Origin of the sequence: Kitasatospora sp. NPDC048194, from assembly GCF_043202455.1 — a bacterium.
In the GTDB taxonomy this organism is placed as follows: domain Bacteria; phylum Actinomycetota; class Actinomycetes; order Streptomycetales; family Streptomycetaceae; genus Kitasatospora.
Genome location: NZ_JBIDAK010000001.1, coordinates 110,839 through 222,389, shown reverse-complemented (window position 1 = coordinate 222,389; position 111,551 = coordinate 110,839). Strand labels below are relative to the sequence as shown.

The following is a 111,551-nucleotide window of genomic DNA, read 5'->3' as shown; positions in this document are numbered from 1 at the left end:
GCCGTTCACGGTGGTGGCGGCACACCTGTCCTTCGTCCCGGGCTGGAACATGGCGCAGCTGGCCGGGATCCGGCGGTGGATCGCCGACCTGCCGCAGCCGTACCTGGTGCTGGGGGACTTCAACCTGATCGGCGCGGTGCCGCGTACGGTGCTGGGCGGGGCGACGGCGCTGGAGCGCACGGCGCCGCGGGTGCGGGTGCGCGACCTGCGGGCGGCGCGGCGGGCCCGGCCGGTGGTGGCCGGGCAGCGCCGGCGGCGGGTGCGCGAGCCGCGGGCGCGGCTGCAGGGCTGGTACGACCTGGCGCGCACGCCGACCTACCCCTCGCACCGGCCGGCGGTGCAGTTCGACCACGTGCTGGCGGTGGGGGTGCCGCGCACGGCGGTGGGCCCGGCGCGGGCGCCGCGCGCGGCGGTGTCGGACCACCGGCCGCTGCTGGTCGAGGTGTCGCTGTAGCCGCGGAGCCGCCGGGGCCGGGGCCCTAGTTGAGGTGGCTCAGGGCCCCGTTCTGGTGCGGGAGGTGGACGGGCGGGGTCGGCTGGGGGTCGTACTGCAGGAGCAGCATGGCCGCGTCGTCGCCGAGTTGCCGGCCGACGTGGCGCACGACGTCCTCGTGCAGGCGCTGGAGGACGTCGGCGGGGCGGCCGTCGGCGCAGCGCGGGAGGCGTTCGGCGAGCGGGTAGAAGGCGCCGGCGCGGTCGCGGGCCTCGATCACGCCGTCGGTGAACAGCAGGATCCGGTCGCCGCCGCGGAGCGGGACGTGGTGGACCGGGGGGTGCACGTCGGCCGGGTCGAGGACGCCCAACGGCGGGACGGTCTCCGCGAGTTCGAGCGGTTGGACGGTGGCCTCGCGCAGCAGCAGCGGTGCGGGGTGTCCGCAGTTGACGAGTTCGGCGGTGCCGTCGGGGCCGACGCCGATCAGTACCAGGGTGACGAACTCCTCCTCCACGCCGGGGTGGTCGTTCTCGTGGAGGGCGCGGTCGAGGCTGACGGCCAGCCAGCCGGCGACCCGGTCGAGGGCTGGTTCCTGGTGGGCGGCCTCGCGGAAGGCGCCGAGGACGGCGGCGGCGGTCTCGACGGCGCCGAGGCCCTTGCCGCGGACGTCGCCGACCACGGCCCGGACGCCGTGGCGGGTGTTGACGACCTCGTACAGGTCGCCGCCGATGCGGGCGTGCGCGGCGGCGGCCTCGTAGTGGACGGCGGCGCGCACGCTGCCGACCCTCTCGGGGACGGGCCGCAGCAGGACGCGGCGGGCGATGGAGGCGACCAGTTGGGCGTCGGCGAGGGCGCGCTCCTGGCGCAGCCTCAGGGTGGCGCTGACCCAGCCGATCGTGGCGACGAGCAGGATCGCGATGACGCTGGCGGCGTGCACGGACTCGCCGAGCGCGTCGCTGCGGAAGGCCATCAGGAAGGCCGCCGTCTCGGTGCACAGGCCGATGACGAGCGGGTACCAGGTACGGTGGCTGACCACGGCGGCCAGCGCGGGAACGGCGGTGAGGGCGGGTTCGACCGTCACCTCGGTGCCGCTGAGGTAGTCGAGGACGACGATCAGCACCATGCCGAGGAGGGGCAGCGCGAGCGCCGTCCTCGGCCAGGTGCCGGTCGCGCCCGGGGCGGGTCCCGGGGTCGGCCCGGTGAACCGCTCTCTGATCCATCCGGTCGCGCTCAACTTCGGACTCTCCAGCAGAAGACGCCGGTGCCGGGGGCACCTGCTGTGATGACTGAGGGTTAGGGAATGCGGGCCTCGCTGGCGGCCGGAGCGCGGGGGTTGACCGGTTACCGACCCCACAATAGGCACGAAACGTGCATGACGCACAGGTTTCGGGCACTGCCATGATGACTTCGATGCTCTGCGTGACTCATTTATCACTGTTCCCGATCAGGAGCCGTTCCAACTCTTTTCGGCCGGGAAGTCCTGCCGGACGGACGATCCGCCCGCTGCGGACGTACAGGAACGAAGCCGTGACCTGCTCGGGATCGACGCCCGCCTGCTCCGCCCAGGCGAGCCGGTAGACCGCGAGCTGCAGCGGGTCGGCGGTCTCCTCGCGGTGGGTCTTCCAGTCCACCACTTCGTAGCGTGACGTCCCACCGGATTCTGACAGCATGTCACCGTCCCGGTAGACCGCGTCGATCCGGCCGCGCACCACCCGGCCCGCCAGCACCAGCTGGAACGGCGCCTCCACCCGGTGGGGCCTGCGCTCGGCGTACGGGGTGCGCAGGAACGCCTCCTTGAGCCGCTCCAGGTCCTGTTCGTCCTCGATTCCGTCGTCGTCGGCGCCGGGCAGTGCGCCCGGCTCGATCAGCAGCAGCGGCTCGATCCGGGACTGCACCCAGGCGTGGAAGCGGGTGCCGCGCCGGGCGGCGGGCTGCGGGGGGCGCGGCATCGGCCGGGCCAGGTCGCGGGCGAAGCCGTCCTGGTCGGCGGCCAGGCGCAGCAGCTGGGTGGCGGACAGCGCGGCGGGCAGCGGCACCTCGCGGGTGGTGCGCCGGGAGCGTTCCAACTCGCCGAGCAGCGCGGTGAGGTCGCGGTCCCAGGAGGCGACCTGCCGCTGGTCCTCCACCGCCATCGGTTCGGGTTCGGGTGCCGGAGCCCCGGCGAGCCGCTCGCGCACCACCGCGGCGACCCGGCGGCGGGCGTGCTGGGCGGCCGGGTCCAGCGGCAGCGGCCAGGGGCGCTCGACGGCGGCGGCCAGTGCCGGGTTCTCGGCGCCCTTCTCGGGCGGCTCGGCCCAGTGCTCGACCTCGCCGGTTCCGGGCCGCTCGCAGTGCTCGCGCAGCCGCTCCAGGAACGCGGACGGCCCGCGGACGGTCTTCTGGCTGGGCCCCCACCAGTGGCCGGAGGCCAGCAGCAGCGCACGGGGGCGGGTGAACGCGACGTACCCGAGGCGCAGCTCCTCGGTGCCCGAGTGCTCGGCCAGTTCCTTCTTGAACGCGGCCATGGACTTGCCGTTCCAGCCGCCGCGGACGTCGGGGAGGGTGGCGCGGTCGCCGCGCAGGGCGTGCGGGAGGACGCGCTTGCTGCTGGTCCAGCGTTCGCGCGCGGTGGCGGACGGGAAGGCGCCCTTCACCAGGCCGGGGACGGCCACCACGTCCCACTCCAGGCCCTTGGACTTGTGGGCGGTGAGCACCTTCACGGTGTCCTCGCCGCCGGGCAGGCTGCTGTCCAGGCCGCGCTCGTACTGCTGGGCGGCGTGCAGGAAGCCGAGGAAGGCGCCCAGGCCCGGGTCGCCGTCGAGGTCCGCGAAGGAGGCGGCGACGTCCAGGAAGGCGTGCAGGGTCTCGCGCCGCCGGGCCGCCAGCGCCTTGGGCGAGGCGGCGAGTTCGACCTCCAGGCCGGTGACGGCGAGCACCCGGTGCAGCACGTCCATCAGCGGGTCGGCGAGCGAGCGGCGCAACTCGCGCAGTTCGGCGGCGAGCCGGGCGAAGCGGACCCTGGCCTCGGCGGAGAACGGCAGGTCGTCCGGCTGGTCCCCGTCGTCGGCCGGGGAGGTGAGGAAGGTCTCCACGGCGTCGGCCAGCGAGATGGTCTCGGTGGGGTCGGCCTCGGCGACGGCGGCCGCCAGCGCCTCCACGCCCTCGGGCCGGTCGGTGCGCACCAGGGCGGCGGCCCGGCGGCCGAGCAGGGCGAGGTCGCGCGGGCCGATCCGCCAGCGCGGGCCGATCAGCAGGCGCACCAGGGCGGCGTTGGCGGTCGGGTCGTGCAGCACCTCGCAGACCGCCACCAGGTCGGCGACCTCGGGCAGTTGCAGCAGGCCGCCGAGGCCGACCACCTCGACCGGCACCTCGCGGGCGACGAGCGCGGCGTGGATGTCCGGGAAGGCGGCGCTGCCGCGGCACAGCACGGCGATCCGGCCGGGCGCGGTGCCGGTGCGCACCAGGTGGGCGATCGAGTCGGCGAGCCAGTCGATCTCCTCGGCGTGGGTGGGCAGCAGCGCGGCCCGGACGTAGCCGTCCTGCTCGGCGCCGGGGGCCGGGCGCAACGCCTCGACTCCCTCGTGGACGGCGCGCAGCGGGGCGGCGAGGTCGTTGGCGAAGTCGAGCAGCCGTCCGCCGCTGCGGCGGTTCTCGCTGAGCGAGTAGCGGTCGGCGGGGCGGCCGTCCGCCTGGGGGAAGTGCCGGGGGAAGTCGTCGAGGTTGGCGACGGAGGCGCCGCGCCAGCCGTAGATGGCCTGGCAGGGGTCGCCGACGGCGGTCACCGGGTGGCCGGTGCCCCGCTCGTCGGGACCGGCGCCGAACAGGCCTGCGAGCATGAGGCGTTGGGCGACGGAGGTGTCCTGGTACTCGTCGAGCAGGACGACCCGGTACTGGCCGCGCAGCAGTTCGCCGACCTCGGGGCGCTGCTGGGCGAGGCGGGCGGCGGCGGCTATCTGGTCGCCGAAGTCCATCAGTCCGGCGGTCTGCTTGCGGCGCCGGTAGTCCTCGACCAGGCGCAGCAGTTCCAGCCGGGCGCGGGCGGTGGCGGGGACGGCGCGCAGGTCGTCGTTGCCGAGCTTGACGGTGGCGAGGGTGTCGAGCAGTTCCTCGTCGAAGGCGCGCAGGGCCTGCGGCTCGACGAGGTGTTCGGCGAGTTCGCCGTCCAGGGCGGTGAGGTCGGCGACGAGGTTGGCGAAGGTGCCGGTGAGGTGGGGGAAGGGGCCGCGGGCGGTCCGCAGCACCTTGGCGGCGAGCTGGAAGCGGGTGGCGTCGGCGAGCAGCCGGACGTCCGGTTCGATGCCGATGCGCAGGCCGTGCTCCTTGAGGAGGCGGCCGGCGAAGGCGTGGTAGGTGGAGATCTCCGGCTCGCCGAGCGGTTCGGTGTCGCCGCGGTCGGCGGTTCGCTCCCAGCCTTCGGCCGGGGGCACCCCGAGCCCGCAGACCCGCAGGGCGGCGCGGACGCGTTCGGCGAGTTCGCCGGCGGCCTTGTTGGTGAAGGTGAGGCCGAGGACCTCTTCGGGCCGCACGGCGCCGGAGCCGACCAGCCAGACGACCCGGGCGGCCATCACGGTGGTCTTGCCGGAGCCCGCGCCGGCGACGATCACGGCCGGGGCGAGGGGGGCGCCGATGGCCGCCATCTGCTCCCGGTTGAACGGGATGCCCAGCAGCTCCTTGAGCTGGTCGGGATGGCTGAGCACGGCGGTCACCCCGCAACGTTAACGGGCGGGGCCGACACTCCGGGCGCCCGGCCGGGGTGACCCTGGCTACTCCACGGCCGCCCGACGGCCGCCCGACACTCACCCGACGCTCACCCGACGGCCGCCCGACGGCACACGGCAGCCACCCGACGGCGCGCGCCGGCTACTCGACGAGCTGGGCGCCGTCCCGCTGGGCCGAGCAGCTGCGGCGGAAGGCGCAGCGGTCGCAGCCGCTGCCGGTCCGCGGGACGAAGCGCTCGGCGAGGACCTTGCCGGCGGCCTCGGCGAGCAGGTTCTCGATCCACGGCTCGCCCTCGGGCGGCTCCTGGCGCTGCACCTTGGGGGCGTCCTGGGCGGCCTTGGCGGCGGGTTCGCGCAGGTGGACGAGTTCGGCGCCGCCGGTGGACGGCGGGTGGGCGGTGAAGCCGGGCAGCTCGTTGAGGGCGCCGGCGCGCACGGCCAGCTGGTAGACGGCGAGCTGCTTGTGCTCGGGCAGGGACTTGTCGGTGGGGATCTGCTTGCCGGTCTTGAAGTCGACGACGTAGGCGCGCCCGGCGTGGTCCTTCTCGATCCGGTCCATGGAGCCGCGGATGCGCACCGAGACGCCGCCGACGTCGAGGGTGACGTCGAAGTCGTGCTCGGTGGCGACGACGTCGCGGCCGCGTTCCAGGACGTGCCAGTTGAGGAAGCGCTCCAGGGCGGCGCGGGCCTCGGTCTTCTCCTGCTGGGACTTCCAGGGGGCGTCGAAGGCGAGGGCGTCCCAGACGGTGTCCAGGCGTTCCATGAGGACGGCGAGGTCGGCGGGGGTGCGGCCGGAGCCGACCTCGTCGGCGAGGGCGTGCACGACGTTGCCGAAGCCCTGGGCGGCGGAGCCGGGGACGCGGGCCTTGACCTCCTTGTCCAGGAACCACTGCAACGAGCAGTTCTCCAGCTGTTCCAGGCCGCTGCCGGACAGCCGTACGGGCAGGTCGGCGCTGCGCAGCGGTTCGGGGGCCGCGGTGGCGTCGTCCAGGCCCCACCAGCGGTCGGGGTGGGCGGCGGGCACCAGCGGCAGGCCCTCCTCGTCGGTGGCGGCGGCGAGGACGGCGAGGCGTTCGGCGGCGGCGCGGCGCAGTTCCGGCGAGCGGGTGGGATCGACGGTGACGGCGCGCAGCTCGGCGACCAGGGCGGCGACCGTCAGCGGCCGGCGCGGGCGGTGGGTGACGTCCTCGACGGTGACCGGCGGGGTGCGGCGCACCACCTTGCCGGTGCGCGGGTCGACGTCCTCGCGGTAGAGCTCGCGCAGGAAGCGGGAGGGTTCGTCGCCGTCGTCGGCGGGGGCCTTGACGGCGGTGACGATCAGCCGTTCCTTGGCGCGGGTGGCGGCGACGTAGAAGAGGCGGCGCTCCTCGCCGAGGAGGGCGGCCGGGGAGAGCGGTTCGGCGAGGCCGTCGCGCCCGATCCGGTCGGCCTCCAGCAGTGAGCCGCGGCGGCGCAGGTCGGGCCAGAGGCCGTCCTGGACACCGGCGACGACGACCAGGCGCCACTCCAGGCCCTTGGAGCGGTGGGCGGTCATCAGCCGGACCGCCTCGGGGCGCACGGCGCGCACGGTGAGGGTGTCGGCGGCGATGTCCTGGGCTTCGAGTTCGGCGAGCAGGTCGAGGGCGCTGCGGTGGCCGGTGACCTGTTCCTCGGCGCGGGCGGCGGTCTCGAACAGGGCGCACAGCGCGTCCAGGTCGCGGTCGGCGTTGCGGCCCGCGGCGCCGCCGCGCAGGGCGGCGCGTTCCAGGCGTTCGCGCCAGCGGCGGCTGCCGTCCCACAGCTCCCACAGCGCGTCCTCGGCGGTGCAGCCGCCGGCGAGGAGTTCGCGGACCTTGCGGAGCAGGGTGCCGAGGTCGCGGGCGCGGCGGGCGACGGCCGGGTCGAGGGCGATCAGCCGCTCGGGTTCGGCGAGGGCTTCGCGGATCAGTTCGCCGGCCGGGCGCGGGGCGCCGGGGCGGCCTTCGGCGCGCAGGGCGGCGCGTTCCTCCTCGCGCAGGACCCGGCCCAGGCGTCGCAGGTCGGAGCCGTCGAGGCCGCCGAGCGGGCCGGTGAGCAGGGCGTGGGCCAGGTCGACGGTGAGCGGGTCGTCGCCCTCCGGCGCGGCGGTGTGCGCGTCGTCGCCCTCCGGCCCGGGCGCGTGCGGCTCCGCGCCGTCCGCGGAGTCCGTGGCGGCCGCGGAGTCCGCATCCTGGTCGCCCGCCGCGGCCGGGTCCGGGTCGCCGTGCGCGGCGCGGGCGGTGAGCCGGGTCGCCTGTTCGGCGCAGACCCGCAGGGCCAGCAGCAGGTGGGCGACGGCGGGCTCCTCGCGCAGCGGCAGGTCGTCGCCGTCGATCTCCAGCGGCACGCCGGCCGCGCCGAGCGCCCGCCGCACACCCGGTATCGAGCGGGCGCCGGCCCGGACCAGCACGGCCATCTCGCCCCAGGGCACGCCGTCCTCCAGGTGGGCGCGGCGCAGCAGGTCGGCGATCGAGTCGAGCTCGGCGCCGGGGGTCGGGTAGGTGTAGACCTCGACCCGGCCGCCCTCGCGGGAGGGCAGCAGGGCGCGGTGCTGGGCGAGTTTGTCGGCGGGCAGCCGGCCCATCGGCATCCGGCGGGCGATCTCGCGGGAGGCGGCGAGCAGGACGGCTCCGGAGCGGCGGGAGACGCGCAGCACCTTGACCTCGGCGGGGCTGCCGTCGGCCCGGCGGAAGGTCTCCGGGAAGTCGAGGATGCCGTTGATGTCGGCGCCGCGGAAGGCGTAGATCGACTGGTCGGGGTCGCCGACGGCGACGAGGTCGCGTCCGCCGCCGGCGAGCCGGCGCAGCAGTCGGACCTGGGAGGGGTCGGTGTCCTGGTACTCGTCGACGAAGACGACGTCGTAGCGCCGCCGGAGTTCCTCGCCGATGTCGGGGCGTTCGGCGAGCAGGACGGCGCGGTGGACGAGTTCGGCGTAGTCGAGGACGCCGCGCAGGTCGAGGACGTCGAGGTAGTCGGCGAGGAAGTGCGCGGCGGCGGCCCAGTCGGGGCGCTGGACGCCGCGGGCGAAGCGTTCGAGTTCGGCTTCGCCGAGGCCGAGCTCGCGGCTGCGGGCGAGGACGGCGCGGACCTCGTCGGCGAAGCCGCGGGTGGTCAGGCAGGCCCGCAGGTCCAGGGGCCACCGGATGCGGCTGCTGCCGAGCCTGGCGTCCTCGGCTCCGCCGGCGAGCAGTTCGCGGACCATCACGTCCTGCTCGGGGCCGGAGAGCAGCCGCAGCGGTTCGGCGTAGTCCTGGGGGTCCTGGTGGGCGCGCAGCAGGCCGTAGCAGAAGGAGTGGAAGGTGGTGGCCTGGGGGGCGGCGGCGCTGGTGCCGAGGCGGCCGGACATCCGGTCGCGCAGTTCCATCGCGGCCTTGCGGCTGAAGGTGAGGACGAGGATCCGCTCGGGGTCGGTGCCGTCCTGGATGCGGCGGGCGACCGCTTCGACCAGGGTGGTGGTCTTGCCCGTGCCCGGTCCGGCGAGGACGAGCAGCGGGCCGCCGGTGTGCTCGACCACGGCGCGCTGGTGGGCGTCCAGCGTCGGCGGGTCGGGCTGGACGAGCGGGCTGCGCACGAGCCGGTAGGGGGAGCTCACGGATGACGGTCCTGGGTGGTGCGGGGGCATGGCCGGGGCGGGCCCGGGGGGCCCGCCCGCATCGAGCCTACGATCCTGCCCCGTCAATCCCGTTCGCGCGGGGCTTTCGCCGATTCGGGCTGTCCGTCCCAGCGGGCCCGGGCGAGGTCGACGCGGGGCGGGTCGGCGAGGTCGCGCAGCGGGGTGCCCTCCTCGCCGTAGTGGGCGAGGGCGCGGTGTTCGTGCCCGGGCAGCAGGCGGCCGTCGGCGCGGACGACCCGCCACCAGGGCACCGAGCCGCCGTAGAGGGCCATCACCCGGCCGACCTGGCGGGGGCCGCCCTGGCCGAGGTACTCGGCGATGTCCCCGTAGGTCATCACTCGCCCGGGTGGAATCCGCTCGGTCAGGTCGAGCACCAGTTCGGCGAAGGGTGGCAGGTCGGCCGGGAGCCCGTCCTGTGTTGCGTCCGTCACCTGCGGCATCCTTCCTCCTAGGGGCGCGTGCGCGGCCCCGGGTGATCGACCCGCCGCGCCCGATCCGCCCCCTGTCCAGCACAGGGGCGCGGGGCATGCCACCATCTTCGGGGCGGTGAGTGGTGATACGAGGACAAGACCAGATGACCGGGACGGCTGACGTGGGCGTGGACAGGGACTCCGACGAGTCCGGATCCGCCGTGCCGCCGGCTCCCGGGCGCGAGTCCGAAGGCGGGCCCGGGCACGGGCCGACGCCGGAAGTCTCCCTGATCAAGGACCCGACGATCAAGACCCGCACGCCCGAGAAGACGCCCGAGCCGCCCGAGCCACCCGGACCGGCCGAGCCGCCCGCACCCACCGAGCCGCTGGAACCGCTCCAACCGGTCGAAGCGGTCGAAGCGGTCGACCGGCCCCCCGCCGCCGCCCCGCCGACCCCGCGGGCCGAGCACCACGACCCGCTGGACGACGCCCCGCACCTGGACGTCGACGAGCCGCTGCTCGCCGCCCGCGCGCACCGCCCGTCCGACCTGATCCGCTTCCTGGCCGGCGTCTTCGGGATAGTCGCCGTCTTCGTGCTGGCCGGCATCGCCACCTCGACCACCACCGGCATCGAGCAGGACATCGCCACCAACGCGCCGCACTTCTCCGCGGTGCTGTCCACCATCACCGGCCTGGTGTCCAGCGTCGCCGTGCTCGCCGTACCGCTGGCGTTCGCCGTCGAGCGGCTGATCAAGCGCGATGGCCTGCGGGTCGCCGACGGCGTGCTCGCCTCGGTGCTGGCGTACGGCGTCTCGCTGGGCATCGACTGGTGGGTGGCCGAGGGCGCCTCCGAGCACATCCGGGACGCCCTGACCCGGCTGCCGCTGGACAGCAACGGCACCCTCACCGACCCGGTGCACGGCTACCTCGCCCCGGTGATCGCCTACATGACCGCCGTCGGGATGTCGAGCAGACCCCGCTGGCGGGTGGCCCTGTGGGTGGTGGTGGTCTTCAGCGGGGTCACCGAGCTGCTCGGCGGCTACACCACCCCGCTGTCGCTGCTGCTCACCGTGCTGATCGGCTGGTCCGTCGCCTACGGCACCCTCTACGCGATCGGCTCCCCCAACATCCGGCCCACCGGCCAGCACCTGATGATCGGCCTGCGCAAGGTCGGCTTCACCCCGGCGGGCGCCGCCCGCGCCCCGGACGCCCCGGGCGGCACCCGCCGCTACTACGTCACCCAGCAGGACGGGCCGCCGCTGGACGTCCACATCATCGACCGCGAGCAGCAGGCCTCCGGCTTCTTCTACCGGGCCTGGCGCCGGCTGCGGCTGCGCTCGGTGGCGGTGCGCCGCAGCCCCCAGTCGCTGCGCCAGGCGCTGGAGCAGGAGGCCCTGATCGCGTACGCGGCGGCCGCCTCGGGCGCCTGCGCACCGCAGCTGGTCGCCACCTCCGAGCTGGGCCCGGACGCCGCGATCCTGGTGTACGAGAACGTCGAGGGCCGCACCCTGGACGAGCTCGCCGACGACGAGGTCACCGACCAGGTGATGGCCTCGCTGTGGCAGTCGGTGGCCGCCCTGCACGAGCGCCGGATCGCCCACCGCCGGCTCACCGGCGAATCGCTGCTGGTGGTGGACGAGAAGACCGGCTGCCTGGTCAACCTCTCCGGCGGCGACATCGCCGCGACCGACCTGACGCTGCGCATCGACGTCGCCCAGCTGCTCACCACCTTCGCGCTGCGGATCGGGCCCGAGCGGGCCGTCGCCACCGCCAACGCGGTGCTCGGCGCCGAACGCGTCGCCCAGGCGCTGCCGCTGCTCCAGCCGGTCGGGATGAGCCGCTCCACCCGGATCGACCTGGCCAAGCTCACCAAGGAGCGCAAGGCCGCCGCCCGCGCCAAGGCGCTGGAACAGGTCGCGGCCGGCGAGCGCACCCAGCAGCAGGCCGAGGAGGACATCGCGGCGGCCGGCGAGGACCTGCTCAGCCGCATCCGCGGCCAGATCCTGCAGATCGCCCCCGAGGCGCCGATGGAGCCGGCCAAGCTGGAGCGGCTGAAGCCGAAGAGCCTGATCATGGTGATCGCGCTCACCTTCGCCGCCTACCTGGCGCTGACCACCATCAAGCCCGCCCAGCTGAAGCTCTCCCAGATGAACTGGGCGTGGGCGGCGGCGGCCCTGCTCGCGGCGGCGTTCAGCTACGTCGCCGCCTCGATGAGCCTGACCGGTTTCGTGCCCGAGCGGCTGCCGTTCCGGCGCACCGTCGCGGCCCAGCTGGCCGGCTCCTTCGTCAAGCTGGTCGCCCCCGCGGCGATCGGCGGCATCGCGCTGAACACCCGCTACCTCCAGAAGGCCGGCATCCGCCCCGGCCAGGCGGTCGCCTCGGTCGGCGCGTCCCAGCTGGCGGGCCTGGCCGGGCACCTGCTGCTGCTGTTCAGCTTCGGCCTGATCACCGGTAGCCAGACCAACGGCGACCTCTCCGCCTCCCGCGCGGTGATCATCGGTGTGCTGACCGCCGCCGTGCTCGCCCTGGTGGTGGCCGCCGTCGCACCGCTGCGGCGCTTCGTCCTGGGCCGGCTGCGCTCCCTGTTCTTCGGCGTGGTGCCGCGGATGCTCGACCTGATGCAGACGCCCAGCAAGCTGCTCACCGGCTTCGGCGGCATCCTGCTGCTGACCCTCTCCTTCACCGCCTGCCTGGACTTCTCGGTGCAGGCCTTCGGCGGGGACGTCAGCTTCTCGGCCGTCGCGGTGGTCTTCCTCACCGCCAACGCGGCTGGCTCGGCGATCCCCACCCCGGGCGGCATCGGCCCGGTCGAGGTCGCACTGATCGGCGCCCTGACCGTCGCGGACGTGCCCCCGGCGGTCGCCACCCCGGCGGTCTTCCTCTACCGGGCGCTCACCTTCTGGCTGCCGGTGCTGCCGGGCTGGATCGCCTACAACGTGCTGCAGCGCCGGCAAGCGCTCTGACGGCCGCGGGGGGCGCCCGGGGGCGCACCCGGCGGGAGAACGCACGAGGGAGGGCCCGCCGCAATGGCGGGCCCTCCCTCGCGTCGGTGCCCCAGGGGCCCCGGAAGACCTAGTAGACCGGCTTGTGCGGCTCGACCTGGTTCACCCAGCCGAGCACCCCGCCGCCGAGGTGGACGGCGTTGGCGAAGCCCGCGGCCTTCACCACGGCCAGCACCTCGGCCGAGCGCACGCCCGACTTGCAGTGCAGCACGATCTTCCGGTCCTGCGGCAGCTTCTCCAGCGCGTCACCCATCAGGAACTCGTTCTTCGGGATCAGCACCGCGCCGGGGATGTTGACGATCTCGAACTCACCGGGCTCGCGGACGTCGACGAGGTAGATGTCCTCCTTGTCGTCCTGCCACTGCTTGAGCTGGTGCGAGGTGATCGTCGACCCGGCGGCGGCGGCCTGCGCCTCCTCCGACACGACGCCGCAGAAGGCCTCGTAGTCGATCAGCTCGGTGACCGTCGGGTTCTCACCGCAGACGGCGCAGTTCGGGTCCTTGCGGACCTTCACCTGGCGGTAGTTCATCTCCAGGGCGTCGTAGATCATCAGCCGGCCGACCAGCGGGTCCCCGATGCCGGCCAGCAGCTTGATCGCCTCGTTGACCTGGATCGAGCCGATCGACGCGCACAGCACGCCCAGCACGCCGCCCTCGGCGCAGGACGGGACCATGCCCGGCGGCGGGGCCTCCGGGTACAGGCAGCGGTAGCAGGGGCCGTGCTCGGCCCAGAACACGCTGGCCTGGCCGTCGAAGCGGTAGATCGAGCCCCACACGTACGGCTTCCCCAACAGCACCGCGGCGTCGTTCACCAGGTAGCGGGTGGCGAAGTTGTCGGTGCCGTCCACGATCAGGTCGTAGCCGGAGAAGATCTCCATCACGTTGGAGTTGTCGAGGCGCTCCTCGTGGAGGACCACGTCGACGTAGGGGTTGATCTCCTTGACGGAGTCCCGCGCCGACTCGGCCTTGGAGCGGCCGATGTCCGCCTGCCCGTGGATGATCTGGCGCTGCAGGTTCGACTCGTCGACCACGTCGAACTCGACGATCCCGAGCGTGCCGACACCGGCGGCGGCCAGGTACATCAGCGCGGGCGAGCCCAGGCCGCCGGCGCCGACGCACAGCACCTTGGCGTTCTTCAGCCGCTTCTGCCCGGCCATCCCGACGTCGGGGATGATCAGGTGGCGGGAGTACCTGCGGACCTCGTCAACGGTGAGCTCGTCGGCCGGTTCGACCAGGGGTGGCAACGACACGGGGACTCCGATGGGTGTCTTGTTCAGGTGGCCCGGGGCCGCCTCGGACGGGTTGCTGCTCCGCCACGCGGGTGGCTCTCTACGCCAACAGTGTCATGCCCCGCCGCTATTCCGAGACAGCCCGTCCGATGGGCGAGACGGGCGGCGCCGGATCGTGGAACCGGCCGGAGCGGCCGCCCGGGGGCGCCCCCGGCCCGTGATTCCGGGCCAGGGCCGCTCCCGGACCGGGCCCGGGCGGCCCCGTCGGCGGCCTCACACCCGGCAGGCCGTCTCCAGCCAGACGTCCCCCAGCGACTCCTCCAGCGGCACCTGTGTCCGCCAGCCGAGACGGTCCCGGGCGGTGCGCACGTCCGCCTGCCGCCACGGCACCGGCTCGCCCGGGGCCGGCCGGCCCTCCGGCCGCTGGCCCTCCGGACGGTGCCCCGGCAGGTACGCCCCCGACGCGTGGTGCTGGCCGGGCAGGTGGTCGCCGCCCGGCCCGCCGACCTGCGCGGGCAGCAGGACCTGCCGGTTCTCCTCGACGATCGCCCCCTCGAACCCCGAGGCCCGCACCAGCAGCTGGGCCGCGTCCCGGGCCCGCACGGCGTGCCCGCTGCCCACGTTGATCACCCCGGTGGCGGCCGAGACCGCCGCCGCCTGGATCGCCCGCGCGACGTCCCGCACGTCCACGAAATCCCGGTATCCGGACAGGTCCGGCATCCGCACCTGGTTCTCGTCCCGCTCCAGCGCCCGCCGCAGGCCCTCGGCGAGCCGCCCGAACAGCGAGGCGGTCGGCGCCCCCGGGCCCACCACGTCGAACACCCGCAGCACCGCCGCGTCCAGCCCGGAGGCCAGCACCAGCTCCGTCCCGGCCAGCTTGGACACCCCGTACGGGCCGACCGGCCGGGGCTCGGCCTGCTCGGAGACCGGCACCCCGCCGGGCACCGGCCCGTACTCGGCGGCCGAGCCGACGTGCACCAGCCGGGCCGGCTCCCGACTGCGCCGGATCGCCTCGCAGACGGTCGCGACGGCCAGCGTGTTCGACCGGATCAGCGTGCGGGAGCTGCCGTAGGTGGCACCCGCGCAGTTGATCACCACCTGCGGCGCGACCGCGTCCAGGAAACGGGCCAGCGCGCCCGGGCTCCCGGTGGTGAGGTCGAAGCGGATGTCGGCCGAGTCGCGCCGGCCGAGCACCGTCACCTGCAACTCCTGGTCCATGAGCAGACGATCGGTGACCCGGCGGCCGATGAAGCCGTCGGCGCCCAGCAGCAGCACCCTCATCGGGGGTGTCCTTCCACGAAGCGAGGTCGGGGACGACCTGGCGGACTGAGAACTACGAACGAACAGCGTTGTGAGCGTCGGGCGGGCGGGACGTCGGCACGGCGGACGTCGGCGCCCGGTCAGCGGGTCATCGGGACGCCGGGGCCGAGGGCGGCCCGGGGCGGCCGGGCCGACCGGGGCCGGTCCGGCACAGGGCGGCACGGGCAGGGCGCACGGGCGGGGCGGGTACGGGCGGGGCGGCACGGTGTCAGCGGTGCGCGCCGGCCCGGCCGAGCCGCGCCCAGGCGTACCCCAGCAGCACCACCGCGACCGCCCCGCCGCCCAGCAGCACCGCCGACGTCCCGGAGCGCCCCAGGGCCGGCGGCACCGCCGACGCGGCCGCCCCGGCCAGCGCGCCCAGCGCGGCGGCCCGCGCCCGGCCGCAGCGGGCCAGCAGTGCGGGCAGCACCAGCAGCAGTCCCAGCACGCCCTGCGCCGCCCACTGCCCGGCACCGGCCCGCTCCACCGCCTGGTGCAGCAGCCCGCCGCCGGGCCCGGGGCGCGGCGCCACCGCCGCGAGCACCGCCAGCGCGGCGTACGTCAGCACCGCGAGCACCGCCAGGTGCAGCGCGACCGCGACCGGCAGCACCGGCCGCATCCGGGCCCGGAACTCGGCCAGCGTGCGCGCCGCCCCGAGGTGCCCCCGGCCGACCTGCCGGTACCAGCGGGCCGCCCGCTCGGCCGAGCCCGTCGACACGGCGGCGGCCAGCACCAGCGCCGCCGCCGGCGCCCGGTCCCCACCCGGTACGGCCACCGGGAGCAGCAGCAGCGCGGCCAGGCCGAGGCCGTGACCGAGCACGGCGGGGCGGAAGCGGAAGGCGGGCCCCGGCCGGAGGTCCGGCCGCAGCCGGGCGTGCGGGGGCCGGGCCGGGGCCGGGCCCAGGGCGTCCGCGGGGGCGGCCGGGGCGGTCGGCGGCGGCCCCGGGTCCTCCGGGGCCGGGGCGGTGAGCGCGGGCAGCAGCACCAGCGGGACGGCGGCGGCCAGCAGCACCGGCCAGTGCGGGCCGAGCGCCGCCACCGCGACGCAGGGCGGGGTGGCGAGCGCGACGGCGGCCAGCGCCGCCTTGGTGGCGGCCCGGCACGGCCGGGGCCCGGCCGGCTCCGCTGCGGCCGGCGGGCGGCGGGGCACCCGGGCGTACAGCTCCTCGGCCAGCGAGAACAGGTCGGCGTGCCGGCAGCGTGCCGCGGTGTCCGGGCCGAGTCCGGCCTCCTCCAGTCCGGCGGCGATCTCCAGCGGGTCGACGGCGCGTTCGCACAGCTCGCGGTGGTCGGCCATCAGCTCGCGCACCGGGTCGACGCTGGGGCGCGCCGCTGTGCCGGACATCAGACGGCCTCCGCGAGCTCTTCGGCGTGCTCCTGACCGCCGGTGCCGTCGTCCGCGCCGCGGGGAGCGTGCCCGCGGCCGCCGTCGTGTCCGCCGCCGTCGTGCCCGCGGCCGCCCGCGTGGCCGCGGCCGCCGTCGTTCCCTGGGCCAGGAGCGTTCCCGCCGCCGGGAGCGTTCCCGCCGCCGGGAGCGTTCCCGCCGTCGGGAGCGTTGCGCCCCCCGCCGGGGCCGTCGCCGGGGCCCGTGCGCGGGCCGTCGCTGAGCCAGTACTCGGCGGGGCGGGAGAAGGGCCGGGGTGTCCGGCCGTCCGCGCCGCCGTCCCCGCCGTCGGGGAAGGCCGGGTACTGCGAGACCAGTTCCAGGTAGATCTCCCGGAACGCACCGATCACCGGTTCCACGGCGAAGCGTTCCTGCGCCCGCAGTCGCCCGGCCAGCCCGAGCCGGGCGCGCCGCTCCTCGTCGCCCAGCAGGGCCAGGCAGGCGCCGGCCAGGGCGCGCGGGTCGCGGGCGGGCACCAGCAGCCCGGTGGGGCCGACCACCTCGCGGGCGATCCCGACGTCGGTGGACACCACGGCCCGCCCGCTCAGCATGGCGTCCACGAGCAGGCGGGGGCTGCGCCGGGAGAGCGCGGAGAAGACGGCCACGGTGCCCTCCTCCCAGACCTTCGCGAGCGACTCGGGCCGGCCGGCGAAGTGCACCGCTCCGGTGATGCCCAGGCGCTCGGCGACCGCGGCGCAGTGCGCCCGGTAGCCGGGGGCCGTCTCCTCGCCGTGGACGGCCAGCCGGGCCCCGGGCAGTTCGGCGTGGACCCGGGCGAAGGCGTGCAGCATGAGCTCGGGGTCGTGCCCCGGCTCCAGCGGGCCCGCCCAGACCAGGGTCGGCCGCTCGGGCTCGGGCCCGGCCGCCGGGCGGTCCACGTCCGGGGTGCCCTCGGGGACGACCCGGGTGCGGGCCGGATCGGCCCCGCAGCGGCGCTGCCACTGCTGGTCGTGGGCGCTGCCGGGGGTGAGGACGGCGGCCTGCCGGTAGGTCTCCTCGGTGAGGGCGCGGAGGAAGGCCAGCAGCAGCGCCCGGACCGGCCGGGCGTGCGGCGCCTCCCGGTGGCCGAGGTACTGCTCGCGCAGGTACGGGCCGTGCTCGGTGACGACGAACGGCACCCCGTGCAGCTGCCGGGCCACCAGGGCGGGCAGCGCGGTGGGGCCGCCGCCGACCACGTGGCACAGGTCGGCGGCGCCCAGGCCGCCGGGTCCGGTCCCGTACCAGGGCGCGGACAGCGGGCGCAGGCACTGCTCCAGCAGGTCGGCGGCGGCCAGCACGTCGCGGACCAGCGGCGGCCCCGCGGGGGCGGCGGCGCCGGGGAGCCGCCAGGTCCGCTCCAGGATCCGCCGGGCGGCCCCGGAGGCGAGGAAGCCGGGGAGGGCGCCGTCCTCCCGGGCGAGGGCGGCCAGCCGGTACAGCCCGGGGCCGAAGGCGGCCCGTTGCCCGGGCAGCACCAGGGCGCGCAGCAGTTCCTCGTACGCCGCGGCGTACCGGCGTCCGCGCCGGGCGCCCGGGCCCCGGCCGCGCGGGGGGCGCCCCCACAGCGGCAGGTCGCGCGCCCCGTGCCAGGCGGGCGAGAGCCGTTCGGCGTGGCCGAGGCCTTCGGGGCCGGTCAGCAGGTACAGCTCGAACTCGTGCTCCGGCAGGCCCTCGGCCAGCCGGTCGCACCAGGCTCCGGCGCCACGTCTCGGATGCGGACGGGCACCCTCGGTGAGCAGGGCGACGCGCACGGAAGACCTCCTTCTGCCTCGGAGTGGGGCGCTGCCGGTGGCCCCGGTCAGGGCCGGCTGTCCCTCGCACCCCTGGGACGCCCCTCGGGAAGGGGCCTCGGGAGCCGCGGGGCCGTGCGCCGGGACGCTTGCCCGGGCCGCCCGCCGCGTGCTCCGGCGTCGGCGGCCCTCCCCCACACCTGTTCGGTCCGGCAGCAGAAAGGTAGGACCGGCCCGGGGCGATCCATCGGTCACATGCCTGGCTGCCACCTGAACGAGTGAACCGCCGTGACCTCGCCGCGAAGCGGGCCGTTAGCGGGCGCCGTCAGGGGGCGCAGGGGGCGCGGCGCGAGCGGTACGGGCGCAGACCGCCCGGCACCGGCGCGGTGCGGGCCCGCCCGCCGCTCCTGGTCTTCGCGCGCCCGCCGCGGGGCGTCAGCGCCCGGCGTGCGCGATCAGCTCGCGGACGGCCCGGGCGACCGCGTCCGGGTGCTCGAGCATCGCCACGTGGCCGGACTCGGGCAGCACCAGCAGCCGGGCGTCCGCGAAGGCCGCGCAGGCCCGCCGGGCCGAGCGGTAGCCGACCAGCTTGTCGCGCAGCCCGTACACCAGCAGCACCGGCGCCTCGACCTGCTCGGCCTGCCGCCACAGTGCCTGGTCGCCGCGCTCGGTGTACGCCGAGACGATGCCGCGGGCCGAGCCGATCAGGGCCGCCATCGCGTGCGGCACCTCCAGGCGGCGCCGGTACTCGGCCACCGCCTCGGCCCGGGTGGCCGGGCTGAGCGCGGCCGGGTCGCCGTAGACCAGCCGCAGCAGGTCCTCGGTGGCGGCCTCGACGCCGCGCCGGCCTGCCGGCATCCGGCGGAGCAGGGCTGGCACGCCGGGCAGGGCGAGCAGGCCGGTGGACCAGGCGGATCGCTGCGGGGGTAGTTCGGGCAGGGCGGGCGAGACCAGGGTGAGGCTGCGGACCAGGTCGGGGCGCAGGGCGGCGAGGCGCACGGCGACGGCGCCGCCGAGCGAGTTGCCGAAGAGGTGGACCGGACCCCGCCCGGCGGCCTCCAGGTAGCCGATGACGGCGCGCACGTGGCCGGAGACGCTGAGGTTGCCGTCGGCGGGCGGCGTGGAGCGGCCGAAGCCGGGCAGGTCGACGGCCTCGCCGTCCACGAGGCCGGAGAGCCGGTCCATCAGGACCGTCCAGTTGGCGGCCGAGCCGCCCAGGCCGTGCACGAAGAGTCCGGGCTCCCGCCCGTCCGGTGCCGCCTGCACGGCGGGGCGGTGCACCGCGAGCACCGCGCCGGGGACCTCGACCGTACGTACCTGCTGCTCAGCGCTGCTCATGGTGGACGATGGTAGTGAGGCCCGGGGCCGGGGGCGGTGGGGGCGGTCCGGCCGTTCCATCCCTCGTCGCACCACTGCCGAGGCCGAGGTCAGCGCCGTATTGTGGGCTCCTGACAAGCGGGCCGAGCAGCTTTTCTCGCCATCGCCGAACGCGGGCGCGGTTACCGAAAAGTAGAATCGGCCCTCTCGCCAGCCCCCGAACAACCCCGAAGTGAGGAGCGCCGTGACGGCCATCCAGGAGGCGCAGGAGCGCCCGCGCGGTGCCCGCCTGCCGCGAAGCGCCCGCCGTGAACAACTGCTCGGTGCCGCCCAGGAGGTGTTCGTCGCGCAGGGGTACCACGCGGCCGCCATGGACGACATCGCCGACCGCGCCGGGGTCAGCAAGCCGGTGCTCTACCAGCACTTCCCCGGGAAGCTGGAGCTGTACCTGGCGCTGTTGGACAAGCACTGCGACGCCCTGGTCGAGTCCACCCGCGAGGCGCTGGGGACGACCACGGACAACAAGCTGCGGGTGGCCGCGACGATGGAGGCGTACTTCAACTACGTCTCCAGCGAGTCGGGCGCGTTCCGGCTGGTGTTCGAGTCGGACCTGACCAACGAGCCGGCCGTGCGCGAGCGGGTCGAGCGGGCCTCCGAGGCCAGCGCGACGCTGGTCAGCCAGGTGATCCAGGAGGACACCGACCTCCCGGAGGCGGAGTCCAAGCTGCTGGCCGCCGGGGTCTGCGGGCTGGCCCAGATCACCGCCCGGTACTGGCTCTCGCAGGGGCTGGAGATCCCGCGCGACGAGGCGGTGCGGCTGGTCGCGAGCCTCGCCTGGCGGGGGCTGAAGGGCTTCCCGATGCACCCGGGCGAGCAGGCCGGGGAGGCCTCCGCGCAGCGGTGACGATCCGCTGACCTTCGCCTGGCCGGTGATCGGGTGCTCTATGGTGAAGCCGTACGGCGCGGTCCGTGAACGCCTGTTCCAGGCGGTCCGGTGCCCGCGCGAGGAGGCTGCAACCCCGGAGGGACGGAAGCCGTGGAGGTCAAGATCGGCGTGCAGAACGCGCCGCGCGAGATCGTGATCGAGAGCTCGCAGACTGCCGATGAGGTCGAGAGCGCGGTCGCGAAGGCGCTGGAGGGCTCCACCAAGCTCTTCTCGCTGACCGACGAGCACGGCCGCCGCGTCATCGTCCCGGCCGAGCGCCTGGCGTACGTGGAGATCGGCGAGCAGACCGTCCGCAAGGTCGGCTTCGGCACCCTCTGAGGCGCCGACGAGCAGGCCGGCCGAGCAGGTCGCCGCGGTGCCCCGCTCCCTTCGGGGAGCGGGGCACCGTCGCGTGTACGGCCGGGTGGGCCGGGGTACGGCGACAGGTGCGGCGCCGGTGCCGTGCACCCGTCCCAGGGGAGGCTGCCTTGCTGGTCGAGTCGATCGTCTTCGCCCTCGTCGGCCTGGTCACGGCCGCGGCCGCGCTGCTGGCGCTGCCCCAGTACTTCCAGGCGTCGCGTCCACTCGTCACCGGCACGGCGCTGGCGGCGGCACTGCTCGGCGGGGTGCTCGCGCACTTCTGCCTGGACGGGCGCCACCCGGTGGTCGCGGTGGCCTTCTCGGCCCTGGCGGCGGGCGTGGTCACCTCGCTGCTGGCCCGGCCGGACCTCGCCGCGGGGCGGGCACCGGCGCACCGGCACCGCCCGCACCGGGCCCGGGCCCACCGCGCGCCGCGGCGGCACCGGCCGGCCTGACGGCGGTCAGGAGGCGAGGCCGAGCGCGGCCATCCGCCGGGTGTGGGCCTCGGTGATCCGGTTGAACATCTTGCCGACCTCGACCAGGTCGAAGCCCTGCACCCGGACGCCGCCGACCAGCAGGTTGGACAGCGCGTCGCGCTCGGCGACGACCCGCTGGGCCTGGCTGAGCGCCTCGCCCATCAGCCGCCGGCCCCAGAGCGCGAGCCGCCCGCCGGCCCGCGGGTCGGCCTCGATGGCCCGGCGGACCTTGTCGACGGCGAACTGGGCGTGGCCGGTGTCGGACATGACCCCGAGGACCAGCTCGCGGGTGTCGTCGTCCAGGCGGACGGCGACCTCGCGGTAGAAGTCGGTGGCGATGGCGTCACCCACGTAGGCCTTGACCAGGCCCTCCAGCCAGTCCGAGGGGGCGGTCATCCGGTGGAACAGCTCCAGCGGCTCGACGAAGGGGCGCATGGCCTCCTGCGGGTCGGCGCCCACCTCGGCGAGCCGGTCGTGCAGCCGCTGGTAGTGCTGGAACTCGGCGGAGGCCATCCGGGCCAGGGCCGCCTTGTCGGCGAGGTCCGGCGCCAGCTTGGCGTCCTCGGCGAGCCGCTCGAAGGCGCTCAGCTCGCCGTACGCGAGCGCGCCGAGCAGGTCCAGCACCGCCGCCCGGTAGCCCGGGTCGGCCGAGCACGTCGCCCAGTCGCCGATCGAGCCGGCCTCGCCGGCCGCGCCGTCCTGCGTCTCACCATGGGTCTCCATGACCCGCCACCTTAGTGCGGGCGGGGCGCCCGCCCCACCACCCGCCGCACCCGGGTGACCGCCCGGAGTCCCCGGTCAGGGGCCCGCGGTGCGGGCGATGTCAGACGCGTCACGTGTTCGAGTCGTCGCCTGACTGTATGGTGGTACGGAGCCCCGTCGTGCTCGCTCGGTCCCACCGCCGTCTCGGTGGCCCGCGCGAGTCCGCTCCGTAGCGGCGCCGTCCCCTCGGACGTGTCCGCACCGGAGGCACGGGTACTCACGTACGCGGATGCCCGGTCGGAGAGCCGATCGGCTCCGACCATGGCTTGGACTTCAAGCTTTGGCACCGCATCAGTGGCCGAGCGAGGGCCGCCGAGACCACGCCCGCAGGCGGAGGTCCCGCGCAGGTCCCTCACGGGAACCCTCCCCGACGCCGCCGGCGACGCGCCCCGCACCGGGCCGCGCGCACCGGCCGGCCGCAGGGACCGGCGCGGTTGTGCGTCCGCGCAGCTGTCATCAGGGCCGCCAAAGGCCCGTACGCAGCCGCGCGGCTGCCCGCCCGCCGCTCGCTCTCGGCCCCTCCGAAAACGGAAGAGGCAGCACCCTGTCCACCACCGCTGAACCCACCAAGACGACGTTCCGGGACCTGGGGATCCTCCCGGAGACCGCCGAGGCGCTCGAGTCCGTCGGCATCGTCCATCCCTTCCCGATCCAGGAGATGACCCTCCCCGTGGCCCTGACCGGCCACGACGTCATCGGCCAGGCCAAGACCGGCACCGGCAAGACCCTCGGCTTCGGCCTCCCGCTGATCGAGCGGGTCGTCGTGCGCGCCGACGTGGACGCCGGCCGGGCCGCCGAGGAGGACCTCACCGACTTCCCGCAGGCGCTGATCGTCGTCCCGACGCGTGAGCTCTGCACCCAGGTCACCAACGACCTGCAGACCGCCGGCAAGGTCCGCAACGTGCGCGTCCTGGCCGTCTACGGCGGCCGCGCGTACGAGCCGCAGGTCGAGGCGCTCGCCAAGGGCGTCGACATCGTGGTCGGCACCCCCGGCCGTCTGCTGGACCTCGCCGGGCAGAAGAAGCTGAACCTGTCCCAGGTCCGCGCGCTGGTGCTGGACGAGGCCGACGAGATGCTCGACCTGGGCTTCCTGCCGGACGTCGAGAAGATCATCACCATGCTGCCGGCCAAGCGGCAGACCTTGCTGTTCTCGGCCACCATGCCGGGCCAGGTGATCAACCTCGCCCGCCGGTACATGAGCCAGCCGACCCACATCCGGGCCGCCGCCCCGGACGACACCGGCACGACCGTCGCCAACATCGAGCAGCACATCTTCCGTGCGCACTCGCTGGACAAGGTCGAGATGGTCTCGCGCATCCTCCAGGCCGACGGCCGCGGGCTGGCGATGATCTTCTGCCGCACCAAGCGCACCGCCGCCGACGTCTCCGACCAGCTGACCCAGCGCGGCTTCGCGGCCGGCGCCGTCCACGGCGACCTCGGCCAGGGCGCCCGCGAGCAGGCGCTGCGCGCCTTCCGCAACGGCAAGGTCGACGTACTGGTCTGCACCGACGTCGCGGCCCGCGGCATCGACGTCGAGGGCGTCACCCACGTCATCAACTACCAGTGCCCCGAGGACGAGAAGACCTACCTGCACCGGATCGGCCGCACCGGCCGCGCCGGCGCCTCCGGGACGGCCGTCACCCTGGTCGACTGGGACGACATCCCGCGCTGGCAGCTGATCAACAAGGCGCTGGACCTGCCGTTCAACGAGCCGGAGGAGACCTACTCCACCTCGCCGCACCTGTACGAGCTGCTGAAGATCGCGCCGGGCACCAAGGGCGTGCTGCCGCGGTCGGAGCGCACCCGGGCCGGGCTCGGCGCGGAGGAGATCGAGGACCTCGGCGAGACCGGCGGACGGGGCGCCCGCTCCGGCCGCGGCCGCGGTGGGCGGGCCGACTCGGGCCGCCCGGCCGTCGAGACCCCGGCGGAGGAGAAGCCGCGCCGCACCCGTGAGCGCCGCCGCACCCGCCGCGGCTCCGCGGTCGGTGCCGAGGGCGAGGGTGCCCCGGTGACCGAGGGCGCCGCGTCCGCCACGGCCGTGGAGTCCGCCGAGGGCGAGGCCGCGCCGCGCCGCCGTCGCCGCCGTTCCCGTGGTGGCGCCGCCGTCGCCGAGGCCGCCGTGGCGGCGACCGAGGCCGTGACCGAGGCCGCCCCGGCTGCGGCGGCCGTCGAGGCCGCCCCGGTCGTCGAGGCCGTGGCCGCGCCGGTCGCCGAGGAGAAGCCGCGCCGCACCCGGACCCGCAGGCCCAAGGCCGTGGCGGAGACCGTCGAGGCCGCTGAGGCCGCGGTGGAGACCGCCGAGGCCCCGGCCGAGAAGCCGGCGACCCGCACCCGGACCCGCAAGCCGAAGGCCGCCGAGACCGTGGAAGCCGCCGCCGAGGCTGCCGCCGAGGCTCCGGTGGCGGAGAAGCCCGCGACCCGGACCCGCACCCGCAAGCCCAAGGCTGCCGAGACCGTCGAGGCCGCCGCCGAGGCCGCCGTCGAGGCTCCGGTGGCGGAGAAGCCCGCGACCCGCACCCGGACCCGCAAGCCCAAGGCCGTGGCGGAGACCGCCCCGGAGGCCCCGGCCGCCGAGGCTCCGGCCGCCGAGGTCCCGGCTCCGCGCAAGCGGACCCGCACCCGCAAGGCCGCGGTCACCCCGGAGGCCTGACCGGCACCACCCCCGAGGGGGCGGCCGGGCCCGTCGCGGCCCGCCCGCCCCCTCGGGCGTTCCCGGCCCGACCGCGGCCGCCGGCCCGGATCGGCCACGCCGCCCTGACCAGCAGGGCTGGGGTCCGCGTACGCCGTAAGCTCGGGGCGTCGCCCTGTCGTGGAAGGGAAGCGTTCCATGAGCACTCCGCCGTTCCTCACCCTGCCGGCCTGCGCGCGGGCCGCGCGGGTCGCGACGCCCCGGGGGGAGTTCGCAGTGCTGCGGGCGGAGCCCGCCGGGGCGGTGCGCGGGTCGGCCTTGCTGGTGCCGGGCTTCACCGGCAGCAAGGAGGACTTCATCGGCCTGCTGGAGCCGCTCGCCGCCGCCGGGTACCGGGTGACGGCCGTGGACCAGCGCGGGCAGTACGAGACCGGCGGACCGGACGAGGCGGCCGCGTACGAGGTGGCCGCGCTGGGCGCGGACGTGCGGGCGCTGACCGGGGTGCTCACGGCCGAGGACGGGCCGCTGCACCTGCTGGGGCACTCCTTCGGGGGCCAGGTGGTGCGGGAGGCGGTGCTCGCGGCCGCCGCGGACGGCCCGCTGCCCTGGCGTTCGCTGACCCTGGTCTCCACCGGCCCGGGCGCGATCGACCCGACCGAGGCGGCCCGCACCAAGCTGCTGCTGGACGCCCTTCCGGTCATGACCCTGGAGGAGATCTGGCAGGTCATGCGGCAGATGGACGAGAGCAGCGGGGAGCCGAGGGCCGCCCTGGCACCGGAGGTCGCGGAGTTCCTGCACCGCCGCTGGGTGGCCAATGTGCCGCAGGCGCTCGCCGTGACCGGCGGGCACCTGGTGTCGGCGCCGGACCGGGTGGACGAGCTGGCCGCGGTGGTCGCCGGGGTGCTGCCGGTACTGGTGCTGTCCGGCGTGCGGGACTACGCGTGGCCGGTGCCGGAGCAGTCCCGGATGGCGGAGCGGTTGGGCGCCCGCCGGGTCGTCGTCGCGGACGCGGGCCACTCCCCCAACGCGGAGCAGCCGGCCGCCACGGCCGAGGCGCTGGCCGCGTTCTGGGCCTGAGCCGCACCGGCCCCGCCCGCCCTGCCGGAGTGGTCTGAACCACTTTCGACATTTCGTCCGTCCTCGCACGGGACAAAAGTCGTTAGTTACGGTAATCTTTGATTCTGTCCGGGAATCATCGCCGGCCCTCTCACCGGAGCCACCAGGCGAAACCTGGACTTCACCGACGGGCAACGGCCCAGTAGCACCGCCACGACACCGTGGCTGCACGAGGCAATCGACGCACCGGGCAAGCAGGGGGAGCACTTGCCGCAGCAGGCCGCCGCACGCACCGCGCCACCACTCCGGCAGTTCCGCCGGATCCGCACGACCCCGAAAGGGCTGATACCCACTCAGCCGCGATCGCCCCGCCCGGCGGGGCCAGGAAAGGAGACGCCCATGACCAAGCCCATGCGCTTCGAGATCCTCCGACTGGACGACACCGACGGCTCCGCCGCCGACCGCCTGATCGCCGACGCCGAAACCGTCCGCGAGTACGTCGAGGCCGCCGCCCGCACCGGCGAACGCCTGCTCATCCGCCCGTGCCCGACCGTCTGACCGAGCGCGGCGCCTCCGACCGGGAGCCCTCACCCGCCGCCGACGAACCGGGCACGTCCGACCCCGACGTCCCGATACCCGACTGACGCCCCGTCACCGCATCCGCCGCCGACGGGGCGTCAGTGCGTCCGGGCCCGAACGCCGGACGTTTGCCGCCGCCCGCGACGGGACATCCCCCAACGGGAACCGCCTGCGCCGCGCCCACCCCGCGTCGGCCGGGAGTCCGCCACCGACAGGTGCCGCCGTAGCCGTCCGTACGGGTGATCGTCCTTGACGCGGCGGTCCGGAGGGAGGAGCGTTGTCGGCTATGAGGGGCGAGCCAAGCTGCCCGAGGTGCGCCGGCCGGGTCCGCGCCCCCGGTCTGTTCTCAGACACCTGGCAGTGCGACCGGCACGGAGCCGTTCACCCGATGCAGCCGGTGCTGCCCCCCAGTGTGGAGGCCCTGGGCGTGGCCGTCGCCCGCTCGCAGGTCCCGGTCTGGCTGCCCTGGCCGCTCCCCGTCGGCTGGCTCTACACCGGCATCAGCCACGTCGGCGACGACGTCTCGGGCGCCCGCGCCACGGCCGTCGCCTGCTCCGGACCGGCGCCGCTCGGCGGCTTCGGCGAACTGGTGCTGGTCGCCGAGGAGCTGGGCGTCGGGCTCGGCGCCCGGTACGCCGGGCTGCCCGGGCCGGACCCGGGCGACTCCGTCGGCCTCTACAAGCCCGCCGACGCCAAGCTGATGGCCGCCGGGCGCCCCACCCCGATGTTCCACGTCCCGGACGCCCCGGCGGACCGCGCGGTGTTCGTCGGCGAGGCCCGCGGGCTGTGGCTCTGGGCGGTCGCCTGGCCCGAGCAGTCCGCCCTCGTCATGTACGACGAACTGGTGCTCACCGACCTGCGCGAGGCCGGCGCCGAGCTGGACCTGCTGCCCTGCGGGGCGCTCTCCCCCCGACTGCTCGGCTGACCGGCCGCACGGCCTATCCTGGGCGGCACCCGAGCCTCCAGGAGCCCGCCCCGTGCGCATCGACCTGCACGCCCACAGCACCGCCTCCGACGGCACCGACAGCCCGGCCGAGCTGGTCGCGGCGGCGGTGGCCGCCGGCCTCGACGTGGTGGCGCTCACCGACCACGACACCGTCGCCGGCCACGCCGAGGCGGCCGGGGCGGTGCACGCGCTGCCGGACGGCACCCGGCTGACCGTCGTCCCGGGCGCCGAGCTGTCCTGCGTGGTGGACGGCATCAGCATGCACCTGCTGGCGTACCTGTTCGACCCGCAGGAGCCGGAGTTCGCGCGGGAGCGGGAGCTGGTGCGCACCGACCGGTTCCGGCGCGGGCGCGCGATCGTGGAGCGCTGCCGCCGGCTCGGTGCGGACATCAGCTGGGAGCAGGTGCAGCGGATCGCCGGGGCCGGCTCGGTGGGACGCCCGCACATCGCCAGCGCGCTGGTCGAGGCGGGCGTGGTGGCGACCGTCTCGGACGCCTTCACCCCGGACTGGCTGGCCAACGGCGGCCGGGCGGACGTGCGCAAGCACGAGACCGACCCGGTGCAGGCGGTCCGGCTGGTCCGGGCGGCCGGCGGGGTGCCGGTCTTCGCCCACCCCGGTGCGGACAAGCGCGGCCGGACGGTCCCCGACCAGGTGATCGCCGACCTCGCGGCGGCCGGGCTGGCCGCGCTGGAGGTCGACCACACCGACCACGGCGAGGACACCAGGCGGCGGCTGCGCGGCCTGGCGGGCGAGCTGGGCCTGCTGGTGACCGGCTCCAGCGACTACCACGGCAGCCGCAAGACCGTGCGGCTCGGCGAGTACACCACCGATCCGGCCGTGTACGAGGCGCTGCTGGCGCAGGCCACCGGGGCCAAGCCGATCGAGCGCTGAACCGCCCGATCACCGGACCGCCCGATCACCGACCGCCCGGGCACCGGACCGCCCGAGCGCTGAGCCGCGAGGCGCTGGGCGGCCGTCCGCGCGACCGGCCGCCCCGCCGCGCTCCGGCGTACCGCAGCGCGGGGCGGGCACGCGCAGCGGCCCGCACGCCCCTCCTGAGCGGTCGTCAGTCCAGTCGGGCCCCGCGCCGGTCCGGATCGCGCAGGTCGGTGCCCTGGTTCAGCCAGCGCTCCTGGAGCGCGGCCGCGCCGTGCACCCGCTTCCACCCCGCCTCGTTGGGCGTCATCGGCAGCAGCGGCAGGAAGCGCACCGGCTCCGCCGGCTCGGCCAGTTCGAGGTCCTCGACCAGGCCTCCCGGCTCGGCGGCCAGCACCGAGGTGAAGGGGGCGCCGTCCCAGAGCGGGGCGCCGAGGTCCAGCGAGCCGCCCGGGGCCACCACGAGGCCCTCGACCTGCGGGGTCGCGGCGAAGGTGGCGAGGCTGCGCAGCACGCTGTCGTGCCCGCCGCGCACGGTCAGCACCAGTTCGACCCGCGGTCCGCGCACCTGGTCGGCGACCGGCGAGGTCGGGTCGGCCATCGGCGCGGCGGACATCCCGAGCGTGGCGTAGCGGACCAGGCCCTCGGCGTCCGGGCCGAAGCGCAGCACCTCGATCCGGTCGGCGCCGAGGAAGGTGACGGCGGCGCGGCCGCCCGGCTCGCCGAAGGTCGCGATCAGCCGGGCCTCGACGGCGGCCAGCACCGCCTCCCGGGAGAGTTCCGGGGAGCTGCCGCCGTGGGGGTCGCCGAAGGACGGGAAGTCATGCGCCATGCCGGTGAGCGTAACCCGCCGGGGTGTCCGGGCCTCCGGGGGGCGGTGCGGCGGGCCGTGCCGTCAAGGGCCCGTAAAGGCCGGTGAAACCCCGGGGCGCCGATACCCGGTCAGATGTTAGGGTGAGCGACTGGCCACCGGGACGGTTCGTCCCGGGGCGGCGGCGCGAAGGAGGTGGTTGCGGTGGATACCGGCCGACCATGCAGTACCGGCAGCTCTGCCCGGCCCCGACTTCCCCGCATTCCCCGCCTCTTGGGCCCCACCGGCTGATCCAGCCGTAGTGGCCCGGGCGCGGACCGACGGCGGACGGCCGGCCGGGAGAGCACCCTCGTCCCCTTCACCGGTGTTCCTCGCCGTCGCACCACGGCCCTGCTTCCCGCGTTCCCGTGCCGCCGTGCGACGGCTCCTGCCCCAGGGAGCCTGCCATGTCGATGATCAACAGCCTGCGTGCCGCCGTCCGCACCAACCGCCGCCGGGACCTCGTCGGCCCGTACGACGCCGTGCCGGAAGGCGGCAGCTCGGCGATCGTGGACTGCGCGGTGTACCAGCACGGTCGGCGCAACGGTGAGACCTGCAGCCCGCGCGACGCCGCCCGCCGGGTCAAGGCGGCGCACCAACTCCCGGACGAGGCGGGGTCGTTCAGCTGGATCGGGCTGCACGAGCCGACCGAGGCGGAGTTCGAGGGCATCGCCCAGCGCTTCGGGCTGCACCCGCTGGCGGTGGAGGACGCGGTGCACGCGCACCAGCGGCCCAAGGTGGAGCGCTACGACGACGTGCTCTTCGCCGTCTTCAAGACGATCCGCTACGTCGAGCACGACCAGCTGACGCCCACCAGCGAGGTGGTGGAGACCGGCGAGCTGATGGTGTTCGCCGGGCGGGACTTCGTGATCACCGTCCGGCACGGCGGCCACGGCTCGCTCCAGGAGCTGCGGCACCGGCTGGAGGCGGACGCGGACGAGTCCGGGCTGCTGGCCAAGGGGCCGTCCGCGGTGCTGCACGCGATCGCCGACCACGTCGTCGACAACTACCTGCTGGTCGCCGAGCGGCTGCAGAACGACGTGGACGAGATCGAGTACGGCGTCTTCTCGGCCAAGGGCGGGCGCAGCGCCGACGTCGGCCGGGTGTACCAACTCAAGCGCGAGGTGCTGGAGTTCAAGCGCGCCGTGGTGCCGCTGCTGCGTCCGATGCAGCAGCTGTCGGAGCCGCTGCAGAGCCTGGTGGGCCCGGACATCCAGAAGTACTTCCGGGACGTCGCGGACCACCTGGCCCGGGTGACGGAGCAGGTGCACGGCTTCGACGAGCTGCTGAACTCGCTGCTGCAGGCGAACCTGGCCCAGGTGTCGGTGGCGCAGAACGAGGACATGCGGAAGATCACCGCCTGGGCGGCGATCTTCGCGGTGCCCACCATGATCACCGGCGTGTACGGGATGAACTTCGACTACATGCCGGAGCTGCACAGCCCGTACGGCTATCCGACGGTGCTGGGCGCGGTGACGCTGATCTGCGTGGGGATGTACCGGGGCTTCCGCCGCAACGGCTGGCTGTGACGGAGGCGCGCCGCCGCACGTCCCGCCGCCGCACGCCCGCCACCCCGCACGTCCCGCCGCCGACCGCGCCCACCCCGCCCGGCCATGCTCGGCCCCGGGGCTACCTGCGCCCGCCGCGGGCGACCAGGACCAGCCCGAGCAGGATCAGCACCACCGCCGGGTAGGCGGCCGCCGGGGGCCACTGGCCGAGCCAGAGGGCGGCGATCAGGGCGGCGCCCGGCGTCTCCAGCAGGATCGCGGTGGAGGTGATCGACGGGCCGAGGTTGCGCACCACCCGGTTGCTGAGCGAGTGCCCGAGCAGCTGGGCGGTGGCCATCAGCAGCACGATCTGCCACCACGCCCCGGCCGACCAGCCGGACAGCGACGTCCCGGTGGCCAGGCAGATCACCAGCAGGCCGACCGCCGTGGTGGCGTAGCAGACCAGGGTGTATCCGGTGGTGCTGACGGTCTTGCGGACCTCGGCGCCGAGCAGCATGTAGCCGGCCGCGGCCAGGCCGGCGGCCAGGGCGAGGGCGTCGCCGAGCAGGGCGCGCGGGGAGAGCGAGAGGTCGACGCCGGTGAGCACCAGCACGCCGGCGAAGGCGACGACGGTGCCGAGCCAGACCATCCGCGGGGCGCGAACGCCGAACAGCCGCATCAGCAGGATGGTCCACAGCGGAGTGGTGGTCACCAGGGCGGTGGCGGAGGCCACCGAGGTCATCCGCAGGCTGGGCATCCAGAGCGCGAAGTGCACGGCGAGCAGTGCACCGGCGGCGATCGCGAGCAGCAGCGCCCGTCGGCCGATGCCGCGCAGTTCGGCGCGGTGGCGCAGCAGCGCGTAGGGGCCGAGGACGCCGACGGACATGACGTTGCGCCAGAAGGCGATCGCCAGGGCGGGCGCGGCGGTGGCGCTGATCAGCGGGCCGGAGAGCGAGATGCCGCCGATGGAGACGGCGAGCAGCAGCAGGTCCAGGGTGGGGAGCGGGTGGGCCGGCCGCGGGTCGGCGCCGGTGGGCGGGGCGGCGGCGGACGCGGCGCCGGCAGGGGCGGTCGCGGGGGCAGCAGGGGTGGCAGGGGCGGTCGCGGGCCGGGCGGCGGGCACGGCGCTCCTTCGGGGTCACGTGGTCGGGCCGCTCATACGGTAAGGCCCGTGGCGCCGCAATGGAACTGTCTTCCGGGGGCTGAGACGTCTCGTGGACGGGGCGGGACGAGGGCTGCGGCGACCCCGTACGCTGTCCGCCATGGACCGTACGCCCGCCGCCGCGACCGCCGACGACTTCCTCGACCAGGCCCTGCTGGAGGAGGCCGCGAAGAAGTCCGGGCTGCTCTGGGTGCGCGCGGACGGCGAGGAGCACGCCCGTCCGCTCTGGCACGCCTGGCACGACGGCGCGGTGGTGGTGGTCGGCGGGGGCGCTGAGCAGCCGCTGCACGGCCTGACGCCGGGCGCCGGGGCCGTGGTCACCGTGCGCAGCAAGGACAAGGGCGGCCGGCTGACCGGCTGGGCCGCCGTCGTGGTCGAGCCGGCACCGGGCAGCGAGGCCTGGCTGGGCGCCGTGGAGGAGCTCAAGGGTAAGCGGCTGAACGCTCCCGACACCGACACCATCGCCGAGCGCTGGGCCCGCGAGTGCCGGGTGCTGCGGCTGGAGCCCACCGGTGCGCTGAGCGAGCGCCCGGGGGCGATGCCGGAGGGCTCGCTCGCGGCCCGGCCGATGCCCACCGGGGCCACCACCCGCCGCCCGATCCCGGCCGGTCTGCCCAAGCTGCTGTTCAAGCGCCGCTGACGGTTCCTCCGACCGTCGGGAGGAGTCCGCGTGCGCGACGCCCGCGGCCGCTACCGTGCCTCGGCGGGCCCGGTCCCCGGCGCACGGGTAGCCTTGGCCGCGGGCGCGCTGGGCGCGCCCTGACCAGGCATCGAGCGATCAGAGGGAGTTCATGGCAGGGCCAGGGACCCGGGTCTTCATCTCCCACCTCTCCGGCATCGCGGTCTTCGACCCGAACGGGGACCAGGTCGGGCGGGTCCGGGACGTGGTGGTCTCGCTGCGGCTCGGCGGGCGCCCGCCGCGGGTGCTCGGCCTGGTGGTCGAGGTCGTCGGCCGGCGCCGGATCTTCCTGCCGATGACCAGGGTGACCAGCCTGGAGTCCGGTCAGGTGCTCACCACCGGCCTGATCAACCTGCGGCGCTTCGAGCAGCGCCCGTCCGAGACCCTGGTGCTCGGCGAACTGCTGGACCGCACCGTCATCTGGTCCAAGACCGGTGAGGAGGTCACCGTGCTGGACGTCGGCATGGTGCAGACCCGGTTGCGGGAGTGGGAGATCAGCAAGGTATTCGTCCAGGTCGGCCGGGCCGGCCGGCTGCGCAAGGCCAAGGGCGAGCGGCTCACCCTGGACTGGCAGGACGTCACCGGCTTCGCCCTGCCCGAGCAGGACCAGGGCGCGGCCAACCTGCTCGCCACCTTCGAGCAGCTGCGCCCGGCCGACCTCGCCAGCGTGATGCACCACCTGTCGGCCAAGCGCCGCGCCGAGGTGGCCGCCGCACTGCCGGACGAGCGGCTCGCGGACGTCATGGAGGAGCTGCCCGAGGACGACCAGGTCGAGATCATCGGCAAGCTGAAGGACGAGCGCGCCGCCGACGTCCTCGAGGCGATGGACCCGGACGACGCCGCCGACCTGCTCTCCGAGCTGCCCGGCGACGAGGCCGAGCGGCTGCTCCAGCTGATGGAGCCGGAGGAGGCCGAGCCGGTGCGCCGGCTGCTCACGTACGAGGAGGACACCGCCGGCGGTCTGATGACCACCGAGCCGATCGTGCTGGAGCCGGACGCGACCGTCGCCGAGGCGCTGGCCCGGATCCGGATCAGCGACCACAAGCCCGCGCTGGCCGCGCAGGTCTTCGTCTGCCGGCCGCCGAACGAGACCCCGACCGGCCGCTACCTGGGCACCGTGCACTTCCAGCGGCTGCTGCGCGAGCCGCCGTACGTCCTGGTCGGCTCGCTGGTGGACGACGACCTGGACCCGCTGCCGCCGGACACCCCGCTGTCGCTGGTCACCAGCTACCTGGCGACCTACAACCTGGTGGCCGCGCCGGTGGTCGACGAGGCGGACCACCTGCTGGGCGCCGTGACCGTCGACGACGTGCTCGACCACCTGCTGCCCGAGGACTGGCGCGACGCCGCCCTGCACGCCCGCGACGACGATAACGAGGAGGCGCCCGGTGGACGGTGACCGCAACGGACGGACGGACGACTCCGCCCGCCGCCGCCTGCAGCGCGAGCTGCGGGAACTGCGCCAGCTGCGCGAGCTGCGCACCCGCGAGGGCGGCGGCCGGGAGCGCCTGGAGACGGCGCCGATCACGGGCTCCGGGCGCGCCCGGCTCGACCAGCCGCGCACCGCCCGGCCCGGCCTGCTCTCGCTGCCCTCCTACGACCCCGAGGCCTTCGGGGTGCTGTCCGAGCGGATCGCCCGCTTCCTCGGCACCGGGCGGTTCATCGTCTGGATGACGGTGGTGGTCGTCATCTGGATAGGGTGGAACACCCTGCTGCCGTCGGCCGTGCGCTTCGACAGGTACCCGTTCATCTTCCTCACCCTGGCCCTGTCGCTGCAGGCCTCCTACGCGGCGCCGCTGATCCTGCTGGCGCAGAACCGCCAGGACAACCGGGACCGGGTCAACATGGAGCAGGACCGGGCCCGCAGCGACCGCAACATCGCCGACACCGAGTACCTGGCCCGCGAGGTCGCCGCGCTGCGGCACGGGCTCGGCGAGGTCGCCACGCGGGACTTCATCCGCTCGGAACTGCAGTCGCTGCTCAAGGAGATGGACGAACGCCGGGACGCCTCCGGCGCCTTGTGACCGGCGGCACGCTACCGACCGGTTAACCGGTTCGCCCGGAGCCGTACCATCAAGGCATGGCCAACGAGACAGAGGTCGCGGCAGGCGTCACGGAGGAGTCCGTGCGCGAGGCCCTGGCGACCGTCAACGACCCGGAGATCAACCGCCCGATCACCGAGATCGGGATGGTGAAATCGGTCGAGATCGCCGAGGACGGCGCGGTGCGCGTCGCGGTCTACCTGACCGTCTCCGGCTGTCCGATGCGCGACACCATCGTCACCCGCGTCCGCGAGGCGGTCGGCAGGGTGCCGGGCGTGACCGGTGTCGAGGTCGAGCTCGACGTCATGAGCGACGAGCAGCGCAAGGAGCTGTCCCAGCTGCTGCGCGGCGGCGCCCCCGAGCGGGAGATCCCGTTCGCCAAGCCGGGCACGCTGACCCGCGTCTACGCCGTCGCCTCCGGCAAGGGCGGCGTCGGCAAGTCCTCCGTGACGGTGAACCTGGCCGCGGCGATGGCCGCGGACGGCCTGAAGGTCGCCGTGGTGGACGCCGACATCTACGGCCACAGCGTGCCGCGCATGCTGGGCGTCGAGGGCCGGCCGACCCAGGTCCAGGACATGATCATGCCGCCGCAGGCGAACGGCGTGAAGGTCATCTCGATCGGGATGTTCACCCCGGGCAACGCCCCGGTGGTCTGGCGCGGCCCGATGCTGCACCGCGCGCTGCAGCAGTTCCTCGCCGACGTGTGGTGGGGCGACCTGGACGTGCTGCTGCTGGACCTGCCGCCCGGCACCGGCGACATCGCGATCTCGGTGGCCCAGCTGGTCCCCAACGCGGAGATCCTGATCGTCACCACCCCGCAGATGGCCGCCGCCGAGGTGGCCGAGCGGGCCGGCACCATCGCGGTGCAGACCCACCAGAAGATCGTCGGCGTGATCGAGAACATGTCCGGCATGCCGTGCCCGCACTGCGACGAGATGATCGACGTCTTCGGCACCGGCGGCGGTCAGACCGTCGCGGACGCGCTCACCCGCACCGTCGGCGCGACCGTCCCGGTGCTCGGCTCGATCCCGATCGACGTCCGGCTGCGCGAGGGCGGCGACGACGGCCGCCCGGTCGTGCTCGCCGCCCCCGACTCCCCGGCCGGCGCCGCCCTGCGCGCCGTGGCCGGCAAGCTCGGCGGCCGCCAGCGCGGCCTGTCGGGCATGTCGCTCGGGCTGACGCCCAAGAACAAGTTCTGACCGGACGGCCGAGCGGGCCGGACGGCCGACCGGGGTCCTGGCGGCCGACCGGGGTCCTGGCGGCCGAGCGGGTCCTGACGGCGGACGGACGACGGCCGGGCGGAGGTTTCCGCCCGGCCGTCGCCGTGTCTCCGCGGTCCTACGGGCGGGTGTAGCCGCCCAGGTCGGCCACGGTGGCGAAGCCGACGCCGTAGGCGCTGACGCCGCGTCCGTAGGCGCCGAGCAGGACGCCGGGGGCCTCGCCCGCGAGCACCCAGCCGTACTCCGACTCGCGGTAGCGGAAGGGCTGCGGCAGGCCGTTGACCGGCAGGCTGAGGGTCGACCAGCCGGGGCCGGCCAGGTCGTCGGCCAGATCCCAGGCCAGGGAGCTCTGCTGGTCCAGCCAGTCCTGGCGCAGCGCGCGGTCCAGCTGGCCGGGCCAGGTCGCGGCGAGCAGTCCGGAGCCGGCCAGCCAGGCGGCGGAGGAGGCGGAGGTCGCCTCCAGCGTGCCGGTGTTGTCGGCGCTGCGGCGGCTGTCCCGGCGGGCCACCGTCACCACGACCGCGAACTTGCGCACGTCCCGCGGCTCGTACTGCTTGGCCGGCTCGTCGCCGTGCCCCAGGGTGCCGTAGTCGACGCTGCCGCCCGCCGCCCCGGCCCGGGGGCCGCCGGCGCCGGCCTGCATCAGGTAGCGGCGGCCGGTCCAGCCGTCGTCCAGCCCGTACCAGGGGAAGTCGGCGGACAGGTAGGGCAGCAGCGGGTCCGCCGGGCCGGCCTGTCCGCCGACCACCGGGCCGCCGGCCGTAACCGTCGCCCCTCCCGCCTGACTCGTCGCGTCCATCCCCGGGCCTCCTCAAACGCACGTGTGCCTGCCGTGGAGCGCTCCCATGGTGGCGCACCTCGGCGTTCCCGGGGGGCCGTTCGCGGTCCGTGGTGGCGCGGATGTGACGGACGGCTCAACGGGAACAATCAGCACAATAGCGGCGCGGACGCCGCCGCCCCGCTCAGCCGGGCGGCCGGGCGGGGCGGCGGCGTCCCGTCGTCACGGGGCGGGAAAGGGCCCTCAGGTGGCGTCGGGGTCGAACGGCGGGCGCTCGCCGGCCTGCAGCGGGGCACCGGTGGAGGCGGCTGCCGCCGGGGCGGCCTTCTCGAAGCTGACGCTGCCCGCCCGGCCGTTCACGGGCGCCGCGGGCCGGTCGTCCAGGACGGAGCGGATGTCGAGCGAGTCCTTCATGTCCTTGAGGCCCAGCGGGTCGTCCTGGCCGCCCATGAGCTGCTTGCGGACGAAGGTCTTGGGGTTGAGGTCCTCGAACTCGAAGTCCTTGAACTCGGGGCCCAGCTCGCTGCGGATGTCCTCCTTCGCGTTGTCGGCGAAGGAACGGACCTTGCGGATGAAGCCCATGGTGTCCTGGATCAGCTTCGGCAGCTTGTCGGGGCCGAAGATGATGATCGCCATCACGATGAGGGTCAGGATCTCCAGCCCGCCTACGTCGCTGAACACCTTTGCTCCCTAGCTCGCCGGACGACGGTTCCTCCAGGGTAATGGCCACCGGTGGGTCCCTGACCCACGCTGCGATGAAGCCGTGGTAAAGACCAGCCGGTGGCCGGGCCCGGAGGAGGGGTGGGTGCGCTAGCGGATCTGCTGGCGCAGGGCCGCGACGCTGCCCGGGTAGCGCTCGGGCGGGGAGGACGGGCTCGCTCCGCGGGTGGCGACGACCGGATGGGCCTGGAAGTCCACCGGGACCTGCACCGACATCGGGACCAGGCCGCCGCCGCGGCCGCCGCCGCTGATCGGGCTGACCGTGGTGCCGTGCTGGTCCTCGCCCTGGGCGAGGCCGCCGACGCCGCCGAGCGTCACCGCGGCGACCGAGAAGGCGCCCGCGGCGGCGAAGACCAGGCGTCGCCCGCGCGCGGAGGCGCGGCCGGCGGCCGCAGCGGGCTCCGGGCGGGCGGCGGGCTCCGGGCGGCCGGTGCGCCGGCCCATCAGCGGCCGCAGCACCGACCCGCGCCCGAAGGCCCGCGGGTCCACCCCGGGCACCGGGGCGCCGGCGCCGAGCGCGCCCGCGCCGAAGGAGGCGCCGGCGCCGCGGCCGAAGGAGCCGCCGGTGAGCCGGCTGCCGCCGAGCGTGCCGGTGGCGGCGACCCCGCCGCCGGGCAGGTCGTCGTCGCGCCAGCCGGCGTCCGCCGGGCCGTCGTCCGGGAGGTTGCCGACGGCCATCAGCCGGGCCATCAGCGCGGAGGAGGGGCCCGGGGTGTCCGTGCGGGTCAGCAGGTGCTTGACGGCGCGGCCCTCGTCCGCCTCGGCCAGGCACTGGGGACAGGTCGCCAGGTGCGCCTGGACCCGCTCGCGCGAGTCGTGGCCGAGCTCGCCGTCCAGGAACGCGGAGAGCCGCTCCCCGAGGTGGTGTTCCTCGGCGGCGGGATCGACGGGCCGTACGGGCACCGCGCGCAGCTCCGTGTCGCCCGGCAGCGGGACGGCGGGCGGCAGCGGGACGGCGGGCGGCAGCGGCTCGCCGGGGTCGTCACCGGCCCGGCGGCCCAGCGGCCAGCTCCGCCGGGTCTGGGCGCGGTCGGACGACCCCGACCGTTCCGGACCGGACCGGCTGGTTCCGCTCACCATCGCCTCCGTCCGCGCCCACCCGGTGCGGCCGCGACCTCGGCGGCCACGGCGCCGACCGGCACCGGCTCGTCCGAGCCGCCGCGGCGCTCGCGCCCGGGGGCCTGGCCGGGGGCGCGGTGCTTGAGCGCGGCGCGCAGGTGCGAGCGGCCGCGGTGGATGCGGCTGCGGACGGTACCGAGCTTGACGCCCAGGGTGGCGGCGATCTCCTCGTAGGACAGGCCCTCGATGTCGCAGAGCACCACGGCGGCGCGGAACTCCGGGGCGAGGGTGTCCAGGGCCTGCTGGACGTCGGCGTCGAAGTGGGTGTCGCTGAAGTGCTGGGCCGGGCTGGGCTCGCGGGAGGCGAGCCGCTCGGCCGCGTCCTCGCCGAGCGCGTCGAAGCGGATGCGCTGGCGGCGGCGGACCATGTCCAGGAAGAGGTTGGTGGTGATCCGGTGCAGCCAGCCCTCGAACGTGCCGGGGGTGTAGGTGGACAGCGAGCGGAACACCCGGACGAAGACCTCCTGGGTGAGGTCCTCGGCGTCGTGCTGATTGCCCGTCAGGCGGTAGGCGAGGCGGTAGACGCGGGCGCTGTGCGCCTCGACGATCTCCTCCCAGCTGGGCGGAGTCCAGGTCTGCGCGTCGGGGCCTTCGGCGAAGGTCGCGAGGGCGGGGGCCTCGGTGGTACCGGCGGCCGGCGTCTCGGCGGCGGGCTGGTCCAGGTCGGAGTGCGCAGGCTGGTTCATCACGGGCTTCGGCGTACGGGCCGACGCGGTGCCGCGGGGGTGCCGCCGCACGGGGACGTCGCCCTCGGCCACACCTCCTCGGTCGGCTCTTCTGCCCAGCAGGGCCACCACCATATCCACCTCACCCGTCAAGCCCGGATAAAAGTGCCCGGGAGGTCTCCCGCACCCGGTCACGATGACAACGGCCCGCCGCAGTACGCGGTTCCCGCCCGGCCAGTAATCTGTGGCAGGAAATATCGACATCCCCCGCACCGGGCCGCCGCCCGGGGCTCCGAAAGAGGCAGCCATCAGCGAGTTCGGGCCCGCGCGCGCGGCCCTCGCCGACACCTACGTGGGCGAGGACGCGGTGCTGACCTACGCCCGGGCGCAGTCCGCGCGGACCGGGATACGGGCCATCGGCCCGAGCGGCGGCGCGTGCCTGCGGCTGCTGGCTGCCGCGCTGGACGCCAAGGCGGTGGCCGAGATCGGCACCGGCACCGGGGTGTCCGGGGTCTACCTGCTGCGCGGGATGCGGCCGGACGGCGTGCTCACCACCGTGGACGCGGAGCCGGTGCGCCAGCAGCTGGCCCGCGAGGCCTACCAGGCGGCCGGGTTCGCGGCCAACCGCTCCCGGTTCATACCGGGCCGGGCCCTGGAGGTGCTGCCGCGGCTCGCCGACGGCCAGTACGACCTGGTGTTCTGCGACGGCGATCCGGCCGAGTCCCGGGAGTACCTGCTGGAGGCGCTGCGCCTGCTGCGTCCCGGCGGGATGGTCTGCTTCGAGGGGGTCTTCCAGGAGGGCCGGCTGGCCGAGCCGGAGCTCCAGGACCCGCAGACCGGCGCGGTGCGCGACCTGGTCCGGGACGTCCGGGAGAGCGAGGCGCTGCTGCCCGCCCTGCTGCCCGTCTCCGACGGGCTGCTGTGCGCCGTGAAGCGCTGAGGTCCGCCGCGGCCGGTGCGGCGCCGGTGCTCCCCGCCGGTCCGGGGAACGCGCGGGCCCGGGCCGACATGACGTCGTGCCCGGGCCCGGCGGTACGTCTCCAGGAGACGGCGAGCACCCGCTGCGGTCAGCCGCAGGCCTTCTTCAGGGCTTCGCCCAGGGCGTCGGCCTCGTCAGGCGTGAGCTCCACCACGAGGCGTCCGCCGCCTTCGAGCGGAACGCGCATGATGATGCCCCGCCCCTCTTTGGTGACTTCGAGCGGGCCGTCACCCGTCCGCGGCTTCATGGCCGCCATGCTCGTTCCCCTTCCTGCAACCGCTCAGCTACGCACCGGCAGTCCGTCCACCGCCGGTATCGAACGCATTGATCGGAAGCCATTATCCCGCATGCCACGGCCTGATGACCAACATCACTCTCGGTGCAACCTCGGCCGGACCGGCTCCAACCGCCCCAATTGGCGTCATAAGCCCCGGCGCGGCGGCGGTGGCGACACCGCGGGAAGGTGCGATACCTCACACTCCCCACCCCGCCCCGCGCTCCGGCATCCTGGCACGACCACCCACGCGACGATCGCTGAGGAGCCCTCGCCCATGTCCGATTCCGTCCTGTACGAGCTGGACGGCGGCCTCGCCGTCATCACCATCAACCGCCCGGAGGCGATGAACGCGCTGGACGTCGCCACCAAGGTCGCGCTGCGCGACGCCGTGACCGAGGCCGCCGGAAACCGGTCGGTGCGGGCGGTGCTGCTCACCGGCGCGGGCGACCGGGCGTTCTGCGTCGGGCAGGACCTCAACGAGCACCTGGCGATGCTGAAGCGGGCCGACGAGACCGGCGAGGGCGCGCTGCGGACCGTCGCCGAGCACTACAACCCGCTGACCCGGGCGCTGGCCGGGATGCGCAAGCCGACCGTCGCCGCGGTCGGCGGGGTGGCGGCCGGCGCCGGCGCCTCGCTCGCCTTCGCCTGCGACTTCCGGATCCTCTCCGACCGGGCCGGCTTCAACACCGCCTTCGCCGGGATCGGCCTGACCGCCGACTCGGGCGCGTCCTGGACGCTGCCCCGGCTGGTCGGGCACGCCAAGGCCACCGAGCTGCTGATGCTCCCCCGGACGGTCAAGTCCGCCGAGGCGATGGAGCTGGGCCTGGCCACCAAGGTCGTGCCGGCCGAGGAACTCGCCGCGACCGCGCGGGTCTTCGCCCGCGAGCTGGCCGAGGGCCCGACCGTGGCCTACGGCGCCATCAAGGAGTCGCTGGCGTACGGCGCTTCGCACTCGCTGGACGAACTGCTCGACAAGGAGGACGAGCTGCAGACCCTGGCCGGCGACAGCGAGGACCACCGGATCGCGGTGCGCGCCTTCATCGCCAAGGAGAAGCCGAAGTACGTCGGGCGCTGAGGCTCAGCGCCCCCGCCTGCCCCCGGTGCGGACGTGGCAGTCCGCCAGGTGGTCGTCGACCAGACCGCAGGCCTGCATCAGGGCGTAGGCGGTGGTCGGGCCGACGAAGCGGAAGCCCTCCTTCTTCAGCGCCTTCGCCAGCGCCGTCGACTCGGGCGTGACGGCCGGCACCTCCGCCAGGGTGCGGGGGGCCGGCCGGTCCGGGTCCCCGGCGAACCGCCAGATCAGTGCGTCCAGCCCGCCGTCCAGGTCCCGGGCGGCCCGGGCGTTGGCGATCGCCGCGTCGATCTTGGCCCGGTTGCGGATGATGCCGGTGTCGGCGAGCAGCCGCTCCCGGTCCGCCTCGCCGAACTCGGCGACCTCGGCGATCCGGAAGCCCGCGAAGGCGGCCCGGAAGCCCTCCCGGCGGCGCAGGATGGTCAGCCAGGACAGACCGGACTGGAAGGCCTCCAGGCAGACCCGCTCGAACAGGGCGTCGTCGCCGTGCACCGGGCGGCCCCACTCGGTGTCGTGGTAGACGCGGTAGTCATCGGTCGAGTCGCCCCAGCCGCAGCGGCGCAGGCCGTCCGCGCCGAGCACCGCGCCGGCGGGGGCGGCCGGGAACCCGGCGGCCTCGGTCACCGGTCCCTCCGGGGCTCGGCGTCCTCGGGGGCCTCGGCGGGCGCCGCGGCCGGCCGGACCACCTTGGCGAACTCCTCCAGGCCGGGCAGCGGCTCGGCCGCCGGATCCGGGGCGGTGGTGGCCTCGACCGCGCCGCGCAGGTGGGCGGCGGCCTCCAGCTCGGCGATCCGCGCGTCGCGGTAGGCCAGTTCGGCGCCGAGGCGGCCCAGGACGTCGTCCACCTCGTCCATCCGGTAGCCGCGCACGGCCATCGGCAGCCGGAGGTCGTCCACGTCCGTCTTGCTCAGCGGGCGGTCCTGCGGCAGCCGCGCGGAGATGCGGTCCGGCACCGCCTCCGGCATCGAGCCGCCCCCGCCCAGCGCCACCAGCGCGGCGCCGCCGACCACCACGGCCATGGCGACCACGATCACCCAGAACACGAGCTGTCCTCCCGAACTCCCGGCCGGTCCTCGATCAAGTGCCAGCGAACCAGACTGATCATGACAGCATGGTCCCCAAGTGAGGCCGGGGGCCATCATCGCACCCGCAGGAGCTGTGGAGGAGACATCGGTGGCACTGCGCCTGGGACCGCGCGAATTCGGTGACGACGAGCTGGTGATCATGGCGATCGTCAACCGCACGCCGGACTCGTTCTTCGACAGGGGCGCGACCTTCGCCGACGAGGCCGCGTTCGCCGCCGCCGAGCGCGCGGTGGCCGAGGGCGCGGCGATCCTGGACATCGGCGGGGTGAAGGCCGGCCCCGGGGACGAGGTCTCGGTCGAGGAGGAGCTGCGGCGCACCGTGCCCTTCGTCGCCGAACTGCGCAAGCGCCACCCCGGCGCCGTGATCAGCGTGGACACCTGGCGGCACGAGGTCGGCGAGGCGGTCTGCGAGGCGGGCGCGGACCTGCTGAACGACGCCTGGGGCGGGGTGGACCCGAAGCTCGCCGAGGTGGCCGCCCGGTACGACGTCGGATTGGTGTGCACCCACGCGGGCGGCGCCGAGCCGCGCACCCGGCCGCACCGGGTCGGCTACCAGGACGTGATGGCGGACATCCTGCGGGTGACCGTCGGGCTGGCCGAGCGGGCGGTGGGGCTGGGCGTCCGCCGGGACGCGGTGATCATCGACCCGGGGCACGACTTCGGCAAGAACACCCGGCACTCGCTGGAGGCCACCCGGCGGCTGCCGGAGATGACCGCGACCGGCTTCCCGGTGCTGGTCTCGCTCTCCAACAAGGACTTCGTCGGGGAGACCCTGGACAAGCCGGTGGACGAGCGGCTGCTGGGCACGCTGGCCACCACCGCGGTCTCGGCCTGGCTGGGGGCCCGGGTCTACCGGGTGCACCAGGTCGCGCAGACCCGCGAGGTGCTGGACATGGTCGCCTCGATCCGGGGCACCCGCCCCCCGGCGGTGGCCCGCCGGGGGCTGGCGTGAACGGCGGGCGGCCCTCCTCCGACGGCCGCCCGGTCCCGTTCGGCCGGATCCCGCCCACCGGCGGGCTCCGGTTCGCCGGCTAGATCTCGTTCACCGGCCGGCGGGCGTCGGCGAGGATCTTCATGACCTCGTCGATCTCGTCCGTGATGTGGAAGAGCTCCAGGTCGTGCGGGGCCGCCTTGCCCTGCGCGACCAGGGTGCTCTTCAGCCACTCGTACAGGCCGCCCCAGTAGGCGCTGCCGTAGAGGATCACCGGGAAGCGGGTGACCTTCTTGGTCTGCACCAGGGTCAGCGCCTCGAACAGCTCGTCCAGCGTGCCGAGGCCGCCGGGCAGGACCACGAAGCCCTGGGCGTACTTCACGAACATCGTCTTGCGGACGAAGAAGTAACGGAAGTTCAGCCCGAGGTCGACGAACTCGTTGAGGCCCTGCTCGAAGGGCAGCTCGATGCCCAGCCCGACGCTCATGCCGCCGGCCTCGGAGGCACCGCGGTTGGCGGCCTCCATGGCGCCCGGGCCGCCGCCGGTGATCACCGCGTAGCCGGCCTCGGCGAGGGCGCGGCCGATGGCCACCCCGGCCTCGTACTCCGGCGAGTCGACGGGCGTCCGGGCGGAGCCGAAGACGCTGATCGCGGGCGGGAGTTCGGCGAGGGCGCCGAAGCCCTCGACGAACTCGGAGGTGATCCGCAGCACCCGCCAGGGGTCGGTGTGCAGCCAGTCCGTGGGGCCGGTGGTGTCCAGCAGGCGCTGGTCCGTGGTGCTCGTGCCGACCTGGTCCCGGCGCACCAGCACCGGGCCCTTCTGCTTCTCGGGCCAGGCCTTCGTCTTCCGGGGCACGCCGACCTGCTCGGGGCCGTGTCCGTAGTGCTTGTCGTCTCCTGTGCCTGTCATGACGAAACCCTACGTCGACCTTCCCCCGTTTTCAGGCAACGGGAGGAGGTCGATCGGGGAACCGGATGGTGGCGTCCGGCTGCTCGCCGGACCGACCGCCGCTGCGGGGATCGGCTGGTCAGGCCGGTCGGACGGTCGGACCGGTGGGGCCGGTCGGACGGTCGGACCGGTCAGCTGGTCAGCCAGGCGCGCAGCCGGGCCTCGGTCTCGGCGATGGCGCTCAGCGAGCAGTGCTCGTCCCGCTTGTGCGCGAAGTTCGGGTCGCCGGGCCCGTAGTTGACCGCCGGCACGCCGAGCGCGCTGAACCGGGCGACGTCGGTCCAGCCGAACTTGGCCCGGGCCTGGCCGCCGGTGGCCGCCAGGAAGGCCTGCGCAGCGGGCTGCGAGAGGCCGGGCAGCGCGCCCGGGGCGAAGTCGGTGACGGTCAGCTCGAAGCCGTCGAAGACCTCGCGCACGTGCTTCTCCGCCTCGGCCTCGCTGCGGTCCGGCGCGTAACGGAAGTTGACCGTGATCACGCACTCGTCCGGGATCACGTTGCCGGCCACGCCGCCGTCGATCCGCACCGCGTTGAGGCCCTCGCGGTACTCCAGGCCGTCGATCTCCACCCGGCGCGGCCGGTAGTCGGCGAGCCGGGTGAGCACCTCGGCGGCGCGGTGGATGGCGTTGTCGCCGAGCCAGCTGCGGGCCGCGTGGGCGCGCACGCCGGTGAGCCGGATCTGCGCCCGCAGGGTGCCCTGGCAGCCGCCCTCGACCACGGCGCCGCTCGGCTCCATCAGCACCGCGAAGTCGGCGGCCAGCCACTCCGGGCGGTCCTTCGCGAGGTGCCCGAGGCCGTTGCGGTGGGCCTCCACCTCCTCGCAGTCGTAGAACACGTAGGTGAGGTCGCGGTTGGGTTCGGTCAGCGTGGCGGCCAGGCGCAGCGCGACGGCCACGCCGGACTTCATGTCCGAGGTGCCGCAGCCGTAGAGCAGGTCCCCGTCGACGTACGAGGGCAGGTTGTCGGCGATCGGCACGGTGTCCAGGTGGCCGGCCAGGACCACGCGCTCGCCGCGGCCCAGGTGGGTGCGGGCGACCACGTTGTTGCCGTAGCGGTCCACGGTGAGGTGCGGGTAGCCGCGCAGGGCGGCCTCCACGGCGTCGGCGAGCGCCTGCTCGTCGCCGCTCACCGAGGGGAAGTCGACGAGTCGGGCGGTCAGCGTGCCGCCGTCGAGGGTGAGGTCCAGGGGCGTCGGATTCGGGCTGCTCATGGCGTCAGCCTAGCCGTGCGGGTGGGCGCTCCACGGGCTCGTGCTGTGACGCGCTCGGCACCCGGATCAGCAACCGGGGTGCGCCGCACACCCGTCCGAGTCGGTACGGTGTCGGATCAGGACGGCGGGCGCGAGAGGGGCGAGGGTGGCCAGGAGAAGGCGCGGCGGGCAGCTGGACGAGGAGCAGGGCGACGAAGCGGCGCCCCGCCGCTCCGGTCCGGTGCGTGCGCTGCTGCTCGTGCTGGTCGGGCTGGTCGGCCTGGCGATGGTCGCGGGCCTGGCGGTGGTCGGAATCTGGTGGTTCGGGTTCCGGCCGGGTGCCACCGAGGAGTGCTCGGTGAAGACCGCGGCCGGCAGCGGCACGCTGGAGCTTCCGCAGGCCGCCAACGCCGCGACGATCGCCGCGGTGGCGCGCTCGCGCGGACTGCCGGACCGGGCGACCGCGATCTCGCTGGCGACCGCCATGCAGGAGTCCAAGCTGCGCAACCTGGCGGGCGGCGACCGGGACTCGATCGGCCTGTTCCAGCAGCGGCCCTCGATGGGCTGGGGGACCCCGGCGCAGATCGCGGACCCGGTGTACGCGACCAACAAGTTCCTGGACGGCCTGGTCAAGGTCCCCGGCTACACCCGGATGCCGCTGACCGACGCGGCGCAGGCCGTGCAGAAGAGCGGCTACCCCCAGGCCTACGCCAAGCACGAGACCAAGGCGACGCTGCTCACCTCGGCGCTGGCCGGGCGCGAGCCGGCCTCCTTCAGCTGCGTGGTGCACGACTACGCCAAGCCGGACCCGGGCGACTCGTCCTCCCCGACCGCGAGCGCCTCGGCCGCCCCGGCGGCGCAGCCGGACCGCGCCCAGGTGCTGTCGGACCGGGTGCGCCGGGAGTTCGGCCGGACGGTCACCCCGGCCACCGGCTACACCTCGACGATCAAGGGTGCCGAGAACGCCGTCGCGCTGACGCCGGACCCGGCCGCCGCCGCGCTGACCTCCTCGGCGGACGGCGGGGCCGACGCCGGGGCGAACGCGGAGCGGACCAGCGGCTGGGAGGTGGCCCACTGGGCGGTGGCCCAGGCCCAGCAGCTGGGCATCGCGACGGTCGCCTACGACGGGAAGATCTGGCGCAAGACCAAGTCCGAGGACGGCTGGCAGACCCAGACCTCGGGAACGTCGACCAAGCTCGTTCAGGTCACCCTCGCGCCGTACGACAAGGGCTGACGCACTGGTGTACGGGTTGCCGCCGAACAGGTGATTCCGGTCAACTTCGGTGGACCGACCGCCCGTTCCGGCGATCCCGGCTGGAGAACCGTCACTCCCCTTGGCGCGCGCCGGTGCAGGGGCGCGCGACAGGGGCCCGCAGGCCCTTCCGCTGCGGTCATACGATCCGATGGTCGGCTGGGAACTTTCCTTGCACCGGCCGAAACCTTCTGGCTTCTCAAGCGGTAACAACACCGTCCGCCCGGTCCCGTCCAGGCCCGGTCGTCCACCCGGTGGACGGGACGGACCCAGACCCCTTCGAGGAGCCCCATGTCTCACCCCCTCACGCGCCGGATCGCCCAGGCCGCGCTCGTCGTGGCCGCCGGCGCGACCCCGCTGGTCGCCGCCGGCTCCGCGTCCGCCCTGGGCGGGGACGCCCTGCTTCCCAAGAGCGACCTCGCGGCGCCGCTGGGCCAGCTGACCAACACCGACACCGGTTCCACCCTCCAGCACACCACCCACCAGCTCGGCCAGGCGGCCGGCACCACCGGCGCGGCCACCGTCGCCGCGGGCGTGCCCGCCTCCGCCGACGCCGCCGGCAGCATCGTCGCCCACCAGCTCCCCGAGGCGAACGAGAAGGCCAGCTCGCTGACCGCCCCGGTCGACCAGACCGCCGCCACCACCGGCCAGCTCTCCGCCGTCACCCCGAAGGTCGCCTCGGCGCTGGCCGGCAAGCTCGGCGAGGCCGTCACCGGCAAGGGCATGGGCACCCGCAGCGCCGACGCCGCCGCCAGCCCGGTCGGCGGCCTGGGCCAGGCGGGCTCCGTCGCCCACGCCGTCCCCGGCGCCGACAAGCTCTCCGGTGCCGTCCCCGGCACCAGCGCCGTCACCGACGCGCTGCCGCTCAGCTCGGTGGAGCGCGCGCTGCCGCTCGGCTCGGTCGAGCACGCCCTGCCCGGTGGCCTGCCCGGCACCGACGTCCTCGGCCTCGCCGAGCACGGCTCCGCCAACCGCCTCGGCGGTGCCGACCTCGGCCCGAACAACCCGCTGTCCGGCCTGACCAACTCGCTCGGCCCGGTCGGCGGCCTGCTGGGCGGCGTCAACGGCGGCAGCATCAGCGGCCTGCCGGTGTAGTCCGCGCACGCGGAAGGGGACGGTGTTCCGCTCGGAACACCGTCCCCTTCGTCGTGTCGTCGGCCCGGCCGCGACGCCGGCTGCGCCGGATCGTCAGCGCGCCGCGCCCAGCCGCTCGACGGCCGCGGCGACCCGCTCGTCGGTCGCGGTGAAAGCGACCCGGACGAAGCGCTCGCCGGCCGGCCCGTAGAAGTCCCCGGGCGCCACCAGGATGCCCAGACCGGCCAGTTCGGCCACGGTCTCCCAGCACGGGCGGTCCTGGGTCGCCCACAGGTAGAGGCTCGCCTCGGAGTGCTCGATGCGGAAGCCGTACGCCTCCAGCGCCGCCCGCAGCGCCGAGCGCCGGGCCGCGTACCGCTCCCGCTGCTCGGTCACGTGGGCGTCGTCCGCCAGCGCCGCGGCCGTCGCCGCCTGGACCGGCGCCGGCACGATCATCCCACCGTGCTTGCGCACCTCCAGCAGCTCCCTGACCACCACCGGGTCGCCCGCGACGAAGGAGGCGCGGTAGCCCGCCAGGTTGGAGCGCTTGGAGAGCGAGTGGACGGCCAGCAGGCCCGTGTGGTCGCCGCCGCAGACGTCCGGGCGCAGCACCGAGACCGGCTCGGCCTCCCAGCCCAGCTCCAGGTAGCACTCGTCGCTGACCAGCAGCGCGCCGTGCTCCCGGGCCCACTCGACGGCGCGGCGCAGCTCCTCCGCGCCGAGCACCCGGCCGGTCGGGTTGGACGGCGAGTTCACCCAGAGCAGGCGCACCCGGGAGCCGTCCAGCTCGTCCACGGAGTCGTACGCGACCGGCTCGGCGCCGCACAGCCGGGCGCCGACCTCGTAGGTCGGGTAGGCGAGCCGGGGGTGGGCGACCTGGTCGCCCGGGCCGAGGCCGAGCTGGGCCGGCAGCCACGCCACCAGTTCCTTCGAGCCGACGGTCGGCAGGACGGCCTGCGGGCCGATCACGGCGCCGCAGCGGCGGTCCAGCCAGCCGGCGATCGCCTCGCGCAGCTCCAGCGGCCCCCAGACGGTCGGGTAGCCGGGCGTGTCGGTGTGGGCGGCCAGCGCCTTCTGGATCACCTCGGGGACCGGGTCGACGGGCGTGCCGACGGAGAAGTCGCAGAGGCCGCCCGGGTGGGCGAGGGCGGTGGCCTTGTAGGGCTCCAGCTTGTCCCAGGGGAACACGGGGAGCCGGTCGGAAACGCGGCGCGCCGCCCCCGGGTGGCCCGGGAGCGGCGCTCGCGTGCTGTTCGTGCTCACAGCTCAGTAGCCACCGATCGTCAGTGGTCGGCGTTCTGCGGCGGCAGAGCGGCGATGAACGGGTGGTCCCGCTCGATGAGGCCGAGCTTCGAGGCACCGCCGGGCGAGCCCAGGTCGTCGAAGAACTCGACGTTCGCCTTGTAGTAGTCCTTCCACTCCTCCGGAGTGTCGTCCTCGTAGAAGATCGCCTCGACCGGGCAGACCGGCTCGCAAGCACCACAGTCGACACACTCATCCGGGTGGATGTAGAGGGACCGCTGGCCCTCGTAGATGCAGTCAACCGGGCACTCTTCGATGCACGCCTTGTCCTTCACGTCGACACAAGGCTGCGCGATGACGTAGGTCACGCTGTCGTTCCTCCTCGGAGGGGCCCTGGCGGCCCGTTCTGTTCTGCTCGCGTGCGCGGTGAGCGCGGCGTCGTCGATGCCCGCCCCTAGTATCGCGGGTCGGAGACCGCAAATGCACAGGAGGTGGCCGGATCATGACTCGGGACCCGCTGGAGACCCGTCCGGAAGTCCGGATAGATCGCTCTGACGTGGGACGACGCGTGTCCGTGCGGCGCGTGTCGGAGTTCGTGGACGACCGCCCGGTGTTTCGCGATGTGATCGGCGTGCTCACATCCTGGGACGATCATGGTCTCTCGGTGGCCCCGCGCTCGGGCGAGCCGGTCTCCTTCCCGGAGAAGCTGCTGGTCGCGGGCAAGGTCGTCCCGCTGTTCCCGGCCCGGCGCGTGCCCCGGCCGGCGGCCGAGCCCGTCGAACTCCAGCGGATCGCCGGGCGCGGCTGGCCGGCCGTCGACCAGCAGCCGCTCGGCGAGTGGACGCTGCGGGCCTCGGCCGGCTTCACCCGGCGGGCCAACTCCGTCCAGGCGCTCGGCGACCCCGGGCTGCCGCTGCCGCAGGCACTGGCCGCCGTCCGGGACTGGTACGCCGCGCGCGGCCTGCCCGCGTACGTCGAGGTGGTCACCCCCGGCTCGCCGGAGGCGCTGCGCGGCGAGCTCGACCGGCTCGGCGCCGGGTACGCGCCCACGCTGGTGCGCACCGCCCCGCTGGCCGGGCTGGCCCGGCTCGGCACGGGGCACGACCGGGTGCGCCTGTCGCGGACGGCGGGGCCGGAGTGGATGTCGCTGTACCGGCGGGTGAGCGGGGACGCGGCGCTGGAGGAGGCGGCCCGACGGGTGCTGCACGGCGGCCCCTCGGTCTGGTTCGCCACCGTGCCGGGCGCCTCCGGGCAGCCGCCGCTGGCCATCGGACGCTGCGTGGTCGACGGGCCGTGGGCCGGCTTCGGCGCGATCGAGGTCCAGCCGTACGCCCGCCGGGCCGGGCTGGCCACCGCCGTCATGGCGGTGCTCGCCGCCCGGGCGGCCGAGGAGGGGGCGAGCGGCGCGTACCTGCAGGTCGAGGCGGAGAACGCCGGTGCGATCGCGCTCTATGACGGACTCGGCTTCACGACCAGTCACACTTACCACTACGCGCTCCTTCCCCAGGAGTAGCCGACCGACCCGTACGCCCACGTTTGTCCGCTTGTCCGTCCGTCGCACGAAGGCCGCCGTCGTCACCGTGACCGAGCAGAGCAGAGACCGCTTCCGGAGTGCCGCCCGCGCCGAGCAGCCCGACCCGGTGCTGCTCTGCCTGCTCGCCGCCGCCGAACACCAGCCGCTCCTCGACCCGGGCGACCTCGCCGAGCCGCCCGGGGTGGACGCCCTGCTCGCCGCCTGCGAGGCCGCCCTGGACCGGCACGCGGCCGCCGTGCGGCTCGCGGTGGCCGAACGCTCGCCCGCCGGGCCGGAGGAGACCGCCGCCCTGCTCGCCGCCGTCCTCGGCGGCCGGGAGCGGTTCCACGGGCGGCAGTCCGACTACCGGCGGCTGGAGTCCTCGCTGCTGCCCGAGGTCCTGCGGCGCCGGCGCGGACTGCCGATCATGCTGTCGCTGGTGTGGATGGCCGTCGGCCGGCGGGCCGGCCTCACCGTCCACGGCGTGGCGCTGCCCGGTCACTTCGTCGTCGCGGTCGGCGGCCCGGCGGGCGGCGAGGAGTACGTGCTCGCCGACCCCTTCCACGGCGGCCGGCTGCTCGACCCGGTCGACGTCGAGCAACTGGTCGCCGCAGCGGGGCACGAGTTCAGCCCCGCCCTGCTCACCCCCGCCCAGCCGCTGGACATCGTGCTGCGGGTGCTCGGCAACATCCGGGTCTGGGCCGCCGACCGGCCCGAGCACGCCCGCACCCAGCTGTGGGCCACCGAACTCGCCCTGCTGCTCCCCCGGCACCCCGCCCAGCTGCGCCTGGAGCGGGCCGAACTCCTGGTGCGCACGGGGGACTTCCTCGGCGGATCGGCGGAGATGGACGCCTACGCGCAGATCCTGGACACCTTCGACCCGGACGCCGCCGCCAAGGTCCGGCAGGAGGCCCGGGCGGCCCGGCACCGGCTCAACTGAACCGTCAGAGCCAGCCCTTCTCGCGGGCGATCCGGACCGCCTCGGTGCGGTTGCGGGCCTCGGTCTTCTGGATCGCCATCGACAGGTAGTTGCGGACCGTCCCCTCCGAGAGGTGCAGCCGCCTGGCGATCTCCGCGTTCACCGCGCCGTCGGCGGCCGCGCCCAGCACGTCCCGCTCGCGCGGGGTGAGCGGATTGGCGCCCTCGGCCAGCGCGGCCGCCGCCAGCGCCGGGTCGATCACCCGCTCGCCGCGCAGCACCCGGCGGATCGCCTCGGCGAGCTCGGAGGCGGGCGCGTCCTTCACCAGGAAGGCGTCCGCGCCGGACTCCATCGCCCGGCGCAGGTAGCCGGGGCGGCCGAAGGTCGTCGCGATCACCACCTTCGTCGACGGCGCCCGGCGGCGCAGCTCGGCCGCCGCCTCGATGCCCGTCATCCCCGGCATCTCGATGTCCAGCACGGCGACCTGCACGTCGTTCGCCAGCACCGCCGCCACCACCTCGTCCCCGCGGCCCACCTGCGCGACGACGTCGATGTCCCCCTCCAGCCCGAGCAGCGCGGCCAGCGCCTCGCGGACCATGCCCTGGTCCTCGGCGAGCAGCACGCGGACCGAAGGGCTGTTCTCTGTGTTACCCATGGCCACGACCTTAGGGCCTGGCGCCGAACGCAGTTGAGCCACCGGTGGTTCACCGGGGGCCCCGGTGCAGCAGACTGGCCCGATGCCGACCCTGGAGCTCCTGCGACCCGACCACACCGACGCCCTGCTCGCCTTCGAGCTCACCAACCGTGCGTACTTCGCCCGCACCGTCCCCGACCGGGGCGACGCCTACTTCGCCGAGTTCCCGGCCCGCATCGCCGCGCTGCTCTCCGAACAGGCGGCGGGCGTCTGCCGGTTCCACGTCGTCCTCGACGCGGACGGCGCCCTGATCGGCCGCGTCAACCTGATGGACCTCGTGGACGGCAGCGCCGAACTGGGCTACCGCGTCGCGGAGTCCGCGGCCGGCCGGGGCGTCGCCGGGGCGGCCGTCGCCCAGGTCTGCCGGCTCGCCGCCCACGGCTACGGCCTGGGGTCCCTGACCGCCGCCACCACGCTCGACAACCCGGCCTCCCGAGCCGTGCTCACCCGCACCGGCTTCACGGTCACCGGGCAGTTTCTCCTCGACGGCCGCCCCGCCCTCTCGTACCGTCGCAGCCTGGCCGACCTGCGTCGCGCCGAGGCGGAGTAGACCAAGGCGGAGCAGACCAAGGCGGAGCAGGAAGTCGGCCGGGCCGGCTTCCTACTCCACGAGGAGTGTCACAGCCAGCGCTGGGCGGCCTCGACGCTGTCGGCGCCGCTGGTGTTGAAGGCGATGGCGGCCTGCGGGGCGTGCCGGCGGACCAGGTTGACGACGAGTTCGAAGAAGGGCAGCGCCGGCTCCGGCTTGCGGATGCCGCCGCCGATGACGACGACGTCCCAGCCCCGGCCGGCGAGCGCGGCGGTGATGGTCGTCCCGGCGGTCTCGTCGGGGGCGACCAGGGTCATCGCCGCGTCGATGCCGTGCTCGGCGAAGCGGGCGAGTTCGGCGTCGAGGACGGCCCGCATGCCGTCGCCGTCCATGCCGGGTACGGCGTGCGGGTCGAAGCCGATGATCAGAACGGTGGACATGCCCGAAGAGACGATCGGCACCGCCGCCGGGTTCCGCGCGGCGCCCTCGCCGCCCCGGGAGCGCCGGGCCCTACCGGGCCTTCCCCGGCGCGGCGGCCCCGGAGGGCGCGGCCGTCGGCCGCAGCGGCACCGACGCGCGCAGCCGGAAGCCCCTGCCGCGCTCGCCCGGCCCGGTCTCCAGCCGGCCGCCGACCAGCGCCAGCCGCTCCTCCAGCCCGGACAGGCCGTTGCCCGGCTGGGACTTGCCCGGCCCGGGGCCGTCGTCGGCGATCTCCAGGACGGCGTACCGCTCGCCGTCGGCCGCCCAGCTCTCGTCCGCGGTCACCGTGCAGACGGTGGCGCCCTCGCCGTGCCGGACGATGTTGGTGACGGCCTCGCGCAGCGCCCAGGCCAGCGCGCCCGCCTCCTCGTTGGCCAGCGACGGCCAGGCGTCCGCCAGGTCCGGCGCGGCCTCCAGCCGGACCTGCGCGGCGGACAGCGCGGTACGGGCGGCGGCCAGCTCGACCGGCAGGGTCGGCCGGCGGAAGCCGGTGACGGCCTCCCGGACGTCGATCAGCGACTGCCGGGCGACCTGCTCGATGTCGGCGACCTGCGCCCGCGCCGCCTCGTCCTTGCCGGCGTCCATGAACCGCCCGGCGAGCTCGCTCTTCAGGGTGATCAGCGACAGCGAGTGCCCCAGCAGGTCGTGCAGGTCGCGGGCGAGCCGCAGCCGCTCCTCCGAGGCGGCCAGGTGGGCGACGGCGGCCCGGGCCTCGCGCAGCTCGTTCATGGTGGCGACCAGCCGCTGCAGGCCGGTCATCGCGACACCGGAGAGGAAGGCGCTGAACGCGAAGGTGGTGACGTTGTCGCTCCCGGCGTGGACCAGCACGCCGGTTGCGGCGGTGAGCACGGCCATGCCGACCAGTGCCCGCATCGCGTGCTTCAGCGGGATGATCACCGCGAGGCAGACCGAGGCGTAGATGAACATGGTCAGGAACGCGCCGCCGAGCGCGAAGGAGGAGCCCACCGCGAGGACGATCATCACCCCGACGATCACCTGGCAGGCCCGCGGCTTCATCCGCGCCTGGGAGCGGAAGAACACCAGCAGCACGTAGCCGATCACGAAGACCGCCAGGCAGACCCAGCCGAACGCCTTCCCGGCCGGGCCGTGTCCGCCGTTGACCAGGTCGCTCGCCGGGTACGCCAGGTAGATCATCCACAGCAGCATCCAGGCGACCTTGACCAGCAGCTGCCGCCTGGTCTCCACCGGGGATCCGGGGACGTTCATGAACGACGCGCGCGCCGTCCCCTCCCCCGGCGGTCCGTCGGGTCGGTGGGTCCGGCGCGCGTCACTCATGTGGATCATCATGCCTGGCGGGTGTCACGGCGGTACAGGGCCGCGGCGGCGGTGACGAACACCGCGAGGAAGGCCGCCAGCCCGGCGACCGCGACCATGTCCAGGGAGTGCCCGGGCTGGGTGAAGGTGGCCAGCTTGTTGTACAGGTACACGGGGTTGAAGCGGGCGAACCTCTCCATCGAGCCGCTCACCGGGAACCACGTCCCGCCGAGCAGCGCCATCGCCATGTAGGTGATCATCACGATCGGCTGCACCGCGTCCGGCGCCGCCGCGTAGCCGAGCGCCACCCCGAGCGCGGCGAAGACGAAGCTGCCCAGCCAGAGCGCGGCCACCAGCCCGAGCCACTGCGGCACGCTCAGCGAGACGCCCTGGCTCGCGCCGACCGCGAAGACCACCAGGATCGCCGGCAGCGTGGTCACCGCGGTCGCCGCGATCTTGCCGACCGTGTACGCCCGGCCGGGCAGCGCGGTCAGCCGCAGCTGGCGCACCCAGCCGCTCTTGCGCTCCAGGGAGATCCGCTGGGCGCTGCCGGTCAGCACCGCGCCGACCGCGCCGAAGGTGGCCATCGAGACCATGAAGTAGGTCTTCACCGGCAGGCCGCCGGCCTGGCTGGTGGAGCCGTAGGCGTTGATGAAGAAGACGTACATCAGCGCCGGGTAGAGCACCGTGAAGAACAGGTAGCGCCGGTTGCGGAGGGTCCGCAGGATCTCCAGCTTGATCAGGGTGGTCATCGCACGCTCTCCTTCGCGGCGTCGGCCTCGCGGTCCAGTTCGCCGGTGATGGTCAGGAAGGCCTGCTCCAGGCCCAGGCCGGTGACCTCCAGCCCGCGCGGGTACAGGCCCGCCCGGTAGAGCCCGGCCACGCTCGCGTCGGCGTCCGCGGTCCGGATCCGCACCGTCCGCACGCCGGGGACGCGGGCGGTGACGTCCAGCGACTGCACGCCCGGCAGGGAGCGCAGCACCGTCTCGTCGAACGGCGCGGCGGCCGCGGCGAGGTCGGCGTCGTGGAGTTCGAAGGCGATCCGGCGGGCGCCGGCCCGCGCCTTGATCTCGGCGGAGCTGCCGTCGGCGATCAGCCGGCCCCGGTGCAGCACCAGGACGCGGTCGGCGATCGAGTCGGCCTCCTCCAGGTAGTGGGTGGCGAACAGCACCGTGCGCCCCGCGTCGGCCTGCGCCCGCATGCTCGCCCAGAACGCCTGCCGGACGCTGACGTCCATGCCGGTGGTGGGCTCGTCGAGCACGATCAGGTCGCTGTCGCCCGCGATCGCGAGGGCGAAGCGGACCCGCTGCTCCTGGCCGCCGGACAGCTTGTCGACCCGGCGGTCGGCGATCTCGGTGATCCCGGCGTCGGTCAGCACCCCCGTGACCGACCGACCGCTCGGGTGCACCTTGCAGGCGAGCTCGACCAGCTCGCGGACCTTGACGTCGCTCATCAGCCCGCCGCTCTGCAGCATCGCGCCGACCCGCCCGGCGGCGATCGCCGCCCGCGGGGTGCCGCCGAACAGGGTCACGCTGCCCTGGTCGGGCTCGCGCAGGCCGAGCAGCAGGTCCAGGCTGGTGGACTTCCCGGCACCGTTCGGGCCGAGCAGCGCGACGGTCTCGCCCGGCCGCAGCACGAGGTCGAGTCCGTCCACGGCGCGCACCCGCCCGTAGCTCTTGCCGACGCCGCGGAAGGCGGCCACCTCGGTAACCATCGCCCGGCTCCTCTCACCCGATGGTGTCGTGTGCGGGGCTGTCCGCACCACCTCAGGGTCCCGCGCGGGCGGGCGGCGGCGGCAGTGCCGGCCGTCGTGGCTTCGGTATGACGGATGTCATGCCGGCGGCCGGTACCCGTGTCAGGGCACCGGCCGCCGGAGGAACCGGAGCGGGAGGCGCTACCGGGCCAGTGCCCGCTTCACGAAGTCGACCTGGACCAGCAGCAGGTTCTCCGCGACCTCCTCCTGCGGCGTCATGTGGGTGACGCCGGACAGCGGCAGCACGGTGTGCGGGCGCCCGGCCGCCAGCAGGGCCGAGGAGAGCCGCAGGGTGTGGGCGGCCACCACGTTGTCGTCGGCGAGGCCGTGGATGATCATCAGCGGGCGCTCCAGCCCGGCCGCGTAGCCGGTCAGCGAGTTCGCCGCGTACACCTCGGGCCGCTCGGCCGGGTGGCCCAGGTAGCGCTCGGTGTAGTGGGTGTCGTACAGCTCCCAGTCGGTCACCGGCGCCCCGGCCACCGCCGCGTGGAACACGTCGGGACGGCGCAGCACGGCGAGCGCGGCCAGGTAGCCGCCGTACGACCAGCCGCGGATGGCGACCCGGTCGAGGTCGAGCGGGAACTCCGCGGCGAGCGCCCGCAGCGCGTCGACCTGGTCGTCCAGGGTGGCCCCGGCGAAGTCGAAGGCGATCGACTTCTCCCAGGCCGGTCCCCGTCCGGGGGTGCCGCGGCCGTCGGCGACGACCACGGCGAAGCCCTGGTCGGCGAACCACTGCGAGTTGAGGTGCGCGTTGTGGGCCTGGACGACGCGCTGGCCGTGCGGGCCGCCGTACGGGTCCATCAGGACGGGCAGCAGGCCGTCGCGCTCCCGGTCGTAACCGGCGGGCAGGAAGACGGCGGCGGGGATGCGGCGCTCGCCGGCGAAGCGGAAGACCGGGCGGGCGGTGATCACCGGGGTCTCGGCGTACGAGGCGATGACGGCGACGTCGTCGACCACCACGCCCTCCGGAAGGTCGCGGGCGACCTGCACCAGCGAGCCCGGCAGGTCCGCCTCGGCGGTGGCCCGCACGGTGATCCCGCCCGCGTGCACCGCGCTGGTGACGGAGGTGAAGGGACGGCCGTTGGAGGACTCCCAGGCCAGCCGCTTGCCGTCGTGGCTGATCCGGCCGACGGCGATCCAGCCGGGCTCGGGGTCGGTCTCGGCGGCGCCGCCGGAGGCGCTGAAGAACACCTCCTCCGCGGTGACCGCGACGACCGACCGGACGTGCAGGTCGGGCCCGGTGACGGCCTGGTCGCCGATGACCAGCGCCCGCGCCCCGCTCTCCCGTCGCCCGCCGCCGTCCTGCTGGGCGGCTCCGCCCACCTCCGCGATGTCGGAGATCCGGACCAGCTTGCCGTCCGGGGTCCAGGCCGGCACGCCGGGGAAGGCCTCTAGCCAGGTCTCGTCGTGCTCCTCCACCAGCACCTCGGTGGCGCCGGTGGCCGCGTCCAGGCCGAGGATCCGCTGCGCGCGCTGGTCCCGGGACTGCACCAGCAGCAGCGGCACGCCGCCTTCGGACCAGTGCACCCGGGCCAGGTACGGGAAGGCCTCGCGGTCCCAGGTCACCTCGGTGCGCCCGCCCTGCAGGTCGAGCACCCAGAGGCCGACCTCGGCGTTGGCGGTGCCGGCCGCCGGGTAGGCGACCTCGGCGGGTTCGCGGTCCGGGTTGGCCGGATCGGCGATCCACCAGCGGCGCACCGGGCTGTCGTCGGCGCGCTCGACCAGCAGCCGGTCGCTCTGCGGGGACCACCAGAAGCCGCGGTCGCGGCCCATCTCCTCCTGGGCGATGAACTCGGCCTGCCCCCAGGTGACGTTCGGGCCGTCCGGCTCGGCGAGCGCCCGGTCGCCGCTGCCGTCGGTGCGGGTCAGCCGCAGCTCGCCGGCGGTGTTGGCGTAGGCGACGTGGGTGCCGTCGGGGGAGGGCCGCGGGTCCAGCAGCGGTCCGCGGGCGGGGAGTTCGGTGGTGGTGCCGGTGGCCAGGTCGGCGGTGAAGAGCCGGCCGGACAGGGCGAAGGCGGCGAGCCCGCCGTCCCCGTCCAGGGCGTAGCCGACGATGCCGGCCGAGCCCTCGCGGCTGCGCTCGCGGCGGGCCCTCTCGGCCGGCGACAGGTCCTCCTCGCCCCCGCCGAGCAGCGCGGCCGGATCGGCGGCGATCCGCTCGTCGCCGGTGGCGGTGTCGAGGGTCCAGAGCAGGTTGGCCCGGTCGTGGCCCGAGCGCGAGCGGAGGAAGACGACCCGCGAGCCGTCCGGTGCGACGGAGAAGGAGCGGGGCGCGCCGACGGTGTAGCGCAGGGTCCGCGCGTACTGCCGCGGGAAGGTGTCCGCAGGGGTGTGGGAGGTCATGGCACCAGACCCTACGACGGCGGACTCCCGCGGCCGGGTGACGGGTGATCACTCGTTCGGAGCATCGCCCCCGAGTACGCCCGGACGGCCGCCACACCGCCTCCGACCGGCGCGTGCGCCCCGGGAGTGCCCCGATGCCCCGGCGCGCGAGGACTCACTGAATGTAATGCTCCCCTTACCCATCGGGTATGACTGGTCGGGCGAGTGATCGTCGGGCCCGTCCCGGCCCCGGTCGCCCGGCCCCGATTCCCGTACGGTCCCACCGCCGCCCTCCCCAGGGGTCGGCGCCCGAGAAGGGGTATGAGCCGACATGGCCATGAACATCTCCGCAGCCGTGCTGATGCTGGTGATCGTGGTGGTGCTGATCCGCCGCTCCGGCCTGAAGCTGGCGCACGCCATCGTCTGCGCGCTGCTCGGCTTCTACCTGGCCTCCAGCTCGATCGCCCCGTCGATCAGCCAGGTCACCAGCAACCTCGCCGGAATGATCAACGGCCTGAAGCTCTGACCGCCGCGGGCCGGTGGTTAGGCTTCCTCCCATGACCGCGACTACCGGCCGCAGCCTCCTGCTGGTCCACGCCCATCCCGACGACGAGTCGATCGGCAACGGCGCCACCATGGCCCGGTACGCGGCCGAGGGCGCCCGGGTGACGCTGGTGACCTGCACCCTCGGCGAGGGCGGCGAGGTGATCCCCCGCGATCCCGCCCACCCGACCGCGGCCGGGCGGGAGTACCCCCGGCCGCAGGACGGCGGCGACGCCCTCGGCGCCTACCGGATCGGGGAGTTGGCCGAGGCGATGCGCGCCCTCGGCGTCACCGACGTCCGCTTCCTCGGCGGCCCGGGGCGCTACCGCGACTCGGGGATGATGGGCGTGCCCGACAACGACGCCCCCGGCTGCTTCTGGCGGGCGGACGTGGACGAGGCCGCCGACCACCTGGTCGCGGTGATCCGCGAGGTGCGGCCGCAGGTGCTGGTCACCTACGACGAGAACGGCGGCTACGGGCACCCGGACCACATCCAGGCGCACCGGGTCGCGATGCGCGCGTACGAGCTCTCCGCCGATCCGGCGCACCGCCCGGAGCTGGGCGCCGCCTGGCGGATCGCCAAGGTGTACTGGAACCGGATGCCCCGCTCGGTGATCGAGGCCGGCCTCGCCGAGACCGCCGCCGAGGCGCCCTTCCCGGGTGTCGCCCGACCGGCCGACGTCCCCGGCGTGGTGCCCGACGAGGTGGTCACCACCGTGCTGGACGGCACCGCGTACGCCGGGCGGAAGGCCGCCGCGATGGCCGCCCACGCCACCCAGATCACCGTGGACGGCGCCTTCTTCGCGCTCTCCAACGACCTCGGCCAGCCGCTGGTCGCCACCGAGTACTACCAGCTGGTGCGCGGCCAGGCCGGCCCGGAGCGCCCCGAGCGCGACCTGTTCGCGGGCCTGGACGACCCTGCCGCGGACGCCCGGCAGCAGGCCGCCCCCGACCACGGCCGCACCGCGCCCGCCGTCCCCGAGGAGAGCGCCCGATGACCGCGCCCACCGCCCCCCAGCGCCGCTCGCTCGCGGCGACCGTCCTCGGCACCCAGAAGGAGCGCCTGGCCGAGTCCCAACCTCCGCGCCTGGTCCGGATCGCGGTGTATGTCCTGTTCTTCCTGCTGGGCATCGCGGTGTCGGTCTGCGGATCCTTTGTGCAGGCCCTGTGGCCGCCGGTGGGGGTTCTGCTGGCGCTCGCCGCGAGCGTGGCGACCTTCTACGCCGGCCTGCGGATCACCGGCACCCGGCTCGGCGCCGCGATGCCCGCGGCCGGCTGGTTCCTGGCGATGCTGTTGATGATGGTGCCCCGGCCGGAGGGCGACAACGTGCTCTGGTCCAACGCCACCTCGCTGGCCTGGCTGTTCGCCGGCTCGGTGCTGGGCGTGATCTGCGCCACCCTCCCCACCCGGGGCAGCTGGTTCCCGGGTGCGCCCAACCCGCCGCGCTGATCCGGCCCGCGAGCGGCCTACGGCCCCGCGCACGACGCGCAGTCAGGACCACACGGCCGTACTCTCATACCGGAGGAACCGGACGTATCAGGATCTGTCCGAAGCCGTTCACCGCTCAGTTCTTCCCAGTATGGTGGTCCCGCAGTACGCGAACCCGACCGCCGTTTGCCCCAGGCCCGGCGACCACGAACCGCGGTCGCGCCGCACGGCCGCCCGCGAACCCGGAGCAGAGCAGCATTGAGCAGCCGCGAATCTGACAACGCCAACCCGACGCCCCGGCGTACGGGTCCGGACGCCTACCCGTCGGGCACGCCGCCCTACGGCACCCCGGGCCCCGGCGGCGACCGGGCTGCGGCCGGTGCCGACCAGGGCGCCGCGGCGGGCGGCGAGGACGACGGTCCGAAGACCGAGACCACCCTGACCACCCGGGTCCGGATCAACATCCCCGGGTCGCGCCCGATCCCGCCGGTCGTCGTCCGCAGCACCGTCAAGAACGAGGACGGTCCGGGCGACCAGGGTCCGGCCGCCGAGCCCGGCGGCCCGCGGCACCGCTCCGCCACCGCCTCGCCCGTCCTCGGGGTGATGGAGGGCGGCGGCCGGCCTGCCACCCCGCCCGACCTGCCGCCGGAGTGGCAGGTCCCGCCGATCCCGCCGGCGACCTCCGAGTCCGAGTCCACCGGCGCGTGGTTCCGGCCGCGGCAGAAGAAGGCCCCGGCCGCCGAGCCCGCCCCGGCCACCGTGCCGGCCGGCGCTCCGAGCGCGCCGGAGGCCGTGGCGGCGCCCGGCGCGCCCGCCGGGGCCCGTCCGCAGGGCGCCCCGAACGGCCGTCCGGTGCCCGCCCAGGGTGCGGCCCCGCACCGGGCCGCCGCGCCCGCCGCGCCGTTCGGCGCCGAGGCTCCGGTCGAGGAACCCGGCGTCTACGAGGCCGCCGACCCCTTCGCGCCGGCCGCCGACCCGTTCGCCACGGCCGGCCCCGACGCCGCCGCGCGCGGCTCGCGCGGTGGCCGCCCCCAGCAGCAGGGCACCCGGCCGCAGGACCAGCAGCCGAACGCCCCCCTGCCCAACCGGCAGCGGCCCCAGGGCCCGCAGGGCGCCCCGGGGCTGAACGGCCGTCCGGCCGGCCCGGCCGCCGCCGAGCCCGGCCCGGAGGACACCTCCGTGGACGGCTTCGCGCCGATCCGCGAGAACACCCCGCCGCCGACCGCCATACCCGGCGCTCCCCGCAACGGCGCCCCGCGCGGCGCCGACGGCCGTTCGCAGCCGGGCCTGTTCGCCTCGGCCCCGACCGGCACCGACCCGTTCGCGACCCAGCGCCCGGCCGCCGCCGGCCAGGACCCGTTCGGCTCGGCTCCCGCCCCCGGCGGGCTGTTCCCGGGCACGCCGCAGTCCGGCCCCGGCGGCTCGCGGCCGGCCGGCCGCGACCCGGAGGCCACCGAGGTCACCCCGCTGCCGGGCCCCGACGCCACCCGGCCCGCGCCGTCCGGCCCCGCCGGTGCGGTCCCGCCCGGTCCCGCCGGGCAGCCCGGCCCCGCCCCGGCCCCGGCCCCGGCCCCGGCGGCCAAGGCCGAACCGGCCGGTCCCGCCAAGGGCAAGGGCAAGGGCAAGGCCAAGTCCTCGGGCGGCGGCGCCAAGAAGCTCGTCAAGCTCGGCGTCTACGCGGTCGGCGCCGTGCTCTTCCTCGGTGCCGCCGCGTACGGCACCGGCCTGATGCTCAACCAGTCGGACGTCCCCAAGGGCACCGTGGTGCTCGGCACCGACATCGGCGGCAACGGCCGCGACCAGGCGATCCACGCCCTGGACGAGTCGGTCGGCAAGGCCGGGCAGCAGCCGCTCAAGCTGAAGATCGGCGACCAGAGCGTCGACCTCGACCCGACCGTCGCCGGGCTGAGCTTCGACACCACGGCCACCGTGGACGGCCTCGCCGCCCACAGCTACAACCCGGTGGACGTCATCAAGTCGCTCGAGGGCGGCACCAAGGCGGTCGCGCCGGAGGTCCGGGTCGACCGGGCCAAGCTCAAGGCGGCGCTGGACTCGCTGGCGACCGGCTCGGGCCAGGGCCTGCAGGAGGGCTACGTCAAGTTCGGCGACAACGGCGACCCGGTCGTGGTGCCCGGCAAGGCCGGCCAGGCGGTGGACTCCAACGCCGCCCTGGACGTGGTGGAGCAGGCCTACCGCGACCGCGCCGCCGGCAAGCCGGACCAGCCGATCGCCCTGTCCGTCACGGCCGCCCAGCCCAAGGTCTCCACCCAGGCCCTGCAGGCCGCCGCCGACGGCCTCGGCAAGCAGATCGTCAGCGGCAAGATCACCGTCGTGGCCGGCACCAAGTCCTGGAGCTTCGGCAAGCTGACCGCCGCCAAGGCGCTCACGCTGGTCCCGGACGCCTCCGGCAAGATCGTGCCCAAGTGGGACCTCGACGCGCTGAGCACCCAGCTGGGCGGCGTGTTCGACAAGGTGAAGGTCAAGAAGAACGGCCAGACCGCCACGGTCACCCCGCAGGACGTCGCGGACGCCGTCGGGTCGCTGTTCGACAAGACCGGTGACAAGGACCGCACCTTCAAGTTCACCGCCGCCTGACGGACCGGACACGAACGAGGGGCGGACCCGCTGCCGCGGTGCCGGCGAGCGGTTCCGCCCCTCGACAACTCCCCTCCCGGTCAGCAAGATGTGACGCCACACCCTCCGTCACAGCCATCCCGGGAGTCACACCGATGGGTCGCCGCCGCCAGCACCACCGGACGGCACTGCTCGCCGGTCTCACCGTGCTGACCCTCTCGCTCGCGCTCTGCTCCTGCTCCTCCGCACAGGGCGGCGACGCCGCGGACGCGCTGCCGGGCGCCACCGGGATGCCCAAGCTCACCTCGATCGACGTCAACCCGCACGACCGCGCCCAGCTGCGCCAGGGCGGCACCCTCAACCTGGCGATCACCCAGTTCTCGCACCAGTGGTCGCCGATCCACGCCGACGGCAGCGAGTCCTCGACCATCGACGTCACCAAGCCGCTGCTGCCGACCTTCTTCCGCTCGGACGCGGCCGGCACCCAGACGGCCAACCCGGCCTACCTGCAGGAGGCGCACGCCGAGGTCAGGGACGGCCGGCAGGTGGTCACCTGGACGCTCAACCCGAAGGCCCACTGGTCCGACGGCACCCCGATCACCTGGCGGGACATCGAGGCGAACTGGCGGGCCCTGAACGGCCGGAACCCGGCCTTCCGGCCCTCCAGCAGCACCGGCTTCGAGCTGGTCTCCTCGGTCGAGCGCGGCAAGGACGACTTCCAGGCCGTGATGACCTTCGACCAGCCGTTCTCCGAGTGGCAGTCGATGTTCAACAGCGCCGCCAACGCCCCGCTGCTGCCGGCCGCCAAGGTCGCCACCCCGGAGCTGTTCGACTCGGCCTACCTGGACGCGATCCCGCTCACCGCCGGCCCGTTCAAGGTCGAGCGCCTCGACCCGGCCGCGCAGACCGTCACCCTGGTCGCCGACCCCGCCTGGTGGGGCGACAAGCCCCTCCTGGACCGGATCGTCTTCCATGCCATGGCACCCGCCGCGATGGGCCCCGCCTTCGCCAAGGGCGAGCTCGACCTCTTCGACAACGGCCCGGACCCGGCCGGCTACCGGGCCATCAAGGCCACCAAGGGAGCCGCCGTCCGCCGGGCCGGCGGCCCGGACTTCCGGCAGATCACCCTGAACGCCCGCACCCCCGCGCTCACCGACCCGACGGTGCGCCAGGCCGTGTTCCAGGCGATCAACCGGGACGCCCTGATCCGCTCCGACCTCAGCGGACTGGACTGGCCCGCCGTCCCGCTCAACAACCACCTGCTGGTCGCGAACCAGAACGGCTACCGCGACAACTCCCTCGGCCTGTCCCGCTTCGACCCGGCCGAGGCCGCCCGCAAGCTGGACTCGGCCGGCTGGAAGCTCGACGGCGGCGTGCGGAAGAAGGACGGCCGCGAGCTGAGCCTGCGGATGGTCGTCCCGGCCGGGGTCCCGGTGGCCCAGGGCGAGGCCGTCGCCGTCACAAGGATGCTCAAGGACGTCGGCATCGAGGTCACCACGGTGACCGCCGCCGCCAACGAGTTCTTCGACAGGTACGTCGACCGCGCGGACTTCGACCTGACCGTCTACGCCCTGCTCGGCACCCCGTTCCCGGCCAGCGGCAGCCGGGCCGGCTTCGCCCGGAACGGCGGTGCCAACCACGTCGGCGCCGGCAGCGCCGCGGCGGACGCCGCGCTCGACCGGGCCGCCGCCGCGACCGACGCCGCCACCGCCTCCGAGGCCGTCAACCAGGCCGACGGCGAGCTCTGGAAGGTCGCCGGCGTGCTGCCGCTCTATCAGCGCCCGCAGCTGTACGGCGCCCGCGCCGACCTCGCCAACATCGGCGCCGAGGGCCTGTCCGACATCGTCTGGGAGAACGTCGGCTTCACCAGGTGAGCCCGCCGGCCGGAGCGGCCGGCGCTCAGCCGTGCAGCGTCTCCCGCCAGTAGTGGCAGGCGCTGCGCCGGCCCGGCAGTTCCGCGCCGTCCTCGTCCAGCACCGGCAGCAGGCGCGGGAGTTCCTCCCGGCAGCGGTCGCGCACCCGGTCGCAGCGCGGGTTGAAGGCGCAGCCCGCGGGGATCCGCAGCAGGCTCGGCGGCAGGCCCTTGATGGCGTGGAGGTTCTGGCCCTTCTGGTCGAGCCGGGGAATGGAGTCCAGCAGGCCCTTGGTGTACGGGTGGGCCGGCCGGGCGTACAGCTCGTGCACCGGGGCGGTCTCGACGATCCGGCCCGCGTACATCACGGCGATCCGGTCGGCCACGTCGGCGACCACGCCGAGGTCGTGGGTGATCAGGATCAGGCCCATGTTGAACTCGGCCTGGAGGTCCGCGAGCAGGTCCATCACCTGGGCCTGGACGGTGACGTCCAGGGCGGTGGTGGGCTCGTCGGCGATGATCAGGTCCGGCTCCAGGGCCAGCGCCATGGCGATCATGATGCGCTGGCGCATGCCGCCGGAGAACTGGTGCGGGAAGTCGCCGACCCGCTGCCGGGCGGCGGGGATGCGCACCCGCTCCATCAACTCGACGGCCTTCTCCCGGGCCTCCTTGCGGGTGAGCCCCTGGTGGACCCGGAACATCTCGCCGAGCTGGTAGCCCACGCTGAGCACCGGGTTGAGGGCGGACAGCGCGTCCTGGAAGATCATCGCGATCCGCTGGCCCCGGACGGCCCGCCGGTCCCCGGGGTTCATGGTCAGCAGGTCCTCGCCGCGGAACAGGATCCGCCCCGAGGTGATCCTGCCGGGCGGCATGTCCAGGATGCCCATGACCGCCTGGGCGGTCACCGACTTGCCGGAGCCGGACTCGCCCAGCACCGCCAGCGTCTCCCCCGCCGCCACCGAGTAGCTGACCCCGTTGACGGCCCTGGCCACGCCGTCCCGGGTGTGGAACTCGACGTGCAGGTCCTCGACCTCCAGCAACGGGGTCCCGGGCACCAGGCCGGGCCGGCCGCCGCCGATCACCTCCACCGCGTCCATGTGAGCAGTCCTCCCTCGGCGCAGCAGCAACCATCGACAGGCGTCTAGCAACTATCAATGACCGGAGTGCACTTGGGGAGAGCGCGGCAGATCTCGGTTGCATCACGGCCGTCGACGCACCGCGGGGCGCGCCCTCGCCCGGAGGACGCGCCCCGGCCCACGGCGGAGCCGGCCGCCGCGCTACCCCGCCGCCTCCCCGCGTTCCGGGGCCGGCCCCGTCCCCCGCTCCGCCGCGAAGTGGCAGGCGGAGTCGTGGTGCGCCGCGCCCTCCAGCCAGCTCGGCGGGGCGAGCAGCGGGACCTCGACCGCGCAGCGGTCCTCCGCCTTCCAGCAGCGGGTGCGGAAGCGGCAGCCGGACGGCGGGTTGGCCGGCGAGGGCACGTCCCCGGTGAGCACGATCCGGTCCCGCGACTCCCGCGCGGCCGGGTCCGGCACCGGCACCGCGGACAGCAGCGCCTGGGTGTACGGGTGGGTCGCGTGGTCGTAGATCTCCGCGTCGGTGCCGATCTCGACCACCTTCCCCAGGTACATCACCCCCACCCGGTCGGAGATGTGCCGGACGATGGACAGGTCGTGCGCGATGAACATGTACGACAGGTTGAACTCGCCCTGCAGCTGCTCCAGCAGGTTGATCACCTGTGCCTGCACCGACACGTCCAGGGCCGAGACCGGCTCGTCGCAGATGATGATCTCGGGCTTGAGCGCCAACCCCCGTGCGATGCCGATGCGCTGGCGCTGGCCGCCGGAGAACTGGTGCGGGTACCGGTTGATGTACTCGGGGTTGAGCCCGACCACGTCCAGGAGGTCCTGGACGGCCTTGCGGCGGTCGCCCTTGGGCGCCACCTCGGGGTGGATCTCGAACGGCTCCCCGATGATGTCGCCGACCGTCATGCGCGGGTTGAGCGAGGTGTACGGGTCCTGGAACACCATCTGGATGTTGCGCCGGACGGCCTTCAGCCCGGCCCCGGACAGCCGGGAGATCTCCTCCCCCTTGTACCGGACCGAGCCGCCGGTGGCCGGCTCCAGGTTCATCAGCACCTTGGCCAGCGTGGACTTCCCGCAGCCGGACTCGCCGACGATGCCCAGCGTCTCGCCCTGCATCAGGTCGAAGCTGACCCCGTCCACCGCCTTGACGGCGCCGACCTGTCGCTTGAACAGCAGCCCCTCGGTGAGCGGGAAGTGCTTGACCAGGTCCCGGACCTCGAGGATCGGCTCGCCGCGCGGCACCTCCCGCTCGAACACCGCCTCCTCCGGCACCACCGCCCCCGGCGCGCCGGCCACGGTGGCGCCTGCCCCGTCAACGGTCATGGAGGGTCTCCTTCCAGAAGAAGCAGGCGCTGCGGCGCCCCTCCAGCGGCGTGCCGTCCTCCTCGGTGACCTGGAACAGCTCCGGCACCTCGGTCCGGCAGACGTCCCGCGCGCGGGGGCAGCGCGGGTTGAAGGCGCAGCCCGGGGGGATCCGCAGCAGGTTGGGCGGCAGGCCCTTGATGGCGTAGAGCTCCTGGCCCTTCTGGTCCAGCCGCGGGATGGAGTCCAGCAGGCCCCTGGTGTACGGGTGCGCGGGGCGCGCGTACAGCTCGTGCACCGGGGCGGTCTCGACGATCCGGCCCGCGTACATCACGGCGATCTTGTCCGCGACGTCGGCGACCACGCCGAGGTCGTGGGTGATCAGGATCAGACCCATGTGGAACTCCGCCTGGAGTTCGGCCAGCAGGTCCATCACCTGGGCCTGCACCGTCACGTCCAGCGCGGTGGTCGGCTCGTCGGCGATGATCAGGTCGGGCTCCAGGGCCAGCGCCATCGCGATCATGATGCGCTGGCGCATGCCGCCGGAGAACTGGTGCGGGAAGTCGTTCACCCGCTGCTTGGCCGCCGGGATGCGCACCCGGTCCATCAGCTCGACGGCCTTCTCCCGGGCCTCGGACCGGGAGACCTTGTGGTGCACCCGGAACATCTCACCGAGCTGGTAGCCCACGCTGAGCACCGGGTTGAGGGCGGACAGCGCGTCCTGGAAGATCATCGCGATCCGCTGGCCGCGGATCCTGCGCCGCTCGTCCTTGGCCATCGTCAGCATGTCCTGGCCGCGGAAGCGGATCTCGCCGCGCGGGATCCGGGCCGGCGGCATGTCCAGGATGCCCATGATCGCCTGCGCCGTCACGGACTTGCCGGACCCGGACTCGCCGAGCACGGCGAGCGTCTCGCCGGCCGAGACGGAGTAGTTGACCCCGTTGACGGCCTTGGCCACGCCGTCCCGGGTGACGAACTCGACGTGCAGGTCCCGCACGTCGAGCAGCGGCCCGTCGAACGGTGCCTCCCGCTCGGGCCTGGTGCTGTCGACAGCTGTGCTCACGATGCGCTCCCCTCGCTCAGCGAAGCTTCGGGTCGAGGGCGTCGCGCACCGCGTCGCCCAGCATGATGAAGGCCAGCACGGTGACGGAGAGCGCCGCGGCCGGGAAGAACAGCACGTACGGCGCCGTGCGGATCACCTTCTGGGCGGAGGAGATGTCGATGCCCCAGGAGATGGTCGGGTCCTGCAGTCCGATGCCGAGGAAGCTCAGCGTCGCCTCGGTGGCGATGTAGCCGCCCAGCGCGATGGTCGCGACCACGATCACCGGGGCGACCGCGTTCGGCAGGATGTGCCGGAACATCAGCCGCCCCGTCCCGGCGCCGAGCGCCCGGCCGGCCACCACGAAGTCGGACTGCTTGACGGTCAGCACCGCGCCGCGCATCACGCGGGCGATCTGGGTCCAGCCCAGCACGGCCAGGGCGATGACCACGCTCCACACGGTGCGGGTCGTGAAGGCGTTCAGCAGGACCAGAGCGCCGAGCAGCAGCGGAATGCCGAAGAAGATGTCGGTGATCCGGGAGATCACCGCGTCCACGGCGCCGCCGAAGTACCCGGCGACCATGCCGGTCAGTCCGCCCAGCAGGGTGACCGCGGCGGTCACGAAGATGCCGACGGTGATCGAGGCCCGGGCGCCGTAGATCACCCGGGCGTAGATCGAGCGGCCCTGGGCGTCGTAGCCGAACCAGCCGGCCCCGAAGACGTCGCCCCAGTCGGGCCGCCGGAGGTAGTTGTTCACCAGGTCCGCCTTGCGCGGGTCGGCGTCGGTGAAGGCCCAGGGGAAGATCGCCATGACGACCAGCAGCAGGATCAGCACCGCGGAGATCAGGAAGATCGGCCGCCGGCGCAGGTCCCGCCAGGCGTCGCCCCAGAGGCTGCGGGCCTCCTCCCGCTTCCCGGGGTCCCGCTCGATCAGGGTCTCCTGCTCGACCGCCATGCCCTGTTCCCCGGCGTAGTCCAGATGGGAGATGCCCGGCTTCGGGTGCGGCTGGTACGAGTCCTCGTCGTGGATGTCAGGCATAGCGGATCCTCGGGTCCAGGACCGCGTAGAGCAGGTCGACGAGCAGGCTGGCGACCAGGTAGACGATCACCAGGACGGTCACGATGCCGACCACGGTGGGGCCTTCCTTCGTGTTGATCGCCCGGTACAGGACGTTGCCGATGCCCTGCACGTTGAAGATGCCCTCGGTGACGATCGCGCCGCCCATCAGCGCGCCGAGGTCGGTGCCGAGGAAGGTGACCACCGGGATCAGCGAGTTGCGCAGCAGGTGGCGGACGACGATCCGGCGCCGGGGCAGCCCCTTGGCGACGGCCGTGCGCATGTAGTCGGCCCGCAGGTTCTCGCCGATCGAGGTCCGGGTGAGCCGGGCCACGTAGGCGAGCGAGAGCGAGCCCAGCACCACGGCGGGGAGCACGAGTTGGGAGAGGTCGTAGCTGTCCTGCACGGTCGGGGTGACCCAGCCGAGGTTGGTCGCGAAGATGGTCTGCGCGATGTACGCCAGCACGAAGACCGGGATCGAGATCACCACCAGGGTCAGCACCAGCACCAGGGTGTCCTGGATGCTGCCGCGCCGCAGGCCGGAGAGCACGCCGAGGATGAGGCCCAGGACCATCTCGAAGACGAAGGCCAGCAGCGCCAGTCGGATGGTCACCGGAAAGGCGTCGGCCATGATGTCGGAGACCGGCCGGCCGGTGAAGCTGGTCCCGAAGTCGCCCTGGAAGAGGTTCCCCATGTAGTGCAGGTACTGCTTCCAGACCGGCTGGTCCAGGAAGTACTTGTGCTTGATGCTGGCCACCACGGCCGGGTCGGCGGCCTTCTCGCCGAACAGCGCGACCACCGGGTCGCCCGGCAGGGTGTAGACCATCAGGAAGATCAGCAGCGTGGTGCCGAAGAACACCGGGATCATCTGCAGCACCCGCCGCAGCACGTAACTGCCCATCCGGGCCTCCTTCCTAGGGTTCCCGGCCGACCGCGGCCGGTCGGCGGGGAGGGCCGGGCCCCGTCCTCCGTGCGGGGAGGACGGGGGGCCGCGCGTGGGGTGGGGCCCCGCTCCCCCGGCCCCGGGCCGGAGGTCGCCGCCGGCCCGGTGGCGGGCCGGGGGTGTCAGCCCTTGACCTCGACCTGGGTCCAGACCGGGTTGCCGAAGGAGTCGAACTTCACGTTCTGCACCTTGGTCGAGTAGCCCGAGTTGGTGCGGTAGTACCAGAGCGGGATGGCCGGCATGCCGCTCGGCAGCACGGCCTCGGCCTGCTGGTAGCCGGTCACCGTGTCGGAGACGCTGGCGGCCTCGTCGGCCTTGGTGGCCGCGTCGTCGAACTGCGGGTTGCTGTAGCCGAAGTCGTTGGAGGCCGCGCCGGTGCGGTAGACGTCGGACAGGAAGTTGGCGTTCAGCGGGTAGTCCTGCACCCAGCCGGTGCGGAAGGCGCCGTTGAGCTGGTGCCCGGTGATCGCCGCGCGCGCGGTCTTGAAGTCGGGCTTCGGGTCGCCCAGGCAGTCCACACCGGTGCTCTGCCGGATCGAGTTGCAGACCGCGTCGACCCACTCCTTATGGCCGCCGTCCGCGTTGTAGGTGATCAGCAGCTTGTTGCCGGGGACACCGCCGCCGTCCTGGATCAGCTGCTTGGCCTTGGCCGGGTCGAACTTGCAGAAGTCGCCGCAGGCGCCGTCCTTGTAGCCCTCGACGCCCTCGGCGACCCAGGCGGTGGCGGGCTTGCGGGAGCCCTGCAGCACGGTCTTGGTGATGGTGTCGCGGTCGATCGCCATCGACAGGCCCTGGCGCACCTTGGCCTTGTCCGGCGAGGACCAGTCGCCCTGGTAGAGCGTGAAGCCGATGTTCTGGATCGCCCCCTGCGGGGCGTCGACCGCGCGGTCGCCGAGGTCGTTCTTGTACGTCGCCAGCGCGGACGGCGGCACCTGGTCCATCACGTCCAGGTTGCTGGACTGCAGGTCGGCGTAGGCAGCCTCGGACGTGGTGTACATCTTGAAGACGATGCCGCCGTTCTTCGGCTTGTCCACGCCCTGGTAGTCCGGGAAGGCCTTGGTGACCACCTCGGTGTTGTGCGACCAGCTGACGAACTGGTACGGGCCGTTGCCCACCGGCTTCTGCCCGTACCCGGTCGGGTCCTTGAAGAAGCCGTCCGGCAGCGGCGAGAAGGCGATGTAGCCGAGCTTGTACTCGAAGTACGAGACCTTGTGGCTGAGCTTGACGGTGAAGTGCAGGTCGTCGGTGACGGTCAGGCCGGACATCTTGTCCGTGGTCGGCTTCCCGCTGGTGGGGTGGACGTCCTGGTAGCCCTCGATGTCGGAGAACCACGAGCTGTTGATCTGGGCGTTGGCCGGGTTGGCCCCCCAGTTCCAGGCGTCCACGAAGTTCTTGGCGTGCACCGGCGTGCCGTCGTGGAACTTCCAGCCGTCCTTCAGGGTGATGGTGAAGGTCTGGGAGTCACTGGTGTCGATCTTGTCCGCGACCTGCATCCGGACCTTCGCCGTGCTGGGGTCGTAGTCCACCAGGCCCTTGAAGAGGTTCTGGATGATGCGACCACCGCCGACCTCGTTCGCGTTGGCGGGCTGCAGCGGGTTCTGCGGCTCGCTGCTCTGGTAGCTGAAGGTCTTGCTGGCGTCCGACGAACTGCTACCGCCTCCTCCGCCGCCGCTGCTGCTGCACCCGGTGGCCACCAGGACCACGGACGTCGCAGCGGCGAGGACCAGGCGGGCGCGGGTGGCCACGGGCATGGAGGTCCCTCCTCATGGGTGTGTGTCGCATCACACCCCATGAGAAGCGCGCCCCGGTGACGGCGCGAGCCGGGTGCACCCGGATGGGTGCCCGGACCCGCCTCTGGAGTTGACGGAACGACGGAAGGGCCCGCGGCCGGAGCCGCGGGCCCTTCCTGAGCGCGCCGGGATCAGGCCGCAGCCGACTCCCGGACCTCGGCGAAGTGGCAGGCCGACTCGTGCGCGGCCGGGCCCTCCAGCGTGGTCGGGATCGCCAGCAGCGGGATCTCCTCCGCGCAGCGGTCCTCCGCCTTCCAGCAGCGGGTGCGGAAGCGGCAGCCGGACGGCGGGTTGGCCGGCGAGGGGATGTCGCCGCTGAGGATGATCCGCTCGCGGGACTCGCGGGCCGTCGGGTCCGGCACCGGCACCGCGGACAGCAGCGCCTGGGTGTACGGGTGGGTGGCGTTCTCGTAGATCTGCTCGTCGGTGCCGATCTCGACCATCTTGCCCAGGTACATCACGCCGACGCGGTCGGAGATGTGCCGGACGATGGACAGGTCGTGCGCGATGAACATGTACGACAGGCCGAACTCGCCCTGCAGCTGCTCCAGCAGGTTGATCACCTGCGCCTGGACGGACACGTCCAGGGCCGAGACCGGCTCGTCGCAGATGATGATCTCGGGCTTGAGCGCGAGGCCGCGGGCGATGCCGATGCGCTGGCGCTGGCCGCCGGAGAACTGGTGCGGGTACCGGTTGATGTACTCGGGGTTGAGCCCGACCACGTCCAGGAGGTCCTGGACGGCCTTGCGGCGGTCGCCCTTGGGCGCCACCTCGGGGTGGATCTCGAACGGCTCCCCGATGATGTCGCCGACCGTCATGCGCGGGTTCAGCGAGGTGTACGGGTCCTGGAACACCATCTGGATGTTCCGGCGGACGGCCTTGAGGGCCGCGCCGTTCAGCTTGGAGATGTCCTCGCCCTTGAACAGCACCTGGCCGGAGGTGGCCCGCTCCAGGTTCATCAGCACCTTGGCCAGCGTGGACTTGCCGCAGCCGGACTCGCCGACGATGCCGAGCGTCTCACCCTTCGTCAGGTCGAAGCTGATGCCGTCGACGGCCTTGACCGCGCCGACCTGCTTCTTGAACAGGACACCCTGGGTCAGCGGGTAGTGCTTGACCAGGTCCTTGACCTCCAGGATCTTCTCAGCCATGGAGGGTCTCCTTCCAAAGGTGGCACGCGCTGCGGCGGCCCGTGAGCTCCTTGCCGTCCTTGTCGGTCACGTGGTGCAGCGCCGGGACCTCCGTGCGGCACAGGTCGGTGGCGACATCGCAGCGGGGGTTGAACGCGCAGCCGGCCGGGACCTTCAGCAGGTTCGGGGGCAGGCCCTTGATCGCGTACAGCTCCTGGCCCTTCTGGTCCAGGCGCGGGATCGAGCGGAGCAGGCCCTTGGTGTACGGGTGCGCGGGGCGCGCGTACAGCTCGTGCACCGGGGCGGTCTCGACGATCCGGCCCGCGTACATCACGGCGATCTTGTCCGCGACGTCGGCGACCACGCCGAGGTCGTGGGTGATCAGGATCAGGCCCATGTTGTACTCGGCCTGCAGCTCCGCGAGCAGGTCCATCACCTGGGCCTGGACGGTCACGTCCAGGGCGGTGGTGGGCTCGTCGGCGATGATCAGGTCGGGCTGCAGCGACAGCGCCATGGCGATCATGATGCGCTGGCGCATGCCGCCGGAGAACTGGTGCGGGTAGTCGTTCACCCGCTGCTTGGCGGCGGGGATGCGCACCCGGTCCATCAGCTCGATGGCCTTGGCCTTCGCCTCGGCCTTGGAGGCGCCCTGGTGCACCCGGAACATCTCGCCGAGCTGGTAGCCCACGCTGAGCACCGGGTTGAGGGCGGACAGCGCGTCCTGGAAGATCATCGCGATCTTCCGGCCGCGGATCTTCCGCCGCTCCTCGTTGCTCATCTTGAGCATGTCCTGGCCGCGGTACAGGATCTCGCCCTGGGTCACCTTGCCCGGGGGCATGTCCAGGATGCCCATGATGGTCTGCGCCGTCACGGACTTGCCGGAGCCGGACTCGCCGAGCACGGCGAGGGTCTCGCCGGCCGAGACGGAGTAGTTGACTCCGTTCACGGCCTTCGCGATGCCGTCCCGGGTGTGGAACTCCACGTGGAGGTCCTTGACCTCCAGGAGCGGGGTTCCGACTTCGAGACGGTCGCTCTTCTGGTTGTTGTTCTCGATCACGGTGGTCATCGGGTCGTCACCTCTTCTCTCAGCGGAGCTTCGGGTCGAGGGCGTCGCGCACCGCGTCGCCGAGCATGATGAACGCGAGCACGGTGATGCTCAGCATTCCGGCCGGGAAGAACAGGGCGAACGGAGCCGTACGGATCACCTTCTGGGCCGAGTTGATGTCGATGCCCCAGGAGATGGTCGGGTCCTGCAGACCGATGCCGAGGAAGCTCAGCGTCGCCTCGGTGGCGATGTAGCCGCCCAGCGCGATGGTCGCGACCACGATCACCGGGGCGATCGCGTTCGGCAGGATGTGCTTGAACAGGATCCGGCTGGTGCCGGCGCCGAGCGCCTTGGCCGCCGTCACGAAGTCGGACTGCTTGACCGTGATCACCGAACCGCGCATGACACGGGTCATCTGGGTCCAGCCCAGGGCGACCAGCGCGAAGACCACGCTCCAGATGGTGCGCGAGGTGAAGGCGTTCAGGATCACCAGCGAGCCGAGCAGCAGCGGGATGCCGAAGAAGACGTCGGTGACGCGGGAGATGATCGTGTCGATCCAGCCGCCGAAGTAGCCGGCGATCATGCCGGTCAGCCCGCCGAGGATGGTGACGCCGACGGTGACGCAGATGCCGACCACGACCGAGGCGCGGGCGCCGTAGATGGTACGGGCGTAGATGCTGCGGCCCTGGAGGTCGTAGCCGAACCAGTCCGCCTCGAAGAAGTGGCTGTAGTTCGGCTTCGTCAGGTAGTGCAGGCGCAGGTCGCCGGCCCGCGGGTCCACCGAGGTGAACAGGCCCGGCGCGATCGCGATGACGACCAGCAGCAGGATCAGCAGCGCGGAGATCACGAAGATCGGCTTGCGGCGCAGGTCGTGCCAGGCGTCGGAGCCGAGGCTGCGGGCCTTCTCCTGCTTGGGCGCCGCCTCGGGGGAGGTGCGCTGGGCCGGGATCTCCTCGGCCGTCTTCTTCTCGGTCAGGTCAGGCATAACGGATCCTCGGGTCCAGGACCGCGTAAAGCAGGTCGACGATCAGGCCGGCGGCCAGGTACACGATCACCAGGAAGGCCACGAAACCGGAGACCGTCGCGCCCTCCTTCATGTTGATCGCGTGGTAGAGCGCGTTGCCGACGCCCTTGACGTTGAAGATGCCCTCGGTGACGATCGCGCCGCCCATCAGGGCGCCGAGGTCGGTGCCGAGGAAGGTGACCACCGGGATCATCGAGTTCCGCAGCAGGTGGGTGCCGATCACCTTCCGGCGCGGCAGGCCCTTGGCCACCGCGGTGCGGACGTAGTCGGCCTTGATGTTCTCGGCTATGGAGGTACGGGTGAGACGCGCGACGTAGGCCAGCGACAGCGAGCCGAGGACGACGGCCGGCAGCACCAGCTGGGTGATGTCGTTCGAGTCCTGGACCGTCGGGGTGACCCACTTGAGGTTGTTCGCGAAGATCGTCTGGAAGATGAAGCCCAGCACCGGGACCGGGATCGAGATCAGCAGCAGGGTGAGGACCAGCGTGCCCCTGTCGAAGGTCTTGCCGCGGCGCAGGCCGGCGAACAGGCCGATCCCGATGCCCAGCACGATCTCGATGGCGAACGCGAACAGCGCCAGCCGGACCGTGACCGGCAGCGCCTCGGTGATCTTGTCGATCACCGGCCGGCCGTCCAGGGCGGTGCCGAAGTCACCGGTGACCAGCTTCCCCATGTAGTCGAGGTACTGCTGGACCAGCGGCTTGTCGAACCCCTGCTGGTGCCTCAGGGCGGCGAGCTGCACCGGGTCCGGGGCCTTGTCGCCCCACATCGCCGCCACCGGGTCACCCGGCAGCGCGTGCACCATGAAAAAGATGAGTGCGGTCGTTCCGAGGAACACCGGGATCATCTGGAGCAGTCGCCTCGCGACAAAGCGCCCCATCGTGCCTCCATGTATGACTCTGCCGGGCCCGTCAACCCGGCCAGAGATAAGTCGGCGTGCCAACGGCCGGTGCCAGTCCTCGCCCTTGTGGGGATGGGACGGGCACCGGCCGTTGTCACCGGGTCAGGCGGTGCCGACCGACTACTTCTTCTTCTTGACCTCGACGTCGGTGTAGACCGGGTCGCCGAAGGAGTTGAACTTCACGTTCTGGACGTTGTTGGAGTAGCCGGAGTTGGTCTTGTAGTACCAGAGCGGGATGGCCGGCATGTCCTTGGCCAGAACGGCCTCGGCCTGCTGGTAGAGGTCGGCGGTCTTCTCCACCGAGGTGGCGGCGTCGGCCTCGTGGGCCAGCTTGTCGAACTCCGGGTTCGAGTAGCTGGCGTCGTTCGCGGCGGCACCGGTGCCGTAGACGTCACGCAGGAAGTTCGCGTTCAGCGGGTAGTCCTGCACCCAGCCGGTCCGCATCATGCTCGAGACCTGCTTCTTGGTGATGATGTCGCGCGAGGTCTTGAAGTCCGGCTTCGGGTCGCCGAGGCACTCGACGCCGGTGGCCTGGCGGATCGAGTTGCAGACCGCGTCCACCCACTCCTTGTGACCGCCGTCGGAGTTGTAGAGGATGGTGATCTTGTTGCCCGGGACGCCGCCGCCCTCCTGGATCAGCTGCTTCGCCTTGGCGGGGTCGTACTTGCAGGCGTCGCCGCAGGTGCCGGCCTTGTAGCCCATGACGCCCGGCGCCACGAACGAGTCGGCGGGCTGACGGCTGTTGTTCAGCACCGTCTTGGTGATGGTGTCGCGGTCGATCGCCATCGACAGGCCCTGGCGCACCTTGGCCTTGGCCGGGTCGTTCCACTCCGCGTTGTACATCGCGAAGGAGATGTTCTGGATCGCGCCCTGGGCCTGGTCGACCGCGCGCTTGCCCAGGTCGTCCTTGTACTTCGGCAGGTCGGTCGAGTCGACCTGGTCCAGCACGTCCAGGGTGTCGGACATCAGGTCCTTGTACGCGGCCTCGGGCGAGGTGTAGTTGCGGAAGACGATCCCGCCGTTCTTCGCCTTGTTGCTGCCCGTGTACTTGTCGTAGGCGGCCAGGGTGATGGCCTTGTTGTGCTCCCACGACACGAACTTGTAGGGGCCGTTGCCGATCGGCTTCTCGCCGTAGCCCTTGGGGTCGGTGAAGAACCCGGTGGGCAGCGGGAAGAAGGCCGAGTAGCCCAGCTTGTACGTGAAGTACGAGACGGGGGCGGTCAGTTCGATGGTGAAGTGGGTGTCGTCGACGACCTTGAGGCCGGACATCTCCTTGGCGGTCGGGTCGCCCTTGTCCGGGTGCACGGCGTCGTAGCCGGCGATGTCGGAGAACCAGTCCGAGTTGATCTGGTTGTTCGCCGGGTTGGCCGACCAGTTCCAGGAGTCCACGAAGGACTTGGCGGTGACCGGGGTGCCGTCGTGGAAGGTCCAGCCGGACTTCAGGGTGACGGTGTAGTTCTTGGCGTCGGTGGTCTCGATCTTGTCGGCCACCTGGTTGCGCAGGGCACCGGTCGCGGGGTCGTAGTCGACGAGGCCCGTGAAGAGCTGCTTGACGATACGGCCGCCCTGGTTCTCCATGGCGTTGGCCGGCTGCAGCGGACGCTGCGGCTCGGCGCTCTGGTAGCTGAAGACGCCCGAGGGGTCGACCGCGGCGCTGTCCGAGCTCCCGCCGGAGGAGTCGCTGCTGCCGCCACTGCTACAAGCAGTCGCGGCGAGCGCGACAGCGACAGCTGCGACAACCCACTTGGCCTGGCTCCCACCACGCATCGGTGTGCCTCCTGAATTCGACGTTGCAACGGGGAGGGCACCACGGAACGGTTGTCACCTGGCCCGCAATGCCGTCCGCGCTCGTGGTTTCGGCGCGCACCCCTGCGCGTTCACCCTTGACCCGAGCCTGACTGGCTCCACTATCCGTCACGCACGGACACGAAAGTGACCAGTGACGATCTCAATTAGGTCACATGAACAGTCGGTAAGTTTCGAAAACCGGACATTTGAGACATAGCCAGACAGGCACAAGACGGACAGTCGTCACGGATGACGAACTGTCACGTCCGCTCAGCAGACACCCGGGTGTGATGAGCGCTATTCCGTTAATAGCCGCCCCGACAACTTGGAGTAGTTAAAAAGTTCGCCCCCCTCTCCATTGGAAAGGGGGGCGAAGCATTCCGGCCAAAGGCCGATCAATCCGTCCGGATCATGCCTTCTTGGCACGCGACGCGGTGCGGCCGCGCTCCTTCTGGTCCAGCACGACCTTACGGATGCGAACCGTCTCCGGGGTGACCTCGATGCACTCGTCCTCGCGGCAGAACTCCAGCGACTGCTCCAGCGAGAGCTTGCGCGGCGGGACGATCGACTCGGCCACGTCGGCGGTCGAGGACCGCATGTTGGTGAGCTTCTTCTCCTTGGTGATGTTCACGTCCATGTCGTCGGAGCGCGAGTTCTCACCGACGATCATGCCCTCGTACACCTCGGTGCCCGGCTCCACGAACAGCACGCCGCGCTCCTGGAGGTTGGTCATCGCGAAGGCGGTGACCACACCCGCGCGGTCGGCGACCAGCGAGCCGTTGTTGCGGGTCGTCAGGGTGCCGAACCACGGCTCGTAGCCCTCGTGGATCGAGTGCGCGATGCCGGTGCCGCGGGTGTTGGTGAGGAACTCGGTGCGGAAGCCGATCAGGCCGCGGGACGGCACGACGAACTCCATCCGGACCCAGCCCGAGCCGTGGTTGGACATGTTGTCCATCCGGCCCTTGCGGATGCCCATGAGCTGCGTGACGGCACCCATGTGCTCCTCGGGGACGTCCACGGTGAGGCGCTCGACCGGCTCGTGGGTCTTGCCGTTGATCTCCCGGGTGACCACCTGCGGCTTGCCGACGGTCAGCTCGAAGCCCTCGCGGCGCATGGTCTCGATCAGGATGGCCAGCGCCAGCTCACCGCGGCCCTGCACCTCCCAGGCGTCCGGGCGCTCGGTGTCCAGGACGCGCAGCGACACGTTGCCGATGAGCTCGCGGTCGAGCCGGTCCTTCACCTGGCGGGCGGTGACCTTGCGGTCGACCTTGGCGCCGGACTTGGCGTCCGCGCCCTTGCCGCTGCCGCCCTTGCCGACCAGCGGCGAGGTGTTGGTGCCGATGGTCATCGAGATGGCCGGCTCGTCCACCGTGATCAGCGGCAGCGCGATCGGGTTCTCGGTGTCGGCCAGGGTCTCGCCGATCATGATGTCGGCAATGCCGGCGACGGCGCAGATGTCACCGGGGCCCGCCACCTCGGCCGGCTTGCGGGTGAGCGCCTCGGTCATCAGCAGCTCGGAGATGCGGACGTTCTGGATCGAGCCGTCGCGCTTGATCCAGGCCACGGTCTGGCCCTTGCGCAGCTCGCCCTGCTCGACGCGCAGCAGCGCGATGCGGCCGAGGAAGTTGTCGGCGTCCAGGTTGGTGACGTGCGCCTGCAGCGGGGCGTCCTCGTCGTAGCTCGGGGCCGGGACGTGCTCCAGCAGGGTGGAGAAGAACGGCTCCAGGTTGGTGCTGTCCGCCGGGACGGTGCCGTTCTCCGGCTTGGTCAGCGAGGCGACGCCGTCACGGGCGCAGGCGTAGACGATCGGGAACTCGATCTGGTCCTCGTCCGCGTCCAGGTCCAGGAACAGGTCGTAGGTCTCGTTGATGACCTCGTCGATCCGGGAGTCCGGACGGTCGGTCTTGTTGATGCAGAGGATGACGGGCAGCCGGGCGGCGAGCGCCTTGCGCAGCACGAAGCGGGTCTGCGGCAGCGGGCCCTCGGAGGCGTCGACCAGGAGCACCACCGCGTCCACCATCGACAGACCGCGCTCGACCTCGCCACCGAAGTCGGCGTGGCCCGGGGTGTCGATGATGTTGATGGTGATCGGCGCGCCGCCGTCCTTCGGGTGGTACTTGACCGCGGTGTTCTTCGCGAGAATGGTGATGCCCTTCTCGCGCTCCAGGTCGTTCGAGTCCATCATGCGGTCATCGAGCTGCTGGTGGGCGGCGAAGGCGCCGGCCTGCTTGAGCATGGCGTCGACCAGCGTGGTCTTGCCGTGGTCGACGTGGGCGACGATAGCGACGTTACGGATGTCGTTGCGCGTGGGCATGCCTTGCGGATTCTCCCGGAATCGTGGGTTGCGGCGCCCGGCCGCGAGACGCGCACGTGCGGCCGCTGTCGGCCGCCACCACCCGTTCGCCTGCTACTACCGGTCCACCCGCCGGGCATATGGACATGCCTCGGCTTCCTCCTATGGTACGGGGAAGGGCCCAGCGGGGCGGAAACGAGCTGGTCGGGCGGGATCAAGATCACAGCCGGGTGACGCCCCCGCCCGTCCGGCGCGCGTCAGCGCGTCCACCCCACGTCCTGGAAGCGCGGCCATCCGAAGCCCCAGGCGCCCGCCCCGGCCAGACCGGTCCGCACCGCCACCAGCTCCGGGCGCTGGTACAGCGGCACCGAGTGGCCGAGCTGCCAGATCCGGACGTCCGCCTCCTGCAGCAGCTCCAGCCGGGCCGCCGGGTCGAGCTCGGCGGACGCCCGGTCGAACAGCCGGTCGATCTCCTCGGTGCCGCTGCGGCCGTAGTTGCCGCCCGGATCGAGCGCGCCGTCGGCGTCCGGCCGGGGCTTGGCGTAGGCGGCGCGCTGCTCGCCCGCCGTGCTGGGGCCGACCGGCCAGGAGAACAGGGCGAGGTCGTAGTCGCCGACCGCCAGGTGGTCCTTGACGAAGGTCTCGGCGGCCGCGGTCGCCGGGCGCACCGCGATCCCGGACACCGCGAGGTCGGCGACGAGCGCGTCGGCGGTGCGCCGGGCGGTCGCCGAGCCGGCCGGGACGAGCAGGGTCAGCGCCAGCTCCTTCCCGTCCTTGGCGCGGGTGCTCCGGCCCGCGGGCCGCTGCCAGCCGGCGGCGTCCAGCAGCTGCGCGGCGTCCTCCGGTCCGGCCGCGGCGCTGTTGTCGCGGTAGCCCTCCTGGTCCTCGGCGAGCAGGTGGCTGCCGAGCGGGGCGCCCGGCAGTCCGAGCGGGCCGAGCGCGGCCTCGGCGATCCGCCGCCGGTCCACCGCCCGGGCCAGCGCCCGCCGGACGACCGGGTCGGTGAGCGGGCCGCGGGCCGCGTTGACGGTGAGCTGGGTGAGCGAGGCGGCGGCGGCCCGGTGCACGGTGATGCCGGGCAGCGACTCGGCCCGCCGCAGCGCCAGCGCCGCCGCCTCGGGCACCGCGGCGGGCGGGGCGGCCGCCGGGCGGCTCGGCGCGGGGGTGCCCGGCGAGGGGCTGCCGGCCGGGGAGGTGCCCGCCGAGGGGGCGGCCGGCACCGCCCGGTCCACCGCCGCGGTGAGCGGGGCGACGTCCAGGCGGTCCTGGTCCAGCGCGTCCAGCCGCCGCTCGGGCGGCCCGGCCACGAAGTCGATCCGGTCGGCCTTCGGCCGGTCGCCCCACCAGAGCGGGTTGCGCACCACCGTGACCCGCCCGCCCTCGGCGTCGTAGCGGGAGACGGTGAACGGGCCGGCGCTCTTGTGGCCCCCACCGGCGAGCGGCCGCTCGAAGGCCTCCGCGGTGGCGGTCTCGGCGGCCGGGTAGAGCGGCCCGAACAGCGAGCGCCACTCCGCGTACGGCCGCCGGAAGGTCACCTTGACCTCGTGCGGGTCGGCGCCCGGCGTGATCGCGTCGATCGCGTCGTACCCCGCCGCCTTCCCGCCGCGGTAGGCCGGGTCCAGCCCGGACAGCGCGGCCCGCTGGGCGGTGAGGTCGGCGGCCGACAGCGGCGTGCCGTCGCTCCACACGGCGTGCGGGTTGAGCCGGTAGGTGACCACCTGCGGCAGCTGCCCGGGCGGGGTGGACTCGGCGCCGGCCAGGTAGTCCGGGTCCGGGAGGAGCCGGCCGTGCGCGTCGGGCCGGAACAGCGAGGGGTAGAGGGCGTGGGCGAGCAGCGCGGAGTCGGCGGTCGCGCCGCCCTGGTAGACGTTGAGCGTGGCCGGGACGCCGTCCACCGCCCAGCGCACCGTGCCGCCGTCCCGGACGGCGGTGCGGTCGGCGGGCCCGACGTCCCCGGTGGCGGCGGTGGGATCGGCGGAGACCGGGGCGGCTGCGGGCCCGCGGCCCGGGGCCGGGCCCTCGGAGCAGCCGCCGAGGCCGGCGGCGAGCAGCAGGACGGCGGCTGCGGCGGTGAGCTGGCGGACGCGCATGGCGGCCATCGAACGCCGCCCGGACGACCGGGCCCCGCACCGACACGGCGGCCGCCGGGCGACAGCACCCGTACGGCCCAGACCGCGCGCCTCCTCCGGCGCCGGCTCGAACTGCAGCTCCGGCTCGAATTACAGCGCCAGCTCGAACCAGACGATCTTGCCCTTGGGCGTGCGCCGGCTGCCCCAGCGCTCGGCGAGCAGGCTGACCAGTTGCAGGCCCCGGCCGCCCTCGTCGGTCTCCTGGGCGCGCCGCTGCCGGGGCTGGGCGTAGCCGTCGTCCCAGACCTCGCAGACCATGGTGCGGTCGCGCAGCAGCCGCAGCCTGATCTCGCCCCGCCCGTGCTTGAGCGCGTTCGTCACCAGCTCGCTGACCAGCAGCTCGGTGGTGTCGACCAGCTCCTCCAGGCCCCGGGAGAGCAGCCAGCTGCAGGCCAGTTCCCGGGCCTTGGCGACGGAGGTGGGCTCGGGCGGCAGGAACCAGTTGCCGACGGCGTCCTCGGGGAAGGCGTGCACCTTGGCCATCAGCAGCGCGATGTCGTCCTCGCCGTGGTGCGGGTTGAGCTCGCCGAGGACGTGGTCGCAGAGGTCCTCCAGGCCCTTGCCCCCGTCGGCGAGCGCGGCCCGGAAGGCGCGCAGGCCCTCGTCCAGCTGGTGCTTGCGGCTCTCGACCAGGCCGTCGGTGTAGAGGCCGAGCACGGCGCCGTCCGGGAGGGTCAGCTCGACCTCCTCGAAGGGCTCGCCGCCGACGCCGAGCGGCAGGCCGGGCGGCACGTCGAGCATCCGGGCGGGCTCGCCCGGGCTGAGCAGGACGGGCGGCAGGTGGCCGGCGTTGGCGAACACGCACCGGCGGGTGACGGCGTCGTACACCGCGTAGACGCAGGTGGCCAGGTAGACCTCGCGGGCCTCCTCGTCGGCGGTCGAGGTGAGCCGCCCGTACGGGGTGGGCGGGCCGGCCGGGACGGAGTCGTCGCCGAGGCCGCGGGCGATCTCGTCCAGCGCGCCGAGCACCTCGGCCGGGTCGAGGTCGAGCATGGCGAGGGTCCGCACCGCGGTGCGCAGCTGCCCCATGGCGACGGCGGCCCGCAGGCCGCGGCCCATCACGTCGCCGATCACCAGGGCGGTGCGGTTGCCGGGCAGCGGGATGACGTCGAACCAGTCGCCGCCGACCTCGGTGTTGTTGTTGCTGGGCAGGTAGCGGCAGGCGATCTCCAGACCGCTGGCGGCCGGGTTGCCCGGGGGCAGCAGGCTGCGCTGGAGGATCAGCGCGCGCTCGTGCTCGCGGCGGTAGAGCCGGGCGTTGTCGATGCAGACGGCGGCGCGCGCGACGAGTTCCTCGGCGATCGCCACGTCACGGGCGTCGAAGGGCTCGCTGCCGATCGCCCGGGAGAGCTGGACCAGTCCGAGCACCTGGTCGCGGGCGACCAGCGGGACGATCAGGGTGGAGCGCAGCAGCGGGTCGCGGCCGGGCTCGGGGACGACGCTGCGCCCGGTGCGCAGCGCCCGGGCGTGCGGGGAGCGGCGCGGGTAGCAGAGGGTGCCGCCGGCCTCGGCGATCGGCAGGCCGGTGACCGAGCCGAGCACCGAGGAGGCCCCGCCGATCACGCTGGAGACGGCGACCCGGCGCAGTTCGCCGCTGCCGTCGGTGAGCACCGTGTCGCCGAGCCGGCCGGCACTGGGGACGGTCTCGCCGGAGAGCAGCGCGGTGTAGAGGTCGACGGTGGCGAGGTCGCAGAACGGCGGGACGACGACGTCGAGGAGTTCCTTGGCGGTGGTCTCCAGGTCGAGGGTGGAGCCGATGTGGGCACTCGCCTCGTTGAGCAGGGCGAGGTTGCGGCGCACGCCGTCGGCCTCGCGCTCGGCGACGTGCCGGCTGGTGACGTCGGAGACCTGCCCGGCCACGCCCATCGGCTGCCCGCCCGAGCCGTTGAGCCGGTACAGCGAGACGGCCCAGAGCCGGTTGCCCTCGCGGGTGGGGACGGCGCTGTGGAAGCGCAGGTCGAAGACGGGCTCGCCGGTGGCGAGGACCTTGCGCAGGGCGGCGGTGAGCCGGTCGGCCTCGGACGTCGGGAAGAGGTCGTGCGGGGTGAGGCCTTCGAGGTCGGTGGGGACGAGGCCCATCCCGGAGGCGAAGGCGTCGTTGACGCGCTGGAGCCGCAGCCGGCCGTCGAAGAGCACGAAGCCGGTGGGCGTCTGGCCGAAGACGGCCTCGGAGGCGGCGAGGTCGGTCTCGATCCGGCGCAGTCGGCCGAGGTCGACGGCCAGACAGGTGGCACCCGCGGTGGGCAGGGCGCTGTCGGGCATCAGGTAGAGCTCGGCGAGGCCCTCGCCGCCGTCGGCGTCCCGGTAGGGGGTGGTGCCGACCCACTCCTCGCCGGCCAGGGTGCGCTCCAGCCGGGCGCGGCCGCGCCGCCAGAGTTCGCGGGGGACGAAGGTGGAGATCGGGTCGGCGCCGACGGCTTCGGCGGCGGAGACGCCGAAGAACTCGGCGGCGCGCTCGCTCCACTGGCTGATCCGCCCGTCGGGGCCGATCGCGAAGGTGGCGACCCGGATGTAGTCGTAGATCGAGCCCGGGTCTCCGGCGCCCCACGGGCGGTGCTCGGTCTCGGGCCGGGCACCGCGGCCGCGGCCCCCCGCGCCACCGGCCGGCGGCGCCGCCGGGGCGGGCAGGTGCAGCGAACCGGCCTGCCCGGGCACGGCGGCATGACCGCTGCTGCTCGGCGCGTTCCGCGCCGGAGTGCTGTTCAACGGACCGACCCCTCCAACCCGCGACCGTCCGGATGTCGAGAAGACCGAGTATTCATCATCGAGGGGTGCGTTCACACGCCCTCAACATCACAACATCAGATCGGGCGAAGGTTTTTGTCCTACCGCCCGCGCAACCACAATGCCACGCTCGCGCCCCCTTCCGTGGCGCGCGCTCCCCCCGGGCCCCCGATGGCATATGCGGCACTGTTCTCCTGATGTCCTACTCGCGTCCCGTCCGGATCATGACTCGCCCGCCGGCTCATTACCCGGCAGCGCGAGCTCGAACCAGACCACCTTGCCGATCCCCTCGGCCCGGGCGCCCCAGTGCAGCGCCAGCCGGTGGACCAGCTCGAGGCCGCGTCCGCCCTCGTCGGCCTCGGCCGCGTGGCGCTCCCGGGGCGGGTCGGGCAGCGGGTCGGAGATCTCGGCGAGCAGCGTCTCACCGAGCGTCAGCCGGACCCCGATCGGGGCGCTGGCGTACCGGACGGCGTTCGTGACCAGCTCGCTGACCAGCAGTTCGGCGGTGTCGGTGAGGTCCTCGACGCTCCACTCGGCGAGCGTGGCCCGGACCAGCCGGCGGGCCCGGGAGACGGCGGTGGGCTCGGCGGGCAGGGTCCAGCCCGCCGTCGGGGCGCTGGTCTGCCCGTGCCCGAGCCGGGCCAGCAGCAGGGCGACGTCGTCCGGCTCCCGGCCCTGCTCCATGGTGTCGAGCACCGCCTCGCAGGCGGCCTGGATGGAGGCGTACGGCTGCTGGAGCACGGTGATCAGCCGGCCGAGGCCGACGTCCAGGTCCTTGTCCCGGGACTCGACCAGGCCGTCGGTGCACAGCGCGAGCAGACTGCCCTCGGGGATCTTCAGTTCGACGGATTCGAACGGGACTCCGCCGACGCCGAGCGGGGCGCCGGAGGGCAGGTCGAGGATCCGCCCGCTGCCGCCGGGCAGCGGCCCGCCGGTGTGGGTCGGCTCCCCGGCGTCCTCGCCCGGCACCACCAGCACCGGCGGGATGTGCCCGGCCTTGGCCACCGTCAGCATCGCCGTGCCCGGGTCGAAGACCGCGTAGACGCAGGTGGCCAGCAGCGCCTCGTCCGGCCCCTGGGCCAGGTCGTCGGCCAGCTCGTGGACGTGCCGCAGCAGCACGTCCGGCGGCAGGTCGAGGGCGGCCAGCACCCGGACGGCGGTGCGCAGCCGGCCCATGGTGGCGGCGGCCCGCAGGCCGTGGCCCATCACGTCGCCGACCACGAGCGCCGTGCGGTCGCCGGGCAGCGGGATGACGTCGAACCAGTCGCCGCCGACCTCGGTGCCGCTGCTGCCGGGCACGTAGCGGTAGGCGACCTCGACGCCGGTGGGCTGCGGGACCTGCTGCGGGAGCAGGGTGCGCTGGAGGGTGAGCGCGGCGGTGCGTTCGCGGGCGTACAGGCGGGCGTTGTCCAGCGAGCTGCCGGCCCGGTCGGCCAGTTCGACGGTGAAGGCGAGGTCGTCCCGGTCGAAGCCCTCGCGGTAGCCCGCCCGGCTGACCAGCAGCAGGCCGATCACGATGCCGCGGGCCCGCAGCGGGACGACCAGCATCGAGTGCACGCCCAGGTCGTGGGCGGCCTGCATCTTGGGGTCCCCGGGGTAGGTCACGTCCTCCAGCTGGTCGGCGCCGGAGAGCAGCTCCGGCACGCCGGTGCGCAGCACCCGTCCGCAGGCGGAGTCCTCCGCGAACGTGATCCGGGCGCCGCGCCGGAGCATCACGTCGACCTCGGGGCCGTCCTGGACGGAGGCGGTGCCGAGCTGGAGCAGCGAGGTCCGCCGGTCGTGGCCGTGCCGGGGGAGGTCGTCGCCGTGCGCGACGGCCTGCAGCAGGATCACCGCCGAGTGGTCGGTGAGCCGGGGGACGACGGAGCTGGCCAGCTCCTGGGCGATCCGGGCGGCGTCGAGCAGGTCGCCGACCCGGGAGCCGAACTCGTTGAGCAGCGAGAGGCGGCGCCGGGCGTGTTCGACCTTGGCGACGGCGCGGTAGCGCTCGGTCACGTCCATCACGGTGCCGGAGATGCCGAGCACCCGGCCGGAGCGGTCGGTCATCCGGCTGTAGGAGATCGAGCGGTAGCCGGCCCGGGTGGTGACCGGGGAGGCGAGGGTGACGTCGATGACCGGCTCGCCGGTGGCCAGCACCTGGCGCTGGATGGCGGTGATCTCGTCGGCGGCGCGCTCGGGCAGGGTCTCGCCGGTGGTGCGGCCGACGTGGTCCTCCAGGGCGACGCCGTTCATCTCGGCGAGGGTCCGGTTGACGGCGGTGTAGCGCAGGTCGGTGTCCAGGATGGCGATGCCCAGCGGGGACTGTTCGAACAGCGCGTCGCGCACCGCGAGGTCCCGCTCGACGGCCCGCACGGCGGCCGCCTCGGCCAGGTTGACCTGGAGGAAGGGGGTGCCGTCGCCGTCGACCAGCAGGGAGATGCGGGCGTCCACGGCGACCGGCACGCCGTCCCGGTCGCGCAGTTCGGCGTGGCCGGCCCAGCGGCCGTGGCGCAGGGTGTCCTGGACCGCCGCCCGGATCCGGGCGACCTGCTCCTGGTCCGGGATCAGCTCGTCGATCCGGCGGCCGACCAGCAGCTCGCTCGGCCAGCCGAGCAGTTCCTCGGCGGCCGGGCTCCACAGCACGACCCGGCCCGCCGTGTCGAGGATCGCGATGGCGACCTTGAGCATGTCGAGCAGACTGCCCCCGGACGGCGGGGTGAGGGTGCGCGCGGCGTCGGCGGGGCCGCCGGGGAACGGCCGTGCGGGGCGGCTGCGCAGGCCGGGCAGGGCGCCGGGCTCGGGGACGGCCAGCGTCGGCGCGGGCTGGACGCCCTGGGCGCCGGGCCCGGCCTCGGGCGCGGCGGAACCACCGCCGCGACGGCGACCCGCGGGCGGCTGAGGGGCGGCCGGACGGACGGCGCGGCGCAGCCGGGCGCGGGCGGCGGCGCTCCCCGCGGTGCCTGTCCGCCGCGCTTCCCCGCCACCGTTCCCGGTAGTCGACACCGACGGGGCCTCCGGCTCTGGGTCGGGATCGGCGTCGCCGGCTGGGGCGGCTCACCGATGGTGAGGAATAGTGCCGAAAAGCGACATACCCAGCAGGACCCAGGCTATCCCGGCTGCCGGGTCGGCTTGTCCGATTGACCTATCCGGCGGCTTGCACGTCACCCATGGGCACGAGCAGAGCGCCCGACCCGGCCCGCGCCCGGCGCGTCACCCGCGGCCGCGGTGAGCAGCGCGGCCACGTGCGGCAGCACCTCGCGGTCGTGCTCGATCCAGTCCACGTCCTCCAGCTCGGACGGGCCGAGCCAGCGCAGCTCGTCGTGGTCCTGGAGCATCCGCGGCTCGCCGTCCAGCAGCTCGGCAGCCCAGAACCGCAGCTCCAGGCCCGGCCGTACGGTCCACGCCCCGGGCAGTCGCCGCAGCGCCCTGGCCCGGACGCCCAGCTCCTCCAGCAGCTCCCGCTCCAGCGCCTGCGCCTCGGTCTCCCCCGGCTCGGCCTTGCCGCCGGGGAACTCCCACCGACCGGCCACCGCCGCGGGCGCGCTGCGCCGGGCGGCGAGCACCCGGCCGCCGCGGACCAACGCACCGCCGACGACGATCCGCGGCTCGTCGGGGGTCCTCGGGTTCTGCTCCATGCGCCCGACCCTACGGGGCGGCGTCGCCGTCCTCGGCCTCGACCCAGTACAGCTGCTTGTGGCCACGGGCCTCGAACTCCGCCGCCAGCCGCTGCGCCTCGGTCCGGTCGAGTCCCCCGGCGACCGGGAAGCGGTTGCCGTTGTCGTCCTGCCGCATCACCCGAAAGGTCCGCATGCGGGGAGTGTAACGGCGGCGCGGGGGCCGCCCGGCGGCCTTACTGCCCCCCGCCCCGAGCCGAAGGGGCGCGCCGGTGCCGAAAGGGAGAAGCGAGGAGGCCCGAGGAACGAGGGCCTTGGAGCGCCGACCGTCGGCACCGGACAAGAGCGCCCCGGAGGCGAGCGGGCGAGCAGCAGCGCGCCCCGGAGGCGAGCGGGCGAGCAACGGTGGTCCCCGGCCGGCGTGGGGGTCGGGCCGGGGACACGGAGCGAGCGTACGGGGCGACCGATACCGGCACGTATGGGCGGTGTTAACGCCGAGTAACTCCTGTGCGGGCGCGGTCAGACCCGGAGGTCGGGCGCCTGTTCACCGGTGGCCAGGCCGAGGCCGCGACGGATCTCGACGCTGATCGGCGCCGTCTTGGCCACCAGCGACCGGGCCCGGCGGAGGTCGCCGGCCAGGTCGGCGCCGGAGGTCGCGGCGTCCCAGGCGGCGGCTGCCTGGGACTGCGCCTCGGCCAGCTTCTCCACGGCGGGCTTGACGTCGGCCGACCAGTCCGCGGTCGGCTTGCGCAGGGCCGCGGCCTCGGCCCGGGAGGCGACGGCCATCCGCCGGGCCCAGGACCGGTACTCCGCGTCGGCGCCGGCGACGTCCTGCTTCGGCGCGTCCGTGTAGGTGTCGTTGAAGGCCCGGACGGCCTCCAGGTAGGCCAGCTGGGCGGCGGTGAGGCTCGCCCGGTCCGTGCGCACCGTCCCCACGTGCTGGTCGTCGCGGTCCTCGAAGGCGCAGGTGACGTACCGCTCGCCGGCGTCCCAGTTGCCCGAGGTCGGGTAGAGGTACACGTCGTCCATGCCGTCCGGCACGGCCCACTGGTCGAGCGCGTAGTCCCCCAGCACCGGGCGGCACAGCACGGCGGCCCGCTCGCGCATGGCGGTTTCGCCGGGGTACGGGCCCTGGTCCTCCGGCACCTTGCTGGTGCCGGCCACCTCGCCGTGGTGCGGCGCCGAGCAGGGCAGTCGGCGCACCCAGTACACGGTCTCGTCGCCGTTCCCGTCGCCGGCGCTGCCGGCGCTCGGGACGTCGTAGCAGTCCCCGGCCTTCAGCGCGGACCAGCGGACCGCGCCCGGCGGGGCCTTGCGGACGTACCGGCCGTCCCGCGCGGAACCGAAGTCCCCCGCGCCGAACAGCAGCGCGAGCAGCACCGTGCCGATCACTCCGAGGACCAGGCCGATCACCGCCATGGCGCGCCCGCGCTCCTTGCGGCGGTTGATCTGGGTCAGCGCGATGATCCCGAACACCACGGCCACCGGCGACAGCAGGCTCAGGCCGCTCGCCAGCGAGCCGACCGCGAAGCCGTTGGTGCGCCGCTCCGGCCGCGGCTGGTACGGGGACGGGGAGGCGGGGCCGTACGGGAAGGGGGCGCCGTAGGGGTTGGGGCTCGCGCCGGGGGTCGGCTGCGGAGCGCCGGGCTGCAGGCCGGACTGTGCCGAGGGCGGCACCGAGGCCCAGCCGCCGGCGGGCAGCGGTGGGGGCGGCGGCTGCGGCGGGGCCTGCGAGGGCAGCGGCGCGGCCTGCGGCGGGTGGTCGGCCGGCGGGGCCCAGGGGTCGACGGGCTCCGGGGCGGGGTCCCGGGCCGGCTCGGCGGCGGGTTCCGGTGCTCGGGCCGGCTCGGCGGCGGGCTCGGCTCCGGCGGCCGGGGCGGCCCCGGCGGCGGGCTCGGCTCCGGCGGCGGGCTCGGCTCCGGCGGGTCGCTGCGGAGCCTCGGCGTGTGCGGGGGCGTTCCCGGGGCCACGGTCCTTGCGGAAGTCCACCCGCGGGTCCGTCCCCGGGGCGGCGGACAGCTCGGGCTCAGGCTTGGACACGTTGGACTCCCCCAACCCGCCGGGGCGGGCGTCTGTTCGACGTTGCGGCGTCCGCACCACGGCTCGGCCCGAGCGGGCCCGATGCGAACGGTCGCGCGACTTTACCCGATCTTTCCGAACGCCCGCCCCGCCGGCCGCGGCCGACCCGCGTCCAGGCCTCCGCAGACCCGGGGCCGACTCCTCGGCCCGCGCTCAGCGCTTAAGCCCTTCAGCTCCTCAGCCCTTCGGGCCCGCGCTCAGCCCCCTCGCCCCGTCGGCCCCGTGGTCAGCCGCGGGCCAGGACCTCGCCGTGGATCATCGAGAACCAACCGTCCTCGGCGGCGGCCCACTCCCGCCAGCCGTCCGCGATCCGCTCCAGCTCGGCCCGGTCGGCGAAGCCGCGCTCGACCGCCGTCCGTCCGAACGCCGTGCCGGTCACCCGGTCCGCCCACGTCCCGCCCCACCACGCGCGCCGCTCGGCCGTCGCGTACGTCCAGGTGCCGGCGCCCGCGGTCACCTCGGTGAAGCCGGCCGCGCGGGCCCAGGACAGCAGCCGCCGCCCGGCGTCCGGCTCACCGCCGTTGGCCCGGGCGGTGCGGCGGTACAGCTCCAGCCAGCGGTCCAGCGCGGGCACCTCGGGGAACCAGGTCATCGAGGCGTAGTCGGCGTCCCGGGCCGCGACCACCCCGCCGGGCGCCGTCACCCGGCGCATCTCGCGCAGCGCCGACACCGGATCGCCCAGGTGCTGCAGCACCTGGTGGGCGTGCACGACGTCGAACTCACCGTCCCGGTAAGGCAGTCCGTGCACGTCCGCCTGCTCGAACACCACGTTGGACAGGCCGCGCTCGGCGGCGTACCCGGCGGCCTGCTCCAGCACCTCGGCGGAGGTGTCCACGGCCACCACCCGCCCGCTGGGGCCGACCAGCTCGGCCAGGTCGGCGGTGATCGTGCCGGGGCCGCAGCCGACGTCCAACAGGGCCTGCCCGGGCCGCAGTTCGGGCAGCAGGTAGGCGGCCGAGTCGGCGGCGGTCCGGGAGCGGTGCGAGCGCAGCATGGCCTCCTGGTGGCCGTGGGTGTAGACGGTGGCGGGTTGCGATCCGGACATGAGGGCCCCCCTGGGCGTGGTCGGTCTTCCGGCTGGTCTTCCGCTGTCGCAGACGGTTCCGCGACGTTCTCCGCGACGCACGTCGCGACGCACTTCGCGACGATGCCGCGACGTCCTCCGCGACGTTCCGACACGGTTCCGCGACGACTCCGACGCTACGCCGTATCCCGCATGGCGAGAAGAACCGTCTCACATTCCGATCGCAGGCCGACCGCACCCCACCCCGCCGCCGTACCGTGGAGGCGCCCCCACCGCAGGGGCGCCTCCGACAGAAGGTCCCGCCCATGCCCGGCCCCGGCCAGCGCCCTTACGTCCTGCTGAGCGCCGCCGTCTCGCTCGACGGCCACCTCGACGACGCCTCCCCCGACCGGCTGCTGCTCTCCAACGCCGCCGACTTCGACCGGGTGGACGAGGAGCGGGCGGCCGCCGACGCGGTGCTGGTCGGCGGCAACACCCTGCGCGCCGACAACCCCCGCCTGCTGGTCAACGACCCGGCCCGCCGGGCCGCCCGGGCCGCCGCCGGGCGGCCCGAGTACCCGCTGAAGGTGACGCTCAGCGCCAGTGGGGCGCTCGACGCGGACCTGCGGTTCTGGCACACCGGCGGCGCCAAGCTCGCCTACACCACCGACGCCGGGGCGGCGGTGCTGCGCCCCCGCCTCGAAGGCCTCGCCGAGGTGGTCGCGCTCGGCGGCGCGGTGGACCTCGGCGCGGTGCTGGACGACCTGGGCGCGCGCGGCGTGCGCCGGCTGATGGTCGAGGGCGGCAGCGGCGTGCACACCCAGTTCCTCGCCCAGGGCCTCGCGGACGAACTCCAACTGGCCGTCGCTCCCCTGCTGGTGGGCCAGGCCGAGGCGCCGCGGTTCGTCGGCCCGGCCGCCTTCCCGGGCGGGCCGACCCGGCGGATGCGCTTGCTGGAGGCACGTAGCGTGGACGACGTCGTCCTGTTGAGGTACGCCCCGAAGGAGCCCGCGCCGTGAGCCAGTCCGCCGCCACCGACCTCGAGCACCTCCGGCGAGCCGTCGAGCTCTCCCGCCGCTGCCCGCCCTCCGGGACGGCCTTCTCGGTCGGCGCGGTGATCGTCGGCGCCGACGGCGAGGTGCTCGCGGAGGGCTTCAGCCGCGAGGCGGACCCGCACGACCACGCCGAGGAGGCGGCCCTGGCCAAGCTCCCGGCCGGTGACGCCCGACTGCGCGGCGCGACCGTCTACAGCAGCCTGGAGCCCTGCGGCCTGCGCGCCTCGCGGCCCGTGCCGTGCGCCCGGCTGCTCATCGCGGCGGGCGTGCCGCGGGTGGTGGTCGCCTGGCGCGAGCCGGACCTGTTCGTCACCGACTGCCAGGGCACGGCCCTGCTGGAGGCCGCCGGGGTCGAGGTGGTGGAGCTCCCGGAACTGGCCGAGGAGGCCCGGGCGGTCAACGCCCATCTGCTCGGCTGATCGCCCGGAGTTTTTGTATCATATAGGAACAAAGAGCTCGCTTTCCAGGGCTCGTCCTTCACCGTACCCCGAGGACCGAGGAGCCCTTCCCATGGCCGCTGCCACCGTCCGGCTGACCGCCCGCGCCCTGCTGCTCGACATGGACGGCACCCTGGTCGACTCCGACGCCGTGGTCGAGCGCTGCTGGGGCCGCTGGGCCGAACGGCAGGGCCTCGACCCGGCCGAGGTGCTCGCCGTCGCCCACGGCCGCCAGGGCCACGCCACCATGGCCGCCCTGCTGCCGCACCGCCCGGTCGAGGTCAACCTCGCCGAGAACGAGCAGATGCTCGCCGCCGAACGCGCCGACACCGAAGGCGTCGTCCCGGTCCCGGGCGCCCCCGCCTTCCTCGCCGCCCTGGCGGGCCTCCCGCACGCCCTGGTCACCTCCGCCGACGAAGCCCTCGCCCGGGTCCGGATGGCCGCCGCGGAGCTGCCGCTGCCGCCCGTCCTGGTCACCGCCGAGTCGGTCGGAGCCAGCAAGCCCGACCCCGAGGGCTTCCTCAAGGGCGCCGCCGCCCTCGGCCACGACCCCGCCGACTGCCTCGCCTTCGAGGACTCCGGCGCCGGCATCGCCGCCGCCCGCGCGGCCGGCATACGGGTCATCGGCGTCGGCCCCCGCGCCGCCGCCCACCACCCGGACGCCCTGGCTCCCACCCTCGACGCGGTCACCGTCACGGCGGACCAGGACGGCGTGCTGACCGTGACCGTCCTGAACCAGTAACCCCCGGACGAGCGCACCGCCACCGCCACACCCGGCATCCCGCTCGGCCTGCCTGCCCGACCCCGTCGGCCGGCGCGACGCCAGCGCCATGTCCGTGCGGCTGCCGACGTGACGTGGGTCCCCGAGTCAAGCGGATCGGTCCTCCTCGGCGAACTCGGCGGCGTCGGGAAAGACGCTGGTGCTGGTGCGTCCCGACAGCCGGCCGACCGAGGACTCGGCCACTGCTCAGGGGTGCTCCTGGACACCGAGCCGCCGAAGGTCGGAGCACGACTGTCCGGACGGCCGCGCCGCATGTCAGTGACGGGTGCTTCCATGGCGCCATGAGCACCGTGCACGAGACCGCCGCCCTCCTTCCGGACCCCGCCCGACTCCGTGCACATCTGCGCGCCCTGGCCGTCCTGGACGCGGCGATCGGCGACGATCCGCAGTTCTGCCAGTACACCTTCGACTGCACCTGGGGCCCCGGCGTGGAGGCGGCCCTCATGGAGAACGGCTCGGGGGACGACTTCTCCGTCCTGTTCACCCCGGCCGGCGTGCTCATACGCGGCTTCGACCACGAGTCGGAGATGAGTCCGTACGCGACGGACGACGAGCAGGTCTGGCCCGGTGTCATCGACGAAGTGCCCGCCGCACTGCGCCCGCTCCTGGACGAGCCCGCCTTCCACGACGAGGGCATCGACGCCCCTCGGGTCACCGCCTGCCTGTGGTGGGAGAGCGGCGACACCGCCTGGCGCACCGGCTCGACCATCGCCTTCCCGGATGGCAGCGAGGACCCGGACGGCTCCGGTTTCCTCTTCCACCTCCTCGCGGACCGCTCCCCCGAGGCCGTCCAGGCCCACTTCGAGGGCTACTACGAGCGCCCTGTCCCCCTCGACGCCATCCGCCACGTCCTCACCGGACACCCCCCTCACCCCTGCGGTCGCCAGGGCCCTCAACCCGGTCGCCCTCTCGGACGACGCACTCCTCCGAAGGATCGCCGCGCACCCCGAGGCCGCCACCTACCTGTCCTGTGACGGCGAGTTTTGAAGTGGAACTTCCACCACAACGCTGTGACCTGCGGAATCGTTGATTCTTAGGGCCCAAGTCAGCACGGAATCAGCACGGTGACTCGAACTCGCAGCCAGCCATCAGTAGTGGTAGCGGGCGGCCAGAACGATGATCTCCCGGTCTGTCACCAAGTAGACGAGGCGGTGCTCGTCATCGATCCGACGCGACCAGGCCCCGGGCAAGTGGTACTTCAGCGGCTCGGGCTTGCCGATGCCAGTGAACGGGTCGCGCAACACGTCCTCGATGAGCTTGTTGATCCGGGCGAGCATCTTGCGGTCGTTCTTGAGCCAGGAGGTGTAGTCCTCCCAGCCGGCCTCCTCGAAGACGAGCCTCACGCGGCACCCTTCTCGCCATCCGCCGCATCAGGGTCGATGAGCTCCCGCTCGGAAAGCCCTGTGCCGCCAAGGGCGTTCTCGTACGCCTTGAGCAAGCGGCGGGCATTCACCGGCGAGCGCAACAGGTAGGAGCCCTCACGCAGGGCGGCATAGTCCTCGGCCGACACGAGTACGGCATTTCCGTGCTTGGAGACGATCTCAATGGCCTCGTGATCGTCATTGACCTTCTTGATCAACGGGAAGAGAGCCTTGCGTGCCTCGCTGGCAGTGATCGACATGGACTGAACTCCCTCCATCAGTGGTACCACATAACGTACCACTCGCGAGGATGCAACGGGCCGAAGAAGTCAGCACCACGACAGCACGGAGAAGAGATCGGGGCCCACCTCGAAGGAGGCGGGCCCCCGTCCGACCTGCGAATGCGACAGATCGGTCCATCTCAAAGCAATCAAACGATCACACGTTGAAGCGGAACTTCCACCACAACGCTGTGACCTGCGGAAACGTCGATTCTGAGGGCCCAAGTCAGCACAGAATCAGCACGGGCGGAACAGGTCAGCACAGCTACGCGACAGGCTCGTAGCCATCGGCGTCGGTGGCGGCCGGGCTCTCCACGGCCAACGGTACCGGTCGCATGGCGGCCTGCATGACCTCGCGGCAGCGGTGCCAGGCCCCCGGGACGAGATGCCCGTACGTGTCCACGGTGATCTTGATGGATTTGTGGCCGAGCCAGCGGGAAACCTCGTGGATCGGAATTCCGTTCGCGAGGGCGGTAGAGGCGAAGAAGTGCCGGAGCGAGTGCGGGGTGTATTTCGGCTTGCCGTTCGAGTCGACGAGGCCGGCCGCGATGGACGCCTTCTTGAAGTGGTAGCCGAAGGTGTTGGCCGTGGGCATGGTGCCCTTGCCTCGCTCGCGCGGGGCGAAGAAGACTTCGAGCTCCCGGTCCTTGCCAGCCTTGTCCTTGAACGGCACCGGGATGGGGGCCCACTGTTCCTCGTGGGCGTCGATCTCCTCGTCCAGGAACGGGGCGATCGGGATATCCCTGTACTCGCCTTCCGCGCGGTGCTTCAGCGGGACGAACCGGGTCCGGCTGTCACCGCGGCTGGCCTTCGCGCTGACCTGCCACCGGATTCGGATGAACTCGGTGCGGCGGCATTCGCAGGCGAAGGCGAGAGCCTCGCTGGGCCGCAGTCCGGCGCCCGCCATGAGGTAGATCGTCAGTCGGTACTGGGGTGAGATGTGCGTGCCGAGGAGGTCAACCTCCTCCAGGGTGGGGATCTCGTCCTCGTCGACGGCGATGCTGCTCGTCCTGGGGATCTTGACGCCCTTGGCCGGGTTCTCGGAGATGCGCTTCTCGACGATCGCCGCTTCGAGCATCGCGATCGGGATGTTCATCCGATCATTGATCGTCGAGGCGGCCATGCCCTCGCCCTTCCGGTGGAGGGCGGCCACGAACCGTTCGAAGTCGAGCTTGGCGAGTCCGGCCAGAGTCTTGCGCCCGAGGTGCGGTATCAAGTGGTTCCGGAGGAAGCCCTCGTAGTTCCGGAAGGTGCCCTCTGCGAGGATCTGCCGCTCCAGCCACTCCTTGGCATAGGCGCGGACGGTGATGGCGCCTCGCTGGGGGTCGAGGTATATCCCCATGCCCTTGTCGTGTTCGACCTTGCTGGCGAACGCGTCGGCGCCGTCGGGCCCGGTCTTCTTGGCGAAGGACTTCTCGCGCTGCCGGCCGCCCCGCCCGCCCGGCTCCCGGTAGCGGACGAGCCACTTGTGACCGCAGCGGGCCTTCGTGCAGGGGTAGAAGCGGTCCTGCTCTTCCTCTTTGCAGGGTTGAAAGACGGTGGCCACGTGGCCCCTTTCTGTGCTGGTGGGGCGATGCGGCCTGCTTGGTGCTACCCGTATCTGCTGTCGAGGTAGGTCACGATGTCGCGCTCGCGAAAGCGCAGCAGTCTGCCGACCTTCTGTGCTGGAAGGCCCCAGGTTCGGTACTTGTTCTTGACGGTGATCTCGCTGACCTTGAGCCAGTCGGCGACCTCAGCCGGGGTGAGGAGGCTGTTACTGCCGCCCTTCATCCGGCATCCGCTCCGTGGGTGATCAGCACGGCCGCCCGGAGGGCGGTGCGGCAGTCGCGGCGGAGCTGGTCGATCCGGTCGAGGATCTGCTCGACATCGGCCCGTGGGAGGCCGAGGCGCCAGGCGATCTCGGCGAGCGCTTCCTCTGCGGTCTCCGGCGGCAACGTGGTGCCGGCGGGGTAGCAGCGGGTTTGTTCGCCGCCGATCCCGAGCACCCAGCTCCAGCCGTTGGCCAGGGCGGCCTCGGTGGGGGTCAAGCGGCGACCCCCAGGTACTGGGTGCGGGACTGGGAGGTCAGGTGGTACATGCCGTAGTCGCACTGGTAGGTGCGGCTCTCGTGGCGGATGCCTCGGCCGGTGCCCCGGCGGTCGGCGATCCTGGAGCGCTTCGCCTGGGCCTTGCCGAGCGCCTTGGCGGCGTCGTGCTCGTCCTCGTAGGCGCGCTTCGACCCGCACGGGCAGGCCCTGAAGTCGACGGTCTTTGCCGTCATAGCCGGTTCCTCCGTCTACTTTCGGAACTGCCCGCAGGGGCAGGTGGGGATGTGGCAGGCGCCCCGGGCGGCGCTGACCGTGGAGTGGGTGAAGGGGGCGTGGCCGCACTCAGAGTCTTGGCAGTAGCCCTTCCAGCCCTTCTTGCCGTCGATGTTGGCGAGCATCACGCCGGGCGAGTAGAGCTTCACGAGGCGCGCTGTGCCGCCGATGGCGATCTTGTCGGCGAAGGACTTGGCCTCGGCTTCGTTGCCGAACGGGGCCCAGTTGAGGCCGCGGGTGCCGTCCTTCCAGGTGTGCGCGAGGGCGTACCAGTCGCGCATCTGGAGGACTTCGCCCACCTCCTTGATGACGGCCTTGGCCATCTGGTCGGCGTTGTCGAAGTCCTCGGACTCCAGCAGCGCCTTGACCGCGGAGACTTCCTCCTTGCGGGGGGTCAGCCTCATGGGCCGCCCCGGCGGTCTGTGAGCGTCTCGATGACGGAGAGGACCTCATCGAGCATCCGGGCCGCCTCGCGGTCGTAGCGGGCTTCGAGGCGCTCGATCTTGGCGGTGTTGAGGCCCGGCCGGCTGGCCAGGGCCTCGATCGCGGCGTCCTGGCGCTGGTACATGGCCTCGGCCTTGTCGAGGAGCTGCCGAAGCTCTTCGAGCACCGAGTGCAGGCTGAGCTCGCTGGACAGGTCGGCGACGAGGCTGGAGGTGGCCGGCGTTGGGTTGAGAACGGTCACGGGGTAGTTGAACCAGTCGGCGTCCAGCGGGGTCTTCCAGCCAACGACGGCGAAGCCGTCGGCGGTCTTGGTCCCGCTGTCGCCGTCCGCGTCCTGGACCTCGATGCCGATGGGCAGTTGGTCCAGGATCGCGGGGGTGCGAACGAGGGTGTTTGTGCTGGTCAAGGGGTCCCCTTTCTTCGTTAGTCACACTATCTCAATGGGTGGGTCGAATCAACTCTTACATTCGTGCCGCGACCGCGCGGATGCTGTCGCCGAGTTCCGCAAGGGTGCCGTTGTTCAGGATCGTGACGTCGAAGGGGTATCCGGCGAGCGCCTGCTCGCTGACGTGCCCGGAGTCCTGGATGAGCTTCTGGCTCGGCCGGATGATCTGGACGACCAGGCCGCCGTGCTTCTTCACTGCGTCGGCCTCGTTCGGGAAGCGGCAGTCGGTGATGACGGTCGGCCCCCACGAGGTCCGCTGACGGAACATCTGGTCGATCCAGACGGTCTCGCCGAGGGTGGCGCGGCCGGCGTCGGTGCCGAGGCGCTGGAGGAGCGCACGGATCTCGGGGATCTGGATCTTCGCCTTGTCCCAACCGAGTCCGTCGATGGCGGCCCGCAGCCGCATGGGCCAGTCGCCGTTCGGACTGGGCACGAGCGGGTCGAGCGAGTACAGCATCGCGCGAAGCGGGTCGGCGAACGCGCGGCGCTTCCAGCCCTGCTCAGCGAGGAAGTCGGCCGCGGAGTCCTTGCCGGACTGGGCGAGGCCGGAGAGGCCGATGAGGCGGGGCATCTTGATCGCGGTGGTCACTACTGTCTCCTGAGGTCAGGCATCCAACGGCACGGCCGGGATGGAGGGCTGGGGGGCATGCAGGTCGAGGAGCCACTCGAAGTTCTCTTCGAGCTCGTCGATCCGGGCGCCAGCGGTATGCACCGCGGCCTGGGCCTCGCGAAGAGCCCGCAGGGCCTCGCGCTCGCTGGCGCGGAGCTCGCGGAGGCGACTGGCCCGCAGGTGCCGGGCGTACTGAGCGGCCTTCTCGTAGGCGTGCTGCTCGTCCTCGACGTGTGCCTGCACGACGGCCTGGAGGATCTCCCGGCTGCGTCGCTGGGTGGCGTCAGGGGCTTCGCCGTACGAGCCCTCCGTGACGCGGCGGATCGTGATCAGCGCCCAGCGGGGCGGCGTCTTCGTGGACATGTGCAGTGCGCCTTCGAGCTGGATGCCGTTCACGTGGAGGGTGCCCACGTGGCGGCTGTACTTGTCCCAGCCGTAGGCCACGTGCAGGTCGGTCGGCATGAACTCCCAGCCGTGCGCGTGGTACCGGGGGGCAATCTCGACGGTGCCGGAGATCCGCCTGCCGGTCACGGCATACGTGGTCGTCCAGGGGTCCAAGGCGCGGTGGCGCGGGTCGGCGTCGCCGAGGCGCTCGATCAGCAGGTCGCTGGCCATGTGTATCTCCTTGCTTGTTGGTGGCTGGCTCGTCAGGCCGCGGGCGCCACCCCGCGACGACCTCCTTCCGGAGGTTTCGCCGGTCACACTCTTACAATCAAATCGTCGAGTAGCACTGCTCGACCGGGATGCCTTCGGCCTTGGCGTGCTCGATGCACGCCTCCGCGCTCTCGGTGAAGAAGGCGAGGGCGATCGCGGCGCCCTCCTTGTCGTCGGCGGCGCGGGACCAGCGGTCGGGCACGATGGGGGTCAGGTAGCCGCGGGTGACGAGGTGCATCGTGTTGCCGATTCGCATGAGACTGCCGGCCGGGCGCTGGCGGCTGGGGATCTCGCGGTAGACCGTGCCCGTGATTCCGCGCTCCGTGCGGATCTTCAGCGTGGTGCCATCGGTCAGGGTGACGGTGTCGGTGTAGCTGCTCATGTCGTTCTCTTTCAGGAGTAATTGAGGATGGCCGGGCAGTCGTAGCCCCAGCAGTTGCAGATCATGAACTGGCCCCACATGTCGCCGTACTTGCAGGTGTCACAGACGGCCCACTCGCGGACGTTCAGGGTGATGTGGGTGGACTTGCACAGCGGGCACGCGAGGTGGACTTCCAGCTCGGTCGCGGTGGTGTTCATCAGGCTGCCAATGCGTGTTCGGTCCGGACGGTCGGACGGGTGTTGTAGATCTCTGCGAGGTACTCGCGGAGCCGGGCCTCCCAGGCCATGCCGAGGAGTGCTCCGAGGACGACGGCGCCCATGGGGGGCGCGACGACGTCGCCGATCTGCTGGGTGCAGCTCGACCGGGAGCCGGTCCACGGGTAGCCGGGGCGGAACCCCGCCAGGAGGGCGGCCTCGTCGAGGGAGAAGCGTCTCTCCTTGTCGTGCTCCCAGTACCAGCCGCGGATCTTGCTGGTGATGGCGGTCGCGGGTCTGTCGGCGCTCCAGCAGTTGCCCCCCGCGGTCTTGCGGACGCCCCGGGTGTTGACCCGCACGCCCGGCGGCCAGCCGAGGGCCTGTGCGGCCGTGGTGGCGGGGATCGCGCTCTCGGGCCGGGTACTGGCGACGGAGTACGAGTGCCGCGCAGCAAGCATGAACGTTCGCCGCCTGCGGCTGGCCAGTCCGTAGTCGACGGCGTCCAGGACCTGGAAGTTCACGGACAGCCAGTCGGCGCACTTCAACTCCTCGCGGATGCCGTCGATGATGACCTGCGGCAGCGCGCTGGACTGCTCCATGGCGATCCACCCGAAGTCGTACGAGGCGACGGACAGGGCGAGGCCCCAGATCACGACCTCGGCGAGGAGGCCGATCCGATCGTCGGTCAGGTCCTTGGCCATGGCGCGGACCTCGTCGATGCCGTAGATGGGGCCGGACCAGCCGTCCCAGCAGTCCTCGCAGCCGTCCGGACAGTCGTCCGCGCACTCGCGCCCTTCCTCCCAGACGCCGACGGTGGCCTCCCACGCGCAGGCGAACATGTCCAGGAGGATCTGCTGGTTGCGCGGGTCCTGGCCGGCCCGCTTGCCTGCGGGCGTCCAGCACTGGCACGGCGCGGTGACGATCAGGCCGCGAGTCCACCGCAGGGCTGGGTGGTTCGGGTCGAGCGTTCGCACGTCGGCGACGATCCGCCGGAACCCGGCCTTCATCGCGGTCGCGGCAGCGTCCTTGTTGAACTCGACGCCGATGATGTCGAGTTCACGACCGAGCACATCCCGCGTACCGACTTCGAGGCCGCCAGGACCGGCGAAGAGATAGACGACGCGCTCCGGGTCACCGGGCTTGGGTGGCAGGAGCCACCGTGCCGGCCAGGGGGCGGCGAGCTGCTCCAGCTCCTCCAGTGAGAGATCGACCAGCTCTTCCAGGTCTGGAAGGACGACTGTGCTCATCGGTCGCCGATCTTGACGATGGCCTCGGTGACTTCGAGCATCGACAGGTCGTGGACGGAGCTGCATACGTACTCGATGACGGCCTTGCGGACCGCACCTCCGTCCGGCCCGGCGCCGTCTTCCTCGGCCCACCGGTCACGGTCGACCGTGATGGTGATCGCCGGTATCCGGACTTTGACCAGGCGAGACTTCCCGCAGCCGCAGGCGCACTTCCCGTAGTCAACGGCCACGGCGCACCCCCCGGCCGGCACGGACGGCGAGCGATGCAATCCGGTCGCGGGAGCGCCGGACGATCAGGTCCCGGACGGTGAAGCCGTGCTGGGCAGTGTCGAGCGCATCGGGGTAAAACAGGTCGACGTCGGCCGGGACCAGGCCCTGGCGCTGACCTTCGTCGAACCAGGCGAGCGCTTCGGTCGGCGTCTCGAAGTCGAGAGGGAGGTGGAGGCGGTAGCTCATCGGGCCGCAGCCTCGGTTCCGTACAGGCGGCCGAACTCGTCGACGCCCCATGTCCGGTCTTCATCCAAGATGAGGTCGATGTCCGGGTCCGCGGAGGCACCGCAGCGGATGCAGGAGAACTCGCCAGAGGGGGTCGCGTGCATGATCGCACCGCCACAAGGGCCGCACCAGACATAGTGCTTCATGGGTATCCTTCGGTTGATTGATGTCGGCTGGCATCGTCAGGAGGCGGGCACCACCCCGCCCCGACCCCGGCTCACCACCGGGGTTTCGCCTGGCGCCCGTCCCGCAGTCATGGCAGATCGGGGGACGGGCGCCGTGGTTGTTCGGCTTGCTCAGTAGCTGTTGAGCAGTTCGAGGACCGTCGTGTCCTGGACCTCCTCGAAGAACGGCTCCGACAGCTCCCACTCACCCGGGTTGTCGTTGAGCCACTCGCAGAAGCCGTCCTCGTCGCGGATCTCTCCGTCCTCGTCGAGGAACTCTGCGGGGACAGTCAGTTCCAGCTCGACCTCCGCCTCGGTGGTCCGCTCGATCGAGAACTTGACGGTCTTCTTCACGGTCTGGTCCTTCAGGTGAATGCGGATGCGGCACGGGCCGCAGGTCAGGTCCTCGTCGAGGAGTTCGGGCACGGCACCGCACTCCAGGCAGGCCGGCCGCCAGTCAGCCGATGTAGAAGACATAGATCCCACCTCCCGGAGCGGCCTCGGCGTCGAAGCCGGAGCTGAAGAGCTCCTGGGCGGCGTAGTCCCAATTGATCGCGTTGAACGGCCAGCAGGTCGTCAGCTCCTTCTCCTCCTCGGTCATCTGCAAAGCGGCGCGCTCTCGGGCGAAGTCGGCTTCGGAGTCCCACTCGCCCATGAAGGCGTCCCGGAACTCCTCGACGGCTGCGGCCGGGTCGGCGTCGTCGTCGGCGTAGGTGCTGAACCAGATGGCGAAGGGCTGCCGCTCGTTCGCCGGGATCTCGGCCAGGAGCTCGGCCATTTCGGTGGCGTGGGACGGGGAGCACTCGCCCTCGATCAGGCCGAGGAAATTTTCGTGGTCCATGACCCACAGCTCCTCGTGGTCGGTCGGCTTGGAGTGCAGGTCTTCGGGGGTGACCAGGTCGGCCACGTCGGCGTCGTGCCAGTCGCCGGTCAGATAGCCGGCGTTGTAGCAGGCCAGGCAGCCGATCCAGACGCGCGGGGCGTCAATGGCGGTCAGGGTCGCGGGCATGTGTCCTCACAGTTCGATGTAGGGCTGGCTTCGTCAGGCGGGGGACACCACTCCCCCGCGACCCCCTTTCGGGGGTTTCGCCTTGGCGGGATCTACTTCTCGGCCTTCTCCAGGACCGGCCAGTACGAACGGCTGCGCGACCAGCCGTTCGCCTTGTGGAGGGCGTCCATGGAGTTCTGGGCGTCGGTCACGCAGGGCTCGCACATGAACCGCTCCTCAGCGGGCGTGCGCATCCACGGGCCTCGGCGGCCGGTGGCCGGGCCGCACCACTCGCACAGGCCGCCACCTTCGATGTGGTGGAAGGCGGTGCGGGTGTTTCCGTTGTACGGGCTGACCGTGCGGACGATGGCGTGGGCGTGGGTGGCTGCGGCCTTGAAGGCGTCACGGAACCCGTAGTCGAAGAAGGTGTCGCCGGGGGTCCACAGGTCGCACGAGTCGTCGTGGTTGTCCGGCGCCGAGCAGACGAGCACCTCGTACTTCCAGCTCATCGGTTGCCCGCCTCGTCGAGTGCGGCCATGAGCTCGTCGAGCACCTGGTACTCGCGAGGGCTCGGGGTGCGGACCTCCTCCTCGGGGAGCATCTCGACGGGCAGAGCGAAGACGAGTCGGGCCGCCACGTCGGCGAGGTTGACCAGGGTGTACCACTCCTGCGAGCCCGGGTCGTGGTCCTCCCGCCACTCCTCCACCTCTCGGTGTATCGCGAGGACTTCGCGAGCGAGGGTCTTGATCTGATCCATGTGAACTGCCTTTCGGATGGGTGGTCAGCGAGCGTCGAGCCACTGGCACGCGGGGACGAACCCCTGCTCGCAGTCGTCGCGCTTGGAGTCGGCGAAGCCGTCGTTGAAGTCGGTGACGGCCGCGTGGGCCTGGTGCCGGGCGTCGTAGCCGTACTGGATGGGGGCTCCCAGAAGGAGGGCCCCGGCGGCGAGGGTGAGGAGGAATCGGCGGTGGCGGCGGATCACGGGATCACGCGGCCAGGGCGGTGCGGCGGGCGTTCGCGAGGTGGTTGTCTCCGAGGTCGGCGCGCTTGCCCGCAGCATTGCCCGCGTTCCAGCCGGAGCCGCTCAGGCGCCGCTTCGCGGGGGTGCGCACCTTCGGGTGCGCGGCCTTGAAGAGGGCGCGGATCGCGTCGTCGCGGGAGCTGAGCACGAGCTCGGCCGGGCGGCTGCCGGCCGGGAGCGTGAGGTCGGCCTCGGCGGCGGCCTGGCGCTCGGAGTCGGTCAGGCGCTTGTACACCGCGCTGCGGAACCCGGCGAGCCAGGTCTTGCGGTAGGCGGTAGTGGACTCGCCCATGCCGGGCGTGCCGTGCTTCATGCCGTTGAGGGCCTGGAGCATGAGGGAGGTGTAGAGCATCTCGACGCGGTCGAGCGTGGACTCGAAGCCGTGCAGCTCGACCTTCTGCACGTACTTGCGGGCGCCCCAATCCCAGACGCGCCAGCGGACGGACTGTCCGCCGAGCGCTTCGTTGATCGACATCAGCAGGTTCACGCGGTCGAGCACGTAAGAGCCGCTCTCGACGATGACTCGCGTGGTGGGACGGTCGGTCTCCGGCTTGGCGTCGGCGAGCATGGCCCGCTCGATTCCGTACTTCGCCATCAGCGCGGCGGCCTTGGCGAAGTACGCCTGGGCCTCCTCGGGAGAGGCCGCAGGGTCCTCGGCCTTGGCCAGGATCGCCCGGACCTTGGCGAGCATGGGGTTGTTCTGGGTCGTCATGTGAACCTCGGGAATCGCAGGATGCGGCTGGCATCGTCAGGAGGGGGACACCACTCCCCCGCGACGCACACGCCGGCCATCTCGCGGGCAGACGTGTGCGTTTCGCCTTGTGGGCCTACGCGGCCAGTGCGACGAGGTATTCGCCCAGGTCGACGACCGTCCCGTTCGGGTTCTCCTCGTCGTCGAAGTTCTTGTGGAGGTCGTCGAGGTCGTCATCCTCTTCGGCGTGGCACTCCAGCCACAGCTCGGCGACCTCCTCGCGGCCGACCCGAGCGAAGAAGCGGACCAGCGCATCGGCCTCACCACAGGTGAACTTGCCGCCGACCATGGAGGCGAGCATGCCGTCGTTAAACATGTCGGCGAACTCGTCCACAGCCGAGCGCAGCACGGCCACTTCGTGGTCAAGCTTGTGGATCGTGTCGCTCGCATAGGTGAAGGTGCGCGCCCACGCCTCTCGCTCGGCGCGGCGAGCCGCCCAAGGGTTGAGCTTGCGCAGGGTCTTCATCATGGGGACCTCATCTCGATGTGCGCGGCTGGCTCGTCAGGCCCCGGGCACCACCCCGGGACGACGCCCCCGGAGGGGGCGTTTCGCGCAGTTACACTCTTACAATCAGGCCGCGATCAGCTCGATCTGGCCCGGTATGGCACCCCGCAGGATCTCCCGGGCCAGACCGAGGAAGTACTCGTCGCGATGCTCGGCGTAGACCTCGGCCGTCCTGATCCAGGACACCTCGCCGTCCGATCCCTCGTACTTCAGCTCGTACAGGTCCTCGCTGGCGTGCTCGACGATCGCCTCGTGGTCCTCGTCGGTGTCCAGGTCGTACGCCTTGCGGGCCTCGTGGAGGGCCTCCTGGAGGTTCTCCTCGAACACCTCGGACTCCAGCTCGGAGTGGTCGTCCTCGTCGAGCAAGGGGTATCCCCACTTCACGTACTCGGCCAGGGAGACCGCCTCACGGAATGCCCTGGTGTACGTGCGGGTGCCCTTGCAATCACCCTCGCAGGCGTCACCGAAGCAGAAGTCGATGTCAGGGTCGCAGCCCGGCTCGCACTCCTCGGCGTGGGTACCGGGGCACTCCACGCCGCACCCGCCCTCGTACACCTGGACGTACAGGCTGTAGGCAGAGCCGTAGTGGATGGCAGAGCCGTCAATCTGGACGACCTGCTCGTCCGAGTTCTCGGTGCCCTCGCAGTCCTCGTCAGCCGCACACCGGATCAATGTGGCCGCGGTGCGAAAGTTGGACTTGTCCCCGAGGTTCGCGGGGTACTCGGTGTAGGTGAACACTTCGACGTGCGTGGGGACCTCGCCCCGACTGCGCCAGGAGGTTCGCCACGACGGCCAACACCGGCAGTCGTCCTCCAGGTAGGCCGCGTACTCGGCCAGCACCTCGTCATCCACGTCGCAGGTACGGGGGCTCATGTTGTCTCACTCTCAGCGTTGAGCGGCTGGCTCATCAGCACCCGGGCACCACCCCGGGCGGACGCCCCGAAGGGCGTTTCGCCTCAGATCTTGAAGACCGCGACATCCAGGGCGCCGGCCATCAGCTCCAGCTCCTCGATCCGCTCGATCAGGCCGACGAAGACCGTCGTCCAGATGTCGTCGCAGAGGTCGCGACGGGCGATCTCGGCACGGGCGGCGTCCAGCAGCCGGCCGAGCTCGAAGTTTCGCTCGGTCAGGTTGGCGATCGTCTCCTCGGCGCTCATCGCGGGGGTGGCGGCCTTGGCCAGGGTCACGGGGGTGATGGTGATGTTCATGCTTCTCCTCAAGGTGTCGCCGGGCAGAGCCTGGCCTCATGCCGCACCGTCGGACGACGGGCGGCGAGCACTCTCCAATTAGTTACACTCTTACAATCGGAGCGCGTAGAACCTTCCGGCGGCTTCGCACCTACGCCCTGTGGCGTCCGGAAGGCACCCGGCCCGTTCGGGCCAGACAGTTTTCAACTCGGGTGATTCATCTCGGGGTTCAGCGGCAGGATTACTCCGACCACCGGGCTCACCGTCCCCACCCGCAGGACTGGCCGGTTTCCCCGGCCGCTTCGCTTCGTTCCGGCCGGATCTCTCCGGCCCGTTCGAGTGAACGGTGAGCCCTGACCTCGGAAGTCCGCACGGTTCCCCTGACACCACCACCCACGGGCATCCGTGGACAGTTCCCCACCACGCCTACCCCGACAGGTCGGGACGGTTCGCGGCTTCACCAAGGCCGTACGGGCGGGACGTGCGGACGAAAGTCCGCGCCACTGCCTGTTACGTTGGCTGTACCCCAGGGGTTCGGCGTCGTCTCCAAAGCGCTTCCATCACCGGCGAGATGCCCCGCCTCCGTACGCGCCCCTTCGAGCCCACCTGTGCCCTGCACTCACCCACACCACCTACTGGCGGCTGCGACATCCTTCCCCCGAAGGGGTGGGGCCGGGTGAGCGTCAAGCTCAAGATCTGTGCGCCTTCCGGCCTGGCCGGTCTGGCGTCGAGCCCGACCCTATCGGGCCGGTCCCACATTTCGCAACTCTTACGATCCGGCGCTGCGATCCCGCCTGCCCATCCTTCCGGCGGCGCCGCTCTTGCGGCCCGTTCTCGGTTGCCCGGGTTCGGCGTTGGTTCCAACCCTAGTGGGCTGGCCTTGCGTTCGCAACTCTTACGTTCGCTCAACTTGCTTGCCGCTTCCGGTAGTTCGCCCTGCCTTGCGGCTGGCGTCCCGCGGTGGCGACGGGGAGAACACTACGCATCTAGTCACACTCTTGCAAGTCGGGCCCTATAAGCGCAGGTCAGAGGCCATATGGCGCGGCCCTGAGCGGCCCCGTGACGGCCTGTACGGCCCTTGCTGGCCCGGTCATACGCGCGCGTTCCCCTTCGGGGGTGTGGGGGGCGAGTGTGCCCGCGCGACGCGCGACCCTAGAGCATCGCGACCCGGCCGGTAGGGGGTGGGGGTATGACCCCCGGAGAAGCGATTCGCTGACCGCCACGTCTTAGCCGCTCGGTTTCTGCCACGGTTCCAAGGTCGTTCAGTCGCAGGGCTCGCGCTCGACCTTCGTTTCAGCTCGGTCAGCGTGCGCCTTCGGCAAGGTACGCCTTCACGAGGCGTGCAAGGAGATCGCCGACAAAGAGGCCCTCATCGCGGGCGGCTTGCCGTAGTCTCTGCCGGTCTTCTTTGGGCAAGGTGATGTACTCAAGGCGGGCATTGGGATTCCGGTGGCCACAGCACACGCTGCGCGTACAGTACGACGCTCCTTCCCTCAACTCGGGGTAGGTCCACGGCAGGTAGCGGTAACCATCGAGCTCCTTCACGCAACGCTCAACGTACTCATGCTTGCCGGCCCGCAGCCGTGGCGTCTTCTCATCGCCGTAGTGGTGCTCGAACCAGCGCAGTCGAGCCATATCGCCGATCTCCTGCTGCACCTGCGACACCCGGTCCTTGATCCCCTTCGCGACCGACAGGGGTAGCTGTGCCCTGGGGAAGCCGGCGCGCGGGTGCTCGTACGCCAGCTTCATTTCGGCCTGCCACGCAGCAGCGCTTTTAGCCCACTTCCACCGGTTACACCTGTCACAAGCAGGCACGAGATTCCACCAGATGTCGCGGCCCGAACGAGCCAAGGGGTCCTCGTGGTCCAGCGTCTGTGACTGGTGCTCGTCGCAGTAGACACACCGACGGTTGTTGCCGGTGAGGACGGCGATCCACACCCAAAGAGCCTGGGCGCCTCGATCCCTGCTGAGGATCTCGTCCCGATTAATGGCCACGTTCCACCCCGAATGTCTCCACGCTCGAATGGCAGCGTAGGCGCGACCACTGACACTCGGTGATCGAGCGCCGCCGCCAGTAGGTGCGGGCGGCGGCGCAACGACGGTACTCAGGCGGCCTGCACCTGGCCGAGGTATCGGTAGCCGGAGCGGACCGAGCAGCCGAGGCGTCCCGCCAGCGATGGGCCGTTCACCTTCTCGCCTTCGGCCTGCATCGCGGCGACGGCTTCCTTGACGACCTCCGGCGGGACGGCCTTCCTGGCACGGCCCCGCCGTCGCGGCTGGCGCTCTGCCAGACCGGTCTCTGCCAGCTCGCCTGCCAACTCATCGGCGGTCTCGTCCGCCTCGTCTGCCAACTCGTCCGCCTCCTCGACGAGCTCCTCGTAGCCGTTGCGCACGCCGTGTGCCTTGGACACCAGCTCCCGCCCCTCGCGGTCGATCGCGTCGGCGAGGTGGGCGAGGGCGTCGGCGAGCGCCTCCTGGAGCTCGCGCATCCGCTCTTCGGCGGTCATGGTCGCGGGCGGGGTCGCTGCCATGTGCAGCATGTGTGCCACCACCAACGGCGGCACCGAGGAGACGCCGGCCACCAGCAGGGCGGAGGTGGTCATGTACCCCTGGTCGATCAGGTGTGCCATCACCTGGGCTGCCAGTGCCAGGCCGAGCGCCGCTCCGGCGCCGATGGTGGCAGTGGTGCGGCCGGGCCCCTTGGCACGGCGGCCGACCTCGGAGATGACGGCGGCGCAACCGGCGTAGACGGACACGGACACCGGCATTAGCCAGGTGACCCAGCCGTGCCACCCGGCGATTTGTGCCATCCGGATCTCGCCGGGCACGGACATCACCAGGGCTGCCACGAGGACGAACGGCCTGCCAGCGGTGAAGACGACGCGGGCGTACCAGGGCATGTGCATCGAATGCATGTGCGTGAGCTCTCTGTGCGTCGGCGATCAGGCGGCGGCCGGGATGAACCGGGACTTGGCACCCTTGGCGAAGGCGCCGGACTCGCGGCGCTGGCGGATGGCGGCTAGCAGTCCCGCCGCGTCGCCGCCGACGGTCGCGGCCTGGTCACGCCGGGCCTCGACGGTGCACGTCTTGCACAGGCTGTGGATAACTCCGGCGGGGAACGGAGCGTCGCACTGCTGGCAGCGAGCGCGGGTGTCCGGCGCCGGGGCGGGCTTCGGCATGGACGGCGCGGGCTGGGCCGGGCGGTGGGTCTTGAGGCGGTAGGCGACCAGCGCGGCCGGGGAGTCGATCTGCTCCGGCAGCCGGGCGGTCAGGACCGCGAGGAGCTTCGCCTGGCTGTGGCCCTCGGCGAGCCACTCGGCGGCGAGCGGGGCCAGACGGAGAACATCCGCGGTGCCCAGCGCGAGGCGGCGGTCGTTGTCGCCGAGCTTGGCGAGGACCGCAGCGGCCCGGCCGGTCTCGGCGTCAGCCGGGGCGGCCTGGGCCTGCTCGTCCTGGGACTTGGTCTCCTCCTCCTCGGTGCCGGCCGCGTCCGGCCGCTGGCCGTCGCTCTTCGGCGTGGGCTTCGGGAGGAGGTTCTTTACCTGGTGCTTTTCCCCCTTGGGGAGATGGCCGACACTCCGGACCTCCGGCTCACCGACCGCCGGAATGTGGGCCATCGGGATGTCGGAGACGTGGGTCTGGGTGTACCAGCGGCCGGTATCGCGGTCCTGGGAGCGCTGGCGGCGAAGGTATCCCGCCCCCTCCAGCGCCTTGAACGCCTTGGCGACGGCCGTCTTGCCCTCGTCGACCTGCTCGGTGATCTTCTCGATCGTGACGGCGGTGCCGTCCGGCAGGGACAGCAGGCGGACCAGCAGGCCGACTGCGGCCAGCGAGAGCCGGTCGTGACGGGCTGCGGCGTTGGGCACGACGACGAAGGCGCGGTCGTGCCGGTTACGATGCACTCGCATCTAGAGGACTCATCTCTAGGTCAGGGCCCTGGGGGCGTAGGCGCGCTTCCGGGGCCCGTTGCGTCTGACGGGTTGTCGAACGAACGATAGTAAGAGTGTCACTCCGAATGCAAGACTTGAACTTGATCCAAGAGGGGGCATCGCAAGAGTGTGATCGCCGTCACGGCCGGAGGCATTTCCAGATCCAGGCCCGAGCTCCGTATATATGAGTAGAAGGCTGAAGTCGTAGAGGCTTCCCCTTGGGGGCGCCTCCGGCGCCCAACTCCTCGAAGCCCCTTTGCCGTTGCCGCTTCCCGCTGGGCCCCCTTCCGGGGGCCGCTTGCCGAAGCCCTTCGCCGTTGCCTTCGGGCCTGACGTAGGAGGCTCGTGTCCTGGACTACGTCTGACAGACGGCTTCGCCTGCCGCCGAACTGGCCGCAGATACGGCGTCGCGTCCTGGCCAGAGACGGCCACCGGTGCATCGCCACGGACCACTACGGCGTGCGCTGCACCGAGCCGGCCACCGACGTGGACCACATCCGACCCGGTGACGACCACCGAGAGGCCAACCTTCAATCGCTCTGCGGGTGGCATCACCGGGTCAAGTCGTCCAGAGAAGGGGCCGCCGCGCTGGCAGCCGCCAGACGCCGCAACGATCGGCGTTTCCGCAGGACCGAGGATCATCCCGGCCTGCTGTAAGGAGGTGGCGAGTGCCCGGCCCCGTGCCCAATCGAGAGGCGGACCTCGCCCGTCCGCGAGAGCGCAAGGGCAGCGATATCCAGCCCGTCACCAAGGGCGTCATGCGAGACGTGGAAATCCCGGACGGCGACCCCGACTGGCACCCGATCGCCCAGCGCCTGTGGGACTCCTTGAAGAGCTCCGGCCAGTCGGACTTCTACCAGAATTCCGACTGGGCCTTCGCCTTTTCCCTGTGCGAAGACCTGAGCCACTACAAGAACGCCGGTAAGCGGAGCGGCCAGATGCTCCAGACGATCTACTCCGCTTTCGAGCGCCTCCTCGTGTCCGAGGGCGACCGGCGCCGGGTGCGCATCGAGCTGCACGAGCCGGAGCCCGAGGTCCAGTCGGCCGCG

107 protein-coding genes, 6 other RNA genes and 1 pseudogene (2 of these 114 only partly in view) are annotated in these 111,551 nt (G+C 73.1%); 32 read left to right on the top strand and 82 right to left on the bottom strand.

What is annotated here, in order from left to right; translation table 11 throughout:
- Positions 1-454, top strand: partial view of an endonuclease/exonuclease/phosphatase family protein gene (locus ACGF07_RS01160; protein WP_392894374.1) — the final stretch only. It extends 518 nt beyond the left edge of the window; 454 of the gene's 972 nt are visible here — the last part of the coding sequence; its start codon lies beyond the left edge, outside the window; the stop codon is at positions 452-454.
- A 25-nt stretch (positions 455-479) separates the two neighbouring features.
- Here ACGF07_RS01160 and ACGF07_RS01155 read toward each other — a convergent pair whose 3' ends face one another.
- From ACGF07_RS01155 to ACGF07_RS01140, 4 genes are all read right to left on the bottom strand, one after another.
- A complete protein-coding gene (locus tag ACGF07_RS01155) occupies positions 480-1,667 on the bottom strand; it encodes a PP2C family protein-serine/threonine phosphatase (RefSeq protein ID WP_392894372.1) in 1,188 nt (395 codons plus the stop codon).
- A gap of 190 nt (positions 1,668-1,857) precedes the next feature.
- Positions 1,858-5,118, bottom strand: a complete 3,261-nt coding sequence (locus tag ACGF07_RS01150; RefSeq protein ID WP_392894370.1) for a UvrD-helicase domain-containing protein — start codon at positions 5,116-5,118, stop codon at positions 1,858-1,860.
- A gap of 154 nt (positions 5,119-5,272) precedes the next feature.
- Positions 5,273-8,749 carry an ATP-dependent helicase gene (locus tag ACGF07_RS01145; protein ID WP_392894369.1) on the bottom strand — a complete coding sequence of 1,159 codons (3,477 nt, stop codon included), beginning with the start codon at positions 8,747-8,749 and terminating at the stop codon, positions 5,273-5,275.
- 53 nt (positions 8,750-8,802) lie between these two features.
- Complete coding sequence (locus tag ACGF07_RS01140) at positions 8,803-9,180, bottom strand: MGMT family protein (protein WP_350736687.1); 378 nt, start codon at positions 9,178-9,180, stop codon at positions 8,803-8,805.
- 134 nt (positions 9,181-9,314) lie between these two features.
- On the opposite strand from ACGF07_RS01140, the gene ACGF07_RS01135 reads away from it, so the two are divergent.
- Positions 9,315-12,113 carry a flippase-like domain-containing protein gene (locus ACGF07_RS01135; RefSeq protein ID WP_392894367.1) on the top strand — a complete coding sequence of 933 codons (2,799 nt, stop codon included), beginning with the start codon at positions 9,315-9,317 and terminating at the stop codon, positions 12,111-12,113.
- A 109-nt stretch (positions 12,114-12,222) separates the two neighbouring features.
- Here ACGF07_RS01135 and moeZ read toward each other — a convergent pair whose 3' ends face one another.
- The 5 genes from moeZ to ACGF07_RS01110 all read right to left on the bottom strand — a co-directional run bounded on the left by moeZ (position 12,223) and on the right by ACGF07_RS01110 (position 19,110).
- Positions 12,223-13,401 (bottom strand): adenylyltransferase/sulfurtransferase MoeZ, encoded by a 1,179-nt coding sequence (gene moeZ / locus ACGF07_RS01130; protein ID WP_350736682.1) that lies wholly within the window; start codon positions 13,399-13,401, stop codon positions 12,223-12,225.
- 252 nt (positions 13,402-13,653) lie between these two features.
- Positions 13,654-14,661, bottom strand: a complete 1,008-nt coding sequence (locus ACGF07_RS01125; protein ID WP_350736679.1) for an NAD-dependent epimerase/dehydratase family protein — start codon at positions 14,659-14,661, stop codon at positions 13,654-13,656.
- A 247-nt stretch (positions 14,662-14,908) separates the two neighbouring features.
- Positions 14,909-16,024 carry a hypothetical protein gene (locus tag ACGF07_RS01120; protein WP_392894364.1) on the bottom strand — a complete coding sequence of 372 codons (1,116 nt, stop codon included), beginning with the start codon at positions 16,022-16,024 and terminating at the stop codon, positions 14,909-14,911.
- On the bottom strand, positions 16,024-17,793 hold the full coding sequence (locus tag ACGF07_RS01115) for a DUF3492 domain-containing protein (protein WP_392894363.1): 1,770 nt from the start codon (positions 17,791-17,793) through the stop codon (positions 16,024-16,026). Before ACGF07_RS01115 ends, ACGF07_RS01120 begins: the two co-directional genes overlap by 1 nt.
- Before the next feature lie 414 nt (positions 17,794-18,207).
- Entirely contained in the window at positions 18,208-19,110 is a 903-nt protein-coding gene (locus ACGF07_RS01110) for an alpha/beta fold hydrolase (RefSeq protein WP_392894362.1), read from the bottom strand.
- Between the two features lie 223 nt (positions 19,111-19,333).
- Here ACGF07_RS01110 and ACGF07_RS01105 point away from each other — a divergent pair, with 223 nt between their 5' ends.
- The 3 genes from ACGF07_RS01105 (at position 19,334) to ACGF07_RS01095 (ending at position 20,829) form a co-directional block, all read left to right on the top strand.
- Positions 19,334-19,993, top strand: coding sequence for a TetR/AcrR family transcriptional regulator (locus tag ACGF07_RS01105; RefSeq protein WP_350736667.1), 660 nt, complete (start codon positions 19,334-19,336; stop codon positions 19,991-19,993).
- Positions 19,994-20,125: 132 nt separating this feature from the next.
- On the top strand, positions 20,126-20,353 hold the full coding sequence (locus tag ACGF07_RS01100; RefSeq protein ID WP_350736664.1) for a DUF3107 domain-containing protein: 228 nt from the start codon (positions 20,126-20,128) through the stop codon (positions 20,351-20,353).
- Positions 20,354-20,502: 149 nt separating this feature from the next.
- Entirely contained in the window at positions 20,503-20,829 is a 327-nt protein-coding gene (locus ACGF07_RS01095) for a hypothetical protein (RefSeq protein ID WP_350736661.1), read from the top strand.
- A 6-nt stretch (positions 20,830-20,835) separates the two neighbouring features.
- Here ACGF07_RS01095 and ACGF07_RS01090 read toward each other — a convergent pair whose 3' ends face one another.
- Positions 20,836-21,573 (bottom strand): ferritin-like fold-containing protein, encoded by a 738-nt coding sequence (locus ACGF07_RS01090; protein ID WP_350736658.1) that lies wholly within the window; start codon positions 21,571-21,573, stop codon positions 20,836-20,838.
- Positions 21,574-22,270: 697 nt separating this feature from the next.
- Here ACGF07_RS01090 and ACGF07_RS01085 point away from each other — a divergent pair.
- From ACGF07_RS01085 to ACGF07_RS01065, 5 genes are all read left to right on the top strand, one after another.
- Positions 22,271-24,262, top strand: a complete 1,992-nt coding sequence (locus tag ACGF07_RS01085) for a DEAD/DEAH box helicase (protein WP_392894359.1) — start codon at positions 22,271-22,273, stop codon at positions 24,260-24,262.
- 177 nt (positions 24,263-24,439) lie between these two features.
- Positions 24,440-25,318 (top strand): alpha/beta fold hydrolase, encoded by an 879-nt coding sequence (locus ACGF07_RS01080; protein ID WP_392894357.1) that lies wholly within the window; start codon positions 24,440-24,442, stop codon positions 25,316-25,318.
- 378 nt (positions 25,319-25,696) lie between these two features.
- Positions 25,697-25,855 (top strand): hypothetical protein, encoded by a 159-nt coding sequence (locus ACGF07_RS01075; protein WP_350736744.1) that lies wholly within the window; start codon positions 25,697-25,699, stop codon positions 25,853-25,855.
- A 307-nt stretch (positions 25,856-26,162) separates the two neighbouring features.
- Positions 26,163-26,801 carry a DUF6758 family protein gene (locus ACGF07_RS01070; protein ID WP_350736650.1) on the top strand — a complete coding sequence of 213 codons (639 nt, stop codon included), beginning with the start codon at positions 26,163-26,165 and terminating at the stop codon, positions 26,799-26,801.
- A gap of 52 nt (positions 26,802-26,853) precedes the next feature.
- Complete coding sequence (locus ACGF07_RS01065) at positions 26,854-27,714, top strand: PHP domain-containing protein (RefSeq protein ID WP_392894355.1); 861 nt, start codon at positions 26,854-26,856, stop codon at positions 27,712-27,714.
- A gap of 175 nt (positions 27,715-27,889) precedes the next feature.
- Here the strand turns inward: ACGF07_RS01065 and ACGF07_RS01060 are convergent, their stop codons facing one another.
- Entirely contained in the window at positions 27,890-28,531 is a 642-nt protein-coding gene (locus ACGF07_RS01060) for a suppressor of fused domain protein (RefSeq protein WP_350736646.1), read from the bottom strand.
- A gap of 425 nt (positions 28,532-28,956) precedes the next feature.
- Here ACGF07_RS01060 and corA point away from each other — a divergent pair, with 425 nt between their 5' ends.
- Positions 28,957-30,078, top strand: coding sequence for a magnesium/cobalt transporter CorA (gene corA, locus ACGF07_RS01055; protein WP_350736643.1), 1,122 nt, complete (start codon positions 28,957-28,959; stop codon positions 30,076-30,078).
- Between the two features lie 100 nt (positions 30,079-30,178).
- On the opposite strand, the gene ACGF07_RS01050 is transcribed toward corA, so the two are convergent.
- A complete protein-coding gene (locus ACGF07_RS01050; RefSeq protein ID WP_392894353.1) occupies positions 30,179-31,159 on the bottom strand; it encodes a DMT family transporter in 981 nt (326 codons plus the stop codon).
- Positions 31,160-31,298: 139 nt separating this feature from the next.
- Here ACGF07_RS01050 and ACGF07_RS01045 point away from each other — a divergent pair, with 139 nt between their 5' ends.
- The 4 genes from ACGF07_RS01045 (at position 31,299) to ACGF07_RS01030 (ending at position 35,118) form a co-directional block, all read left to right on the top strand.
- A complete protein-coding gene (locus ACGF07_RS01045) occupies positions 31,299-31,838 on the top strand; it encodes a hypothetical protein (RefSeq protein WP_392894351.1) in 540 nt (179 codons plus the stop codon).
- A gap of 151 nt (positions 31,839-31,989) precedes the next feature.
- Positions 31,990-33,276: a magnesium transporter MgtE N-terminal domain-containing protein gene (locus tag ACGF07_RS01040; RefSeq protein WP_392894349.1), complete on the top strand. Its 1,287-nt coding sequence runs from the start codon at positions 31,990-31,992 to the stop codon at positions 33,274-33,276.
- Positions 33,277-33,352: 76 nt separating this feature from the next.
- Positions 33,353-33,901 (top strand): DUF1003 domain-containing protein, encoded by a 549-nt coding sequence (locus ACGF07_RS01035; protein WP_392894689.1) that lies wholly within the window; start codon positions 33,353-33,355, stop codon positions 33,899-33,901.
- Between the two features lie 56 nt (positions 33,902-33,957).
- On the top strand, positions 33,958-35,118 hold the full coding sequence (locus ACGF07_RS01030; RefSeq protein ID WP_350736632.1) for an Mrp/NBP35 family ATP-binding protein: 1,161 nt from the start codon (positions 33,958-33,960) through the stop codon (positions 35,116-35,118).
- A 139-nt stretch (positions 35,119-35,257) separates the two neighbouring features.
- Here the strand turns inward: ACGF07_RS01030 and ACGF07_RS01025 are convergent, their stop codons facing one another.
- From ACGF07_RS01025 to sigE, 4 genes are all read right to left on the bottom strand, one after another.
- Complete coding sequence (locus ACGF07_RS01025; RefSeq protein ID WP_392894348.1) at positions 35,258-35,938, bottom strand: hypothetical protein; 681 nt, start codon at positions 35,936-35,938, stop codon at positions 35,258-35,260.
- A 222-nt stretch (positions 35,939-36,160) separates the two neighbouring features.
- Positions 36,161-36,598, bottom strand: coding sequence for a sec-independent translocase (locus tag ACGF07_RS01020; RefSeq protein ID WP_350736625.1), 438 nt, complete (start codon positions 36,596-36,598; stop codon positions 36,161-36,163).
- Positions 36,599-36,727: 129 nt separating this feature from the next.
- Positions 36,728-37,714 carry an anti-sigma factor family protein gene (locus ACGF07_RS01015; protein ID WP_392894346.1) on the bottom strand — a complete coding sequence of 329 codons (987 nt, stop codon included), beginning with the start codon at positions 37,712-37,714 and terminating at the stop codon, positions 36,728-36,730.
- Positions 37,711-38,442, bottom strand: coding sequence for an RNA polymerase sigma factor SigE (sigE, locus tag ACGF07_RS01010; protein WP_392894688.1), 732 nt, complete (start codon positions 38,440-38,442; stop codon positions 37,711-37,713). Before sigE ends, ACGF07_RS01015 begins: the two co-directional genes overlap by 4 nt.
- A 286-nt stretch (positions 38,443-38,728) precedes the next feature.
- Here sigE and ACGF07_RS01005 point away from each other — a divergent pair, with 286 nt between their 5' ends.
- Positions 38,729-39,361: an O-methyltransferase gene (locus ACGF07_RS01005; RefSeq protein WP_350736735.1), complete on the top strand. Its 633-nt coding sequence runs from the start codon at positions 38,729-38,731 to the stop codon at positions 39,359-39,361.
- Positions 39,362-39,488: 127 nt separating this feature from the next.
- Here ACGF07_RS01005 and ACGF07_RS01000 read toward each other — a convergent pair whose 3' ends face one another.
- Entirely contained in the window at positions 39,489-39,656 is a 168-nt protein-coding gene (locus tag ACGF07_RS01000; RefSeq protein ID WP_014137929.1) for a DUF3117 domain-containing protein, read from the bottom strand.
- Between the two features lie 295 nt (positions 39,657-39,951).
- Between ACGF07_RS01000 and ACGF07_RS00995 the strand changes: the two genes are divergently transcribed.
- Positions 39,952-40,752 carry an enoyl-CoA hydratase-related protein gene (locus ACGF07_RS00995; protein ID WP_350736617.1) on the top strand — a complete coding sequence of 267 codons (801 nt, stop codon included), beginning with the start codon at positions 39,952-39,954 and terminating at the stop codon, positions 40,750-40,752.
- 3 nt (positions 40,753-40,755) lie between these two features.
- Here the strand turns inward: ACGF07_RS00995 and ACGF07_RS00990 are convergent, their stop codons facing one another.
- Both ACGF07_RS00990 and ACGF07_RS00985 read right to left on the bottom strand, forming a co-directional pair.
- Positions 40,756-41,373, bottom strand: a complete 618-nt coding sequence (locus ACGF07_RS00990) for a DNA-3-methyladenine glycosylase I (RefSeq protein WP_350736615.1) — start codon at positions 41,371-41,373, stop codon at positions 40,756-40,758.
- Complete coding sequence (locus tag ACGF07_RS00985; RefSeq protein ID WP_392894344.1) at positions 41,370-41,792, bottom strand: DivIVA domain-containing protein; 423 nt, start codon at positions 41,790-41,792, stop codon at positions 41,370-41,372. The genes ACGF07_RS00990 and ACGF07_RS00985 overlap by 4 nt, the downstream gene beginning before the upstream one ends.
- A 181-nt stretch (positions 41,793-41,973) precedes the next feature.
- On the opposite strand from ACGF07_RS00985, the gene folP reads away from it, so the two are divergent.
- The gene (gene folP, locus ACGF07_RS00980) at positions 41,974-42,786 is read left to right on the top strand and encodes a dihydropteroate synthase (protein WP_350736732.1); all 813 of its coding nucleotides are present in this window, start codon (positions 41,974-41,976) and stop codon (positions 42,784-42,786) included.
- Between the two features lie 79 nt (positions 42,787-42,865).
- Here the strand turns inward: folP and ACGF07_RS00975 are convergent, their stop codons facing one another.
- Positions 42,866-43,675: a TIGR00730 family Rossman fold protein gene (locus tag ACGF07_RS00975; protein ID WP_350736609.1), complete on the bottom strand. Its 810-nt coding sequence runs from the start codon at positions 43,673-43,675 to the stop codon at positions 42,866-42,868.
- A 170-nt stretch (positions 43,676-43,845) separates the two neighbouring features.
- Positions 43,846-44,922 carry a succinyl-diaminopimelate desuccinylase gene (gene dapE, locus ACGF07_RS00970; RefSeq protein WP_350736606.1) on the bottom strand — a complete coding sequence of 359 codons (1,077 nt, stop codon included), beginning with the start codon at positions 44,920-44,922 and terminating at the stop codon, positions 43,846-43,848.
- A gap of 145 nt (positions 44,923-45,067) precedes the next feature.
- Between dapE and ACGF07_RS00965 the strand changes: the two genes are divergently transcribed.
- Positions 45,068-46,135 carry a hypothetical protein gene (locus ACGF07_RS00965; protein ID WP_350736603.1) on the top strand — a complete coding sequence of 356 codons (1,068 nt, stop codon included), beginning with the start codon at positions 45,068-45,070 and terminating at the stop codon, positions 46,133-46,135.
- Between the two features lie 309 nt (positions 46,136-46,444).
- On the top strand, positions 46,445-47,248 hold the full coding sequence (locus tag ACGF07_RS00960) for a hypothetical protein (RefSeq protein WP_392894342.1): 804 nt from the start codon (positions 46,445-46,447) through the stop codon (positions 47,246-47,248).
- 93 nt (positions 47,249-47,341) lie between these two features.
- Here the strand turns inward: ACGF07_RS00960 and dapC are convergent, their stop codons facing one another.
- Together dapC and fdxA are read right to left on the bottom strand one after the other, a co-directional pair.
- A complete protein-coding gene (gene dapC / locus ACGF07_RS00955) occupies positions 47,342-48,490 on the bottom strand; it encodes a succinyldiaminopimelate transaminase (protein ID WP_392894340.1) in 1,149 nt (382 codons plus the stop codon).
- A 20-nt stretch (positions 48,491-48,510) separates the two neighbouring features.
- Positions 48,511-48,837 carry a ferredoxin gene (gene fdxA, locus ACGF07_RS00950; RefSeq protein ID WP_030287402.1) on the bottom strand — a complete coding sequence of 109 codons (327 nt, stop codon included), beginning with the start codon at positions 48,835-48,837 and terminating at the stop codon, positions 48,511-48,513.
- A gap of 134 nt (positions 48,838-48,971) precedes the next feature.
- Here fdxA and ACGF07_RS00945 point away from each other — a divergent pair, with 134 nt between their 5' ends.
- Positions 48,972-49,982, top strand: coding sequence for a GNAT family N-acetyltransferase (locus ACGF07_RS00945; RefSeq protein ID WP_392894338.1), 1,011 nt, complete (start codon positions 48,972-48,974; stop codon positions 49,980-49,982).
- A gap of 31 nt (positions 49,983-50,013) precedes the next feature.
- Entirely contained in the window at positions 50,014-50,922 is a 909-nt protein-coding gene (locus ACGF07_RS00940) for a transglutaminase family protein (protein WP_392894336.1), read from the top strand.
- 4 nt (positions 50,923-50,926) lie between these two features.
- On the opposite strand, the gene ACGF07_RS00935 is transcribed toward ACGF07_RS00940, so the two are convergent.
- Positions 50,927-51,556, bottom strand: coding sequence for a response regulator transcription factor (locus ACGF07_RS00935; RefSeq protein ID WP_350736593.1), 630 nt, complete (start codon positions 51,554-51,556; stop codon positions 50,927-50,929).
- Between the two features lie 82 nt (positions 51,557-51,638).
- On the opposite strand from ACGF07_RS00935, the gene ACGF07_RS00930 reads away from it, so the two are divergent.
- Positions 51,639-52,145, top strand: coding sequence for a GNAT family N-acetyltransferase (locus tag ACGF07_RS00930; RefSeq protein WP_392894334.1), 507 nt, complete (start codon positions 51,639-51,641; stop codon positions 52,143-52,145).
- Between the two features lie 68 nt (positions 52,146-52,213).
- Here the strand turns inward: ACGF07_RS00930 and ACGF07_RS00925 are convergent, their stop codons facing one another.
- The 5 genes from ACGF07_RS00925 to ACGF07_RS00905 form a co-directional block, all read right to left on the bottom strand.
- Positions 52,214-52,564 (bottom strand): hypothetical protein, encoded by a 351-nt coding sequence (locus ACGF07_RS00925; protein WP_350736588.1) that lies wholly within the window; start codon positions 52,562-52,564, stop codon positions 52,214-52,216.
- 70 nt (positions 52,565-52,634) lie between these two features.
- Positions 52,635-53,900: a sensor histidine kinase gene (locus ACGF07_RS00920; RefSeq protein WP_392894331.1), complete on the bottom strand. Its 1,266-nt coding sequence runs from the start codon at positions 53,898-53,900 to the stop codon at positions 52,635-52,637.
- An 8-nt stretch (positions 53,901-53,908) separates the two neighbouring features.
- Complete coding sequence (locus ACGF07_RS00915; protein WP_392894329.1) at positions 53,909-54,631, bottom strand: ABC transporter permease; 723 nt, start codon at positions 54,629-54,631, stop codon at positions 53,909-53,911.
- On the bottom strand, positions 54,628-55,593 hold the full coding sequence (locus tag ACGF07_RS00910) for an ABC transporter ATP-binding protein (protein WP_350736581.1): 966 nt from the start codon (positions 55,591-55,593) through the stop codon (positions 54,628-54,630). The genes ACGF07_RS00915 and ACGF07_RS00910 overlap by 4 nt, the downstream gene beginning before the upstream one ends.
- A 180-nt stretch (positions 55,594-55,773) precedes the next feature.
- A complete protein-coding gene (locus tag ACGF07_RS00905; RefSeq protein WP_392894327.1) occupies positions 55,774-57,975 on the bottom strand; it encodes a prolyl oligopeptidase family serine peptidase in 2,202 nt (733 codons plus the stop codon).
- Between the two features lie 310 nt (positions 57,976-58,285).
- On the opposite strand from ACGF07_RS00905, the gene ACGF07_RS00900 reads away from it, so the two are divergent.
- From ACGF07_RS00900 to ACGF07_RS00880, 5 genes are all read left to right on the top strand, one after another.
- Complete coding sequence (locus ACGF07_RS00900) at positions 58,286-58,480, top strand: DUF2304 family protein (protein ID WP_030062563.1); 195 nt, start codon at positions 58,286-58,288, stop codon at positions 58,478-58,480.
- A gap of 31 nt (positions 58,481-58,511) precedes the next feature.
- Positions 58,512-59,495, top strand: coding sequence for an N-acetyl-1-D-myo-inositol-2-amino-2-deoxy-alpha-D-glucopyranoside deacetylase (gene mshB / locus ACGF07_RS00895; protein WP_392894325.1), 984 nt, complete (start codon positions 58,512-58,514; stop codon positions 59,493-59,495).
- Positions 59,492-59,947 (top strand): DUF6113 family protein, encoded by a 456-nt coding sequence (locus ACGF07_RS00890; RefSeq protein WP_392894323.1) that lies wholly within the window; start codon positions 59,492-59,494, stop codon positions 59,945-59,947. Before mshB ends, ACGF07_RS00890 begins: the two co-directional genes overlap by 4 nt.
- 237 nt (positions 59,948-60,184) lie before the next feature.
- A complete protein-coding gene (locus ACGF07_RS00885) occupies positions 60,185-62,521 on the top strand; it encodes a peptidoglycan binding domain-containing protein (protein ID WP_392894321.1) in 2,337 nt (778 codons plus the stop codon).
- Positions 62,522-62,655: 134 nt separating this feature from the next.
- Positions 62,656-64,374: an ABC transporter family substrate-binding protein gene (locus tag ACGF07_RS00880; RefSeq protein ID WP_392894319.1), complete on the top strand. Its 1,719-nt coding sequence runs from the start codon at positions 62,656-62,658 to the stop codon at positions 64,372-64,374.
- A gap of 25 nt (positions 64,375-64,399) precedes the next feature.
- Here ACGF07_RS00880 and ACGF07_RS00875 read toward each other — a convergent pair whose 3' ends face one another.
- From ACGF07_RS00875 to ACGF07_RS00785, 19 genes are all read right to left on the bottom strand, one after another.
- Entirely contained in the window at positions 64,400-65,449 is a 1,050-nt protein-coding gene (locus ACGF07_RS00875; RefSeq protein WP_392894317.1) for an ABC transporter ATP-binding protein, read from the bottom strand.
- Between the two features lie 180 nt (positions 65,450-65,629).
- Positions 65,630-66,757 carry an ABC transporter ATP-binding protein gene (locus ACGF07_RS00870; protein WP_392894315.1) on the bottom strand — a complete coding sequence of 376 codons (1,128 nt, stop codon included), beginning with the start codon at positions 66,755-66,757 and terminating at the stop codon, positions 65,630-65,632.
- Entirely contained in the window at positions 66,747-67,799 is a 1,053-nt protein-coding gene (locus ACGF07_RS00865) for an ABC transporter ATP-binding protein (protein WP_350736560.1), read from the bottom strand. The genes ACGF07_RS00870 and ACGF07_RS00865 overlap by 11 nt, the downstream gene beginning before the upstream one ends.
- 16 nt (positions 67,800-67,815) lie before the next feature.
- Positions 67,816-68,730, bottom strand: coding sequence for an ABC transporter permease (locus tag ACGF07_RS00860; protein ID WP_350736726.1), 915 nt, complete (start codon positions 68,728-68,730; stop codon positions 67,816-67,818).
- A gap of 76 nt (positions 68,731-68,806) precedes the next feature.
- A complete protein-coding gene (locus ACGF07_RS00855) occupies positions 68,807-69,733 on the bottom strand; it encodes an ABC transporter permease (RefSeq protein ID WP_350736557.1) in 927 nt (308 codons plus the stop codon).
- Between the two features lie 164 nt (positions 69,734-69,897).
- A complete protein-coding gene (locus ACGF07_RS00850) occupies positions 69,898-71,526 on the bottom strand; it encodes an ABC transporter substrate-binding protein (RefSeq protein ID WP_392894313.1) in 1,629 nt (542 codons plus the stop codon).
- Between the two features lie 170 nt (positions 71,527-71,696).
- Positions 71,697-72,713, bottom strand: a complete 1,017-nt coding sequence (locus ACGF07_RS00845; RefSeq protein WP_350744764.1) for a dipeptide ABC transporter ATP-binding protein — start codon at positions 72,711-72,713, stop codon at positions 71,697-71,699.
- Complete coding sequence (locus tag ACGF07_RS00840; protein ID WP_350744766.1) at positions 72,706-73,758, bottom strand: ABC transporter ATP-binding protein; 1,053 nt, start codon at positions 73,756-73,758, stop codon at positions 72,706-72,708. Before ACGF07_RS00840 ends, ACGF07_RS00845 begins: the two co-directional genes overlap by 8 nt.
- A 19-nt stretch (positions 73,759-73,777) precedes the next feature.
- Positions 73,778-74,722, bottom strand: coding sequence for an ABC transporter permease (locus ACGF07_RS00835; RefSeq protein ID WP_392894310.1), 945 nt, complete (start codon positions 74,720-74,722; stop codon positions 73,778-73,780).
- Entirely contained in the window at positions 74,715-75,641 is a 927-nt protein-coding gene (locus ACGF07_RS00830; RefSeq protein WP_350744770.1) for an ABC transporter permease, read from the bottom strand. Before ACGF07_RS00830 ends, ACGF07_RS00835 begins: the two co-directional genes overlap by 8 nt.
- Positions 75,642-75,782: 141 nt before the next feature.
- Positions 75,783-77,429, bottom strand: a complete 1,647-nt coding sequence (locus ACGF07_RS00825; protein WP_392894308.1) for an ABC transporter substrate-binding protein — start codon at positions 77,427-77,429, stop codon at positions 75,783-75,785.
- A 430-nt stretch (positions 77,430-77,859) separates the two neighbouring features.
- Positions 77,860-79,764, bottom strand: a complete 1,905-nt coding sequence (typA, locus tag ACGF07_RS00820; RefSeq protein WP_350744774.1) for a translational GTPase TypA — start codon at positions 79,762-79,764, stop codon at positions 77,860-77,862.
- A gap of 236 nt (positions 79,765-80,000) precedes the next feature.
- Positions 80,001-81,833, bottom strand: coding sequence for an ABC transporter family substrate-binding protein (locus tag ACGF07_RS00815; protein ID WP_392894305.1), 1,833 nt, complete (start codon positions 81,831-81,833; stop codon positions 80,001-80,003).
- A gap of 129 nt (positions 81,834-81,962) precedes the next feature.
- On the bottom strand, positions 81,963-84,578 hold the full coding sequence (locus ACGF07_RS00810; protein ID WP_392894303.1) for a SpoIIE family protein phosphatase: 2,616 nt from the start codon (positions 84,576-84,578) through the stop codon (positions 81,963-81,965).
- A gap of 240 nt (positions 84,579-84,818) precedes the next feature.
- Positions 84,819-87,578, bottom strand: coding sequence for a SpoIIE family protein phosphatase (locus ACGF07_RS00805; RefSeq protein ID WP_392894302.1), 2,760 nt, complete (start codon positions 87,576-87,578; stop codon positions 84,819-84,821).
- Positions 87,579-87,736: 158 nt separating this feature from the next.
- Positions 87,737-88,210 (bottom strand): NUDIX domain-containing protein, encoded by a 474-nt coding sequence (locus ACGF07_RS00800; protein WP_392894300.1) that lies wholly within the window; start codon positions 88,208-88,210, stop codon positions 87,737-87,739.
- A 10-nt stretch (positions 88,211-88,220) separates the two neighbouring features.
- On the bottom strand, positions 88,221-88,385 hold the full coding sequence (locus tag ACGF07_RS00795) for a hypothetical protein (RefSeq protein ID WP_350744782.1): 165 nt from the start codon (positions 88,383-88,385) through the stop codon (positions 88,221-88,223).
- A 323-nt stretch (positions 88,386-88,708) separates the two neighbouring features.
- Positions 88,709-90,229, bottom strand: coding sequence for a DUF4190 domain-containing protein (locus ACGF07_RS00790; protein WP_392894298.1), 1,521 nt, complete (start codon positions 90,227-90,229; stop codon positions 88,709-88,711).
- Positions 90,230-90,494: 265 nt separating this feature from the next.
- Complete coding sequence (locus ACGF07_RS00785; RefSeq protein ID WP_392894296.1) at positions 90,495-91,313, bottom strand: methyltransferase domain-containing protein; 819 nt, start codon at positions 91,311-91,313, stop codon at positions 90,495-90,497.
- Between the two features lie 284 nt (positions 91,314-91,597).
- Here ACGF07_RS00785 and ACGF07_RS00780 point away from each other — a divergent pair.
- The 3 genes and pseudogenes from ACGF07_RS00780 (at position 91,598) to ACGF07_RS00770 (ending at position 94,518) form a co-directional block, all read left to right on the top strand.
- Positions 91,598-92,745: pseudogene (locus ACGF07_RS00780) on the top strand (dihydrofolate reductase family protein).
- A 91-nt stretch (positions 92,746-92,836) separates the two neighbouring features.
- Positions 92,837-93,505, top strand: coding sequence for an HAD-IA family hydrolase (locus tag ACGF07_RS00775; protein WP_392894294.1), 669 nt, complete (start codon positions 92,837-92,839; stop codon positions 93,503-93,505).
- A gap of 320 nt (positions 93,506-93,825) precedes the next feature.
- A complete protein-coding gene (locus tag ACGF07_RS00770) occupies positions 93,826-94,518 on the top strand; it encodes a hypothetical protein (protein ID WP_392894292.1) in 693 nt (230 codons plus the stop codon).
- A gap of 114 nt (positions 94,519-94,632) precedes the next feature.
- Here ACGF07_RS00770 and ACGF07_RS00765 read toward each other — a convergent pair whose 3' ends face one another.
- From ACGF07_RS00765 to ACGF07_RS00600, 34 genes are all read right to left on the bottom strand, one after another.
- Positions 94,633-94,887 carry a Txe/YoeB family addiction module toxin gene (locus ACGF07_RS00765; RefSeq protein WP_189271094.1) on the bottom strand — a complete coding sequence of 85 codons (255 nt, stop codon included), beginning with the start codon at positions 94,885-94,887 and terminating at the stop codon, positions 94,633-94,635.
- Positions 94,884-95,165: a type II toxin-antitoxin system Phd/YefM family antitoxin gene (locus ACGF07_RS00760; RefSeq protein ID WP_100588909.1), complete on the bottom strand. Its 282-nt coding sequence runs from the start codon at positions 95,163-95,165 to the stop codon at positions 94,884-94,886. The genes ACGF07_RS00765 and ACGF07_RS00760 overlap by 4 nt, the downstream gene beginning before the upstream one ends.
- Positions 95,166-95,451: 286 nt before the next feature.
- The gene (locus ACGF07_RS00755; RefSeq protein ID WP_392894289.1) at positions 95,452-96,732 is read right to left on the bottom strand and encodes a tyrosine-type recombinase/integrase; all 1,281 of its coding nucleotides are present in this window, start codon (positions 96,730-96,732) and stop codon (positions 95,452-95,454) included.
- Positions 96,733-96,776: 44 nt separating this feature from the next.
- Positions 96,777-96,956, bottom strand: a complete 180-nt coding sequence (locus tag ACGF07_RS00750) for a helix-turn-helix domain-containing protein (RefSeq protein ID WP_104651074.1) — start codon at positions 96,954-96,956, stop codon at positions 96,777-96,779.
- Positions 96,953-97,213, bottom strand: coding sequence for a hypothetical protein (locus tag ACGF07_RS00745; protein ID WP_392894287.1), 261 nt, complete (start codon positions 97,211-97,213; stop codon positions 96,953-96,955). Before ACGF07_RS00745 ends, ACGF07_RS00750 begins: the two co-directional genes overlap by 4 nt.
- Entirely contained in the window at positions 97,210-97,446 is a 237-nt protein-coding gene (locus ACGF07_RS00740) for a hypothetical protein (RefSeq protein WP_392894285.1), read from the bottom strand. Before ACGF07_RS00740 ends, ACGF07_RS00745 begins: the two co-directional genes overlap by 4 nt.
- 15 nt (positions 97,447-97,461) lie before the next feature.
- Positions 97,462-97,890: a hypothetical protein gene (locus ACGF07_RS00735; RefSeq protein WP_392894284.1), complete on the bottom strand. Its 429-nt coding sequence runs from the start codon at positions 97,888-97,890 to the stop codon at positions 97,462-97,464.
- Positions 97,887-98,336 (bottom strand): hypothetical protein, encoded by a 450-nt coding sequence (locus ACGF07_RS00730; RefSeq protein ID WP_392894282.1) that lies wholly within the window; start codon positions 98,334-98,336, stop codon positions 97,887-97,889. Before ACGF07_RS00730 ends, ACGF07_RS00735 begins: the two co-directional genes overlap by 4 nt.
- A gap of 55 nt (positions 98,337-98,391) precedes the next feature.
- The gene (locus ACGF07_RS00725) at positions 98,392-98,964 is read right to left on the bottom strand and encodes a hypothetical protein (protein ID WP_392894280.1); all 573 of its coding nucleotides are present in this window, start codon (positions 98,962-98,964) and stop codon (positions 98,392-98,394) included.
- Positions 98,965-98,979: 15 nt separating this feature from the next.
- The gene (locus ACGF07_RS00720; RefSeq protein ID WP_392894278.1) at positions 98,980-99,600 is read right to left on the bottom strand and encodes a hypothetical protein; all 621 of its coding nucleotides are present in this window, start codon (positions 99,598-99,600) and stop codon (positions 98,980-98,982) included.
- Between the two features lie 18 nt (positions 99,601-99,618).
- An RNA gene (locus ACGF07_RS00715) (hammerhead ribozyme type II) lies at positions 99,619-99,682 on the bottom strand.
- A 15-nt stretch (positions 99,683-99,697) separates the two neighbouring features.
- Positions 99,698-100,021, bottom strand: a complete 324-nt coding sequence (locus tag ACGF07_RS00710; RefSeq protein WP_392894277.1) for a hypothetical protein — start codon at positions 100,019-100,021, stop codon at positions 99,698-99,700.
- Between the two features lie 11 nt (positions 100,022-100,032).
- Positions 100,033-100,218 (bottom strand): hypothetical protein, encoded by a 186-nt coding sequence (locus ACGF07_RS00705; RefSeq protein ID WP_392894275.1) that lies wholly within the window; start codon positions 100,216-100,218, stop codon positions 100,033-100,035.
- On the bottom strand, positions 100,218-101,462 hold the full coding sequence (locus ACGF07_RS00700) for a DNA cytosine methyltransferase (protein WP_392894273.1): 1,245 nt from the start codon (positions 101,460-101,462) through the stop codon (positions 100,218-100,220). The genes ACGF07_RS00705 and ACGF07_RS00700 overlap by 1 nt, the downstream gene beginning before the upstream one ends.
- Positions 101,459-101,692, bottom strand: a complete 234-nt coding sequence (locus ACGF07_RS00695) for a hypothetical protein (protein WP_392894271.1) — start codon at positions 101,690-101,692, stop codon at positions 101,459-101,461. Before ACGF07_RS00695 ends, ACGF07_RS00700 begins: the two co-directional genes overlap by 4 nt.
- Positions 101,682-101,918, bottom strand: coding sequence for a hypothetical protein (locus ACGF07_RS00690; RefSeq protein WP_392894269.1), 237 nt, complete (start codon positions 101,916-101,918; stop codon positions 101,682-101,684). The genes ACGF07_RS00695 and ACGF07_RS00690 overlap by 11 nt, the downstream gene beginning before the upstream one ends.
- Positions 101,915-102,103 (bottom strand): hypothetical protein, encoded by a 189-nt coding sequence (locus tag ACGF07_RS00685; protein ID WP_392894268.1) that lies wholly within the window; start codon positions 102,101-102,103, stop codon positions 101,915-101,917. Before ACGF07_RS00685 ends, ACGF07_RS00690 begins: the two co-directional genes overlap by 4 nt.
- Positions 102,104-102,124: 21 nt before the next feature.
- Positions 102,125-102,194, bottom strand: an RNA gene (locus ACGF07_RS00680) — hammerhead ribozyme type II.
- A gap of 59 nt (positions 102,195-102,253) precedes the next feature.
- Positions 102,254-102,598, bottom strand: a complete 345-nt coding sequence (locus tag ACGF07_RS00675; protein ID WP_392894266.1) for a hypothetical protein — start codon at positions 102,596-102,598, stop codon at positions 102,254-102,256.
- Positions 102,579-103,130: an antirestriction protein ArdA gene (locus ACGF07_RS00670; RefSeq protein WP_392894264.1), complete on the bottom strand. Its 552-nt coding sequence runs from the start codon at positions 103,128-103,130 to the stop codon at positions 102,579-102,581. The genes ACGF07_RS00675 and ACGF07_RS00670 overlap by 20 nt, the downstream gene beginning before the upstream one ends.
- Positions 103,131-103,148: 18 nt before the next feature.
- Positions 103,149-103,213: hammerhead ribozyme type II (locus ACGF07_RS00665), an RNA gene on the bottom strand.
- 9 nt (positions 103,214-103,222) lie between these two features.
- A complete protein-coding gene (locus ACGF07_RS00660) occupies positions 103,223-103,618 on the bottom strand; it encodes a hypothetical protein (protein WP_392894263.1) in 396 nt (131 codons plus the stop codon).
- Positions 103,615-103,866, bottom strand: a complete 252-nt coding sequence (locus tag ACGF07_RS00655) for a hypothetical protein (RefSeq protein ID WP_392894261.1) — start codon at positions 103,864-103,866, stop codon at positions 103,615-103,617. The genes ACGF07_RS00660 and ACGF07_RS00655 overlap by 4 nt, the downstream gene beginning before the upstream one ends.
- Before the next feature lie 24 nt (positions 103,867-103,890).
- Positions 103,891-104,091, bottom strand: a complete 201-nt coding sequence (locus tag ACGF07_RS00650) for a hypothetical protein (RefSeq protein WP_392894259.1) — start codon at positions 104,089-104,091, stop codon at positions 103,891-103,893.
- Between the two features lie 4 nt (positions 104,092-104,095).
- Positions 104,096-104,842 (bottom strand): DUF2786 domain-containing protein, encoded by a 747-nt coding sequence (locus tag ACGF07_RS00645; protein ID WP_392894258.1) that lies wholly within the window; start codon positions 104,840-104,842, stop codon positions 104,096-104,098.
- A gap of 21 nt (positions 104,843-104,863) precedes the next feature.
- An RNA gene (locus tag ACGF07_RS00640) (hammerhead ribozyme type II) lies at positions 104,864-104,950 on the bottom strand.
- A 7-nt stretch (positions 104,951-104,957) separates the two neighbouring features.
- Entirely contained in the window at positions 104,958-105,350 is a 393-nt protein-coding gene (locus ACGF07_RS00635; protein ID WP_392894256.1) for a hypothetical protein, read from the bottom strand.
- Between the two features lie 19 nt (positions 105,351-105,369).
- An RNA gene (locus ACGF07_RS00630) (hammerhead ribozyme type II) lies at positions 105,370-105,436 on the bottom strand.
- Positions 105,437-105,452: 16 nt separating this feature from the next.
- Entirely contained in the window at positions 105,453-106,259 is an 807-nt protein-coding gene (locus ACGF07_RS00625) for a hypothetical protein (protein ID WP_392894254.1), read from the bottom strand.
- Positions 106,260-106,279: 20 nt separating this feature from the next.
- Positions 106,280-106,343, bottom strand: an RNA gene (locus ACGF07_RS00620) — hammerhead ribozyme type II.
- Positions 106,343-106,594 (bottom strand): hypothetical protein, encoded by a 252-nt coding sequence (locus ACGF07_RS00615; RefSeq protein WP_392894252.1) that lies wholly within the window; start codon positions 106,592-106,594, stop codon positions 106,343-106,345. The genes ACGF07_RS00620 and ACGF07_RS00615 overlap by 1 nt, the downstream gene beginning before the upstream one ends.
- A gap of 1,281 nt (positions 106,595-107,875) precedes the next feature.
- Positions 107,876-108,511, bottom strand: a complete 636-nt coding sequence (locus tag ACGF07_RS00610; RefSeq protein WP_392894250.1) for an HNH endonuclease — start codon at positions 108,509-108,511, stop codon at positions 107,876-107,878.
- A 167-nt stretch (positions 108,512-108,678) separates the two neighbouring features.
- Positions 108,679-109,488 (bottom strand): hypothetical protein, encoded by an 810-nt coding sequence (locus ACGF07_RS00605; RefSeq protein WP_392894248.1) that lies wholly within the window; start codon positions 109,486-109,488, stop codon positions 108,679-108,681.
- Positions 109,489-109,515: 27 nt separating this feature from the next.
- On the bottom strand, positions 109,516-110,481 hold the full coding sequence (locus ACGF07_RS00600; RefSeq protein ID WP_392894246.1) for a hypothetical protein: 966 nt from the start codon (positions 110,479-110,481) through the stop codon (positions 109,516-109,518).
- A gap of 779 nt (positions 110,482-111,260) precedes the next feature.
- On the opposite strand from ACGF07_RS00600, the gene ACGF07_RS00595 reads away from it, so the two are divergent.
- Positions 111,261-111,551 carry the 5' portion of a hypothetical protein gene (locus ACGF07_RS00595; RefSeq protein WP_392894244.1) on the top strand. 48 nt of this gene lie beyond the right edge of the window, so only the first 291 of its 339 coding nucleotides appear in the window; the start codon lies at positions 111,261-111,263; the stop codon falls past the right edge of the window.

Excerpts from the sequence above, each read along its gene's own strand:
- ACGF07_RS01145 (WP_392894369.1), bottom strand. The coding sequence starts at position 8,749 with ATGCCCCCGCACCACCCAGGACCGTCATCCGTGAGCTCCCCCTACCGG.
- ACGF07_RS01140 (WP_350736687.1), bottom strand. The coding sequence starts at position 9,180 with ATGCCGCAGGTGACGGACGCAACACAGGACGGGCTCCCGGCCGACCTG.
- ACGF07_RS01135 (WP_392894367.1), top strand. The coding sequence starts at position 9,315 with ATGACCGGGACGGCTGACGTGGGCGTGGACAGGGACTCCGACGAGTCC.
- ACGF07_RS01125 (WP_350736679.1), bottom strand. The coding sequence starts at position 14,661 with ATGAGGGTGCTGCTGCTGGGCGCCGACGGCTTCATCGGCCGCCGGGTC.
- ACGF07_RS01120 (WP_392894364.1), bottom strand. The coding sequence starts at position 16,024 with ATGTCCGGCACAGCGGCGCGCCCCAGCGTCGACCCGGTGCGCGAGCTG.
- ACGF07_RS01110 (WP_392894362.1), bottom strand. The coding sequence starts at position 19,110 with ATGAGCAGCGCTGAGCAGCAGGTACGTACGGTCGAGGTCCCCGGCGCG.
- ACGF07_RS01090 (WP_350736658.1), bottom strand. The coding sequence starts at position 21,573 with ATGGAGACCCATGGTGAGACGCAGGACGGCGCGGCCGGCGAGGCCGGC.
- ACGF07_RS01085 (WP_392894359.1), top strand. The coding sequence starts at position 22,271 with ATGACCCTCCCCGTGGCCCTGACCGGCCACGACGTCATCGGCCAGGCC.
- ACGF07_RS01080 (WP_392894357.1), top strand. The coding sequence starts at position 24,440 with ATGAGCACTCCGCCGTTCCTCACCCTGCCGGCCTGCGCGCGGGCCGCG.
- ACGF07_RS01075 (WP_350736744.1), top strand. The coding sequence starts at position 25,697 with ATGACCAAGCCCATGCGCTTCGAGATCCTCCGACTGGACGACACCGAC.
- ACGF07_RS01070 (WP_350736650.1), top strand. The coding sequence starts at position 26,163 with ATGAGGGGCGAGCCAAGCTGCCCGAGGTGCGCCGGCCGGGTCCGCGCC.
- ACGF07_RS01060 (WP_350736646.1), bottom strand. The coding sequence starts at position 28,531 with ATGGCGCATGACTTCCCGTCCTTCGGCGACCCCCACGGCGGCAGCTCC.
- corA (WP_350736643.1), top strand. The coding sequence starts at position 28,957 with ATGTCGATGATCAACAGCCTGCGTGCCGCCGTCCGCACCAACCGCCGC.
- ACGF07_RS01045 (WP_392894351.1), top strand. The coding sequence starts at position 31,299 with ATGGACCGTACGCCCGCCGCCGCGACCGCCGACGACTTCCTCGACCAG.
- ACGF07_RS01040 (WP_392894349.1), top strand. The coding sequence starts at position 31,990 with ATGGCAGGGCCAGGGACCCGGGTCTTCATCTCCCACCTCTCCGGCATC.
- ACGF07_RS01030 (WP_350736632.1), top strand. The coding sequence starts at position 33,958 with ATGGCCAACGAGACAGAGGTCGCGGCAGGCGTCACGGAGGAGTCCGTG.
- ACGF07_RS01025 (WP_392894348.1), bottom strand. The coding sequence starts at position 35,938 with ATGGACGCGACGAGTCAGGCGGGAGGGGCGACGGTTACGGCCGGCGGC.
- sigE (WP_392894688.1), bottom strand. The coding sequence starts at position 38,442 with ATGAACCAGCCTGCGCACTCCGACCTGGACCAGCCCGCCGCCGAGACG.
- ACGF07_RS01000 (WP_014137929.1), bottom strand. The coding sequence starts at position 39,656 with ATGGCGGCCATGAAGCCGCGGACGGGTGACGGCCCGCTCGAAGTCACC.
- ACGF07_RS00995 (WP_350736617.1), top strand. The coding sequence starts at position 39,952 with ATGTCCGATTCCGTCCTGTACGAGCTGGACGGCGGCCTCGCCGTCATC.
- folP (WP_350736732.1), top strand. The coding sequence starts at position 41,974 with ATGGCGATCGTCAACCGCACGCCGGACTCGTTCTTCGACAGGGGCGCG.
- ACGF07_RS00975 (WP_350736609.1), bottom strand. The coding sequence starts at position 43,675 with ATGACAGGCACAGGAGACGACAAGCACTACGGACACGGCCCCGAGCAG.
- dapE (WP_350736606.1), bottom strand. The coding sequence starts at position 44,922 with ATGAGCAGCCCGAATCCGACGCCCCTGGACCTCACCCTCGACGGCGGC.
- ACGF07_RS00960 (WP_392894342.1), top strand. The coding sequence starts at position 46,445 with ATGTCTCACCCCCTCACGCGCCGGATCGCCCAGGCCGCGCTCGTCGTG.
- ACGF07_RS00945 (WP_392894338.1), top strand. The coding sequence starts at position 48,972 with ATGACTCGGGACCCGCTGGAGACCCGTCCGGAAGTCCGGATAGATCGC.
- ACGF07_RS00935 (WP_350736593.1), bottom strand. The coding sequence starts at position 51,556 with ATGGGTAACACAGAGAACAGCCCTTCGGTCCGCGTGCTGCTCGCCGAG.
- ACGF07_RS00930 (WP_392894334.1), top strand. The coding sequence starts at position 51,639 with ATGCCGACCCTGGAGCTCCTGCGACCCGACCACACCGACGCCCTGCTC.
- ACGF07_RS00925 (WP_350736588.1), bottom strand. The coding sequence starts at position 52,564 with ATGTCCACCGTTCTGATCATCGGCTTCGACCCGCACGCCGTACCCGGC.
- ACGF07_RS00920 (WP_392894331.1), bottom strand. The coding sequence starts at position 53,900 with ATGAGTGACGCGCGCCGGACCCACCGACCCGACGGACCGCCGGGGGAG.
- ACGF07_RS00915 (WP_392894329.1), bottom strand. The coding sequence starts at position 54,631 with ATGACCACCCTGATCAAGCTGGAGATCCTGCGGACCCTCCGCAACCGG.
- ACGF07_RS00910 (WP_350736581.1), bottom strand. The coding sequence starts at position 55,593 with ATGGTTACCGAGGTGGCCGCCTTCCGCGGCGTCGGCAAGAGCTACGGG.
- ACGF07_RS00905 (WP_392894327.1), bottom strand. The coding sequence starts at position 57,975 with ATGACCTCCCACACCCCTGCGGACACCTTCCCGCGGCAGTACGCGCGG.
- ACGF07_RS00900 (WP_030062563.1), top strand. The coding sequence starts at position 58,286 with ATGGCCATGAACATCTCCGCAGCCGTGCTGATGCTGGTGATCGTGGTG.
- mshB (WP_392894325.1), top strand. The coding sequence starts at position 58,512 with ATGACCGCGACTACCGGCCGCAGCCTCCTGCTGGTCCACGCCCATCCC.
- ACGF07_RS00890 (WP_392894323.1), top strand. The coding sequence starts at position 59,492 with ATGACCGCGCCCACCGCCCCCCAGCGCCGCTCGCTCGCGGCGACCGTC.
- ACGF07_RS00880 (WP_392894319.1), top strand. The coding sequence starts at position 62,656 with ATGGGTCGCCGCCGCCAGCACCACCGGACGGCACTGCTCGCCGGTCTC.
- ACGF07_RS00875 (WP_392894317.1), bottom strand. The coding sequence starts at position 65,449 with ATGGACGCGGTGGAGGTGATCGGCGGCGGCCGGCCCGGCCTGGTGCCC.
- ACGF07_RS00870 (WP_392894315.1), bottom strand. The coding sequence starts at position 66,757 with ATGACCGTTGACGGGGCAGGCGCCACCGTGGCCGGCGCGCCGGGGGCG.
- ACGF07_RS00860 (WP_350736726.1), bottom strand. The coding sequence starts at position 68,730 with ATGGCGGTCGAGCAGGAGACCCTGATCGAGCGGGACCCCGGGAAGCGG.
- ACGF07_RS00855 (WP_350736557.1), bottom strand. The coding sequence starts at position 69,733 with ATGGGCAGTTACGTGCTGCGGCGGGTGCTGCAGATGATCCCGGTGTTC.
- ACGF07_RS00850 (WP_392894313.1), bottom strand. The coding sequence starts at position 71,526 with ATGCCCGTGGCCACCCGCGCCCGCCTGGTCCTCGCCGCTGCGACGTCC.
- ACGF07_RS00845 (WP_350744764.1), bottom strand. The coding sequence starts at position 72,713 with ATGGCTGAGAAGATCCTGGAGGTCAAGGACCTGGTCAAGCACTACCCG.
- ACGF07_RS00840 (WP_350744766.1), bottom strand. The coding sequence starts at position 73,758 with ATGACCACCGTGATCGAGAACAACAACCAGAAGAGCGACCGTCTCGAA.
- ACGF07_RS00835 (WP_392894310.1), bottom strand. The coding sequence starts at position 74,722 with ATGCCTGACCTGACCGAGAAGAAGACGGCCGAGGAGATCCCGGCCCAG.
- ACGF07_RS00830 (WP_350744770.1), bottom strand. The coding sequence starts at position 75,641 with ATGGGGCGCTTTGTCGCGAGGCGACTGCTCCAGATGATCCCGGTGTTC.
- ACGF07_RS00825 (WP_392894308.1), bottom strand. The coding sequence starts at position 77,429 with ATGCGTGGTGGGAGCCAGGCCAAGTGGGTTGTCGCAGCTGTCGCTGTC.
- typA (WP_350744774.1), bottom strand. The coding sequence starts at position 79,764 with ATGCCCACGCGCAACGACATCCGTAACGTCGCTATCGTCGCCCACGTC.
- ACGF07_RS00815 (WP_392894305.1), bottom strand. The coding sequence starts at position 81,833 with ATGCGCGTCCGCCAGCTCACCGCCGCAGCCGCCGTCCTGCTGCTCGCC.
- ACGF07_RS00800 (WP_392894300.1), bottom strand. The coding sequence starts at position 88,210 with ATGGAGCAGAACCCGAGGACCCCCGACGAGCCGCGGATCGTCGTCGGC.
- ACGF07_RS00795 (WP_350744782.1), bottom strand. The coding sequence starts at position 88,385 with ATGCGGACCTTTCGGGTGATGCGGCAGGACGACAACGGCAACCGCTTC.
- ACGF07_RS00785 (WP_392894296.1), bottom strand. The coding sequence starts at position 91,313 with ATGTCCGGATCGCAACCCGCCACCGTCTACACCCACGGCCACCAGGAG.
- ACGF07_RS00775 (WP_392894294.1), top strand. The coding sequence starts at position 92,837 with ATGGCCGCTGCCACCGTCCGGCTGACCGCCCGCGCCCTGCTGCTCGAC.
- ACGF07_RS00770 (WP_392894292.1), top strand. The coding sequence starts at position 93,826 with ATGAGCACCGTGCACGAGACCGCCGCCCTCCTTCCGGACCCCGCCCGA.
- ACGF07_RS00760 (WP_100588909.1), bottom strand. The coding sequence starts at position 95,165 with ATGTCGATCACTGCCAGCGAGGCACGCAAGGCTCTCTTCCCGTTGATC.
- ACGF07_RS00750 (WP_104651074.1), bottom strand. The coding sequence starts at position 96,956 with ATGAAGGGCGGCAGTAACAGCCTCCTCACCCCGGCTGAGGTCGCCGAC.
- ACGF07_RS00740 (WP_392894285.1), bottom strand. The coding sequence starts at position 97,446 with ATGACGGCAAAGACCGTCGACTTCAGGGCCTGCCCGTGCGGGTCGAAG.
- ACGF07_RS00735 (WP_392894284.1), bottom strand. The coding sequence starts at position 97,890 with ATGAGGCTGACCCCCCGCAAGGAGGAAGTCTCCGCGGTCAAGGCGCTG.
- ACGF07_RS00720 (WP_392894278.1), bottom strand. The coding sequence starts at position 99,600 with ATGGCCAGCGACCTGCTGATCGAGCGCCTCGGCGACGCCGACCCGCGC.
- ACGF07_RS00710 (WP_392894277.1), bottom strand. The coding sequence starts at position 100,021 with ATGAGCAGCTACACCGACACCGTCACCCTGACCGATGGCACCACGCTG.
- ACGF07_RS00705 (WP_392894275.1), bottom strand. The coding sequence starts at position 100,218 with ATGAACACCACCGCGACCGAGCTGGAAGTCCACCTCGCGTGCCCGCTG.
- ACGF07_RS00700 (WP_392894273.1), bottom strand. The coding sequence starts at position 101,462 with ATGAGCACAGTCGTCCTTCCAGACCTGGAAGAGCTGGTCGATCTCTCA.
- ACGF07_RS00690 (WP_392894269.1), bottom strand. The coding sequence starts at position 101,918 with ATGAGCTACCGCCTCCACCTCCCTCTCGACTTCGAGACGCCGACCGAA.
- ACGF07_RS00685 (WP_392894268.1), bottom strand. The coding sequence starts at position 102,103 with ATGAAGCACTATGTCTGGTGCGGCCCTTGTGGCGGTGCGATCATGCAC.
- ACGF07_RS00675 (WP_392894266.1), bottom strand. The coding sequence starts at position 102,598 with ATGTCTTCTACATCGGCTGACTGGCGGCCGGCCTGCCTGGAGTGCGGT.
- ACGF07_RS00670 (WP_392894264.1), bottom strand. The coding sequence starts at position 103,130 with ATGCCCGCGACCCTGACCGCCATTGACGCCCCGCGCGTCTGGATCGGC.
- ACGF07_RS00660 (WP_392894263.1), bottom strand. The coding sequence starts at position 103,618 with ATGAGCTGGAAGTACGAGGTGCTCGTCTGCTCGGCGCCGGACAACCAC.
- ACGF07_RS00655 (WP_392894261.1), bottom strand. The coding sequence starts at position 103,866 with ATGGATCAGATCAAGACCCTCGCTCGCGAAGTCCTCGCGATACACCGA.
- ACGF07_RS00645 (WP_392894258.1), bottom strand. The coding sequence starts at position 104,842 with ATGACGACCCAGAACAACCCCATGCTCGCCAAGGTCCGGGCGATCCTG.
- ACGF07_RS00635 (WP_392894256.1), bottom strand. The coding sequence starts at position 105,350 with ATGATGAAGACCCTGCGCAAGCTCAACCCTTGGGCGGCTCGCCGCGCC.
- ACGF07_RS00625 (WP_392894254.1), bottom strand. The coding sequence starts at position 106,259 with ATGAGCCCCCGTACCTGCGACGTGGATGACGAGGTGCTGGCCGAGTAC.
- ACGF07_RS00615 (WP_392894252.1), bottom strand. The coding sequence starts at position 106,594 with ATGAACATCACCATCACCCCCGTGACCCTGGCCAAGGCCGCCACCCCC.
- ACGF07_RS00605 (WP_392894248.1), bottom strand. The coding sequence starts at position 109,488 with ATGCATTCGATGCACATGCCCTGGTACGCCCGCGTCGTCTTCACCGCT.
- ACGF07_RS00600 (WP_392894246.1), bottom strand. The coding sequence starts at position 110,481 with ATGCGAGTGCATCGTAACCGGCACGACCGCGCCTTCGTCGTCGTGCCC.